Annotated in this window: 101 protein-coding genes, 1 other RNA gene and 1 riboswitch (1 of these 103 running past the window's edge); of the genes, 68 read left to right on the top strand and 34 right to left on the bottom strand. The window is 45.6% G+C overall.

Going from position 1 to position 115343, the window contains the following annotated elements:
* The 19 genes from mutL to L5M29_RS11030 all read left to right on the top strand — a co-directional run.
* On the top strand, positions 1-559 hold the 3' end of the coding sequence (gene mutL / locus L5M29_RS11120) for a DNA mismatch repair endonuclease MutL (RefSeq protein ID WP_411569042.1). Its footprint begins 1355 nt before the window's first position; the window shows 559 of its 1914 coding nt (coding positions 1356-1914); the start codon falls outside the window, past its left edge; its stop codon occupies positions 557-559.
* Positions 552-1478, top strand: coding sequence for a tRNA (adenosine(37)-N6)-dimethylallyltransferase MiaA (gene miaA / locus L5M29_RS11115; RefSeq protein ID WP_263167845.1), 927 nt, complete (start codon positions 552-554; stop codon positions 1476-1478). Before mutL ends, miaA begins: the two co-directional genes overlap by 8 nt.
* 92 nt (positions 1479-1570) lie before the next feature.
* Entirely contained in the window at positions 1571-1843 is a 273-nt protein-coding gene (hfq, locus tag L5M29_RS11110) for an RNA chaperone Hfq (protein WP_006084207.1), read from the top strand.
* Between the two features lie 23 nt (positions 1844-1866).
* Positions 1867-3174: a ribosome rescue GTPase HflX gene (hflX, locus tag L5M29_RS11105; protein WP_028761769.1), complete on the top strand. Its 1308-nt coding sequence runs from the start codon at positions 1867-1869 to the stop codon at positions 3172-3174.
* A 36-nt stretch (positions 3175-3210) separates the two neighbouring features.
* On the top strand, positions 3211-4350 hold the full coding sequence (hflK, locus tag L5M29_RS11100) for an FtsH protease activity modulator HflK (protein WP_028761770.1): 1140 nt from the start codon (positions 3211-3213) through the stop codon (positions 4348-4350).
* Between the two features lie 3 nt (positions 4351-4353).
* Positions 4354-5247, top strand: a complete 894-nt coding sequence (hflC, locus tag L5M29_RS11095; RefSeq protein ID WP_113939145.1) for a protease modulator HflC — start codon at positions 4354-4356, stop codon at positions 5245-5247.
* Positions 5248-5617: 370 nt separating this feature from the next.
* Positions 5618-6208, top strand: coding sequence for a ubiquinol-cytochrome c reductase iron-sulfur subunit (gene petA, locus L5M29_RS11090; RefSeq protein ID WP_006080059.1), 591 nt, complete (start codon positions 5618-5620; stop codon positions 6206-6208).
* Positions 6208-7422, top strand: coding sequence for a cytochrome b (locus tag L5M29_RS11085; protein WP_105250274.1), 1215 nt, complete (start codon positions 6208-6210; stop codon positions 7420-7422). The genes petA and L5M29_RS11085 overlap by 1 nt, the downstream gene beginning before the upstream one ends.
* Positions 7422-8120 (top strand): cytochrome c1, encoded by a 699-nt coding sequence (locus L5M29_RS11080; RefSeq protein ID WP_105250273.1) that lies wholly within the window; start codon positions 7422-7424, stop codon positions 8118-8120. The genes L5M29_RS11085 and L5M29_RS11080 overlap by 1 nt, the downstream gene beginning before the upstream one ends.
* A gap of 96 nt (positions 8121-8216) precedes the next feature.
* Positions 8217-8846: a stringent starvation protein SspA gene (gene sspA, locus L5M29_RS11075; protein ID WP_006080065.1), complete on the top strand. Its 630-nt coding sequence runs from the start codon at positions 8217-8219 to the stop codon at positions 8844-8846.
* Positions 8846-9283, top strand: a complete 438-nt coding sequence (locus tag L5M29_RS11070; RefSeq protein WP_105250272.1) for a ClpXP protease specificity-enhancing factor — start codon at positions 8846-8848, stop codon at positions 9281-9283. The genes sspA and L5M29_RS11070 overlap by 1 nt, the downstream gene beginning before the upstream one ends.
* Before the next feature lie 178 nt (positions 9284-9461).
* Positions 9462-10046, top strand: coding sequence for an anthranilate synthase component II (locus L5M29_RS11065; RefSeq protein ID WP_263167843.1), 585 nt, complete (start codon positions 9462-9464; stop codon positions 10044-10046).
* Positions 10047-10225: 179 nt separating this feature from the next.
* Positions 10226-12706: a S9 family peptidase gene (locus L5M29_RS11060; protein ID WP_263167842.1), complete on the top strand. Its 2481-nt coding sequence runs from the start codon at positions 10226-10228 to the stop codon at positions 12704-12706.
* A 205-nt stretch (positions 12707-12911) separates the two neighbouring features.
* The gene (locus tag L5M29_RS11055; protein WP_263167840.1) at positions 12912-14057 is read left to right on the top strand and encodes an HDOD domain-containing protein; all 1146 of its coding nucleotides are present in this window, start codon (positions 12912-12914) and stop codon (positions 14055-14057) included.
* A 54-nt stretch (positions 14058-14111) separates the two neighbouring features.
* Entirely contained in the window at positions 14112-15023 is a 912-nt protein-coding gene (locus tag L5M29_RS11050) for an alpha/beta hydrolase (RefSeq protein ID WP_219251059.1), read from the top strand.
* A 308-nt stretch (positions 15024-15331) separates the two neighbouring features.
* On the top strand, positions 15332-16549 hold the full coding sequence (locus L5M29_RS11045) for an aspartate aminotransferase family protein (RefSeq protein WP_263167839.1): 1218 nt from the start codon (positions 15332-15334) through the stop codon (positions 16547-16549).
* A 127-nt stretch (positions 16550-16676) separates the two neighbouring features.
* Positions 16677-17696: an arginine N-succinyltransferase gene (gene astA, locus L5M29_RS11040; protein ID WP_263167838.1), complete on the top strand. Its 1020-nt coding sequence runs from the start codon at positions 16677-16679 to the stop codon at positions 17694-17696.
* A 9-nt stretch (positions 17697-17705) separates the two neighbouring features.
* Positions 17706-19175 (top strand): succinylglutamate-semialdehyde dehydrogenase, encoded by a 1470-nt coding sequence (astD, locus tag L5M29_RS11035; protein WP_263167837.1) that lies wholly within the window; start codon positions 17706-17708, stop codon positions 19173-19175.
* A gap of 209 nt (positions 19176-19384) precedes the next feature.
* Complete coding sequence (locus L5M29_RS11030; RefSeq protein WP_212599655.1) at positions 19385-20188, top strand: DUF1338 domain-containing protein; 804 nt, start codon at positions 19385-19387, stop codon at positions 20186-20188.
* Between the two features lie 102 nt (positions 20189-20290).
* Here L5M29_RS11030 and L5M29_RS11025 read toward each other — a convergent pair whose 3' ends face one another.
* The 4 genes from L5M29_RS11025 to crp all read right to left on the bottom strand — a co-directional run bounded on the left by L5M29_RS11025 (position 20291) and on the right by crp (position 23336).
* Positions 20291-21619, bottom strand: coding sequence for an ATP-binding protein (locus L5M29_RS11025; protein WP_113939137.1), 1329 nt, complete (start codon positions 21617-21619; stop codon positions 20291-20293).
* On the bottom strand, positions 21616-22290 hold the full coding sequence (locus L5M29_RS11020; RefSeq protein ID WP_131523983.1) for a response regulator transcription factor: 675 nt from the start codon (positions 22288-22290) through the stop codon (positions 21616-21618). The genes L5M29_RS11025 and L5M29_RS11020 overlap by 4 nt, the downstream gene beginning before the upstream one ends.
* Complete coding sequence (locus tag L5M29_RS11015; protein ID WP_263167834.1) at positions 22271-22618, bottom strand: PepSY domain-containing protein; 348 nt, start codon at positions 22616-22618, stop codon at positions 22271-22273. The genes L5M29_RS11020 and L5M29_RS11015 overlap by 20 nt, the downstream gene beginning before the upstream one ends.
* Before the next feature lie 82 nt (positions 22619-22700).
* A complete protein-coding gene (gene crp / locus L5M29_RS11010) occupies positions 22701-23336 on the bottom strand; it encodes a cAMP-activated global transcriptional regulator CRP (RefSeq protein WP_006080082.1) in 636 nt (211 codons plus the stop codon).
* Positions 23337-23767: 431 nt separating this feature from the next.
* Between crp and L5M29_RS11005 the strand changes: the two genes are divergently transcribed.
* The gene (locus tag L5M29_RS11005; protein WP_105250260.1) at positions 23768-24547 is read left to right on the top strand and encodes a tetratricopeptide repeat protein; all 780 of its coding nucleotides are present in this window, start codon (positions 23768-23770) and stop codon (positions 24545-24547) included.
* A 107-nt stretch (positions 24548-24654) separates the two neighbouring features.
* On the opposite strand, the gene thpR is transcribed toward L5M29_RS11005, so the two are convergent.
* Positions 24655-25206, bottom strand: coding sequence for an RNA 2',3'-cyclic phosphodiesterase (gene thpR, locus L5M29_RS11000; RefSeq protein WP_263167832.1), 552 nt, complete (start codon positions 25204-25206; stop codon positions 24655-24657).
* 200 nt (positions 25207-25406) lie between these two features.
* On the opposite strand from thpR, the gene L5M29_RS10995 reads away from it, so the two are divergent.
* The 7 genes from L5M29_RS10995 (at position 25407) to L5M29_RS10965 (ending at position 35140) form a co-directional block, all read left to right on the top strand.
* Positions 25407-27626: a putative bifunctional diguanylate cyclase/phosphodiesterase gene (locus tag L5M29_RS10995; RefSeq protein WP_198571945.1), complete on the top strand. Its 2220-nt coding sequence runs from the start codon at positions 25407-25409 to the stop codon at positions 27624-27626.
* A gap of 104 nt (positions 27627-27730) precedes the next feature.
* The gene (gene hrpB, locus L5M29_RS10990; RefSeq protein WP_263167830.1) at positions 27731-30301 is read left to right on the top strand and encodes an ATP-dependent helicase HrpB; all 2571 of its coding nucleotides are present in this window, start codon (positions 27731-27733) and stop codon (positions 30299-30301) included.
* A gap of 91 nt (positions 30302-30392) precedes the next feature.
* On the top strand, positions 30393-32711 hold the full coding sequence (gene mrcB, locus L5M29_RS10985) for a penicillin-binding protein 1B (RefSeq protein WP_168827694.1): 2319 nt from the start codon (positions 30393-30395) through the stop codon (positions 32709-32711).
* A 159-nt stretch (positions 32712-32870) separates the two neighbouring features.
* On the top strand, positions 32871-33149 hold the full coding sequence (locus tag L5M29_RS10980) for a peptidylprolyl isomerase (RefSeq protein ID WP_006084190.1): 279 nt from the start codon (positions 32871-32873) through the stop codon (positions 33147-33149).
* Between the two features lie 79 nt (positions 33150-33228).
* The gene (locus tag L5M29_RS10975) at positions 33229-33624 is read left to right on the top strand and encodes a DUF2391 family protein (protein WP_105250257.1); all 396 of its coding nucleotides are present in this window, start codon (positions 33229-33231) and stop codon (positions 33622-33624) included.
* Positions 33625-33783: 159 nt separating this feature from the next.
* Entirely contained in the window at positions 33784-34014 is a 231-nt protein-coding gene (locus L5M29_RS10970; RefSeq protein WP_113939132.1) for a hypothetical protein, read from the top strand.
* A 424-nt stretch (positions 34015-34438) separates the two neighbouring features.
* Positions 34439-35140, top strand: a complete 702-nt coding sequence (locus L5M29_RS10965) for a DUF3581 domain-containing protein (protein ID WP_131525486.1) — start codon at positions 34439-34441, stop codon at positions 35138-35140.
* A gap of 83 nt (positions 35141-35223) precedes the next feature.
* Here the strand turns inward: L5M29_RS10965 and L5M29_RS23750 are convergent, their stop codons facing one another.
* From L5M29_RS23750 to dsrO, 4 genes are all read right to left on the bottom strand, one after another.
* The gene (locus tag L5M29_RS23750; protein WP_317633252.1) at positions 35224-36528 is read right to left on the bottom strand and encodes a PAS domain-containing methyl-accepting chemotaxis protein; all 1305 of its coding nucleotides are present in this window, start codon (positions 36526-36528) and stop codon (positions 35224-35226) included.
* Between the two features lie 303 nt (positions 36529-36831).
* Positions 36832-39939, bottom strand: coding sequence for a tetrathionate reductase subunit A (locus tag L5M29_RS10950; protein WP_263167829.1), 3108 nt, complete (start codon positions 39937-39939; stop codon positions 36832-36834).
* A gap of 35 nt (positions 39940-39974) precedes the next feature.
* Positions 39975-41057 carry an NrfD/PsrC family molybdoenzyme membrane anchor subunit gene (gene nrfD, locus L5M29_RS10945; protein WP_263167827.1) on the bottom strand — a complete coding sequence of 361 codons (1083 nt, stop codon included), beginning with the start codon at positions 41055-41057 and terminating at the stop codon, positions 39975-39977.
* Entirely contained in the window at positions 41047-41829 is a 783-nt protein-coding gene (gene dsrO / locus L5M29_RS10940; protein ID WP_263145559.1) for a sulfate reduction electron transfer complex DsrMKJOP subunit DsrO, read from the bottom strand. The genes nrfD and dsrO overlap by 11 nt, the downstream gene beginning before the upstream one ends.
* A gap of 281 nt (positions 41830-42110) precedes the next feature.
* On the opposite strand from dsrO, the gene L5M29_RS10935 reads away from it, so the two are divergent.
* From L5M29_RS10935 to L5M29_RS10905, 7 genes are all read left to right on the top strand, one after another.
* On the top strand, positions 42111-44129 hold the full coding sequence (locus tag L5M29_RS10935) for a sensor histidine kinase (RefSeq protein WP_263167825.1): 2019 nt from the start codon (positions 42111-42113) through the stop codon (positions 44127-44129).
* Positions 44129-44740, top strand: coding sequence for a response regulator transcription factor (locus L5M29_RS10930; protein ID WP_263167824.1), 612 nt, complete (start codon positions 44129-44131; stop codon positions 44738-44740). The genes L5M29_RS10935 and L5M29_RS10930 overlap by 1 nt, the downstream gene beginning before the upstream one ends.
* A gap of 368 nt (positions 44741-45108) precedes the next feature.
* Positions 45109-48783 carry an ATP-binding protein gene (locus L5M29_RS10925; RefSeq protein ID WP_263167823.1) on the top strand — a complete coding sequence of 1225 codons (3675 nt, stop codon included), beginning with the start codon at positions 45109-45111 and terminating at the stop codon, positions 48781-48783.
* Positions 48783-49436, top strand: a complete 654-nt coding sequence (locus L5M29_RS10920; RefSeq protein ID WP_011790751.1) for a hypothetical protein — start codon at positions 48783-48785, stop codon at positions 49434-49436. The genes L5M29_RS10925 and L5M29_RS10920 overlap by 1 nt, the downstream gene beginning before the upstream one ends.
* A 48-nt stretch (positions 49437-49484) precedes the next feature.
* Positions 49485-50705: a phosphoenolpyruvate carboxylase gene (locus L5M29_RS10915; protein WP_131525493.1), complete on the top strand. Its 1221-nt coding sequence runs from the start codon at positions 49485-49487 to the stop codon at positions 50703-50705.
* Positions 50693-51565: a Wadjet anti-phage system protein JetD domain-containing protein gene (locus L5M29_RS10910; RefSeq protein ID WP_263167822.1), complete on the top strand. Its 873-nt coding sequence runs from the start codon at positions 50693-50695 to the stop codon at positions 51563-51565. The genes L5M29_RS10915 and L5M29_RS10910 overlap by 13 nt, the downstream gene beginning before the upstream one ends.
* Positions 51566-51966: 401 nt before the next feature.
* A complete protein-coding gene (locus tag L5M29_RS10905; protein ID WP_263167821.1) occupies positions 51967-53211 on the top strand; it encodes a dicarboxylate/amino acid:cation symporter in 1245 nt (414 codons plus the stop codon).
* Positions 53212-53293: 82 nt separating this feature from the next.
* Here L5M29_RS10905 and L5M29_RS10900 read toward each other — a convergent pair whose 3' ends face one another.
* Positions 53294-53764, bottom strand: a complete 471-nt coding sequence (locus L5M29_RS10900; RefSeq protein ID WP_263167820.1) for a hypothetical protein — start codon at positions 53762-53764, stop codon at positions 53294-53296.
* A 451-nt stretch (positions 53765-54215) separates the two neighbouring features.
* Entirely contained in the window at positions 54216-54710 is a 495-nt protein-coding gene (locus tag L5M29_RS10895) for a TIGR00645 family protein (protein ID WP_263167819.1), read from the bottom strand.
* Between the two features lie 398 nt (positions 54711-55108).
* On the opposite strand from L5M29_RS10895, the gene L5M29_RS10890 reads away from it, so the two are divergent.
* Together L5M29_RS10890 and L5M29_RS10885 are read left to right on the top strand one after the other, a co-directional pair.
* A complete protein-coding gene (locus tag L5M29_RS10890; protein WP_263167818.1) occupies positions 55109-55678 on the top strand; it encodes a DUF7010 family protein in 570 nt (189 codons plus the stop codon).
* Positions 55679-55907: 229 nt separating this feature from the next.
* Positions 55908-56255: a BON domain-containing protein gene (locus L5M29_RS10885; protein ID WP_105250242.1), complete on the top strand. Its 348-nt coding sequence runs from the start codon at positions 55908-55910 to the stop codon at positions 56253-56255.
* A gap of 419 nt (positions 56256-56674) precedes the next feature.
* On the opposite strand, the gene L5M29_RS10880 is transcribed toward L5M29_RS10885, so the two are convergent.
* Positions 56675-57667 carry a class 1 fructose-bisphosphatase gene (locus L5M29_RS10880; protein ID WP_263167815.1) on the bottom strand — a complete coding sequence of 331 codons (993 nt, stop codon included), beginning with the start codon at positions 57665-57667 and terminating at the stop codon, positions 56675-56677.
* A 266-nt stretch (positions 57668-57933) separates the two neighbouring features.
* Here L5M29_RS10880 and L5M29_RS10875 point away from each other — a divergent pair, with 266 nt between their 5' ends.
* A complete protein-coding gene (locus L5M29_RS10875; RefSeq protein ID WP_263167813.1) occupies positions 57934-60246 on the top strand; it encodes a S9 family peptidase in 2313 nt (770 codons plus the stop codon).
* 89 nt (positions 60247-60335) lie between these two features.
* Here the strand turns inward: L5M29_RS10875 and arcA are convergent, their stop codons facing one another.
* On the bottom strand, positions 60336-61052 hold the full coding sequence (gene arcA, locus L5M29_RS10870) for a two-component system response regulator ArcA (RefSeq protein ID WP_006080127.1): 717 nt from the start codon (positions 61050-61052) through the stop codon (positions 60336-60338).
* A gap of 588 nt (positions 61053-61640) precedes the next feature.
* Here arcA and L5M29_RS10865 point away from each other — a divergent pair.
* The 3 genes from L5M29_RS10865 (at position 61641) to L5M29_RS10855 (ending at position 64979) form a co-directional block, all read left to right on the top strand.
* Positions 61641-62075: a DUF3293 domain-containing protein gene (locus tag L5M29_RS10865; protein WP_173247481.1), complete on the top strand. Its 435-nt coding sequence runs from the start codon at positions 61641-61643 to the stop codon at positions 62073-62075.
* A 100-nt stretch (positions 62076-62175) separates the two neighbouring features.
* A riboswitch (Lysine riboswitch) is annotated at positions 62176-62350 on the top strand.
* 150 nt (positions 62351-62500) lie between these two features.
* A complete protein-coding gene (gene lysC, locus L5M29_RS10860; RefSeq protein WP_263167811.1) occupies positions 62501-63856 on the top strand; it encodes a lysine-sensitive aspartokinase 3 in 1356 nt (451 codons plus the stop codon).
* A gap of 1 nt (position 63857) precedes the next feature.
* Positions 63858-64979 carry a succinylglutamate desuccinylase/aspartoacylase family protein gene (locus L5M29_RS10855; protein ID WP_263167810.1) on the top strand — a complete coding sequence of 374 codons (1122 nt, stop codon included), beginning with the start codon at positions 63858-63860 and terminating at the stop codon, positions 64977-64979.
* A 102-nt stretch (positions 64980-65081) separates the two neighbouring features.
* On the opposite strand, the gene L5M29_RS10850 is transcribed toward L5M29_RS10855, so the two are convergent.
* A complete protein-coding gene (locus tag L5M29_RS10850) occupies positions 65082-66047 on the bottom strand; it encodes a zinc transporter ZntB (RefSeq protein WP_131525184.1) in 966 nt (321 codons plus the stop codon).
* Positions 66048-66243: 196 nt separating this feature from the next.
* Here L5M29_RS10850 and L5M29_RS10845 point away from each other — a divergent pair, with 196 nt between their 5' ends.
* Positions 66244-66618: a YacL family protein gene (locus L5M29_RS10845; RefSeq protein ID WP_168824635.1), complete on the top strand. Its 375-nt coding sequence runs from the start codon at positions 66244-66246 to the stop codon at positions 66616-66618.
* A 91-nt stretch (positions 66619-66709) separates the two neighbouring features.
* Here the strand turns inward: L5M29_RS10845 and L5M29_RS10840 are convergent, their stop codons facing one another.
* Positions 66710-67339 (bottom strand): response regulator, encoded by a 630-nt coding sequence (locus L5M29_RS10840; RefSeq protein ID WP_105250232.1) that lies wholly within the window; start codon positions 67337-67339, stop codon positions 66710-66712.
* Entirely contained in the window at positions 67332-69167 is a 1836-nt protein-coding gene (gene narQ / locus L5M29_RS10835; protein WP_263167807.1) for a nitrate/nitrite two-component system sensor histidine kinase NarQ, read from the bottom strand. The genes L5M29_RS10840 and narQ overlap by 8 nt, the downstream gene beginning before the upstream one ends.
* 225 nt (positions 69168-69392) lie before the next feature.
* Between narQ and nrfA the strand changes: the two genes are divergently transcribed.
* Positions 69393-70796: an ammonia-forming nitrite reductase cytochrome c552 subunit gene (gene nrfA / locus L5M29_RS10830; RefSeq protein WP_263145600.1), complete on the top strand. Its 1404-nt coding sequence runs from the start codon at positions 69393-69395 to the stop codon at positions 70794-70796.
* A 155-nt stretch (positions 70797-70951) separates the two neighbouring features.
* On the opposite strand, the gene L5M29_RS10825 is transcribed toward nrfA, so the two are convergent.
* Positions 70952-71494 (bottom strand): hydrolase, encoded by a 543-nt coding sequence (locus L5M29_RS10825; protein ID WP_028761799.1) that lies wholly within the window; start codon positions 71492-71494, stop codon positions 70952-70954.
* 344 nt (positions 71495-71838) lie between these two features.
* Between L5M29_RS10825 and L5M29_RS10820 the strand changes: the two genes are divergently transcribed.
* The 5 genes from L5M29_RS10820 (at position 71839) to aroG (ending at position 76684) form a co-directional block, all read left to right on the top strand.
* Complete coding sequence (locus L5M29_RS10820; RefSeq protein ID WP_028761800.1) at positions 71839-72177, top strand: P-II family nitrogen regulator; 339 nt, start codon at positions 71839-71841, stop codon at positions 72175-72177.
* A gap of 10 nt (positions 72178-72187) precedes the next feature.
* Positions 72188-73438: an ammonium transporter gene (locus L5M29_RS10815; protein ID WP_028761801.1), complete on the top strand. Its 1251-nt coding sequence runs from the start codon at positions 72188-72190 to the stop codon at positions 73436-73438.
* Between the two features lie 178 nt (positions 73439-73616).
* Positions 73617-73955 carry a hypothetical protein gene (locus L5M29_RS10810; protein WP_131525189.1) on the top strand — a complete coding sequence of 113 codons (339 nt, stop codon included), beginning with the start codon at positions 73617-73619 and terminating at the stop codon, positions 73953-73955.
* Positions 73956-74083: 128 nt separating this feature from the next.
* Entirely contained in the window at positions 74084-75277 is a 1194-nt protein-coding gene (locus tag L5M29_RS10805; RefSeq protein ID WP_131525190.1) for a tetratricopeptide repeat protein, read from the top strand.
* A gap of 351 nt (positions 75278-75628) precedes the next feature.
* A complete protein-coding gene (gene aroG, locus L5M29_RS10800; protein WP_263167805.1) occupies positions 75629-76684 on the top strand; it encodes a 3-deoxy-7-phosphoheptulonate synthase AroG in 1056 nt (351 codons plus the stop codon).
* Between the two features lie 103 nt (positions 76685-76787).
* On the opposite strand, the gene L5M29_RS10795 is transcribed toward aroG, so the two are convergent.
* Positions 76788-76964, bottom strand: a complete 177-nt coding sequence (locus L5M29_RS10795; RefSeq protein ID WP_105250227.1) for a hypothetical protein — start codon at positions 76962-76964, stop codon at positions 76788-76790.
* Positions 76965-77436: 472 nt separating this feature from the next.
* Between L5M29_RS10795 and L5M29_RS10790 the strand changes: the two genes are divergently transcribed.
* Together L5M29_RS10790 and L5M29_RS10785 are read left to right on the top strand one after the other, a co-directional pair.
* Positions 77437-79233 carry an ABCB family ABC transporter ATP-binding protein/permease gene (locus tag L5M29_RS10790; protein ID WP_113939107.1) on the top strand — a complete coding sequence of 599 codons (1797 nt, stop codon included), beginning with the start codon at positions 77437-77439 and terminating at the stop codon, positions 79231-79233.
* Between the two features lie 79 nt (positions 79234-79312).
* On the top strand, positions 79313-79570 hold the full coding sequence (locus tag L5M29_RS10785) for a hypothetical protein (protein ID WP_105250225.1): 258 nt from the start codon (positions 79313-79315) through the stop codon (positions 79568-79570).
* 108 nt (positions 79571-79678) lie between these two features.
* On the opposite strand, the gene L5M29_RS10780 is transcribed toward L5M29_RS10785, so the two are convergent.
* From L5M29_RS10780 to L5M29_RS10770, 3 genes are all read right to left on the bottom strand, one after another.
* A complete protein-coding gene (locus L5M29_RS10780; protein ID WP_105250224.1) occupies positions 79679-79888 on the bottom strand; it encodes a hypothetical protein in 210 nt (69 codons plus the stop codon).
* Between the two features lie 151 nt (positions 79889-80039).
* Entirely contained in the window at positions 80040-81530 is a 1491-nt protein-coding gene (locus tag L5M29_RS10775; protein WP_105250223.1) for an FMN-binding glutamate synthase family protein, read from the bottom strand.
* A gap of 11 nt (positions 81531-81541) precedes the next feature.
* Complete coding sequence (locus tag L5M29_RS10770) at positions 81542-82159, bottom strand: SixA phosphatase family protein (protein WP_263167803.1); 618 nt, start codon at positions 82157-82159, stop codon at positions 81542-81544.
* Positions 82160-82385: 226 nt separating this feature from the next.
* Here L5M29_RS10770 and L5M29_RS10765 point away from each other — a divergent pair, with 226 nt between their 5' ends.
* From L5M29_RS10765 to L5M29_RS10755, 3 genes are all read left to right on the top strand, one after another.
* Complete coding sequence (locus L5M29_RS10765; protein ID WP_263163574.1) at positions 82386-83000, top strand: DUF5610 domain-containing protein; 615 nt, start codon at positions 82386-82388, stop codon at positions 82998-83000.
* Positions 83001-83136: 136 nt separating this feature from the next.
* Positions 83137-83886: a ferredoxin--NADP reductase gene (locus L5M29_RS10760; protein ID WP_105250220.1), complete on the top strand. Its 750-nt coding sequence runs from the start codon at positions 83137-83139 to the stop codon at positions 83884-83886.
* 92 nt (positions 83887-83978) lie between these two features.
* The gene (locus tag L5M29_RS10755; RefSeq protein ID WP_131525196.1) at positions 83979-84575 is read left to right on the top strand and encodes a glutathione S-transferase N-terminal domain-containing protein; all 597 of its coding nucleotides are present in this window, start codon (positions 83979-83981) and stop codon (positions 84573-84575) included.
* Between the two features lie 14 nt (positions 84576-84589).
* Here L5M29_RS10755 and L5M29_RS10750 read toward each other — a convergent pair whose 3' ends face one another.
* Positions 84590-85018, bottom strand: a complete 429-nt coding sequence (locus L5M29_RS10750; RefSeq protein ID WP_263167801.1) for a hypothetical protein — start codon at positions 85016-85018, stop codon at positions 84590-84592.
* 220 nt (positions 85019-85238) lie between these two features.
* Between L5M29_RS10750 and L5M29_RS10745 the strand changes: the two genes are divergently transcribed.
* The 5 genes from L5M29_RS10745 (at position 85239) to L5M29_RS10725 (ending at position 92075) form a co-directional block, all read left to right on the top strand.
* Complete coding sequence (locus tag L5M29_RS10745; RefSeq protein WP_263139687.1) at positions 85239-86246, top strand: Fe(3+) ABC transporter substrate-binding protein; 1008 nt, start codon at positions 85239-85241, stop codon at positions 86244-86246.
* 76 nt (positions 86247-86322) lie between these two features.
* Positions 86323-87954 carry an ABC transporter permease gene (locus L5M29_RS10740; protein WP_263167799.1) on the top strand — a complete coding sequence of 544 codons (1632 nt, stop codon included), beginning with the start codon at positions 86323-86325 and terminating at the stop codon, positions 87952-87954.
* Entirely contained in the window at positions 87954-89033 is a 1080-nt protein-coding gene (locus L5M29_RS10735) for an ABC transporter ATP-binding protein (RefSeq protein WP_263167797.1), read from the top strand. The genes L5M29_RS10740 and L5M29_RS10735 overlap by 1 nt, the downstream gene beginning before the upstream one ends.
* A gap of 145 nt (positions 89034-89178) precedes the next feature.
* Positions 89179-90891 (top strand): gamma-glutamyltransferase, encoded by a 1713-nt coding sequence (ggt, locus tag L5M29_RS10730; RefSeq protein ID WP_263167795.1) that lies wholly within the window; start codon positions 89179-89181, stop codon positions 90889-90891.
* 248 nt (positions 90892-91139) lie between these two features.
* On the top strand, positions 91140-92075 hold the full coding sequence (locus L5M29_RS10725) for a Dyp-type peroxidase (RefSeq protein ID WP_173496718.1): 936 nt from the start codon (positions 91140-91142) through the stop codon (positions 92073-92075).
* Between the two features lie 73 nt (positions 92076-92148).
* Here L5M29_RS10725 and L5M29_RS10720 read toward each other — a convergent pair whose 3' ends face one another.
* The gene (locus L5M29_RS10720; RefSeq protein WP_113939097.1) at positions 92149-93051 is read right to left on the bottom strand and encodes a LysR family transcriptional regulator; all 903 of its coding nucleotides are present in this window, start codon (positions 93049-93051) and stop codon (positions 92149-92151) included.
* A gap of 106 nt (positions 93052-93157) precedes the next feature.
* Here L5M29_RS10720 and L5M29_RS10715 point away from each other — a divergent pair, with 106 nt between their 5' ends.
* Positions 93158-93790: an NAD(P)-dependent oxidoreductase gene (locus tag L5M29_RS10715; RefSeq protein WP_263167793.1), complete on the top strand. Its 633-nt coding sequence runs from the start codon at positions 93158-93160 to the stop codon at positions 93788-93790.
* Positions 93791-93965: 175 nt separating this feature from the next.
* On the opposite strand, the gene argR is transcribed toward L5M29_RS10715, so the two are convergent.
* Entirely contained in the window at positions 93966-94436 is a 471-nt protein-coding gene (argR, locus tag L5M29_RS10710) for a transcriptional regulator ArgR (RefSeq protein ID WP_006080175.1), read from the bottom strand.
* 294 nt (positions 94437-94730) lie between these two features.
* Between argR and mdh the strand changes: the two genes are divergently transcribed.
* Complete coding sequence (mdh, locus tag L5M29_RS10705; protein ID WP_105250210.1) at positions 94731-95666, top strand: malate dehydrogenase; 936 nt, start codon at positions 94731-94733, stop codon at positions 95664-95666.
* Between the two features lie 102 nt (positions 95667-95768).
* On the opposite strand, the gene L5M29_RS10700 is transcribed toward mdh, so the two are convergent.
* Complete coding sequence (locus L5M29_RS10700) at positions 95769-96167, bottom strand: thiol-disulfide oxidoreductase DCC family protein (RefSeq protein WP_263167792.1); 399 nt, start codon at positions 96165-96167, stop codon at positions 95769-95771.
* 266 nt (positions 96168-96433) lie between these two features.
* On the opposite strand from L5M29_RS10700, the gene folM reads away from it, so the two are divergent.
* Positions 96434-97180, top strand: coding sequence for a dihydromonapterin reductase (folM, locus tag L5M29_RS10695; protein WP_263167790.1), 747 nt, complete (start codon positions 96434-96436; stop codon positions 97178-97180).
* Between the two features lie 209 nt (positions 97181-97389).
* On the opposite strand, the gene L5M29_RS10690 is transcribed toward folM, so the two are convergent.
* The 3 genes from L5M29_RS10690 to L5M29_RS10680 form a co-directional block, all read right to left on the bottom strand.
* A complete protein-coding gene (locus tag L5M29_RS10690) occupies positions 97390-98088 on the bottom strand; it encodes a 5-formyltetrahydrofolate cyclo-ligase (protein ID WP_263167789.1) in 699 nt (232 codons plus the stop codon).
* Between the two features lie 9 nt (positions 98089-98097).
* Positions 98098-98278, bottom strand: a non-coding RNA gene (gene ssrS / locus L5M29_RS10685) — 6S RNA.
* Between the two features lie 117 nt (positions 98279-98395).
* Positions 98396-98698, bottom strand: a complete 303-nt coding sequence (locus L5M29_RS10680) for a cell division protein ZapA (RefSeq protein ID WP_105250206.1) — start codon at positions 98696-98698, stop codon at positions 98396-98398.
* Between the two features lie 235 nt (positions 98699-98933).
* Here L5M29_RS10680 and L5M29_RS10675 point away from each other — a divergent pair, with 235 nt between their 5' ends.
* The 6 genes from L5M29_RS10675 to gcvP all read left to right on the top strand — a co-directional run bounded on the left by L5M29_RS10675 (position 98934) and on the right by gcvP (position 106970).
* Entirely contained in the window at positions 98934-99509 is a 576-nt protein-coding gene (locus L5M29_RS10675; RefSeq protein ID WP_105252998.1) for a UPF0149 family protein, read from the top strand.
* A gap of 179 nt (positions 99510-99688) precedes the next feature.
* Positions 99689-100930, top strand: coding sequence for a 2-octaprenyl-6-methoxyphenyl hydroxylase (ubiH, locus tag L5M29_RS10670; RefSeq protein WP_263167787.1), 1242 nt, complete (start codon positions 99689-99691; stop codon positions 100928-100930).
* 42 nt (positions 100931-100972) lie between these two features.
* Entirely contained in the window at positions 100973-102196 is a 1224-nt protein-coding gene (locus tag L5M29_RS10665) for an FAD-dependent monooxygenase (RefSeq protein WP_263167785.1), read from the top strand.
* Positions 102197-102449: 253 nt separating this feature from the next.
* Positions 102450-103544 carry a glycine cleavage system aminomethyltransferase GcvT gene (gene gcvT, locus L5M29_RS10660; protein ID WP_212599688.1) on the top strand — a complete coding sequence of 365 codons (1095 nt, stop codon included), beginning with the start codon at positions 102450-102452 and terminating at the stop codon, positions 103542-103544.
* Positions 103545-103569: 25 nt separating this feature from the next.
* The gene (gene gcvH / locus L5M29_RS10655) at positions 103570-103959 is read left to right on the top strand and encodes a glycine cleavage system protein GcvH (RefSeq protein WP_011845766.1); all 390 of its coding nucleotides are present in this window, start codon (positions 103570-103572) and stop codon (positions 103957-103959) included.
* Between the two features lie 122 nt (positions 103960-104081).
* Positions 104082-106970, top strand: a complete 2889-nt coding sequence (gene gcvP / locus L5M29_RS10650; RefSeq protein ID WP_173247412.1) for an aminomethyl-transferring glycine dehydrogenase — start codon at positions 104082-104084, stop codon at positions 106968-106970.
* Positions 106971-107178: 208 nt separating this feature from the next.
* Here the strand turns inward: gcvP and L5M29_RS10645 are convergent, their stop codons facing one another.
* The 6 genes from L5M29_RS10645 to L5M29_RS10620 form a co-directional block, all read right to left on the bottom strand.
* Positions 107179-107712: a hypothetical protein gene (locus L5M29_RS10645; protein ID WP_263167782.1), complete on the bottom strand. Its 534-nt coding sequence runs from the start codon at positions 107710-107712 to the stop codon at positions 107179-107181.
* 36 nt (positions 107713-107748) lie between these two features.
* Entirely contained in the window at positions 107749-109320 is a 1572-nt protein-coding gene (locus tag L5M29_RS10640; RefSeq protein ID WP_263167781.1) for an ATP-binding protein, read from the bottom strand.
* The gene (locus L5M29_RS10635) at positions 109310-109960 is read right to left on the bottom strand and encodes a hypothetical protein (protein ID WP_263167779.1); all 651 of its coding nucleotides are present in this window, start codon (positions 109958-109960) and stop codon (positions 109310-109312) included. The genes L5M29_RS10640 and L5M29_RS10635 overlap by 11 nt, the downstream gene beginning before the upstream one ends.
* A gap of 12 nt (positions 109961-109972) precedes the next feature.
* Positions 109973-110989 carry a hypothetical protein gene (locus tag L5M29_RS10630; protein WP_263167777.1) on the bottom strand — a complete coding sequence of 339 codons (1017 nt, stop codon included), beginning with the start codon at positions 110987-110989 and terminating at the stop codon, positions 109973-109975.
* Positions 110889-111887 carry an SIR2 family NAD-dependent protein deacylase gene (locus tag L5M29_RS10625; RefSeq protein WP_263167776.1) on the bottom strand — a complete coding sequence of 333 codons (999 nt, stop codon included), beginning with the start codon at positions 111885-111887 and terminating at the stop codon, positions 110889-110891. Before L5M29_RS10625 ends, L5M29_RS10630 begins: the two co-directional genes overlap by 101 nt.
* Positions 111888-111951: 64 nt before the next feature.
* Entirely contained in the window at positions 111952-112866 is a 915-nt protein-coding gene (locus L5M29_RS10620; protein WP_263167775.1) for a nuclease-related domain-containing protein, read from the bottom strand.
* A 649-nt stretch (positions 112867-113515) separates the two neighbouring features.
* Here L5M29_RS10620 and L5M29_RS10615 point away from each other — a divergent pair.
* Together L5M29_RS10615 and L5M29_RS10610 are read left to right on the top strand one after the other, a co-directional pair.
* Entirely contained in the window at positions 113516-114835 is a 1320-nt protein-coding gene (locus L5M29_RS10615; RefSeq protein WP_263167773.1) for an SGNH/GDSL hydrolase family protein, read from the top strand.
* A 350-nt stretch (positions 114836-115185) separates the two neighbouring features.
* Positions 115186-115343 (top strand): transposase (locus L5M29_RS10610; RefSeq protein ID WP_259573881.1); only part of this gene is annotated, 158 nt, incomplete at its 3' end.

Genomic DNA, 115343 nt, shown 5'->3' with positions numbered 1-115343 from the left:
TTACAGTGTAAAAGATCAAGATTATCAGTCTGTGTTACCTATGCCATCGATATTAGATGGGCAATATTGGGTGATGACGTCGGAAGATAAACTCAGTCTATTATCAATAAAATCAGTAGCATTGGCGACGCGATGCCAAGAGATTGAAGCTAAACTAGCGACGGGGTTAATTGGTCAGCCTTTATTGATGCCAGTGTCTGTCGCGGCTGATGCGGATTGGCAGGCTGTGCTCACTGAACACGACACGCTGATCCGCCAATTAGGTTTAGAACTAACAATTCGTTACCAGCAGTTGATTATTAAAAAAGTGCCCCCATATATCAGAGAGAGCCAGTTAGCCAAAGTGATCCCTGAGTGGCTACAATCGCTACGTTTTGAAACACCTGCGCCGAGCGCATTGGCATTTTGGTTGGCAAAACACAGTTTAACGGGATTCGTTTCGGCACCAGAAGTCTGGGCAGCATTTTCGCAGTTAGCTGAAGAGAAAAAACAGCTTATTGCCAACAAAGCGATATTCTTACCTTGGCAATCGTGGCTAGAAGAGCAAGCAAGTGAATAAAGAATTACAGCCTAAAGTGTTATTTTTGATGGGGCCAACGGCCTCAGGTAAGACAGCTTTAGCATTAGAATTGGCCGAAAAGCATAACTGTGAAATCATTTCGGTCGATTCGGCATTAATTTATCGTGGTATGGACATTGGCAGTGCCAAGCCTTCAGCAGACGAACTGGCTCGTGGGCCGCACAGATTAATTGATATTCGTGATCCCAGTGAAAGCTATTCGGCAGCCGACTTTAGAGCCGATGCAATAGCCCAGATAGAAGAGATTGTCAGCATGGGGAAAACGCCAGTATTAGTTGGCGGAACCATGATGTATTTCAAAGCGTTACTCGAAGGTTTGTCACCTTTGCCGAGTGCGGACGACGCCATTAGGGCCGAGATCCAAGCGGAGGCGGATGAAAAGGGATGGGAAGCACTGCATGACCAATTAAGGGAGATAGATCCCGTGTCGGCAGAAAGAATTCATCCTAATGATCCACAAAGACTTTCAAGAGCGCTGGAAGTCTATAGAATAAGCGGCAAGAGCATGACTGAGTTGACTCAGACCAAGTCAGCTCCCTTGCCTTATGACGTAGTGCAGTTTGCTATTGCACCGCGCGAGCGCAAAGTGTTACATGACTTAATAGCGCAACGTTTTGCGATTATGCTCAAACAGGGCTTTATTGAGGAAGTCACAGAGCTAAAAGCCCGCGGAGACTTGCATTTAGACTTGCCTTCAATGCGTTGTGTCGGTTATCGACAGTGCTGGCAATACCTAGATGGTGAGTTTGACTATGATACTATGGTCGAAAAAGCGGTTGCTGCTACTAGGCAATTGGCTAAGCGTCAATTAACATGGTTGCGGAGTTGGCCAGAGTTGAATTGGCTTGAAAGTGGTGCTGAGGGGAATTTAGTTATACTTATGCGTCAATGCCGCTAGCTTATTAGCCCTTGCTGTATAATACTAAAACTAAACAAAAAACTATCACTGATATCGATTTATTTTATATAAATTAAAAAGGAAATAATAAAATGGCTAAGGGGCAATCTTTACAAGACCCATTTTTGAACGCATTGCGTCGCGAGCGCGTTCCTGTATCAATTTACTTGGTTAACGGCATTAAACTCCAAGGACAGGTAGAGTCGTTTGATCAATTTGTCATTCTGTTGAAAAATACAGTGAGCCAAATGGTTTATAAACACGCTATTTCTACTGTCGTGCCAGCACGCCCATTCAACGTTACTGGTCACCAAAATGCCCAAGGCGGATATGGTGCTCAAGATGATGCGCCTAGTGGCGAATAAGTATTATCTGAGGAGTTTGCTTCTTGTTTGATCGTTATGAGGCGGGAGAAACTGCGGTTCTTGTCCATATCGACTTTTCCGATGAGGAACGCCGAGAAGATTTAGTCGAGCTGCAGCTATTAGTAGAATCAGCTGGGGCAAGATCAGTCGGGGTGATTACTGGAAGTCGACGTTCACCGGATCGCAAATTTTTTGTGGGTTCTGGTAAAGCCGAAGAGTTAGCTGCATTAGTGGCGGCGACTGAAGCCAATGTGGTGATTTTTAATCATGCATTGAGTCCAGCCCAAGAGCGTAATCTTGAGCAAGTGTGTCAGTGTCGAGTGCTCGACCGTACGACACTTATTCTCGATATTTTTGCCCAAAGAGCGCGAACTCACGAAGGTAAGTTACAGGTGGAGCTAGCGCAATTGCGCCATATGTCGACTCGCCTGATCCGTGGTTGGACGCATCTTGAAAGGCAAAAGGGCGGTATTGGTTTACGTGGTCCAGGGGAAACCCAGCTCGAAACCGATAGACGTTTGCTCAGAGGACGGATTAAAAATATCAACAAACGCTTAGAGCGAGTTGATAAGCAACGTGAACAGAGTCGACGTGCACGTAAGCGTAGTGATTTGTCGACAGTTTCATTAGTCGGCTACACAAACGCGGGTAAATCAACGCTGTTTAATGCCCTAACATCATCTGATGTTTATGCTGCAGATCAGCTATTTGCCACACTCGATCCTACGCTAAGAAAGTTAGATTTACCTGATGGTGCCGTGATATTAGCGGATACTGTCGGGTTTATTCGTCATTTGCCCCATGATCTCGTTGCTGCATTTAAGGCAACCTTACAAGAGACAAGGCAAGCTGAGTTATTACTACACATAGTTGATTGTGCAGATGAAAACATGGCGGATAATTTTGATCAGGTTCAATCTGTACTGAAAGACATCCAAGCCGATGAAGTCATGCAACTCGTGGTCTGTAACAAAATCGATTTACTCGAAGATGTGACGCCAAGAATTGAATATAACGACATAGGCAAACCCGTTCGAGTTTGGGTGTCAGCACAGAAGCGTTTAGGATTTGATTTGCTCTTGAAAGCCATCACTGAGCTTATTGGTGAGGTGATTAAAGAGCTAACACTTAGAATTCCGGCAACTGCTGGACATTATCTTGGCCAGTTTTATCGACTGGATGCGATACAGCAGAAAGAGTACGACGATCTGGGGAACTGTATTTTGTCTGTTCGTTTATCGGACGCCGATTGGCGCCGATTAACAAAACAGAGTCAGGGTGAGTTAGAAACCTTCATCTTCGAAGATTCGATAGATGAAGCTGTTTGTTAATAATCTAATTTATTTCATCCACTTATGGAGTGCTAAATGGCTTGGAACGAGCCCGGTAACAAGGGTAATGATCCTTGGGGAAATAAAGGTGGTAACGACAAAGGACCACCGGACCTTGACGAGGTTTTTCGTAATCTTTCAAAGCGCTTTGGCGGCAAAGGAAATGGCTCTGGCCAGTCTTTTAGTTCGTTTAGCCTAATCATCATTCTTGCTGTTGCTGTAGTTGTTTGGGGACTTTCGGGTTTTTATACAATTAAAGAAGCTGAGCGTGGTGTGGCACTGCGATTTGGTAAACACGCTGGCGAAATTGGTCCTGGACTTCATTGGAAAGCCACATTTATCGACCAAATTTATCCCGTCGACATTCAATCGGTTCGCTCTATTCCTGCGTCTGGTAGCATGCTGACATCCGATGAAAACGTCGTGAAAGTTGAGCTTGATGTTCAGTATCGTATTTTAGATGCTTACTCATATCTATTTAGTGCCGTCGATGCGAACGCCAGTTTGCGTGAAGCGACTGACAGTGCACTGCGTTATGTCATTGGACATAACAAGATGGATGATATTCTGACTACGGGCCGTGATGCTATTCGTCGCGATACGTGGAAAGAGTTAGAGCGCATTCTTGAACCGTACAAATTGGGTCTTGCTGTTGTTGACGTTAACTTCTTACCGGCACGTCCGCCAGAAGAAGTGAAAGACGCCTTCGATGATGCGATTTCTGCCCAAGAAGATGAACAACGTTTTATTCGTGAAGCTGAAGCTTATGCCCGTGAAATTGAACCAAAAGCTCGTGGTGAAGTTGAACGTATGGCGCAACAAGCGAATGCTTACAAAGAGCGTGAAGTCTTAGAAGCTCGCGGTAAAGTGGCTCGTTTTGAGTTGTTATTACCAGAGTATCAAGCTGCGCCTGAAGTGACTCGTAAGCGTTTGTATCTTGATACAATGCAGCAAGTGATGACAGATACGAATAAAGTGCTGATTGATGCTAAGAACAACGGCAACTTAATGTACCTACCGCTAGATAAGTTAATTCAGCAGAAGCCTGCGACAAATGAGCTGGAAGCTAAGCCACAGCAAAATGTTAATTCTTCATCTGTATCAACGACTCGCGCGAATGAGCCTTTGAGTGGACGTCCATCCCGCGATGATCGTACTCGCCAAGGGAGGGAGTAATCCATGGGTAGATTAAGCGTTATTCTTATCGCCGTGCTCTTAGGTATTGGTTTGTCATCTTTAATGGTGGTGAATGAAGGCGAGCGCGCTATTGTGGCGCGTTTCGGTGAAATTTTAAAAGACGACGTTGACGGTAAGCAAGTCACCCGCGTCTACGGCCCAGGCCTGCACATGAAAGTGCCTGTGATCGATAAAGTAAAATTACTCGATGCCCGTATTCAAACACTTGATGGTGCAGCTGATCGTTTTGTAACTTCAGAGAAGAAAGACCTTATGGTCGATTCCTATGTGAAGTGGCGCATTATGGATTTCGAAAAATATTACCTGTCTACAAACGGTGGTATTAAGTCGAATGCAGAATCGCTATTACAACGTAAGATCAACAACGATTTACGCACAGAGTTTGGTCGTCGCACTATCAGAGAGATTGTTTCTGGTAAGCGTGATGAACTGCAAAATGATGCGTTATCCAATGCCTCAGAAAGTGCAAAAGACTTAGGTATTGAAGTTGTTGATGTGCGTGTAAAGCAAATCAATCTACCGGCTAACGTCAGTAACAGTATTTACCAGCGTATGCGTGCAGAGCGTCAAGCTGTGGCAAAAGAGCATAGAGCGCAAGGTAAAGAACAGTCTGAAATTATTCGTGCAACGATAGATGCCAATGTGACGGTGAAGATTGCCGAAGCTGAACGTAAAGCCTTAACCATTCGAGGTGAAGGAGATGCGTTAGCAGCGAAGATATATTCTGATGCTTACAACAAAGATGCTGAGTTCTTCGGTTTTGTTCGTAGCTTAGAAGCTTATCGAGCCAGCTTCTCAGGCAAGTCCGATATTATGGTGTTAGAGCCTGATAGCGAGTTCTTCAAGTATATGAAGAGCACTGCACCTAAGAAGTAATGCATTAAAAGTATTGATTTAATAGGTCCTGTTACTCAGGGCCTATTTTTTTATCTGGCGATTGTTAACTTAGTTTGAAAAGTCTGGGCTAATTTATATTAGCGATGCATGCTTTATGCCGATGTCACAGACAAGAAGCTTAAAATATGATCCAAATGAATTAAAATGGGTTAATAGTTGGGTCTTTTTTAGGCTTTTTTTAAAAAACACGCAATCTCCCTAACTTACTTGCGTGTTTTCACTATGATCTGCTTCTAATTTTTAGCTATAATGAGCCCCGCTTCAAACTTCGATTTTTGACCCTAGTGATGACTAAGGGCTGAAAGTCTTTGAAATATAAAAATTCCAACACCCTCTGGGAGATAAGTGGATGAGCAATGCGCCAGTCGATACCGGACGTCGCAGATTCCTGACAGCCGCAACCGCCGTAGTAGGTGGTGCTGGTGCCGTCGCTGTAGCGGTTCCTTTCATCAAGTCATGGAATCCGAGTGCCAAAGCGAAAGCTGCAGGTGCACCGGTCGAAGTAAATATCAGTAAAGTAGAGCCAGGTCAGCTGATCCGTGTTGAGTGGCGTGGAAAACCTGTATGGGTTGTCCGTCGCACAGATGCTGTGATCAATGAACTGCCAACACATGATGATAAGTTAAGAGATCCTGCTTCTGCTGAGATGCAGCAGCCTGATTATGCAACAAATCCTTTGCGCTCAATTAAGCCAGAGTATTTTATTGCTGTCGGTATTTGTACCCACCTCGGATGTTCACCTACTTATTTGCCAGATTCATTTGGTGAGCAAGTTGAAGGTGTCACTTCTGGTTTCTTCTGTCCATGTCATGGCTCTAAGTTCGATATGGCTGGTCGCGTTTTCCAAGGCGTACCTGCTCCATTGAACCTAGTTATCCCTCCACATCAATACGTTGATGATGGCACCGTGATTATCGGTGTAGATAAAGGAGTGGCGTAATGGTTAAGAATTTAATTAATTGGATTGATGCGCGTATCCCAATGACGGCGACTTATAACCGTCACGTGGGCCAGTACGCTACGCCAACTAACTTTAACTTTTGGTATTTTTTCGGTTCGCTAGCGATGTTGGTATTGGTTAACCAATTACTGACAGGTATCTGGTTGACGATGAACTATGTACCAACAGCAGAAGGCGCATTTGCCTCTGTTGAATACATAATGCGTGATGTTGAATACGGTTGGTTACTGCGTTATATGCACTCAACGGGTGCATCAGCCTTCTTCGTTGTGATCTATCTGCACATGTTCCGTGGTTTAATTTACGGTTCATATCAGAAGCCTAGAGAACTACTGTGGCTGTTCGGTATGTTAATTTTCCTCGTGCTGATGGCCGAAGCCTTTATGGGTTATTTGCTGCCATGGGGTCAAATGTCATATTGGGGCGCGCAGGTAATTATCTCTCTGTTCGGTGCGATTCCAGTTATTGGTGACGACTTAACCCTGTGGATCCGTGGTGACTACGTGATCTCTGGCGCAACGCTGAACCGTTTCTTTGCGCTGCACGTTATTGCTCTGCCGCTAGTATTAGTCGTACTCGTATTTTTACACTTAATTGCGCTGCATGAAGTGGGTTCTAACAACCCTGACGGTATCGAAATCAAGAAGAACAAAGACGAAAATGGCTGGCCAGTTGACGGTATTCCATTCCACCCATATTACACTGTAAAAGACATCATGGGCGTCGCGGGCTTCCTGATTGTATTCTGTTACGTGTTGTTCTTTATTCCTGAAGGCGGTGGTTACTTCCTTGAGAAGCCAAACTTTGAAGCGGCTAACTCGATGAAGACTCCTGAACACATTGCACCCGTTTGGTACTTTACTCCTTTTTACGCCATTTTACGTGCTGTGCCTGATAAATTGGGTGGCGTGATAATGATGGGTCTATCGATTGCAGTACTGTTCGTATTGCCTTGGTTAGATCGCTGTAAAGTGAAGTCAGTTCGCTACCGTAGTACGCTACATAAGCTGAATATTGCTCAATTTGCTATATCTTTCATAGTATTGGGTTATTTAGGGGTAGTGCCTGCCACGCCGACGCTGACGATAGTTGCACAGGTGTTTACTTTCACTTACTTTGGTTTCTTTGTGGCGCTGTGGGTATACAGCAAGAATGAAAAAACTAAACCTGTTCCAGCGAGGTTGACACACTAATGAAAAAATTATTGATTGCATTAGTTACCTTGTTGCCGACGTTGGCTATGGCCGCGAGCGGACATAAAATTCATTTAGAAGATGCCAATGTTGATCTGCATGATAAAGCTTCTTTAGAGCGTGGTGTGGACCTGTTCCAACATTACTGTTCTGGTTGCCACAGCACTCAGTATCAACGTTATGAACGTGTAGCGACCGATATCGGTATCTCTGCGGATGATATGCGTAATAAGTATATGTTCACCGATGCTAAAATTGGTGAGTTGATGCAAAACGCTATTCCACCTAAAGATGCTGCTAAATGGTTTGGTGCTACACCGCCAGACTTAACTTTAGTTGCTCGCGTGCGTGGTGAAGATTGGGTTTATTCCTATCTGAAAGGCTTCTATAAAGATCCAAGTCGCCCATTTGGTGTGAATAACACAGTATTCCCATCTGTTGGTATGCCACATGTACTCGAAGAGTTACAAGGCACACCAGTTAAACAAGAAGATGGCACTATTGTGGTGACTGGCGGTAAATTGAATGCGGAAGAATACGACCAAGCAGTACGTGATATCACTGGCTTCTTAGTTTATTCGGCTGAACCTGTTAAGCTAGAGCGTCAAGCTATGGGCTGGTGGGTACTCGGATTCCTATTTATATTCTTTATTGTGGCCTACCTCTTGAAGAAAGAGTATTGGAAAGATGTACACTAGGCACCAATAACGGGTAAAATGTAATATCCGCATAGTGTAAACGGGGGGCTTTGCCCCTCGTTTACTTTTGTTTTATTTCGATTCTGGAGGGTATCAATGGCTGTTGCTGCCAACAAACGCTCTATCATGACACTGTTTTCAGGTGCTGATGATCTGTATAGCCATCAAGTACGTATCGTGTTAGCTGAGAAAGGGGTTACTGTTGATGTTTTACAGGTCGACCCTAACGAAATGCCTGAGGATTTGCTCGAAGTAAATCCATATAACTCAGTGCCAACTTTGGTAGACCGTGAACTCGTTTTATACGAATCACGCATTATCATGGAATATTTGGATGAGCGTTTTCCTCATCCGCCTTTGATGCCAGTTTATCCAGTGTCTCGCGGCCAAAGCCGTTTGATGATGCATCGCATAGATACAGACTGGTATTCGCTCGTTGACCGTATCCGTAAAGGTGATCGTGTTGAAGCGGCTCGTAAAGAGTTGACTGAAAGCCTGATCGCAATTGCGCCTATCTTCGGTGAAGTGCCTTACTTCATGAGTGAAGAATTTGGTCTAGCGGATTGCTACCTTGGCCCATTGTTGTGGCGCTTACCTGTATTAGGTATTGAGCTAGATAGCCGTGTAGCTAAAGATATCAAAGCGTATATGACACGTATTTTTGAGCGTGAATCGTTTAAAGCTTCTTTAACTGAAGCCGAACGCGAAATGCGCATGGGTATGTAATGAAACCTTTGACTCCAAATCGTCCTTATTTACTAAGGGCTTACTATGATTGGTTGATGGACAACCAATTGACTCCTCACGTTGTGGTTGATGCCTTTGTTGAAGGCACTCAAGTACCGCAGCAATACGTGAAGGATGGCCAGATAGTGTTGAATATTGCTGCTGGCGCAGTGGGCAATTTGCAAATTAGCAATGAGTGTGTGGAGTTCAATGCGCGTTTTGGTGGTGTTCCTCAGCAGGTGATGTTGCCAATGGCGTCGATTGTCGCTATTTATGCCCGTGAAAACGGTGCTGGCACTGTCTTCGATATCGAAGATGCTTACCTGATGGACGATGAAGTCGATTCATCTTTATCCGTTGTTGAAACAACAGATAAAGCGTTTGAACCGACAGATGAGCCCCCTAAACGTCGCAGTCATTTAACTGTGGTTAAATAACTGTGGTGAAATGCCCAAGTCGTTTAAAAACTAAGCCAGTCTAATGACTGGCTTTTTTGTTGCTGTATTTTATCGCCGTAATTGGTTAAACCTTAAATACAAGGTGTGATAGCATTTGCGCCCGCATTCATCCGTTAGATATGCGTTACCTTTACCCATTTAGACCAATGGATCTTGTATGTTGCTAATGATCGATAATTACGACTCTTTTACCTTTAACTTAGTGCAGTATTTTCAGCAGCTAGGGCAAGAGATAGTGGTTAAGCGTAATGACGAAATTAGCCTAGCCGACATCGAGGCGCTTGCGCCTAGTCATCTGGTGATTTCGCCCGGACCTTGCACACCTAATGAGGCGGGGATCTCCCTCGCGGCGATTGAACATTTTGCTGCGCGCATGCCAATCTTAGGTGTCTGTTTGGGACATCAGGCGATGGCACAGGTTTTCGGTGCCAATGTGGTGCGTGCCGAACGGGTAATGCATGGCAAGGTCAGTGCCATTGCGCACACTGGACAGCGGTTATTTAAGGGATTAAATCAGCCTTTAACCGTGACACGTTATCACTCGTTACTGGTTGATGCTGTGCCTGAAGGTTTTGTACTCGATGCTTGGTTTGACGATGCAATTCACGGCCGAGAAATCATGGCCATGAGCCATCAAGACTTACCGCTTTATGGGGTGCAATTTCATCCCGAATCAATTCTCACCGAGCAAGGTCTCGAACTGTTAGCCAATTTTTTAGCGCAACCGGCTGTGCCCGTATAATTTCCTCGCCTTAAAAACTCTCCACACTATCAATTTCTGTTACAAGATTTATCCTTCTTTTAAGCAAGTTTAGCGATTAACTATGCTATAACTGCCGCAAAACTACGCGAATAGGCGAAACCAGCAGATAAGTAGACTGGGTCATTTAGCCATTGCGATAACAATAAAAGGAAGGATAAATGAGAAGCGTAATGCGAAATTTGGGTTTTAGTGCGTTAGCGGTTGCCGTATTGGCTGGGTGCGCAGCGACATCGACTGAAACTGCAACTCCCGTAATAGCTCCGCCAGCATTCCAAGTTCCCTTAGCCCAACCGCCACAAGTTTCACAGGCGCTTACGCTTAATCAAATTATGGCAAATCCTGATTGGATGGGGATCTTTGCCAAAGAGGCTTACTGGAGCGACGATAGCCAAAGCGTGCTGTTTGCCCGCCAAGCGAGTACTTCACCTCTGCGTAGCTATTATCAGCAAGGCATCAATGACAGCCGCGCCGTCGAGCTAGCTCTCGATAAGTTACATGCCGCAGATCAGCAGTTTGGTGTGTTTGATCGCACTAAGTCCCACAAGGCTTACCTATATCAAGGCAACATTTTTGTTAAGCAATTAAGCACGGGTAAGATCAGCCAATTGACTCGCCAGCGCACCGCCATCGATGGTGTGCGTTATCTCAATAATGGCGATATTGCCTATTGGCAGGGCGACAATGTTTTCCAAATTCATCAAGATTCAGGCTTAGTCGAGCAACTTGCTGAAATTAAAATGGCGAAAGCGCCAGAAGGTGTAAAAGAGCCGACGTCTTATATTGCGAAACAACAGCACAGATTGATTCAGTATGTAGCGCTGCAGCAAGAAAATGCTAAAGCTAAAGCGCAGTACCAAGATGAATTACAAAAAAACGATCCAACGCTCGCCGCCAGCACTTGGTATTTAGGCGATAGCGAAGTGGTGTCAGAGCTGAGTTTATCACCCGATGGCCGCTATATTTTAGTCGCGCTTACAGATAAAAATTACACAGGTAGCAGCGAACACGACATCATGCCTAATTACTTAGGTAGCGAAGGTTATATCGACCCAGTGCCAGTGCGCGCGCGCGTGGCTGAAGATACGCCACCAGGGCAACGTTTTGTTGTGCTTGATTTAAACCAACATAAAAAAGTCGATATCACAATCGAGGGCCTTACTGGTTTTGATGAAGATGTGCTAGCCAAAGTGAAAGCTGAAAATGCTAAAGCGAAAGGCGAAACTTATCAAAGCACTAAATCGCCACGTAAAATTCAGTTGATGCAGGATTGGGGCTGGACTCAGAGTGCGATTCAATGGCATGAGTCGGAAAATAAATTAGCCCTGATGCTAGAAGCCACCGATAACAAAGATCGCTGGATCGCCAGTGTCGATCTTGCTAAGGGTAAATTCATTACCGAACATCGTTTGCATGATGATGCATGGGTGAATTACGACTACAACCAATTCGGTTGGTTACCGGATACGGATACCTTGTATTACTTGTCAGAAGAGTCCGGTTATTCGCAGCTTTATATTAAAGCTCAAGGCGAAAAGCCGCGTGCGTTAACCCAAGGCAAGTTTGTGGTGAGTGATATTACGCTGTCACCGGATGCCAATTACATCTATTACAAAGCGAACCAGAGTCACCCCGGCATTTATAACGTTCACCGCGTGAATCTTGCCACAGGTAAAAATGAGCAACTAACCCAGTGGGATGGCAACTTAGATTACAGCTTAAGCCCCGATGGCACTCAGCTATTACTCAATGCTTCGCGCCGCACACAGCCTAATGAGCTTTATGTTCAACCCATTGGCGGCGAGTTAAAGCAGCTGACGTCTTATACCAGTGATGCCTTCAAAAATTACCCATGGCAAGCGCCAGAAGTGGTAGCAGTACCTTCAAATCATGGTGCTGGCAATGTGTACGCTCGAGTTTATCTGCCGCAAGGCTATGATAAGTCCCGCGCTGAGAAATACCCTGCGGTGATTTTCAACCACGGCGCAGGTTATCTGCAAAATGCTGACTATGGCTTTAGCGGTTACTTCCGCGAGTTTATGTTCCACAACCTGCTGACTCAACAAGGTTATGTTGTGATGGACATGGATTACCGTGGCTCTAAAGGTTACGGCCGAGATTGGCGCACCGCTATTTATCGCAATATGGGTCATCCAGAAGTGGAAGACTTAAAGGATGGCGTGACGTGGATGGCGACTCATACCCATGTCGATACTAAGCGTGTCGGGACTTATGGTGGCTCTTACGGTGGGTTCTTAACCTTCATGTCTTTGTTTACCGCGCCAGACTTGTTCCAAGCTGGAGCTGCATTGCGTCCTGTGGCGGACTGGGCACATTATAATGCGCCTTATACCTCTAATATCTTAAATACGCCTGATGTCGATCCTATCGCCTATGAGCGCAGCTCTCCTATTGAGCATGCCCAAGGATTAACGAAACCACTGCTTATCATGAGTGGCGTAATGGACGACAACGTTTTCTTCCAAGACAGTGTGCGTATGGTACAGCGCCTCATTGAACTGGAAAAACCAACCTTTGAAATGGCGATTTATCCTGTTGAGCCCCATGGTTTCCGTCAACCTTCTAGCTGGTTAGATGAATACCGCCGCATCTATAAGTTATTTGAACAAGAACTCAAATAATTCAGTTCGATTTCTTTTAAAGGTCTCCTAGTCGAGGCCTTTTTATTGGGTAACTGACTAGGAAATATCCGATATAACTCTTTGTTTGCGTTCTGCGACTTTGCATTATTGCTAAGATTAAGTGTATGTGCTGAAATTGTAATGATTTTGAGAGTTTGATTGTGTTGACGTCACTCGGGCATTAGCGATATAGGAAAGATTCATAGTGGCGATTTCGGTTGCGGGCGGTGTAAGACCCGGCAAAATTATAGAGATAGAGCACAGACTCTATCAACAATTGATCCTCGGAAAGCAAAAAGCGAGCCCGACTCTTTTGGATGAACTCGACCTTGAATTAGAGGCCGATGCAAATAAGTTAGATGTTGAACGCGAAGCGATTTTGGTGCGTTTGATGAAACAAATTAAAGCTAAAGAAGTGTTTGAAGCCGTGTCGAGCCAGCTGCATGAAACGGTCAATAACGCCATCGATCATCAACTCGCGTCCCCCGAACTGGTTCTGGCTAAGTCAGACATCAATGAGTCGCAAATCCTCTTGCTGGAATTATTGCTGGCAAAAAATCTCGATGCAACGCGATTAAGGCCACTGATCAGTAACTTAAGTTGGTTGTGCCGCGACTTAACTAACATGGTCAACAGCCCATCTTTTCGCGCTCGCCGGTCTCAGAGCTCAGATGTGCGGGTCACTGATATCAAATTAGTGATGAATTACATCGGTATCGAAAACCTTCGCACCATTATCCCTTACTTTTGTTTGCGAAATTGGCTTCCTAGTGGCAATGCTAAGTTGTTATGGACTACCCGTAAATTATGGCGCTACAGCATAGTCAGTGGCATAGCGGCCAATGCTTTAGCTCAGCTTCATAATACTGACTCAGCCTTGGTTTATAGTAGTGCCTTACTTAATCAGTTAGGTACATCCGTTGTATTGAGTTTAAGTGCCCGTTTATTCGACCAAACATGGGGATCTTGGATAAGAGAAGCCAGTAGCAGCCGTGATAAGGAAGTGTATGATGCAGTGATTGCCACTGAGTTTCCTGCTAAGGCCGTGTTTGAACAAGTGTTAAGCCATGGCCTTAAACTTAATTGGCAATTATTAGAGTTACTTAAGTTTGAAGCGAGTCCCTTAACTCGGTTGTTAAAGGAGTTAGACCGAACCTTAAGCTATCGAGAATTGTCGCCTCAGTCGGCATTAGTCGCGCGGGCAAACTGTTATGCTAAGGTGATATTACTCGAAGAAATGCGTCAAATCGATCCCCAAGAAAAGCGCTTAATGTTTGATTATTATGAGTTAACTGAGCAAGAAGTACTGCGCTTAAAAGCACAAAACTATAGGAAGTTAGATCTGCTGTAATCCACGGTCTGCTACGTAGCGCCATGATTGCGGCGTTTAAGTAGAGGAAGGGATATGCCAAGCTGGCAAGCATCTGTACTAAATACCATTTTATCCTATGTCGCTAGGCCATCCATCAGTCGTGGACAGGCCAAAATGCCCTTAGCGCAAGTGCGTGAAAAGTTGCTTGAGCTTGATAGACGCTGGCTCCCTTGGCCGGATAAGTTAGTCAGCGCTACCATCCCCTTACAACACTCAAACTTGTTACATTATGTGCTTCTCAACGAACCTCCTCGCCTTGGAAATCTATTTTATATCCGTGGCGGAGGCTTCTGTTTTAAAACGCCCCATGCCCATGCAAGACTGGTCGCAGATATCTGCCAGCGTTGTCAATTAGATGCTTATATTCCGGATTATCGTCTCGCACCTGAGTATCCTTTCCCCGCGCCATTTGATGATGTACTTGAAGCCTATAGACGGTTAATTGAGCTGAAAGGCACGGAGAATTTGATCCTCATGGGTGACTCGGCGGGCGGCAATTTAGCACTGAGTTTGTTGCTGGAATTAAAACGTTTAGCCCTGCCTTTACCGACCGCCTGTATCTTGCTATCGCCCGCGTTAGACTTAGCGCTTACGGGGGATACTGAGTTGATACTCGCAGCCGACGATCCCTTCTTCACCATAGAGGCATTGCTGCGCTTACGTGGCGCTTATCTTGCTGGGGCCGATCCTATGTCGGCAAAAGTTTCCCCCTTACAAGGGAACTTGGTAGATCTGCCGCCCATCTTAGTGATTGCGGGTACGCGGGAGTTATTATTACAGGATTCTGAACGTTTAGTCGCCCAAATAAAAGCCTGTGGTGGTGAAATAACGGGCTGCTTTTACCCTAACATGCCCCATGTGTTTCCTCTGTTCAATTTATTACCCGAAGCCCTTGAAGTGAGGTCGAAAATTGGTCATTTTGTGCTTTCACACTTGATTCGTTAAAATGGTGTAGTTATTCACATTCAGTGAATAGCTAGCAAAATGTGGGGTAAATAACTTTTTTTCTGACTAATTATGCTGCAAGCCACGGGCTTAACCGCTTGTATAGTTCTTAAACTGCAATCTTTATGCACTTTGGGTGGAAGTGCGTGGATTGATGTTTGTGAAAAACTGGTATTTTGATCACATTTTCGCTAATAATGGTTATTAATAGACACAAGCAATCCCAGTATCACTAACTCTAGATAAAGATACCTATGGGACTCTGACGGTGCAAGGCGCCGTTACACAAACACAAAGGACGAAGAAGAATGAGCGTTGATATGAAGTTGGACCGTGCCCAGTTTGACGCAGTGATGGTGCCTAATTATGCGCCTGCTGCCGTGATCCCTGTTCGTGGCGAAGGAAGCCGAGTTTGGGACCAAGAGGGCAACGAGTTTATCGATTTTGCTGGCGGTATTGCGGTAAATTGCTTAGGTCACTGTCATCCAGCCCTTGTGAATGCCCTAAAGACACAAGGTGAAAAATTATGGCATCTGTCAAACGTAATGACGAATGAGCCAGCCTTAGCATTAGCGACTAAATTAGTTAATAGCACGTTTGCCGACAAAGTGTATTTTGCCAACTCTGGCGCCGAAGCCAACGAAGCCGCATTAAAACTTGCCCGTCGTTATGCCTTAGAAAAACATGGCGTTGAGAAAGATGAAATCATAGCGTTCGATAAAGCTTTCCACGGCCGTACATTCTTCACCGTCAGTGTCGGTGGACAAGCTGCCTATTCCGATGGCTTTGGTCCTAAGCCGCAGAGCATTACTCACCTGCCATTTAACGATGTTGTCGCCTTAGAAGCCGCAGTAACCGATAAGACTTGCGCCATCATGCTTGAGCCGCTGCAAGGCGAGGGCGGTATTATCGATGCCGATCCTGCATTCCTAAAAGCCGTGCGTGAATTGGCTAATAAGCACAATGCACTAGTGATTTTTGATGAAGTCCAAACGGGTGTGGGCCGTACTGGTGAACTTTACGCTTACATGGGTACTGAAATCGTGCCTGACATCTTAACCACAGCTAAAGCGCTCGGTGGTGGTTTCCCTATCGCAGCTATGCTGACAACGGCTGAGATTGCCGAGCATTTAAAAGTGGGCACTCACGGTTCTACCTACGGTGGTAACCCATTAGCCTGCGCTATCGGTAATGCTGTGTTAGATGTAGTGAATACACCTGAAGTGTTAGATGGCGTAAAACATCGCGAGCAGTTATTGCGTGATGGTTTGAACAAAATCAATGAAAAATATCATGTTTTTTCAGAAGTACGCGGTAAAGGTTTACTCTTAGGGGCCGTTCTTAATGAACAATACCAAGGTCGTTCACGCGACTTTTTGGTGGCCTCTGTCGCTGAAGGCTTAATGAGCCTGATGGCGGGTGCTAACGTGGTGCGTTTTGCTCCTTCTCTGGTGATCCCTGAGGCAGATATTGCTGAAGGTCTAGCTCGTTTTGAACGTGCTGTGGCGAGCATAGCTGCCGCCTAAATGACCAAAGGAGTGCTGAATTTATTCGCACTCCTTTTTTGTCAGGGAATACTTACCTGCATCACTGCCTGTCTTTTTAAAGAGAGGTGCCTTGATGCACGGTAAGCCAAAGTGAGGAGACACTAAGATGTTAATCATACGTCCTATTCAGGCTGGCGATTTTGAGGCCTTATATCAAATTGCCGAAGAGTCTGGTCATGGTTTTACGTCATTACCTGTGAATGCGGATTTACTCAGGCATAAGATTGCTCGGGCCGAAGCCTCATTCGTCAAAGCCGTAGAGACTCCCTTCGATGAAGGTTATCTGATGGTGCTGGAAGATACCGATACCGGTGAAGTGGTGGGAACGTGCGCCATCGAAGCGGCGGTGGGAATGGAAGATGCGTTCTACCATTATCGACTCGGTACCGAAGTCTATCATTCTGAACAAATTGATGTGCGTAACGAGGTCGAAACACTCACCCTTTGCCATGACTACACTGGTGCTGCTGAGATGTGCACGCTGTTTTTGCGTGAAGCATATCGCAAGGGCAACAATGGCCGTATGTTATCCCGCAGTCGATTTCTGTTTTTAGCTCAACATGCGAAGCGTTTTGGCGAAACTGTGATTGCCGAAATGCGCGGTGTAAGCGATGCCGAGGGGCATTCACCTTTTTATGGTTGGTTGCAAAAACACTTTTTGGGCATAGATTTTATTCAGGCGGATTATCTTTCTGGCTTAGGTAAAAAGGCATTTATGGCCGAAATGATGCCACGAAATCCTGTCTACGTTTGTCTGTTGCCGGAAGAAGCGCAGAAAGTGATTGGCGAAGTGCATACCAATACCCGTCCTGCATTAAGTCTGCTGCAGGCCGAAGGTTTTAGATGCCGCGGTTATGTGGATATTTTTGATGGTGGTCCAACTGTTGAGTGTCGTTTATCGGACATTCGCGGCGTGCGTGAAAGCCGTTTATTAACCGTCGATATTGGTGACATGGTCGAAGCCGACACTCAATTTATTATCTCAAATACCCAATTAACCAATTACCGAGCGACGTCTGCTGCATTGGCCGTGGACGACAAATCCGAACATATCATCATTAGCCCTGAGCTGGCCGCGGGTTTGCTACTCGCAAAAGGCGATCAAATCCGTATTTTGGCAATGTAGGAATAACCAATGACACATTATATTCAAGGCCAGTGGCATGCTGGCAAAGGTCATGACGTGACCTCAATTAACCCTGCCAATGCACAATCTATTTGGACTGGTAAAACGGCCACTGCAGAACAAGTTAATGCCGCCGTTGATGCTGCGCGCGCCGCACAGTTTGATTGGTTTATGTTAGGTTTCGATGCGCGTTTAGCCATAGTTGAAGCGTATCGCACCCAACTCGAAGCCAATAAAGCTGATCTAACAGAAACGATTGCCCAAGAAACGGGTAAACCTCAGTGGGAAACCGCGACTGAAGTCGGTGCCATGATAGGCAAAATTGCTTTATCGGCTGCGGCTTACAATAAACGTACGGGCACAGAAGCCAACGATACGCCAGCAGGGCGTGCGGTTATCCGCCATAAGCCCCACGGTGTTGTGGCGGTGTTCGGTCCTTACAACTTCCCTGGTCATTTGCCGAACGGCCACATAGTCCCTGCGCTGCTGGCTGGGAATACCGTGATTTTTAAACCTTCAGAGCTCACGCCTAAAGTTGCTGAGCTGATGGTTAGCCTATGGGATAAAGCGGGTCTGCCTGCTGGCGTGCTTAACTTAGTCCAAGGTGAGGTGGATACGGGTAAAGCACTGGCTTCTCACTCGCAGCTCGATGGTCTGTTCTTTACCGGCAGCTCACGCACGGGTCATTTTTTACATCAACAATATGCCGGTCATCCGGGCAAGATTTTAGCACTTGAGATGGGTGGCAATAACCCACTGATCATTAAAGGTGTGCAGGATATTAAAGCTGCCGTGCACGATATTTTGCAGTCGGCTTATATCTCCTCTGGTCAACGTTGTACTTGTGCGCGCCGTCTATATGTAGAGCAAGGCGAGCAGGGCGAGCAGGGCGATGCCTTGATTGCCATGTTAGCCGCTGCGGTCAAACAGATTAAAGTTGGCCCTTGGAACGCGCAGCCACAACCTTTTATGGGCTCAATGATTTCTGAAACTGCTGCTAAAGGTATGGTTGCGGCGCAGACGAATCTGCAGAATTTGGGCGGCGTGTCGTTAGTCGAGTTAACCCATCTAGAAGCGGGTACGGGCTTAGTCTCTCCTGGCCTTATCGATGTGACGGCTATTGATGTCTTGCCGGATGAAGAATACTTCGGACCTCTGCTACAGCTAGTGCGTTATAGCGATTTCGATCAAGCGATCAAATTGGCTAACCAAACGCGTTATGGTTTGTCAGCGGGTTTACTGGCCGATAGCCGTGAAGATTATGACTATTTCCTCGCGCGCATTCGTGCAGGGATTGTTAACTGGAATAAACAAATCACTGGCGCATCGGGCGCGGCACCTTTTGGTGGCGTAGGTGCATCGGGTAACCACAGAGCGAGTGCTTTCTATGCCGCCGATTACTGTGCTTATCCGGTCGCTTCGGTCGAGGCTGATGCCGTGAGTTTACCCGCGACATTAAGCCCAGGTTTGAGCTTGTAAGCGGGTAGAGATTTAACTCTTATGTGGTAAAGAATATGTGGGAAAGAGGAGGAAGGACTAATGTTCTTCCTTTTTAATAACAAGCAGTAACGTTACTTGAGTTTCTACTGTGGGTATGTGTGACGCTACAACAGTGGCATTTAGGTCGTTACATTTAGTGTTCGCGGCAAAATAACAGCAATAACCGCAGCACAATAAAAGGAGTTTTTATGCATACCGACATCAACGCGTTATTTGCCGCCCTGTGGCAAGACTATATTCAAATGACCCCTTCTGCGGCAAAAGTGCACGCGTTGTTGGGTCATGGTAAGCCGATTATCAACGACCATATTGCCCTGCGTACTTTCAATATCGCTAAGGTGAATTTGGACGTGCTAGCTAAGCATTTCACTTCGTTAGGTTATGTACCTTGCGGTGATTATAAGTTTGAACAGAAAAAACTGATCGCTAAGCATTTTGAACATCCAGATTCGACTCAGCCTAAAGTGTTTATCTCTGAGCTGTTGGTTGAAGAATTTAGCCCTGCGTTGCAAAAAACTATTCAAGGCTTAATCGCCCAAGTGGACGCTGCAGCGACTACCGCTGACAACTTTATTTACTCAGGCCGTCATTGGTCTTTAGATGCTAAAACCTATCAGGACTTATTAACTGAGAGTGAATATGCAGCTTGGGTAGCGGCTTTTGGTTATCGCGCTAACCATTTCACTGTGTCTATCAATCACCTCGATGGTTTTGAGACTTTAGAGTCAGTGAATGAAGCTCTGAAGCAAGCGGGCTTTGTGCTCAATAGTTCAGGTGGTGAGATCAAAGGTTCGCCAGAAGTATTATTAGAACAGTCTTCGACTATGGCCGATAAAATTGGTGTTGAATTTACTGACGCGACAGTGGAAATCCCAAGCTGTTTCTATGAGTTTGCGCTACGTTACCCTATGGCTAATGGCGAGCTCTACACAGGCTTTGTGGCGGCGTCTGCCGACAAGATTTTTGAAAGCACCAATGTGAATAAAGCCTAACGTCCTCAAATTGCTTTCTGCATAAAAAAAACGCCATCAATTCGATGGCGTTTTTTATGGATATTTCAAACAAGGCATTTAATACGATTGGCATAGCCTGGGCTAGCTAAAGGTCAGCTCGATCCTCAATCCACCTAAGCGAGTGCTGTGATTAAACTGCAGTTCAATCTCGTATTGCTCGGCAATTTCTTTCACTATTGATAATCCTAAACCGTGACCCATCACTGACTCATCAAGCCTTGTTCCTCTTTGTGTGAGCTTATCTAGCTCATCATCAGCAACCCCTGGACCATCATCATCGATACAAAGGCAGAGACGCTCTTGCTGACGCGATAGCTGAATGCTGACTCGGCTCTGGGCCCATTTAAAGGCGTTGTCTAGCAGGTTGCCTAAGAGCTCCATGCCATCTTCTCTGTGAATAGGCAGTCTGAGAATATTGGGATCGAGTTCGAAATTGCATTCAATGGATTTATTGCGGTGAACCTTATTTAGCGTGTTGGCTAGGCTATGTAAATCCCTAGGGATAACCAATTGCGCTGCGGGGAGCATGTCGCCAGTGATCCTCGCCGCAGCCAGTTTACGCTCGACCATCTTGTGAATCGAATCAAGTTGCTGCTGCAGGGCAATGGCAGTTTCAGGATCTTTGAGGCCAAGAGCTTCAACCTGTTGCTGCATCACGGCAAGTGGCGTTTTGAGCCCATGGCTCAAATTACCTAAGTTATTGCGGCTACGTTCAATTTGCTTGGCAGTATACTCAAGTAGTTCATTATAGGTTTTCGCTAATGGTTGTACTTCGGGGGGAATATTATTGAGCTCCAGCGCGTTAATTTCCCCTTGTCTTAGCCGAGAAAGCGCGTGCTGTATGTGCTTAACTGGCTTAAAGGATTGACGTAGGATCAAGAATATCCCCGCGATCATAGCAACTAACATCGCCAGATTGACACCAAGCTTAGTGCCATAAACCTCACTAAACACGCGTCTACCGATACTCAAATCTTGCGCAACGGTTAAGGTGGCGCTGACATTGGCACTGCTGGAATTTAATCCCAGTGATAATAACTGCATATCGTTATTTTTTGGCCCTTTAGCTTGCCAGACGCGGGTTTGATTCGGTGCCAGTGGCTCGATATCTAACTGCATATCCCACAGGGAGCGTGAGCGAATCACTTCATTTGGCAGGTTAAGCTGAAAATAACGGCCTGAATAGGCGGGCTTGTAGAAACTGGAAAGCTGGCTTTGATCTATGCTGATCTCCCCATCGTGGATATGGGTTGCCAGCATGATATGTTCGAGATCTTCTTCTAAGCGATTGATAATAGAGTCGTGGAAGGCCTGACGTAGCATGGACTCAAACAGTATCAGTCCAATCACAGTACCTAACACGAGTAAGCCAGTTAACCATAAACTGAGCTTAGTGCGGATCGAGATCATTCAATAATGCCGTGGAAGATGTAACCTTGGCCGCGACGGGTTTCGATTGTGGTTTTACCCAGTTTCTTGCGTAGATGGGTGACATAAACCTCGACCACATTACTCTCTTTTTCATCGTCAAACTGATAGAGCTTATCGGTTAGCTGCGTCTTAGATAACAGCTTCTTAGGTGACATGAGGAAGATTTTTAACAGCCTGAATTCCATTGCTGTGAGTTCATACAGCTGCTCGGCCACTTTTACCGTTTGCTCTGCTTCATCTAAAACCACGCCACCATAACTCAATTGTTTACTTGAGGTGTTTAGACGACCATGTGCACGGTGGATTAAAGCTTGGATTCGGGCCAATAATTCCTGGGCGTGGAAAGGTTTACCTAAGTAATCGTCGGCGCCAGCATTAAAACCTTCTACTTTTTCATGCCATTGGCTGCGGGCAGTCAGCATGATAACTGGAGTGCTGATCCCTTGATTTCGCCAGCCTTCGAGCAGTTCGAGGCCGTTGCCATCGGGCAAACCTATGTCTAAGATTACGCAATCGTATTGGGTTTCTTTGATCAGATAATCGGCTTCAAGCGCTTTGTCTGTAATATCGGTTACATAGCCAGCGAGTTTGAGTTGTTTCTCCAGCTCGGTGACTAGCATTGGGTTATCTTCAACGAGTAACAGTTTCATGTTTTCGACATTCGCTCGGTAGTGCTATTGATTGATCGGCTTGACCATTAGTTGCATCAATACTGAGATTAACGATTTGGCCACGCTGAACTTTGATTTGCAAATCATAGCGCCATTTATGATCTTCTTGATAGAGATGAGCATCAATTAGTTCACCTTGGCAAAATTGGTTCACTACGGCGAGTGTACCGTTTAAGGACAATATTTGCCCAGAGTTAACTAACGCCTTGGCTTGATAATGTTCTAATTCAATAGGTTCGGCATGCAAGATTATTGGATGCACCAGCGTGAATAGGCTGAAAGAACAGATTAAAAACAGCCGTTTCATTTGAGCTCCCCAATAAAAAATGGCCTAGAATTTATTCTAGGCCACTTTAATAAGGCAGGCTTAAATCAAGCTGAAGACTAACTTAACGGGTACCGTATACCACGATTGTCTTACCATGAGCTTGGATCAAATTCTGTTCTTCTAACATCTTCAAGATACGACCCACAGTTTCCCGTGAGCAGCCAACAATTTGACCTATTTCTTGACGAGTGATCTTAATCTGCATGCCATCAGGGTGTGTCATAGCATCAGGTTGTTTAGCCAGATGCAATAGAGTTTGAGCAATACGGCCTGCAACGTCTAAAAATGCAAGGTTACCCACTTTCTGGCTGGTGCTTTGTAGGCGATAGGCCATTTGTGCAGACAGCTTCATCAGAATTTCAGGGTTAACTTGAATTAACTGTCTGAATTTCTTATATGAAATCTCAGCGATTTCACAAGCTTGCTTAGCACGAACCCAAGCGGTACGTTCGGCTTGTTCTTCAAACAAACCTAGTTCACCGATAAAGTCACCTTGATTCAGATAAGAAAGGATCATCTCCTTACCTTCTTCATCTTTAATCAATACCGCTACAGAACCTTTTACTATGTAATAAAGGGTATCTGAGTCTTCACCAGCATGGATAAGAGTGCTCTTTGCAGGGTACTTATGAATGTGACAGTGTGATAAAAACCATTCCAAAGTTGGATCAGGTTTTGGTTTACCAATCAGTGCCATGTGGTGTTCCTCGATTGATTAAAACGAAAGTAAGAATATGCTAATTAAACATTTTACGTCAATTAAACTTACAAAAACTTGATGGAAGTCTTAGTTTAGAATAAGTGAATGAATGCAATTAAACATCTAAAATTAGGGCTTATTTTGCTACTTTAGTGATTTAAGTCAACTAAATCGGTATGAAACTCGCTGGATTCACTTAACTCTGTCGAGTTAATCACATCTTACCAGTCTATTTCAGCAGTTTTATTATAGATTATGAATAAAATATGCCACTAAATTACACAATAACATGTTTCACTTTTTAAATTTGACATTCCATTTGGCTTAGCTTCCCCCCATTATCCTGAGGTTTGTGTGTATTTAGGCTCGACTTATGGGGTTAATTCTGGCTAACTTTGAGGGCAGTTGTTTTTAAGAGAGGTAAGCAAGTGAAATACAGATTATGGGTTTTAGGTGCAGGTTTAAGCTTAACAATAGGGCTGAGCTCTGCGGCGCACGCATTTTCTATCCCGCAGCCAGCTGCTGAACTTGCGGCCAGTAAGTTTGTGCATATTCAGGTGACGGCAGAGCAAGGTGATGCCGATGCTCAATTTTTGCTGGGATTAATGTATCTCTCCGGACGTTTTGTGTCGCAAGAAGTGCCGACTGGATTACATTGGATCTCACTTGCCGCCGAACAACAACATGAAAAAGCGCAGCAAACCTTAGCGGATCTGTCATTTGAAGGCCAATTGATCAAGCGTGACTTGTCAGTCGCTGAGCATTGGTATAAAGCGTTGAGTGAGCAGGGCAGTCGTTGGGCTCAATTCCGTTTAGGCTTTATTTATGCGTCTGGCGGTGACGGTGTGCAGCGCAACTGCGGTAAAGCGGTCGAGCAATTTTCCCAAGTGGGTGATGATGTTGCTTTGGGCAATGTGGCGTGGATTTTAGCAACTTGTCCCGAAGCAGAATATCGTGATGGCAATAAAGCGGTCGAGTTGTCCTTAAAATTACTCAAAGTGAATGAAAACGATCCTACAAATCTTGATAATTTAGCCGCGGCTTATGCGGAGTTAGGCGATTTTGGTGCTGCTATTTCGACGCAGCAGAAAGCGATCGAAGCGTTGAAAATGAATGCTGAAATGACTAAGACTGATGAGTTTATGCTGCGGTTACAAACCTACGAGCAAAAGCGTGCCTATCGCGAAACCTTACGTTTACTCGAATAGGGCTTTCTTCATCATCGCTCTCTAGTTAACTGCTATTTTTATTTTAGTATTGATTCATAAGTTTAAAAATAAAGCCTGAGTGGATACTCGGGCTTTTTGTTTTTGATTTAAGGCTCACCGAGCGCCCAAGAATCTAGGATGTGATATTCGACACCCGTGCTTGTGCTTTTTGAATGGTATAAATGCAAATTATCGGGCGTTAACGTCAGCGTATTCATACCTTTGAGTTGCAATAAAGCCGACTCATCTAGTGTCCATTGTTTTGCTTTTCTAAATAAACTGATGTGCGGGCAAAAGTTGTGCTCATTCCGATGCAATTGCAGTCGGTCAGCAATTTCTTGCGTCTGTTTAGCGAATTGCGCTAACGGAGGCTCAATATCATCGCCTTTCAAGCAACATACTTGCGCATTAGGCCATACATCGAACTGGTTAAGCCGAACGCTAAATCTTGGCTTCACTAAGCGGTCAACCGCATCAAGGAGGGCGATTTTTTGCTCGTTGTTAGCTTGACCCATAAAGCAGAGCGTTAAATGCAAATTGTTGACACTCACCGCTTTCGCCTCAGGATTAAGGTGGCATATCAATTGCTGCTGCAATTCACTTAGATATGCCCTTTGACTATCTGTGGGAGCGAAGCCGAGGAATAGCCTTTGTTGCATCGGTTTATCATCCTTTGGGTGCGCCTAATATGGATTATCTCAGCGAACACTTTGACGTTAAGCGCATTTGAGCGTTAATCTAGCTGTTGAATTTATCAGCTAATTTGTGACTCAAGCAGACGTTTAATTCACTGTGAGCCTATACTTAATGCACGTCGATAATACCTTAAATGGATTTTTAGGTAAGGAAGAGACTTTTCATGTCAGTAGGTTTAGCTAATCCACTCCAACAGGCTTTGGTCAGTATTTTTAGTGAATCCCCGCTAGAAACCTTAGAGCAGAATGTTGACAGAGCGCTTGAGACTATTACTTTGCAACTGCATTGTGACGGGGTATTTGTATTAACCGGAAGCCAGTCACTGGATCGTTTACGCACGCGTAATTTGTATCTAAAACCTCAATTTGCCCAAGGCCAACAGACACGAGTCTGGCCCTTGGCACGAATGCCATTTTTTCGCTCTCTTGTCCGTACTCCGCGTCTATTAAATCTGGCTGATGTGAATACCTTGCCTGCCGATGCTCAGGCTGAGCGAGCTTTATTAAGGGATTGGGATGTCAAGAGTCTATTAGTATTGCCGCCAGTCGTGTTTGGCGAAACCCGTATTGCCTTGGGGGCAGTCAATTGCTCAGAATGTTGTGAATGGAGCGAAGAGTTTATAAGTGAGTTTAATCACGCCGCTGTGATGATTGGCTCTGCGATGGAATTGACGCGTATCGCTTTGAGCATGCTTGCCAGTGAACATAAATACTGTGAAGTATTCAACCAGTTGCCCTTAGCTTGCGCCTTGTTAGATAAGCATGATCAATTGACTATGCTGAATAAAGTCGCTCTGCAAACCCTGCCAATTCAACATGGCTATGATTTATTCGACATGGTGCGTGAGGAAGAACACGCCATGCTAACCGATACCTTACATGTGGTACGAGAAGGTGTGCTCGGCCAAGCTTGGTGTGAATTACCTTTAAAATCAATTCATCAATTAACTTGGTTAAAACTGAGTTTTAGCCAGATTAGCGGCGATAAAGATACTTTAGTCATGATTGCCGAAGATGTCAGTGAAAAGTACCGCTTAGCCGATGAGTTATCCTTCCATGCCAATTATGATGCACTTACGGGTTTACCTAATCGGCTACATTTCGAAGCCCTATTAGAAAACCTACTACATGCCCACGACGATATGCCTATTTGCGTGGCGTTTCTCGATTTAGACCAATTCCAAGTCATTAACAATATCAGTGGCCACCAGGCGGGCGATAAACTGCTTTGCCAAGTCGCATTACGTTTGAAACAGCTCGTACGTAAAGGCGATATAGTTGCCCGTTTAGGGGGCGATGAGTTTGGTATCCTGATGCATTACTGCAATGTGGACTCTGCGAAACAGATTGCTAAGCGGATTTGTACCCAGTTAGCAAATCATGAGTTTATTTGGGAAAGTCGTAGTCACAATGTCAGTGTCAGTATGGGGATTGCTAGGCTAGATAAAAAATCTGCCGATATTTATACCGTCATGAGTCAAGCTGACGCTGCTTGTCGATTGGCGAAGGATCAAGGCCGAAATGGTTGGCATTTATACAGTGCGAGCGATCCTAAAATGAACCGTCTCTACACCGAGATGATGGCCTCTGTAGATATCGTCGGCGCACTCGCGTTAAACCAATTTGAGCTTTATTTTCAAAGCATAGTGCCGTTAAACCGCGAGGAAACTGGCTTACATTTAGAGATCCTACTGCGTATGGTGCAGACTAACGGCACTATAGTGTCTCCTGCTATCTTCTTACCCGCCGCCGAGCGATACAACTTGGCTTCTAAGGTTGATCTTTGGGTGATCGATAATTTGCTCAAGTGGGGTGGTAGTCATTTAGATATTTGGCAGCAATTGGATCTTGTGTCTGTGAATCTGTCGGCAACCTCTTTGGGCGATCATGAGTTTATGAATTGGCTAGAAATGCGTTTGATGGCCGAACCTGAGCTGGTGGATAAGCTTTGCATCGAGATCACAGAAACCGCGGCTGTGAGTCAGCTCGATCAAGCGACAAAGTTACTCGAGATACTTCGTCCACTCAATTGTAAATTAGCCCTCGATGATTTTGGTGCAGGCTTTTCTAGCTTTGCTTACCTTAAGCGCCTCAATGTGGATTTTGTAAAGGTTGATGGCCAATTTGTCGTCAATATTTGCGAAGACTCTGCGGATCAGGCGATCGTAAAATCCATCTGCCAACTTGGTCAAGATATGGGGTTTGATGTGGTTGCTGAATTTGTCGAATCCCAAGAAATAGGGTGGAAATTGCAAGCCTTAGGCGTCGACTATGCTCAAGGTTACGCCATCAATAAACCGATACGCTTAGCTGAACTACAGTCAGGGCTCAGTCAACCTTGGCTCGAAAAGCGTGAGATTTTTGCTCCCTATCCACAGCTGTAATCTTGGGCATGGCAGCCTTGAGCTGTTACTTATGTCAGCACTGACTTGATAATGTTTGCTGTGAAATGGTACTCAAAGCCGATTGTTAGTACACTGACGGCCCTGTGTTGGCCGCTGATGTCTTTTTCTTGAACTCTCTACCTATTCATAGCTTATTAGCACCGCTGCGCGCGGCTTTTTCTCGTCACGCCCAAGTGGTCCTCGAGGCACCGACAGGTGCGGGTAAATCAACGGCGTTACCTTTGGCTATGTTGGATTGGCCAGAAATCAGCGGACGCATTTTAATGCTCGAACCGCGGCGTGTCGCGGCGCGTAGTGTGGCGCACTATATTGCCAGCTGTCGCCAGCAAAAGGTGGGACAAGAAGTCGGCTATCGCGTCCGCGGTGAAGCTAAAATCAGTGCCAATACCCGTTTAGAAATTGTCACTGAAGGCATTCTGACGCGAATGATCCAACAAGATCCCGAGTTAACTGGGATTGGAATGATCATCTTCGATGAAATTCATGAACGTCACCTCACCACAGATTTAGGTCTTGCCCTAGCGCTCGAAGTGCAAGCTTCACTGCGGGACGATTTAAAGATATTAGCTATGTCAGCGACTCTATCAGGTCTTGCCTTAGTTGAACTCATGCCAGAAGCGGTGACCTTGCACAGCGAAGGCCGGAGTTTTCCTGTCGACATCGAATATCGCCCAGTGCCAACTCAGCAGCATTGGATCGATCACCTCGGCCGCTGCGTGCTCGAACTGGTCTCGGCCAGCAGTGTCAGTGTTGATAAAACGGCTGCCAATAATGCCGTTCTCGTGTTTTTACCCGGTAAAGGGGAGATCTTACGATTACAGCAGTTTTTGCGCGAGCGCTTAGCGGACGATGCCTTTTTGATTTGCCCTCTTTATGGTGAACTTTCAGGTGCCGAGCAAGATAGCGCGATCGCTGCAACTATAGATGGCAGGCGCAAAATAGTGCTAGCGACTAACGTGGCGGAATCGAGTTTAACTATTGAAGACATAGGGTTTGTTATCGACAGTGGCTATAAACGACAAGCAAGTTTTAACCCTAAAACCGGTGTCACCCGCTTAGGCTTGAAACGTATTAGCCAAGCCTCGGCGACTCAGCGCAGTGGCCGCGCCGGACGTTTATCAGCGGGGGTGTGCGTTCGCCTGTGGAGCCAAGAAGAACATGGTCGCATGCTCAAGGTCGATGAACCCGAGATCAGCCAAGCGGATCTGGTGGCTATGGCCCACGATTGTGCTTACTGGGGCGCAAAATCCTTTAGCGACTTGATGTTGTTAACGCCGCCACCAAGTGTGCATGAGGCGCTGGCGTGGAAACTGTTACAAGATTTAGGCATGGTCGATACTCAAAATAAACTCACTCCCCACGGTAAAGCGGCCTACGAGCTAGGGTGTCACCCAAGGCTTGCACATATGTTATTGGGCGCAAAAAGTTTGGGCGCAAACAATGGGGGAGTCAATAATGCTAACGAACAAGCAACGCAATTGGGCAGTTTGGCCTGCTTGTTGTCGGGGGTTTTAGAGGCGCGCGGTTTGCCTAAAAAGGGCGCCGATATCATGAATTACCTGCACTTTGCCTGTCATGGACAAGCTGGGCAACAGGCAAAACAGTGGCAGAAAAAGCTAGGATTAGCGGCGGATTTGTCTAAGATAGCGACCCATGCACACCACAGCGATGTGGGGTTATTATTAGCACTTGCTTATCCGGATCGTATCGCTAAGGCCCGCGGTGTTGAGGGCTACCAATTAGCCAATGGTACTGGCGTCGTGCTCGCAGCCGAAGATGCATTGGCACAAACTCCGTGGATGGTGGTGGCGGATTTTCAAGAAACTGAAGGCAGAAACGCTGGGCGGATTTACTTAGCGAGTCAGCTTCAGCCAAGCTTGTTCGACGGCGAGCTAAAAGGTTTGCTGGACATTCATGAGATCTGTGGCTGGGATGAAGCTAAAGGTCGAGTGATTGCGCAGCGCCAATACCAGGTCGGACAAATTTTAGTAAAAGCCGAGACGATTGCTAAGCCTGAGCGCAAGCAAATTGTCGCGGCCTTACTGGGCTATATTCGCCAGCAAGGATTACAAATCCTCAATTGGAACGCTAACTTAGAACAGTTTCAACACAGGCTCAAACTGGCAACTGAGTTTGACGCGGGCAGTGACTGGCCCAAGGTTGATGATGAAGCATTATTAGCGAGCCTAGAAACTTGGCTGGCGCCTTACCTCGAAAATGTGAATAATCTGCCGCAATTAGTTAAGCTTGATTGCTTTGGTTTTGTGGCAAACTGTTTGAGCTGGCAGCAGAAACAGCGACTTGACGAGTTATTGCCAACCTCTTGGCCGTTAGTGACTGGTACCTCTGCGCCAATAGTATACGACGAGTCTGGGCGTGCGCTGCTGCGTGTACGTCTGCAAGAAACCTTTGGCATGGCGCAGAGTCCTATGTTGGCGCAGGGCAAACTAAAGGTGACGATGGAATTACTCTCTCCGGCGCAGCGTCCATTAGCCTTGACGGCAGATTTAGCCAGCTTTTGGCAGGGACCTTATGTGGAAGTTAAGAAGGAAATGCGCGGTCGATATCCAAAACATCTGTGGCCAGACGATCCTGTGAATACACTGCCGACAAAATTTACCAAGAAGAAAACCTTGGGTTTAGCTCAGCCCTAGCACCACGCCGCTGGTTTTATAACATTTTGTTATGAAACACTTTGATTCGCACCACGTTAGCTTTGTGCCTATGGCTGATGTCTTTAAATGCATGAATGATGAAGTAGATATGACAACTAAGACGACAAAAAAATCACCCGCTTCCCGTCGGGCTAATCATGGCCGCGGTTTATTTCGACGAATTTGGTCTATCAGTTGGAAATTAGGCTTGGCTGGATTAGCTGTAGTGACTTTTTACAGCATTTATCTTGATCAAATTATTGCGCAAAAATTTGAAGGCCAAAAATGGCATTTGCCAGCACAGGTGTTTAGTCGTTCTATGGCGCTGTACCCTGGTGCGGCAGTCAGCCATCCGCAAATGATGGCTGAGCTTAAGTTGCTCGGCTATCGCAAAGTCGCTAACCCGCGCCAAGTGGGAGAGTTTTCGGCTTCGAGCACTCGTATTGAATTGTGGCGTCGACCGTTTTTGCATCCAGAAGGCGATCAAGTCGAACAAAGAGTCATGATCAGCTTCGACAGCAATGGCATCAGTTCGGTCACTCGAGTCTCAGACAAGCGTCAACTTGCCGTATTCCACCTTGAGCCAGTATTGCTCGACCGCATTATTACTGGCGACGGTGAAGACAGGCTGTTTGTGCCGACCGAAGAAATGCCAAAGTCGATCGTGCAGGCGTTACTGCTGGTGGAAGATCGTAGTTTTTATGAACACCATGGTGTGAATCCCTTCGCGATTGCGCGCGCGGCTTTTGTGAACATCAGCGCCGGTCGCACTGTGCAAGGTGGCTCGACGTTAACCCAGCAGTTAGCGAAAAACTTTTTCCTTTCGAGTGAGCGTTCCTTGCTGCGTAAGGTTCGTGAAGCCTTAATGGCGGTCATTATTGATTTTCGTTACAGCAAAGACGAAATCCTCGAAGCGTATCTTAACGAAGTGTATATGGGGCAGGATAAATCCCGCGCCGTCCATGGTATGGGGTTGGCCTCACGTTTCTATTTCGGCCGTCCTATCAGTGAGTTGACTATCTCCCAGCAGGCATTCTTAGTGGCTGCGATTAAGGGACCGTCTTACTACAATCCATGGAAATATCCGGATCGTATTCAAGAACGCCGTGATCTGGTATTGCGCTTGTTAATGGATGCGGGGGATTTAACCACGGCTGAGTACAAAGTGGCGGTAGAGTCACCCTTAGGGATCCGTAATCTCAATAAACCAGCACATCAAAAATTACCTTCTTTCTTCGCCTTGGTAAAACAGGAAGTGAACGAGCGTTATGGCGATGCGTTATTAAAGCAATCTGGGGTGAAAATCTATACCACGCTTGATCCTATGGCCCAAGAAGCCGCCGAAATTGCGGTGACTCAAACCCTCAAAAGCTTAGATAAGAGTAATAAATCATTGCAGATTGGTATGGTCGTGACCGACAAATACACGGGCGGTATTGCGGCTATGGTCGGCGATAAAACCCCAGGATTTGATGGCTTTAACCGCGCGGTTGAAATTCGTCGTCCTATTGGCTCGTTAATTAAGCCTTTTGTGTATGCTACGGCTCTGGCACCTAATAGCCAATTTACCTTAGCGACACCTCTTAAAGATCAACCTATTACCTTAAAAAGCGAGCAAGGTAAGACATGGTCACCACAAAACTTTGATAAGAAGTTCAGTGGTCAGGTGCCTTTGTTAACGGCATTGAAAAAGTCGATGAACGTACCGACGGTAAATCTTGGGATTGCTGTGGGTGTGGATGCGGTCGCAACAACATTGGCTAAATCGGGTTGGCAGGAACCGTTAAACGAGTATCCCTCCATGTTACTCGGCGCCGTCAATGGCTCGCCATTAATGGTAGCGCAAGTGTACCAAACCTTAGCTGATAGCGGTGTTTACCGTAAGTTAACCACAGTGACCGCTGTGCTAGATTCTGATAAGAACCCATTGCCAGTGACGCGATTGCCTAAAGAGCAAGCTATAGCACCTGAGACAGATTTCTTAATTCAATTTGCTATGCAGCAAGTGGTGAATACGGGAACGGCGACGCGTTTAGGTAATGCCTTCCCTGGCGTTGGACTTGCGGGTAAGACTGGCACCAGTAACGACAGCCGTGACTCTTGGTTTGCGGGCTTTGATGAGCGTAACGTCGCCGCCATTTGGGTTGGTCGTGACGATAACGGCAAAACCAGTTTGTATGGTAGTAGTGGCGCCATGGCCGTGTATCTTGCCTTCTTAAAGGAACGTCCACCTATTAGTCTGCGCTCAATCCCTGTGAACGGCGTAGTGAAGGGCTTTTTTGACCGAGATACAGGTGTGGCTAAGGAATCCACTTGCAGCAATGTCGATGCGCTTCCGGCATTAGCTGCGACCTATCGTCCAGTGAATAACTGCGGCGACCCTTTGCAGTGGTGGCAGAAAATTTTCTAGGTTAATAGGGTCGATAATGGGCCAATAACGCACTTATGCGTTGGATATTAAACCTTTTAGTCAGTAGAACCTGTGCCGATGGAAGTGGTGTGATCGAGGGCAAACTCGGGGCGCTAATCTTCCCTTTGCACGGGACGTTAATCCAAAGTGAGAAATGACATGTTTAAAACCGCTGCCGCTGTGCATATTTTAGTGAAACACAAAGAACAGGCTGAGGATATTGTTAAGCAGCTGAATAATGGTGCTAATTTTGCTGTGCTCGCTAAGCGTTTTTCCTCTTGCCCTTCGGCCAAAAAAGGTGGCGATTTAGGCGAGTTCAAAAAAGGCCAAATGGTGCCACAGTTCGATAAGGTTGCATTTTCAGGTGAATTACTGGTGCCGCATATAGTGAAAACTAAGTTTGGCTGGCATGTGGTTAAAGTGTTGTATCGCACTTAATACCCCCGTAATAAGCGCATCTTCACCGAACGTTATTTTCGACTAATCAAATAGATTGGAAGATTAGGGAGCGATCAGCATGAAATTTAGTTTTAACACTGAAGATGCGAGTCAAGTTTGCGTAGGGGCTTTTGCCCTTGCGGTCCCCGTTGCATTTTCTGAGGAAGCGTGGCATCTCGGTGAGACTTTACCTTTATTGAATATCGGTATGCTTTTTAGTTTATCGCTGCTCTTTCTTGGGGTATTCACCTATCACAGCGTGTTCCAACAGAATATTGCTTCCCGCGTTCCTGTGTTTATTTTTCGTATCGTGGTGGCGTATTTGCTCACTGCCCTCGTGGTTTTCCTCGTGCTGCTTTGCCTCGATAAAGTGCCCTTTTTTGAGGACCCACTAACCTCTATAAAACGGATCATAGTGATCACTATGCCAGCCTCTATGGGCGCTATTGTTGTGGATAGTTTTGATAAGGAATGACACTTTTTCGCTAAATCTCATGACTTTTGTCACTGGTTGATTGCGGTTGTCTTGCGCATACTTATTTCCATGTTCTGACTTTGACATTGATTAAGCGTCATAAGCAGACCTAAATGTTGAGCTTGATAACGATAACGCCAATAGATAAAGGAAATGACTATGAACACTGGTGCCCTCGCTTTACTTATCCCAATACTCGCAATTGTTGGCGGATATGTGGTCGCTATAATGAAAATTCGCAACAAACAAGGTGTGTCGACTCGTGAGCAAGTGGCAGAAAACCAAGCTTTTCAGACCGAGTTAGCCATCCTTCGTCAGCGTATCGAAGTGCTAGAGCAGTTAGCCACTGACGATGGTTTTCAGTTAAAGCGTGAATTTAAAAAGGTCTAACGATTTATTCCTTGGCTTATCGGTGGCTAGGCAATACTTACGTTTTAGATGTTATTTGTTCTGACAAGGTATTGCTCGCCAAACGATAAATGATGTTGAGTTATTCTAAATGAGTCACGAGTGATGAAAACGGTCTTATTTAGCTAACATTTCTGCGGCATTATCGGCTGTTATATGTCGCGTCATCACGCTATAAAGGCTCTATCTTGCATAAAATTCCGCCTAATATCTGCAGAATAAACCTGAAACGTCAACAGATCCTGATACCCCTGTCATTTGTTTGGCTTTACAAATGTGGGCAGGGTGTTACTTTGTACGCCTTACGTGGGTCAAGTCATCGGGTGAGTTTAATACCTAATTTAAGGTAGACTCGTGATAATTTTGTTATCCATCCCTGTATTGAGTTATTACAAATAGAGTTTATATGTTTCTAGCGCCTTATTTTTCTAAGCAAAATCAAGCTATTTCCGTTTCAGCACAACAAGCCAGTGACTTCGCGAAGAAAATTGCGCAGGACTTTAATCCTATCCACGATGTGGGGGCAAAACGCTTTTGCGTACCGGGAGATTTACTGTTTGCCCTAGTATTGACTCAATATGGTTTGAGCCAGAGCATGAAGTTTAGCTTTGCGGGTATGGTGGGTGATAGCGTCGAACTGCAATTCCCTGAACAAGTGAGCGAGAGTTTTTCGATTCGCGATAGTCGTGAAAAAACCTATCTTAATGTCAGCCGTCATGGCGATGTGAGTTGTTGCGATGCGCAGACCGAATCCTTTATTCGTCAATATGTTGCTTTCTCTGGGCATAATTTTATCGATATTCTGATCCCTTTGATGAAACAACATCAAGTGATGATCAACCCAGAACGGCCTTTAGTGATTTACGAAAGTATGTCGTTTGACTTAACCACCCTCGATTTTGTACAAGTGACCTTATCACTCGTTGGCCAAGATTTAAAAATCGACGGTAAACGTGGCGATGTGACATTGCACTTTGAATTACACAGTGGCGACACTTTAGTTGGCACAGGTATAAAAACCTTAGTGATGAGCGGATTACGTGCTTACGATGAGGTTCTTGTACAGCAAATGCGCGCCACCTATGAAGGTCGTAAAACTGATTATTGATTGACGTAAAAGTAATAGGTTGGCGTTTTGTCTTTTAGATAAAGCGCCATGCAATCCTTGATAGCGCGATTAAATGCTAGCAATTAATTGTTATTGACTGATAGCTGCGACACGATTGCTGAGACGTTTTCCGCGCCGCTACGTATTTCTCTCATCACCAATGTTACCTCCGCTAACTGTTGTTTTCCTTCTAGTGCAATACCTTCAACTTCGTTCATCATGCTAGTTGCACTTGTGGTGAGTTGTGTATTTTTAGTGACGACGGCGGCAATCTCACTGGTTGATTTACTGGTTCTGGAAGCAAGCTGCCTTACTTCATCGGCGACAACGGCAAAACCTCGGCCTTGTTCCCCCGCTCGTGCGGCCTCAATTGCGGCATTTAATGCCAGTAAATTAGTTTGATCGGCAATCGAACTAATGGTTGCGACTATGGCTTGAATACTTTGAGATTGTTCATTGAGTTGAGTTATCGCCAAGGTCGCTTTATGGGTTTGCTCGGCAATAGCATTAGAGGTATTTACCGTCGCATTGAGTAAATGTACGCCTTGTTCTGCTTGCTCGACGGTACGTTGTGACGTGGTCAGTGCAATATTGGCGGCTTCACGTACAGCGTGGCTTTGCTCGATCCGCTTGCTGATATCGCTCGCAAATTTAATCACTTTAACCACTTTACCTTGCTCATCCATAATAGGATTGTATGCCGCTTCTAACCAAATCGAATCGCCATAAGCATTTTTGCGTTCAAAGAGACCGCTGCTATATCGACCTTGCTTTAGATCGTCCCAAAAGTGTGGATTTTGTCGATAAAACTCATCAAAACAGAAAATACGATGGTGTTTACCAATAATCTGCTCTTTGCTAAAGCCCATTGTCTTTAAGAAGTTAGTATTGGCTTTCAAAATCGTGCCATCGGTAGTGAATTCAATAATGGCTTGCGAGCGATTCAAGGCATTAAAAATGGCCGCTTGGTCGTCAAGTTGGTGCTTATCTTGGGTGATATCAGCGGCTGTTTTCATTATTTTAACGACTTTACCTGCCTGTTTTATGGGGAAGTAAGTGGCTCTAAGCCAGATCTCTTGGCCATTTTTATTCACTCGTGCAAAATTGCCTTCCTGTGGATGACCTGCTTTTAGATTGCTCCAAAATTGCTGGTAGGTAGCAGAATTACCATAAGCCGCTGAGCAAAATAGTTTGTGATGTTGGCCTACGACTTCATTAAGTGAATAACCTACCGTTTTTAAAAACAACGCATTAGCATCGAGAATTATTCCATCAGGCGTAAATTCTACTGTGGCAATACTGTGCTTAATCGAGTCGATGATCGACTCCGCCTCTTGGCGTTTACTTTCGCTCACTTCTAGGCTTTTACGTAATGAAGAGTTGAACACTGAGATACTCCTGATGAGTCTAACTGACTCAAAAACTGCAGTTCTTTATTGAAAGCTCGATATTTCGAGCTAGATATACTGATAAATATAGCTGTGATTTTAATATGTGGTTTATTTCTATGAAACGCGTGATCCGGATCTATATACCTAAATTGAGTAAAAAAGATCACTATTCCTCGGTTTATTCGCGAATAGGCATAGCTAGAAAGCATTAATGATGCGATTAGACTTAATCAGATTGAATTAAGGCCATAGAAAAAGCTGCCAAAGGGCAGCTTCTTAAGTGTCATCTATGCTCGGCGGTTAGCTTAGTTTTTCAATCTTAGCTGGTAGCCCTTGTCTGGCCGAAGCGCCACTTGCCCAATCCACCAGCGGGTAGCGGCCGTGGCGACTCGGATCAAACAGATTCAAGTCGTTCATATTGATGCCGACTCGGATCAGCGGATTGGCGGCGATTTTAAGGTTGTCGATCACTACGTCCCGCGCGCCGAGTTCCTTATGGCCATAACCGTGTTCGATAGCGATGCAGTCAGGGTGCACTCCGGCAACACATTCCACTAAGGCAATCACGCTGCCGTTGGGCGTGCTGATCTTGACCGTGTCACCTGTGCTGATCCCAAGGCGACTGGCGGTCTTCTCGTTCAGTCGCACTGGATTATTAGGATGCACTTGGCGCAAACGATCCGAGCCAATACTCATAGAGCTCATGGTGTGGGATTTGTAACTACTGATCAGCAAAGGCCATTGTGATTTATTAAACGCCTTATCGAGCGGTGTGCCATTGGCTAAGGCGGGTTGATATAAGCGCGGACAGCCACTCATAAATTCCCCTGTGAGACTGTTACGGCGACTGCCCACTTCAGGATTCCACAGCATCATAGGTTTTGGCCAAACCTTGGTTGGATTACCCACTTCATCCCGTGCACCGCTCATATTCTCAAAGCGGCCGCCGCGGGCAAATAAGTAGCTGACTTTTTTGACTTCATCTGGCTTGAGTCTGGCGTTGAGCTCACTTTGGATACGACCCACACCGCTAAGATACATGTCCTCGGCATTGATATCGGCGACGGCTTGACCCAAATAGGCCACGTTGGCGGCACCATAGAGTGAGTAATCCGCTGCGCGCGTTAACGGATGTAAGCTGCCATCGGCGGCCTTAACGGCATTTTCGCCAAAGCCGGGTAGTGCGAGTTTTATTGCCACTTGGCTTAAGAAAGACTCCATGCACACCACATCACCACTGGCAATTTTTGTGACCCTTGGTTCGACAATCGGCCAGCGACCTGTCGTTTCCTTCGTCAGAGTCCCATGCCACGAAGGGCTCCAACCCCATGACTCGTAAGTTAATGTGTCGGGCACGATATAATCCGATAGCGCCGATGTTTCGTTAATAAAGCTGTCGATACTGATAAACAGTGGCAGTACTTTGGGATCTTTCAGTTGTTCACCAATGGCTTCACCTAGGCCCGCTTGACCATAAATCGGATTGCCCATGTGGTTAATCCATGCTTTGAGTCGATAGGGATAACCGTGCACCGCCGCCGTTAAATGTTCGCCAAGCAAGGGTGATGAAATCGGAAACCAAGGCTCCTTTGCAGGATAAGGCGATTCGCCCGCTTCGACTTTACGGCGATACTCTGAGGTTTTCTCGTAGGGGAATTTAGATCGCGATAGGAATACGCCCTTAGGCTCGACCATGCCGTCAAACTCCTGCAGATTATACCTTGGGCCTTTACCAAAGGCGGGAAAGGAACCGCCGGAAGCTAATGCGCCACCTTTTAAATTGATATTACCTATCATGGCGTTGAGCATCATGATTGCCCACGCGCTATAAAAACCATTAGCGCTCATTGTGCCGCCGTGGGAGATCACCGCAGCCTTAGTGCCATGGCTGGTAAATTTATCCGCGAGGGCGATAATTTGCGCCTCGCTGATATCGCACTCCTTGGCATAGTGTGCCATCTCGAAGCTCTGCGCCGCTTCGCTTAATAGCTGGAAGCTAGATTTAACCGCAATCATTCCCTTAGGTGTGTCGACGCTTTGGTCAACGTCGAGCTTAGCTTTCTGACTTTGGCTAGCCAAAACTATCTTGCCACTCGCGGCATCGACAACCAACTGCGAGTCTTGCTCGCCATAGGCTTTGCCGTCGAAAGGTAAGCCAAGATCGCTGGCAAAGAGATATTGGCCATATCTTGGATGGGTAGGTTCGCTGACGATCAAGAAACCTGCGTTACTGAAGCCACGGTAACCTAATGCTTTTGCGGCATCGACATTGGGCGCACTCAAAAAATCGGCGGCATAGCGCTGGTTATCGATAATCCAGCGCAACATGCCCATAGCGAGTGCCGAGTCGGTGGCGGGGCGGATCGGCAGCCAAGTGTTGTTGCCCGCACAAGGTTGATTCGAAGTATTGGGCAGCATGGGCGACACCACCACATAACTGAAATTGGTGTTATTCACACGCGCGTTAGCCAATTGTCTTGCTTGGCGTTTAAAGGGATTGCCCGATTGCTGCGGTGAAGTGCCGATAAAGAGTAAAAATTCGCTATGGTCCCAATCGGGTTTCAAGTGGGCGTATTTTTTCAAATCATCCAATAAAGCGCCTGCTCCGGCGCGGTAGGTAAATCCACAGTAAGCGCCGTGGTTGGCAAAGTTTCGGGTGCCAAAGCTGTTGAAGGTAAAACGTTTGATAATGGCATCGCGGCCTTCATCGGAGGCGTTTGAGACCAGTAACTGATTAGCTTTAGGGCCGTATTCTGGATTATTGGTATCGAGTGGCGTGGCGATATCACGAATCGCTCTTAAGCCTTCGACTTGCCCCTCACCAAATAAATCACCACCTTCGACGACTTCATTCAGCAATTGCTCAAAGTTAATGCTCTGCCATTGGCCGCTGCCGCGCTTACCCACGCGTTTAAGGCATTGGGTGACGCGATGTGGGCTATCTAATTGTTCTAGCATGGCATTACCGCGGGCGCAGGCGGTGGAACGTCCTTGCAGACCCTGTTCTTGAAAGGCGCTAAGCCCAACAAAGGCGGTTTTGATCGGCGTATCGAAATCGATATGTTCCCGCGATGACAACGGATGATAAGGATTACCGCTGATACGGATGATTTTATCGGTTTTTTGATCGATACGAGCGCGCACGCCGCATTTGGTCCAGCAACCTAAGCACATAGTATTGGCGATGCGTTGATCGTCATTGCTGATTAACTGGCCTGACTGTAAATCGACTTTGTATTCAGGTGCTAAGGAATTGCCATGCAGCGGATCTTGGGTTGGTTTTCCTGAGGTACCATTGACGACACCTTTACCTATTTGCGCTAATGTATGGCTATAACCCGCGGCAAATAATCCCACACCACCCGTTACAGCGGCCCCTTTGATAAAACGACGTTTACTCTTATCCATGATGGACTCCTTAATTCTGTAAACTAATTGGGTGCTCAGCGAGCAAGTTTTGCCGCAGGCGTGTGGCGAATAAGTTCGGAGACCAGCGCCATTAATGCTAACCAAAGGCCGAAGGTCCCAGCTATGCCTAATAGCCCTTCGGGTCCCCAAGGCAGTTGATAGAGATAAGTCCCCGCGCCGTATTTAGGATCGGTTTGCGCTTGAATTAGCACTATCCAGCGAAATCCCCACGCAAGGTGAATGGCCGTGAGGCTGACGATTAGCATTGCCATATTGGGTAAGTGACAAATGGCGAGCATCAGTGCCAGCAAGGCGAGTGTGACCAGTACCCAAATCGCAGCAAGTTGCCAGCTTGGGCTGGTTTCAAGCAATAATGCGGCTTCGGGGGCCGAGCCCTTATCGAATAACGCCCAGCCGATAAGGCATAGGGCGAACAGACCAAAGCTGGCTCTTACCCAGAGTAATAGGCTGTCTTGGGTGCGCTGTTGGTAGCCCTTTAATAGTCGATTCAGTACCACCAAAGTGCCGCAGGCGGCGAGCAGGGCACTCATTGCCATCAAAGGTGGCAGCCAATAGGTATGCCATAGTGGCCGCGCCTTAATGGCCATGGTTTCCATGCCAGTGTAGAGGGCGATACTGCAGGCACTCAGGGCCGTGAACAGTGCGATCGGCTTGATGAATTTGTCACTGTTCCAATCACCGAATCTCAATAATTGGCCTATTTTATTCACCCAATCTGAGTCTTGATTCGTGGTGTGCTTAGGCAGATATTGACGCAGTAGCAGCCAAGCAAACACTGCGCTGGTGCCCGAGAATACGGGTAGTAAAAAGGCGCCATACCACATCCAAGAATCAGGGCGAACTTGCGCATAAAAATGCCAAGCCCGCAGCGGTTGGTGTAAATCGGCGAGTAAGGCGATAGGGGCGACTATGCCTGCTGTTAACATTAAACAGGCGCAGAGCTTCAGCAATCTGTCATCGGGTTTGGGTTGGCTGAACAAATGTATTGTCGCTACCCATACGCTGGCGTAGGCGAGCCCCATCATAAAAAAGTATTGCACTGCCCAAGGTAGCCAAGTAATGGCGATATCTGGGGTAAAGATTTCTTTAATGACCATGGTGGATCTCCTCGCCAGTATCGGTAAGTAAGGTTCTAACGGGGGCTTGGCCGCTAATCTTGTCCTCAAAAGCGCTGCTCATGCCGATGTAGAACACCCGTGGCGCAGTGTTGGCCGTCGGTTTGAGCACCTTGATATCGGTTTTGTTGGCGGCGAGCAGTTGGCTTATCTGGCTGTTGGGATTATTTAGATCGCCAATCACACGGGCTTCTCCTACGCAGGTTTCGACACAGGCGGGCAGTAACCCTGCATCTAACCTGTGGGCGCAGAAGGTACATTTGTCGGCGGTATTGGTGTCGTGGTTGATAAAGCGCGCATCATAGGGGCAGGCTTGTACGCAATAGCCACAGCCAACACACCATTCATTATTGACGACCACTATGCCGTCCTTGCGCTGGAAGGTTGCGCCCGTAGGACAAACTGGGATGCAGGGTGGGTTTTCGCAGTGATTACAAAGTCTTGGTAGCATTAAAAACGCAGGCGGAGTGGTATCTTCCTGCTGCGAGACTTCATACTGCTGCACTGTGGTGCGAAATTGCCCGAGGGGCGGTTGATTCTCGATAGTGCAAGCGACGGTACAGGCTTGGCAGCCCACACAGCGGCGTAGATCGATCACCATACCGTAACGTTTACCCACTTGGTCTTCGCTGGCACTGTGCATTTGAGGGCTGCGCTTATCATCCTGTGCATACACTTGCACGACAGGGATGAGTGCGGCGCCAACACTGACGCTGGCCATTTTGCCGAGAAACTGACGTTTACTCTTGTCCATACAGATTTCCTTCACTACTTGCAGATGGCGAATAAACTGGCTCATAGACCTAGAGTTAAGGTTTATGGCGAGGTTTACAGGCATTCTGTAAAAGGGGAGGCGGCATAACTATAGTGGTTTTCCACATATCGGGTGTGGACTTGATCTAGCGCAACAAATATCCGTTAGAATAGCCTTCAAAATGCTAGGGTTTTATTTTTTGTTACTTGAGTTTGGCCTTTTCTTAGCTTGAGTTGGACTTGATTTTAGTGTGAGTGACTGGGGATAAAGGATTGCACTTCATGTTATTGAGGATGATGAAAACTGTGTTTCGCTTCGCTGTATCGGTCAAGTGGCCGTTATCGATTCTGAGCACTCCACATTCCGTGGCAATACCGAGGAAAAGGCCAAGGAACGCAGTGTTATTCCTATGCTTGCTGGCTTCAGTTAAGGTGTTTGCTGCGGAGCCACTGAATCAAAGTGCGCATTCGGGCTTAACTGACCCTGAGATTGTTGCTCAAGTTGCTATCGAAGAGCCCAGTTATCAAGTAGTCGATGTTGGCGTGTTAGCCATCCGCGGTTATAAGGCAACCATCAACCGCTGGCAACCTTTGATGGGGTGGCTCGAAACCCAAATTCCCAACAGTTACTTTAGGTTACACCCTCTTACCCTCGATGAGCTAGCTAAGGGCGTTGAAACCCAAGGGCTCGATTTTGTGATCACCAACCCAGGGCAATCCGTGTTGCTGGCGCGGCAATATTCCCTTACTTGGTTGGCGACCCTGCGCAGTCCGTTAAATAATGGCGCGGCAATGCAAGTGGGTTCGGCGCTGGTGGTGCGCGCCGATTCGCCCTATCAAACCTTAGCTGATCTCAAGGGGCGTCGGCTCGGGATCGTATCGAAAAATGCCTTTGGTGGTTACTTGACCTTAGTGTACGAAGCGCAGCTAAAGGGCATAGATTTGCCTCGCTTTGTGGGAGAGATCATTCCGCTGGGGTTCCCGCTAGATAACTTGATTTATCAGTTAGATGATCAAAAAAGTGGTGATGATGCGGCGAAAGATAATCGACTGGATGCGGCTGTGGTGCCTGTGTGTCAGCTTGAGCAGATGCAGGCAGAAGGGCTGATTAACATCGCCCATTATCGAGTGCTCGATAATCAAGCGCCTGCGGGATTTAATTGCCAAGTCTCGACCCACCTTTATCCCAACTGGTCTATGGCAAAGACCAATCGCGCTTCCCAGTCTCTGGCTAAAAGTGTGACTCAAGCTTTGCTGGCGCTGCCCGAAGATCATCTCGCCGCTAAGTCTGCCGATTCTGCGGGCTGGACCACGGCCGTGAGTCAGCTTGCGATCGATCAACTGCTTAAAGATCTCGATATGCATCCTTTGCAGGCACCATGGTGGCAAAGGGCGTGGCAGTGGATCAAGCTACATCAACAATGGGCTTGGCTTGTTTTGGGGATTTTGGTTTTACTCAATGTGTATCATTTTTGGCTTGAATACCACTTTAGTCGCCGCGGCCGTGAGTTGATTAACACTCAGCGTCAGCTCAATGAAAACCGTGCGTTACTGGAACATGCACAGCGTATTGCTATCGCGGGTGAGCTTGGCGCGAGTCTCTCCCATGAACTCAATCAACCTTTGGCGGCGATTGGCCATTATTGTCATGGCGCCGAAGTGCGATTACAGCGGGGGACTAGCCCTGAGGAGTTGCAATCTGTATTGGCGCTGATCCAGCAGGAAGTCACACGTGCCGACAATATTATCAGTCGCTTACGTAATTTATTGAAGAAGCGACCTGTGTCGAAACAGCCTTTGTATTTACATGAGTTGGTCAATGATACTGTGCCGCTGCTCGCCTATGAGTTTGAACAACATCAGATAAACCTTGCCGTCAATGTGAATGGTGAACCCTATTTACAGTCCCTCGATGAAGTTGGCATGCAGCAGTTGTTGCTTAACTTGCTGAAAAATGCCTTTGACGCCTGCGTTCAGCGGTTAGAGCTTGAATCCAGTGGCACCGAACAGAGCATCACGCAAAAGCCATACACACCTACGATCGATATCGATCTTCGCTATCAAGAATGTACGCTCTTGCTGACAGTCACAGATAATGGCACAGGGTTAACCGAAGAGACCAGTCTGCTGATGCAAGCATTTTATTCCACTAAATCAGAGGGGTTAGGTTTAGGCTTAGTGATTTGCCGTGATATTGCCGAGAGCCATGGTGGTACGTTTAGCTTAGAAAGTGCTATGGGTGGCGGTTGCCAAGCGCAGGTGGCTATACCGCGTAAATCTGAACCCAATGGAGCACAATAATGAGTCTTGCCTTACCTGTGTATTTAATCGATGACGATGACTCAGTGCGTCGTTCTTTGCGTTTTATGCTTGAAAGTTATGGCCTTAAGATCACCGACTTTGATAGTGCCGAAGCCTTTTTTACCACAGTTGACTTAACACTACCGGGTTGTGTGCTGGTCGATGTGCGTATGCCGGGTTTGAGTGGTCAGCAGTTGCATCTTGAATTAGTGGCAAAAAATAGTCCGCTAGCGGTGATTTATCTCACCGGCCATGGCGATGTGCCAATGGCGGTAGATGCGCTTAAATTAGGTGCGGTGGATTTTTTCCAAAAGCCCGCCGATGGCGCTAAGTTAGCCGAAGCGGTTGTCAAAGCGTTGGAACATACCAAGGCGCATCATCAAGACAATCAGTATCTTGAGACTTATCAAGCGCTCACGCCAAGGGAGCGGGAAATACTCAACCTGATTGCCCAAGGACTGAAGAACCAAGAGATCGCCGATAGTCTCTGTATTGCCATGCGCACGGTTGAGATCCACCGTGCCAATTTGATGAAAGGCATGCAAGTGGGATCGCTGGCGGAAATGATGCTGATCTACAGTCGGATTGCCGAACGCCTGCGTCTCGAATAAATCCGCTGGAATTTACCTTTTATCGCGCTAATTGCCGCTTTGTTAGCCGCCTATTTTGGTTAAGTTGTCGTATCATTGGCCGTTTGATTTGAGCCTAGCTATAGGGTTATGTTTTTGCTGAGCAATGGGCTGAGATGTGAGCTAAGGCATTAGTGCATCGCCGCTTAATTGCCAATACACTGTGATTGCCTTATTTTAGGGGCACTATTTTAGGCCACGATTTTTAACATCACTTTTTAGTCACTTTTTTAAAGTGTTTATTTACAGTGACGATTTTAATGTCAGTGGCCCTCTTGGATTGTTTTCTCTTATTTGTGTAGAAGCTTCTGCAGCTTAGATAAGACTCTCCTGTTTGCATAAGGAATGAAATGGCAAGCTTGATTCGTATTGTGCTGATTGATACGCACCTTCCGGGCGTGGTGGAACTCGCCCTTAATGGTCATACCAACATTTGTGGTACTAACGCCTCGGGTAAAACGACATTACAACGTCTAGTCCCTGTTTTTTATGGCGAATACCCAAGCCGAGTGGTGCCTTCGACCCGCGACAGTTTCGAGCGTTGGTATTTGCCACACGATTCAAGCTACATCATTTACGAATATCAAAAGGCCGATGGCTTACTGTACCAAGCCGTGCTGGCCTCTGCGGGCGATGGTAAGGGCGTTAACTATCGCTTTATCGCTAAAGGTTTTGAGCTAAGCGATTATATTAAATCGCAAAATGGCGACACTATTCTGTGCCACACCATGGCGGAATTAGGCCGTGATTTAAAACGTGCCGGCATCGCGACCACTAATTTGCTTAATACCCGTGAATATCGCGCCATTATTCAAAACGATCGCACCCTATTAAGCACGGGCAGTAACCGTAGTGAACTACGCGGTTATGCACGCCAATTTGCCCTGTGTGAGGGGGAGCATTCCCTGCGCCACATCGAAAAACTCGCTAAAGCGGTGCACTCCAAAGAAGGCAAGATGGAGACGGTCAAATCCATGATCGCCGCCATTTTAGAGGAAGATGGGGTTAATCCGCCCAGCTCACGTTTGAATCCGCAGCGCGTTGAAGCGTGGATCCGTGAAAGCCAACTTATCCAAGGCTTTGAAGTTATTCGTCCTGAGTTTGAGAAACTCGAGCAAGAATTTAACCAACTGCTCAGCGCCGAACTGCGTTTATCGAGTTTATCCCGCGGTTATCGCAACGATGAAACCTTAGAAGCCGATCGCCAAGATATTCAGCAAACCTTATCTAAAGAGCTGAATTTAAAGCTCAGATTGCTTGATGATGAATGGAAAGAGCAGCGCGATGAGCTCAATCTCGATTTATCAGCAGCTAAGGGCGATGTGGCAAAGTGCGAGTATGAGCTCGATGCTATTGAAGATCAGCACGCTGCCTTTTTAGATGCCAACATAGAGCAAGCCAAGGCCGATCTTGAGATGCTGCCAAACTGGCGCACTGATGTTGAAAACCTAAGTGAACGCCATAAGCTGCAAACCGAGAAGCACCAAGACATTGAGGCGGCGTACAATGCCCGTCGCAGTAAGATTGGCGAGCAGTTAAACCGCGAGCTTGAAGGCCTGCATAGCGACCAAGACAAGCAGCGTGAAGCCCGCGATAAACAACGTGAAGTGGCGCGCACCGATATTGACGCCCTAGAGCTGCAATGGCGCAACCAAATGGATGCGGGCAAGGCCAGCTTTAGCGAGCAGGAATACCAATTCAAACTCACTGCCGCGGAGCTTAAATTGCGTGTCGATGGCGTGACTTACACCGAAGAAGAAAAGCTAAGCCTAGCAATTTTCGACGAACGTATTCACCGCGCCGACGAAGAACAAGAAAGCTGCAATGCCAAGGTCGAACGCTTAAGCAGCGATGAGCGCAAGCTCAGAGCTAAACGCGATCAAGCCAACGAAGCCTTGCGTATCGCCACCTTAAGGGTGAATGAGCGTCAAACTGCGCTGGATGAACTGCACCATATGCTGTTCCCGCAATCCCACACCCTATTGGAGTTTCTGCGTAAAGAATCCCAAGGCTGGGAGCAAAGTTTAGGGAAAGTGATCGCACCTGAACTACTGCATCGCACTGATTTACATCCAAGCTTAGTGACTGAATCGAGCGAAGCTTTCTTTGGCGTGCATTTAGATCTTAAAGCGATCGATGTGCCTGAATATGCCGCCTCTGAACAAGAGCTGCGTATTCGGTTAAGCAAAGCCGAAGAAGCCCACACTAGTGCCCAAGAAATGCAGGCCGAGGCCGAATCTCAGCTGGTGGCCATTAATGGCGAGTTGGATAATCTTAGCCGTGAACTGACCTTTGCCCGCACGGCGTACAAAAATAGCCGTGACGATCTGCGTCGCCTATTTGATGAAAAGCGCAGCGAGCAAGAGAAAATCAACAAAGCATTGAGCGAGCGCAAAGCCCATGCGGGACAAAGACTGACTCAACTCGATGGTGAGCTAAAACAACTTAAACATCAGCACGAACTCTGGCTCGAAGATCAAAAAGAGCAAGCGCTAGAAGCGCGCATGGAAAAGAATGCCTATTGGCAGGAAGTCATCGGCGCGCTCGACAATCAACTCGGCCAAATTAAAGCGACCATTGAAGGGCGCCGTGAAAGTGCCAAAATCGAGCAGAAAGCCTGCGAGACTTGGTACAAAAACGAGCTTAAATCCCGTGGTGTGGATGAGGATAATATCCTCAAACTCAAGCAACAAATTCGTGATTTAGAAACCAAAATCAGCCGCGCCGAGCAGCGTCGCAGCGACGTACTGCGCTTCGACGATTGGTATCAACACACTTGGCTTGCGCGCAAACCTAAACTGCAAACTCAGCTTAGCGATGTGAAGCGCGCGGTATCGGAAATCGATCAACAGCTTAAGGCGAAAACTCAGGATGTTAAGGCCCGTCGTCAACAACTTGAAACTGAGCGTAAAGCGTCCGATGCGGCGCAGGTTGAAGCCTCTGAAAACTTAACTAAATTACGTGCCGTAATGCGTAAACTCGCCGAGCTTAAGTTGCCAACCAATAACGAAGAAGCCCAAGGCAGCCTAGGCGAGCGTCTGCGCCAAGGTGAAGATTTGCTGCTGAAACGCGATTACCTGATGGGTTCGGTGAAGCAATATGTAGAGCATTTCGACTCAGTGATCGCCAGCAAGTCAGGTTCGGGCCTTGCTGAAACCTGGGAGCGTGCCCGCGAAGAATCGAGCTTTATCAACGACAAAGGTATTCGCCTGCTGGATTACCGTAAGTTAGTGCCACAGCTTGAGCAATTGCTGAACGTGATAGTGCCGCAATCGATTACCGCGCTGCGTGAGCAGGGGCGGATTTTTGGTGTCGACTTAACCGCTTTCTACGATGTGTTAGCCGATATCGACCGCCGCATTGCCTCCCAAAGTGCGCGTATTACCCGCGAAGTGGGCGAAGAGTTATTCCTCGATGGCGTGTCTGAATCGGCTGTGCGTATTCGCTCGCGCATCAGTGAGTTAGAGTTCTGGCCTGAGCTTGAACAGTTCGTCAAAGCCTTTAAACATTGGAAAGCCGATGGCTTTAATGGCTTGCCCGATGAGGATTACACCAACAGCATGCGCCGCGCCTTAGACATTATCGGTCGCGCCGCATTAACGGGGGGCATCTCTAAGTTGCTGGAAATCGAGCTGCGCCTCAAAGAAGGTAACAGCGATTTGATTATCCGCACCGACAGACAGCTTAACGAATCCTCAAGTCACGGTATGGCGTATCTGATTTTGTGTAAGTTCTTGTTGGCATTCACGCGCTTGCTGCGTGGACGCGCCGATGTGACCATTCACTGGCCAATTGATGAGTTGGGCACTTTGCACCATACCAACGTGAAGAAGATTTTTGACGCCTGCGAAAATAACAATATTTGTGTGCTGGGCGCCTTCCCGAACCCTGAGTCTGAGGTGCTGAACTTGTTCGCCAACCGTTACATTATCAACAAACAAACTAAGAAGTTGCAGGTGGTAAAACCTAAGGTCAATCCAATTGCAGACATGTTGAATAAGCGTTTGTCGAAGGAGGCCATCTAATGAGTGATGCAACCCAAACCGTATTAGTTGGCACTGGTGCTTTGATTGAGCTGTTACTCAAGGGCGAGTTTATTTGCCGCACCACTAATGAAGAAGGCTGGCGCGCCCTTAAAAATAGCAGTACCCGCGAGCGGGTTGAAGCCTACTTAAACCAGATCAACCGTACCGTGGCGTCTGCCGCCGAAGGTGATGTGTTCTTCTGCGGTTATTTGCAGCTCGGCGATGCCGAACGTAAAGTGATTTCATCGCAGTTTAAAGATATCTGTCAGGCATTGATCCCGCTGGTGGAATGGTTGGTATTAGTGCAAGAAGCCAGTGGTCAAGATGCGCCGCTGAGCGAAGGTGCGCCCGTGCGTTTAACCGAGCTGCAAAGCCGCATCGAAGACACGCCGGCGTTTCGTGAGCAGTTAGCCAAACTCAGCCAATATCGTTTATTTGGCTCGACCAGTACCAACAGCGATGCGCAAATCAAATTAGTCTTCAAACGATTAGTCGAACTCGGCTATTTAGTGCGCCCCAATGCGGAGAAGCAAATCTATATCGCCACGGGCAAGCTGGATTATTTGTATGAAGTCATTCGGTTTATCGACGAAACTGAAGGTTTAAGCCTAGAAGCGCAGGCGGAAACAGCGACCCAGCGGGACTTAATCTAATGTTGGCACTGTTAAACCTAGGTAAAAGCTGTGACCAAGGAGGCCATGATGAGCAGTAACTTACATCAGGCTGGTGTGAAACTGCTCAAGCAGTTAGGTCGCCATGCTGACATTATTATGGATACCTATTTGGCGGGCTCTCTTAACGAGGATGCGCACGATCCAAGCGTGGTCGAAAAGCTTAAACAGGCAGGGATTTTATGGCGGCCAGAGCCAGATCAGGAGCTGCGGCTTAAGCGTTCTGTGCGTGCCTTACTCGAAGAAGGTTTAAGTGATGAGCGCAATCGTCAAATCGACTCTAATGTCGGTTCGGCCTTAGCGACCATTAAAACCTTGGCCGACCACTATAAAGAGGCGCGTCATAGCTCAGACTACAGCGCCGCCGAGGCCTATTTATCAGATTTAAGCGAACATGTTTATAGTTTCGCTGACAGTCTGCGTTATTCGATCCGTGTGCTCTGGGGCCGGATCAATAACGAGTTCGGTTACGTTGGTACGATCAACGCTAAGATCCGCGAAAACGAATTAGCCCAAAGCCAAGTGTCTGAATTGCTTAATGGCTTAGAGATGTTCCAGTTTAGTGAGCTAGGCGAAATCGCTGGCGATATCCGTGAACTGCGCAAGCTCTTAGTGACGACTTTGCAGGAAACCATGAGCGACTGCGCCCAGGAACTGAGCGTAGTGCAGGGGCGTTTACTCGAACTCTTAGGCCGCTTCAGACAAATCCGTGGGCGTACCCGTTTGCTCAAGGGCTGGTTGCTCTACACAGACTTGCATCCGGATTATCGGCCTGCGGACCATGTGTCCCACAAGGAAATCCCGAGTCTATTCAATCGCGCTGAAATCTTGCTCGCGCCTGCTGCGGTAGATGTGCATAACGCCAGCCAAGAACTGGAGTTGATGGGTATAGTCGCGCACATTAAAGCTATCAGCCGTCATCCCGTGATTGCGGCGGTTCGTGAGCATGATGTGTCCGTTTCTATCACCCAAAGTGAAGACTTTGATGTGCCGGATAATCCGCTTAAACAAGCGGTGGATGAGTATTTCGTCGATGTGATTGAGTCTGGCCTGCGTCAATCGGCGCTGGAGTATCTGGCGGATAAAGCGCTGCCTTGGGACGCCGAAAGCTGGATTTATCAAGTGATTGGTGGCTACGAAGGTCTGCCCGATGAACACAAAGCGTATTTTGAGCTTGAGCCATTGGGTGAACCGCATCCCATCTATAGCGGCAACTTTATTATTCGCGATGTTGAGTTATGGCTCGCCTAGGCCAGCAACAATTACAATTGTTGGAGAACGCTTTTATTAAGCGTTCTCCCAAGGTTAAGCTCACGGCTAACTGGCGTGCGATTCATCGCGAGTTAGAAGTGGGTGAGTTAGACGAGTCTGAAAAGTATCTGTGTTTTGCGCCCAAAGATTTCGAACTGCTAAGGCAAAGCGTGTTGGCGTTAATGGGGCTTGATTTAAGGCAGCTTGATTTTAATGTCGATCGCATGTCGATGTCCGCCAAAAGTCACGATGAAAAGCTCGCTAAGATCCGCCCTGAAGCCGAATACGTTTTGATGAAGTATCTGGGTTTTGAATCTTCACCAACTGGGATTTCAACACGCACATCACTGCGTATTCCTTTGGATGAAGCACAAAAGCATTGCCATGAACTCAATGTCGCAGCCATCCTAGTGATTGAAAACTTAGATGTATTTGATGTTATCCATCAAGCGCGTTTGCCACAGGATTTAACTCATGTGATGGTTATCTACCGAGGTAGCGGTCATCATTCCCCGATTGGCGTGCGGCATTTTTTGCAAGCGATGGCAGATAAATTACCGATCATTGCCTTTACCGACTTAGATCCCGCAGGGCTACAAATCGCCCATACCTTAATGGGTGTGACCCATTGCCTTGTGCCACAACTTGCGCTGACAGCACCTGCTGAGTTATTGGCAATAGCACAAATTAATTCTACTGATGATTTCGACAAGCAAGCGAAACAGGCTAAGTATTTGCAAAATGCCGAGTTAAAGCATTGGCAAAAATTAGCCGTTTGGCTAAATCAACACCGTATTAGTATTAAACAGCAACACCTGCTGGCTCACGGACTTGAACTAGTGTTAGTGCCATATATTTAGTTGTCATCCATTTCATCTCTCTGCTTTATTGTAATTGGCTGGTTTTAAATCCTGTTATAAATTTAAATTCAGTTATTAAGTCTGAGTTTTATCTGGCCATTGTTTCTTATATGTTTAATTTGATGTTATTTGGTTTTTATTTTGTTTGTTTATACTGATTTAAATATATTTTGTTAGTGCTTAAATATTGTGCTGATAAATTTTTTATGATTTAAAATCAGTTTATTACTGTTTTTCTGTGATGGTGTTAACTTAATTCAAGATGAAAAAATGAAATTTATTCATTGAATTAACGGCTAGCATGTTTCACTATCCCCGCCTGAGCCAAAAATGGATTGGCAATTGTGCTCATCATGGAAGATGAATAACAAATAAATGACCTTTCTGGGGAAATCACAAGCATGATGAAATCACTTTCGACGCGGATCTTTATTGGTCTGTTTGCCGGCCTTATTTTCGGCACAATAGTGCAATACTTCTTAAACGATATCGGTTTTTTCTCGGGTAATTTAGTCGAGCTTGCCGGTGGCGTTGGTACTATGTTCGTTAATATGATCATGATGCTGGTGGTGCCACTCGTGTTTGTGAGCATCGTTTGTGGTGTCTGTGAGCTGCAAGATCTCAAAAGTTTTGGCCGCTTGGGCGGTAAGACCTTCGGTTTTTATATCATCAATACTGTCGTCGCAATCGCGACCGCATTATTCGTGGTGCTGCTACTCGAACCCGGTAAAGGTGTAGATATGAGCAGTACGGATGGCGTAGCGATTACAGCAACTGAATTGCCAAGCCTGATGGCGCTGGTGATCGACATAGTCCCACGTAATCCTGTGACGGCTTTTATGTCGGGCAATATGCTACAAGTGATCTTTATGGCCTTGTTACTTGGCGGTGTGATTAAGTCCCTAGGGGAGCATGTTGCAGGTGCTGTCCAAGGTTTTCAAACAGCCAATAGAATCATGATGAAACTGATTTCTGTGGTGATGAGTCTTGCGCCCTATGGTGTATTTGCCTTGATGTTTAAACTCGGCGCGACCTTAGATGCAGGTGTGTTTATGAGTGTAGTTGAGTATATGGTGCTGATCCTCGCGCTGTTGCTACTGTGGATTTTTGTGGTTTATCCTATGGCAGTGGGGGTATTTACTCCTATTTCAGCCAAAACCTTCCGCGAGAAGACCCAAGAGCAAGTGCTGTTTTCACTCTCGACTGCAAGCTCAAATGCGACTATTCCTGTGACCATGCGTACTTTAACGGACAAGTTAGGCGTGAACCGTGCTGTTGCTGGTTTTGGCGTACCGCTGGGTGCAACCATGAACATGGGCGGTGTGGCGATTTATATCACTATTGCGATTTTCTTTGTTGCCAACGCCTTTGGCATGCCCATTACCTCTGAGCAATTGCCTTCGCTGTTATTTAGTGTCTTCCTATTATCTGTCGGTGCGGGTGGTGTGCCCGGTGGCGGCATGGTGATGATAGGTGTGTTAATCCATCAAATGGGTTTACCGATAGAAGCCTTTGCCATAGTGGCGGCCTTAGATCGGATTATTGATATGGTGCTGACATCCTGTAACGTGGTTGGTGATACTGCGGTGTTGACCATAGTGGATCAAACCGAGAAAGTGCATCAGCTTGAGTCGGCGAAGAGTTAATGTGCCATTAAGTCGTATTCTATAAAAACAAAAGCCACTGAAAACAGTGGCTTTTTTTATGAACTTATATAGGCCTAGGTGCCTATTGGACACAATCTTGTTTCAGCTTAGCAACTGCATCGGCAAAGCCTACGGCGACTATGTTTGAGCTAGTGTATTTACTTGATCTGAAGGAAATGGCTTCAAGGTGTAAGTTTGGAGATTGGATCGTACTTAAACTTTTCCACAGGTCTGAATTAGTTTTGTTCCCGCTGCTGAAATTCATCAGTGAGCCAGTGCCATGCAATTTCAGTTTAGTTTGTTCGCCACTGGTAATGATGAGTACGCTAGGATCCCCATAAAATGCAAAGGATTCCGACATAGTGACATTAATGCTAGGTTGTAGATCTCCAACGGAACAGGCCAAGGTTAATTTGAGATTTTTATCGATAAAATCGATGTTATGACTCTTCAGTGGTATTCCTTCTGCGTTTAGAGTTGAGGCCAAATCTTCCTTGGCATGGGCGTAGCCAATATGGCTGACGAGCATGAGAGCCAGTAACTGTGTTTTCACTTTACTACCTTGCGATTACAGGGATGTTTATTTGCAAATAGATGCATTGGTGACGAGTTTGTCAAAAAGGTGGCGATTATAGATTTTTTTGACACCTTTGGGTAAGTATTTTTAATAGATTTAAACCGTATGACTGATATCCAAATATTTAACACAACAAGTGAAAGAATAGATATTACAAATAGCTGTATTAGGATTTAAATAAGTACTGATTAATGAGTCAACAAGGTGAAAATAAAGTTAGGATGTGTGGGATCAGTCACGCGTTAAATAATGGGAATGATGTTCCTATTAAGCTTGCTTTACGGTTTAACTTTGTAAAAAGCCACTCAAAAGAGTGGCTTTTTAATTTAGCAGAAACGAATAAAACGTTATCTTCGATTAGGTTTTGCTCTCAAAACCATCCACAGCGTTAACACCGTGATCGCTCCACTTATAAGGCTTGAACTTGCTACTTACCAGTGCGAGTCATTTTATCCAGATAGCCCATGGCAAAGGCTGATAATACAAAGGTGATGTGTATTAACAGATACCACATGATTTTGTCGTTATCGATATTCTTCACATCCATAAAGATTTTCAGTAGGTGAATAGACGAAATCGCCACAATCGACGCCGCCACTTTGTTTTTCAGTGAGCCAGAATCTAATTTACCCAGCCAACTTAGCTTCTCACTGTCTTCGCCCACATCCAGCTGCGAGACGAAATTCTCATAGCCAGAAAACATCACCATCACAATCAGGCCGCCCACGAGGGTGATATCAATCAAGGACAGGGTCACCAGCACTAAATCCACTTCAGTCATCTCAAAAATGATCGGCAGAATATGGAAGATCTCTTGGAAGAATTTAATGCCTAAGCCCAATAAAACAAAGCTGAGTCCCAAATAAATTGGCGCCATAATCCAGCGCGATGCATACATTAATTTTTCAAATATTTGTTCCATAATCCATTAAACCCTTTATCTAAAATGCGGTAAAAAAATCGAGTCACTAATGATTAAAACAGTAACATAATGCACTTTATGCGCGCTATTACCCAATCACAATGGCGTGAGTTATATGCTGTTATTGTGTTTTTTTTGTAACCTCTGTGGTTATTTAAACCCTATGTTAGGTGTTAGTAGCGCCACATCGTTTAATTTGCACTGCCTTTGATATGTCTGAACGTCGCTTTTTTCAACCTAATACCAAGTAAATTCAGCCATGGATGATCATTTTTCTTGGCATTTTAGGGCTTTGATGAAGGAAGTGACATTTGTCATCCTAGATTGCTGACAACTCACACTGCCGTGATGGACATTTTACGCAGATACTTAAGTCATCTAAACAAGGAGGCTTAATCATGCAACATAAATCACTGGACCAACAATTAATCGAATACCGTCAACAACGTGCTTTAGCTATGCCTTTATCCGGCATGATTGTGTGGAGCTTACTGTTTATATTGAGCTTTGTATTACCTCCTTCGCAGTTGGTTATGGCTGTCTTTATCGGTACTGGTTCTATTATCTACCTTGCCATGGGTATTTCGCGGCTGACGGGCGAGAATATCTCGTTTAAGAAAAGCGCTGAGCGTAATTGGTTTGAGACGGTGTTTCTCGCTGCGATGGGGATGAGTTTTTTAACCTTTAGCATCAGTATTCCCTTTTTTATGGAAAATTATCTGGCTTTGCCTTTCGCCCTTGCGGTGCAAACAGGTTTAATGTGGTTAGTCCACGGTGTTTTAGCTGCGCAAAAGGTGGCCATAATGCATGCGATAGTGCGCACCTTAGCCTGTGTGGCAGCTTTCATGCTCTGGCCCGAGCTGAGCTTTCAAATTCAGCCTCTAATCGTGGTGTTTTGTTATGGTTTTTCAATTCCCGTGATGCAGCGCCGTTGGAAGATTCAGCAAAATCTGTGTGCTAGCAATTAGTGGGTTATTTTTGGGTTATTGTGTAGATTTTGGCTTTGCGGCCTAATGGCCGAGGTGAATCAAAGTCGTGGGGCTTCACACCTGACGCTTAATCAAGAGTCTAACAAGGTGATCTCGCCCCTAAATGCCACTAGATCGATTTGTATGTCTGCCAGCGCACAGAGCTCAAACTGGTGTTATTGCATTATGGTTATTACCCTGCACTTTTTGCAGTGTGAAGGAGCTTATAATGCAAACCATGAAACTTACGTTCGTTACCGCTGGTGTTGTACTCGTTGGTAGTTTGCTGCTTAACGGTTGTGATAGTGGCAATGTGAATACCCAAACAGGTACACCAGACTTAACTGTAACAACCGAGGATGGTACTGGTGATGATATTAAAATTGCCACAGCAGTTAATACTGCGTTGATCGCTGATCAGCAGCTACAAAATTTAGATATTCAGATAGAAACCCGCAAGGGCGATGTCACCATTTCCGGCAATGTAAATAGCCAAGCTCAGAAAGACCAAGCTGAACGGGTGACGGCTGCAACCTCTGGTGTGCACTCGGTAAATAATCGGTTGGAAGTAAAATAGCAATGTCAGTAAAGCCGCCTGTTTGATGTATTCAATTGACAGACGACAAACAGGAGCGGCAGCTCTTATCTGGCTTTAATTCACCGCTTATGCCACAAAATACCAATCCCCGCCAACCATGCTGCGGGGCGTTGGCCTTCTTGATTTATAAATGTGTGAGTCCAGCTATGGTCACTCACGCTGGCCTTGCGGCTGCTGTGGCTGATTTGTGCTTTGGAGTTTGTACCCGTCGTGACTTTCTTTGCGCCACATTTCGCACTTGCTACGTAGCTTTTGGCTTTGTGGCCTTACGGCCGAGGTGAATCAAGGTCGTGGGGCTTCACCCCACAACCTTCTCGGCCGCAAGGCCGTATAAATAACAAAAAAGCCACTGTGGTCAGTGGCTTTTATCCTAAAAATCAGAATCTAAGCGATTCTGCTTAGTCCAGACTTGGTTCTTCGCTGTAATCAATACCGTGGTAGCTCAGGCAAGCGTCGACTTCGTTGCTGCTGCCTAGGATGACGGCAACACGTTGGTGAATTTGAGTTGGTTGAATATCCAAAATGGTTTCATAACCGGTAGAAGCCTTACCGCCAGCTTGTTCGACTAAGAAGGCCATTGGGTTGGCTTCGTACATCAAGCGCAGTTTGTACGGTTTTTTAGGATCTTTATTGTCGGTTGGGTAGGTGAAAATACCACCGCGAGATAGCACGCGGTGTACATCGCCGACCATGGCCGCAATCCAGCGCATGTTGAATGATTTTTCGCGTGGGCCAATTTTACCGAGCAGTAAATCGGCAATATAGGTCTGCATTGGCGCTTCCCAAAAACGCTGGTTCGACATGTTAATGGCAAACTCTTGGGTATCTGGGTTAATGCTCATGGCGGCGTTAGTCAGTAAAAACTCATTGGTTTCTGGGTGCAAAGTAAAGAGTTGCACGCCTTGGCCCGTGGTTAATGCCAGCATGGTTGATGGGCCATAAAGTACATAACCTGCGGCTAATTGGGCGCGGCCAGATTGTAAAAAGCTGGTTTCAGTCAGCTCGCCAGCAGGCGCGGGCAGGACGGAGAAAATGGTGCCGACTAATGAGTTGATATCGATATTAGATGAGCCATCTAGTGGATCGAAACACACCAGATATTGACCATTTTGACTGACTTCAACCACATGATCTTCTTCTTCCGACGCTAAACCGCGCACTGTACCGTCAGCTTTTAAAGCATCTTTAAGCATATCGTTGGTGATGATATCCAGTTTTTTCTGGGTTTCACCTTGGACGTTTTCTTGCTCAGTCGCGCCTAACACGCCCGCAAGTGCACCGTGGCGAACGGCATGGCTAATGGCTTTTGAGGTGTCGGCTAAGGTTAAAATCAAGTGAGAGAGGGAGTCGTTCACTGCCTGTGAGGTCAGGTGCTGGGCCAGAGTCTGCATGTTATGTCCTTTAGAGGTTCAACAATGAGGTCAATTTCGTTATTTGCCGCGAATGATAACTCAGTTAGTCGACAATTTCAGCGATGTTGCTGATGCTTTTAGCGAATATTAAGGCTTTTAGGGATTATTTGGATTGAGCTTGGCGCAAGGGCCTAATTTGTATCGGCATATTGCATGCTATTTCTATTTAGGGTTTGCCTCTGGCACAATGTCGGCTTGTTTTTAATCGCTGACATCTTAGGCGATTATGCTCCCAAGGAATAATAATGATTAAAAATAGGTTAACTTGGTTCCCTGCGTGCTCACTTAAGGTGCGCGCCGTTCCCCTACTGATAGCGAGCCAAATGGCCATGATTTCGACAGCTATGTTTTCAATTACCCCAGCTTTTGCAATGGAAGGCGGCAAACTGCCACTGACGATTGAGCGAATGAATGCCTCGCCCGCATTAGCGGGCACCAGTCCTCGTGGTTTGAAACTGTCACCCGATGGTCAGCGTGTCACTTATCTTGCGGGCCGTAAAGACAATCAAAACTTTTATGATCTCTGGCAGATGGATGTAAAGACGGGTAAATCTAGCCTATTGCTCAATGCCGATAAGTTGGCAAGCAATGAATTATCCGATGAAGAAAAAGCCCGCCGCGAGCGCCAACGTATTTATGGCGAAGGCATTATGGAGTACTTCTGGGCCGATGATAGCCAAGCGCTATTAATTCCGGCTGCTGGTAATCTGTATTATTTTTCATTAGTGGATAACAGTGTCAGCCAACTTCCCATTGGCGAAGGGTTTGCCACAGATGCGCGCCTATCGCCCAAGGGCAATTTTGTGTCTTTCGTGCGGGATCAAAATCTGTATGTGTTAGATCTGGCGACCAAAAAACTCCAAGCTATGACGACCGATGGCGGCGGGGCGATTAAAAATGCCATGGCCGAGTTTGTCGCTCAGGAGGAAATGGATCGCATGACAGGTTATTGGTGGGCGCCCGATGAATCGGCTATCGCCTTCACCCGTATTGATGAGTCCGGTGTCGAGCAAGTAACCCGTAACGAAATCTATGCTGACGGTATTAAACTTACTGAGCAGCGCTATCCCTATGCCGGCAAAAACAACGTCGATATCGCCCTCGGTGTGGTCACGTTAAAAGATAAGGCTATCAATTGGGTGAAGCTGCGCGAAGAGAACAGCGAAGACAATAGCAAAGATATTTACCTGCCGCGGGTCGATTGGCTGCCCGATAGCAAACATTTGTCGTTCCAGTGGCAGAGTCGCGATCAACATAAGCTAGATTTGCAACTGGTGGCGTTAGATTCACTGACTAAACCAAAAACCTTAGTGAAAGAACGCAGCGATGCTTGGGTAAACCTTAATAACGATCTGCACTTCTTAAAGCAGCAGTCGGCCTTTATTTGGGCATCTGAGCGAGATGGTTTTAATCATCTGTATCTTTTTGACTTAAAAGGCAAACTTAAAACCCAATTGACTCAGGGCGAGTGGGCTGTCGATGCGTTGGAATACATAGATGAAACCGCTGGTTGGGTATATTTCACTGGCCGCAAAGATACGCCAATCGAGAAACAACTTTATCGCGTGCCTTTAGCGGGTGGCAAGGTTGAGCGGGTAAGCAAGCAAGCGGGCATGCACGATCCTGTGTTTGCCGACAATCAAAGTGTGTATCTGGATTATTTCAATAGCTTATCTCAGCCACCGCAGATCAGTTTACACGGTGAGAAGGGCCAACAACTGGCTTGGGTTGAGCAAAATGAAGTCAAGCAAGGCCATCCTTTATATGACTATGCGGGTCTGTGGCAACTCCCTGAATTTGGTGAACTGAAAGCCGAAGATGGCCAAGTGTTGCAAACCCGTTTATTCAAACCTGTGCCGTTTGATGCGAGCAAGAAATACCCTGTCGTTGTACGGGTTTACGGTGGGCCGCACGCACAGTTAGTGACCAACAGTTGGAGCGAGCAGGACTACTTTACCCAGTATCTTGTTCAACAAGGCTATGTGGTGTTCCAGTTGGATAACCGCGGCAGCGCCCACAGGGGCACAAAGTTTGAGCAAGTGATTTACCGTCACTTGGGTGAAGCTGAAGTCAAGGATCAAAAAGTGGGAGTGGACTATTTACGGAGTCTGCCATTTGTCGATGCCGATAATGTAGCAATTTACGGCCACAGCTACGGTGGTTACATGGCCTTGATGAGTCTATTTAAGGCGCCAGATTACTTTAAAGCCGCGATTTCGGGCGCGCCTGTAACCGACTGGCGCTTATATGACACCCATTATACTGAGCGTTACTTAGCCCATCCTGAGGGGAATGAAAAGGGTTATGAAGCCAGCAGCGTGTTTCCCTATGTGAAAAACTATCAATCGGGTCTGTTGATGTATCACGGTATGGCCGATGATAACGTCTTGTTTGAAAACAGCACTCGGGTTTATAAGGCGCTGCAGGATGAAGGGAAATTATTCCAGATGATCGATTATCCTGGATCTAAACATTCGATGCGTGGCGAGAAAGTGCGTAATCACTTATATCGCTCACTGGCCGATTTCCTAGATAGGCAGTTGAAAAACGCCAAATAGTAGGCATAAAAAAACCAGATCCTAGGATCTGGTTTTTTGTGAATCGATTCTTATCAAACCAATTAATGCGGATGTCGCTTAGCGGGTGATTAGCCTTCTAAGTTACCGCAAAAACGATAGCCTTCACCGTGAATAGTCGCGATGATTTCTGGCGTATCTGGCAAGCTTTCGAAATGCTTACGGATACGACGGATAGTCACGTCTACAGTACGATCGTGTGGCTTAAGTTCACGGCCGGTCATTTTCATCAGTAGATCGGCACGAGTCAAAATTTTGCCTGGGTTTTCAACAAAGTGCAGCATAGCGCGGAACTCGCTACGTGGCAGTTTGTAAGATTCACCCTGTGGGCTCACTAATGAACGGCTGTTGATCTCTAAGCTCCAATCATTGAAGCGGTAGTATTCTACTGAGCTCTTTTCTTCGACTTCAGCGCCAGCGCTGTTGACACGAGTCAGAAGGTTACGAGCACGAATCGTTAATTCACGTGGGTTGAACGGCTTGGTAATATAATCGTCCGCGCCAATTTCAAGTCCAAGAATTTTGTCGACTTCGTTGTCACGACCTGTCAGGAAGATAAGACCGATGTTGTTGATTTCACGTAGTTCACGTGCCAACAATAGACCATTCTTACCTGGCAAGTTAATGTCCATAACGACCAAGTTAATTTTGTTTTCCTGCATAGCCTTATGCATTTCTGCGCCATCATTGGCCTCAGTTACCACATACCCTTCTGCCTCGAAAATACTTCTCAGCGTGTTACGGGTAACGGCTTCATCTTCAACGATCAGAATGTGCGGATTTTGCATATTATTTACCTAAATTTTAATCAGTTTATACTAACCAATAAGAGCAACTTACTTCGGGCTCTTATATTCATAAAAGCGTTGATACTTCCTTGAACTGCTTTGTGCTCAAAAGGAAAATCTTTACGGTGACATCTATATCTGGATGTAGATTAAGTGCACGTTTAAGTGTAATACGAGAAAACGTAATCAGTACCAACTTCGATAAGCAATAGTTAGAATAAGTTCCTTAACTATTGTTTTTTTTAAATGTTTAAAAGACAAATCAAATGTAGAACAGATTTTAAACAGATGCCCGGTCAGTTCACGTTACTTTAAGCGATATATGTAACAAACTGTATTGAACGATAAGCATCTTGCTCAATCTGTTTCAACTCACCAGTACGTACATTGTACTCGTTTTAGTCATTTGTTAACAAATGAAATGTTAACAAATTTTAGGTGAGTAGGGGGTTTTACCATGATATTTACTTTAGCTATTGATTAGTATAACTAATGTATTTCTTATTCCTGTGAGCCAGTTCACGCCTCTTTGGATTTTACAATCACTCTGCTACACTAGCTTGGGTTCATTTTTCGACTAGACTACCAATGGACAATACGACTCAAAATTTGTGGCAATGTTACCAAGCGCCGTTGTTTTTGCTGACTCAAGCATTATCCTGTGATTTTTCCTTTGCTGTTATTACCGCTCATAATCCCGCTTCAAAGCTTCTCTCTCCTAGCCAAAACCGTTTACTCGATCGCCAACTTCTCCGTGAAATTGAATTACTCGGTAGCCCTTATCGTGCTTTAGTGGGCGCAGCACCGGATTTATCCCACATGGAAAAAAGTTGGGCCGTGTTTATCGATAGAACGATGGCATTACAATTGGGTAAGAAATTTAATCAATATGCGATTTATGTTGTCGAACAAGGGGATGTGAGTTTAGTGCCTTGCACCTTGGATGGACATGATGAAGTGTGTTTAGGCAAATTTAGAGATTATGTGCAGCTGGTATACGAGCTACCCGATTTGAACATTTAGTTGTTTTCAAAAGATTTTATTTAAATTGTTCATTTGTTATGAAATTAGCATTGACTTTATTAGGGGTTTATTGCTACTTTTTTCGTCCCTTTCCTCGGAAAGGAACAGAAGAGGAGCGTTAACTAGGTAGTCGGTCAGAGGAGCACAAACTCCAGCGATGACTGATGAGGGAGATTAACGCCGAGGCATAGATATGGTTGCTGCATGTTTATGTCGGTCGCTCAGGCTGAATCCTGACGATTGTCACCTGTAATTGGTGGAGAGCTTCTGGTGACGATTGCTGTTTCCCTTCTTTTGGGGTGCGTTATCATTGAGCACCAGGCTCTTCGAACGAAGTCAGTTCGGAGTGTGATCATGTTAGTTAATCAATATCTTATTCAATCTGCGTTTATTTCTTGCCCTACGTGTTTCACGGAGGTGCGCTAATGTCCCTCGTTGTTGCAAAATTTGGTGGCACCTCAGTCGCCGACTATAACGCTATGAATCGCTGTGCCGACATAGTGTTAGCTAATCCTCATTGTCGTTTAGTCGTGGTCAGCGCTTCGAGCGGCGTGACGAATCTGTTAGTGGAATTGACCCAAGAATCGATCAACGACGATGGCCGATTACAGCGATTAAAACAAATTGCCCAAATTCAATATGCGATTTTAGATAAGCTCGGTCGTCCTAACGATGTGGCCGCCGCATTAGATAAATTATTGAGTCGCATGTCGGTATTGAGTGAAGCGCTCGCATCACAACGCAGCAAAGCGACTATGGATGAGTTGTTGTCCCTCGGTGAGCAATGTTCTTCAGCGTTGTTTTCGGCGGTGATCCGCGAGAAAGGTGTTAACTCAAGTGCCTTCGATGTGCGCCGAGTATTACGAACTGACAGCCACTTTGGCCGTGCCGAACCTCAGGTTGAGCAGATTGCGACTCTAGCTCGTGATTATCTACAGCCACTATTAGCGGAACAAGTGATTGTGACACAAGGCTTTATCGGTGCCGATGAAGCTGGTCAAACGACAACGTTAGGTCGCGGCGGTAGTGATTATTCTGCTGCGCTGTTAGCCGAAGCGTTACGCGCCTCAGCGGTCGAGATTTGGACTGATGTCGCTGGGATTTATACAACCGATCCGCGTCTTGCGCCCAATGCCTTTCCGATTGCCGAGATCAGTTTCAATGAGGCTGCCGAGATGGCGACCTTTGGTGCTAAGGTATTGCATCCAGCGACTATTCTTCCTGCCGTTCGTCAGCAAATTCAAGTGTTTGTGGGTTCAAGTAAAGATCCTGAAAAGGGCGGGACTTGGATCCGTCATCAAGTGGAAGATGCGCCCGTATTCCGCGCTGTGGCCTTGCGCCGCGATCAAACTCTGTTAAATCTTCACAGCCTGCAAATGCTGCATGCGCAGGGCTTTTTAGCGGAAACCTTTGCGACATTAGCGCGACATAAGATCAGTGTGGATCTGATTACCACCTCAGAAGTGAATGTGTCTCTAACCCTCGATAAAACCGGTTCAGATTCAAGTGGTCAAGGTCTGTTGAGTGAGGCATTGCTGCAAGAATTATCACAGCATTGTCGTGTGCGAGTTGAAGATGGATTGGCCTTAGTGGCGATTATCGGTAATCGTATTGCGACGACGCCGGGTATTTGTCGCCGTGTGTTTGAAGTGTTAGAACCACACAATGTGCGGATGATTTGCCAAGGTGCCAGCCCACATAATCTGTGTGTGTTAGTGGCAGAATCGGAAGCGGCGCAAGTGGTTAAATCGCTGCATCAAAATCTGTTCGAAGGCGTTTAGTATGTTGCCGACAACATCGTCTCTGCAAATCGGGGAGCTTGCCGCAGGGCAAGCACTCACTTTGCCTATCTACCATTTCAAACCGAGTGACGATAAGGCGACTGGCCCCAAAGTGTATATTCAGGCCAATGTCCACGGTGCTGAAGTACAAGGTAATGCGGTGATTTATCAGTTGATGAAGCAGCTTGAACACTGTGACATCCGCGGCGAAATCACCTTAGTGCCATTGGCCAATCCACTCGGTATCAACCAAAAAAGTGGTGAGTTTACCCTTGGCCGATTTGACCCTATTACAGGCGCGAATTGGAATCGTGAGTATTTGAATCATGCTATCGATTTGCCGATTTGGTATAGCGAACATGCCAAGCTGAGTGATAGCGAGCTGATCCAAGCCTATCGCAGTACTTTGGTTGAAGCTTGTCAGCAAAAATTGCGTCATGAATGGGGCATTACTACTGGCCATAGACTTGCGGTTAACCTGCAGATTATGGCCCATGGCGCGGATATAGTGCTCGATCTGCACACAGGTCCTAAGTCTTGTAAGCACTTGTATTGTCCTGAATATGACTTAGCTGCTGCGCAGTTTTTGTCGATCCCTTATACGCTCATTATCCCCAATGCCTTTGGTGGCGCCATGGATGAGGCGGCGTTTTGTCCTTGGTGGCAATTGAGTGATTTTGCAAAATCTCAAGGGCGCGATTTAGGAGTTGCAGTATCAGCGTTAACGTTGGAATTGGCGAGCCAAGAGCGCGTCTGTCTTGAGGATGCACTGGTTGATGCACAAGGGATTTTGGCATATTTAAGCCACCGAGGCGTGATCGCTGAAACCGTTGCGCCCGCTAAAATGCCGCGCTTTGGTTGTTACCTTAAGGACTATAAAAAGTATCACGCGCCAAGCGCTGGCTTAGTGGAATACCTCGCGCCTGTGGGTGAACCACTGGCAGCGGGACAGCCCTTAGTGAATTTACTGCGTATGGATTTATACGGTACGGCGGATGAGCTAAAAACGGTCAGTTTACCGCAGGACTGCGTGCCGATTTTGCACTTTGCTTCGGCGTCTGTGCACCAAGGAACAGAGCTTTATAAAGTCATGACTCATGTGTTTGAGTTGCCAACGACATAATCGCCCGCTTAGAGCATAAGCATTAGCTCATAACATTCAGCTTATAAGAATGAACGAAAACAACGCCAATCCTAATCGATTGGCTTTGTTGTTTTAAGGTGGCTATAACCACTTAAATCGATAAAACAGCGCCATTTGCAGGGCGACGAGTGAGATTAATATGCCGCAGAAGGTGGCGAAGGCCCAAGTGTTGTCCGCGCCCGGTATCCCGCCAATATTGACCCCAAGTAAGCCTGTTAAAAAGCCCAACGGTAAGAAGATTGCTGACACTAAGGATAAGAAATATAAGCGTTTGTTGAGTTGCTCCGATTGCTGACTGAGTAATTCTTCTTGAGTTACATTAGCCCTATCGCGCAGGGCATCGAGATCTTCAATGGTGCGGATAAGTTTATCGTTTGTTTCCCTCAGCTTGAGTCGCTCAGTATCTTTAAATAGGCTGAATTGCTCGGAAATCATTTTCGAGAATGCTTCGCGCTGTGGGGCTAAATAGCGGCGAATGGCTACAGTTTGACGGCGCAGTTCGGCGATATCGGTACGTAAGTCTTTCACATTGCCTGAGACGACTAGTTCTTCTAAATCAGAGAGCTGTTCTTCCAATTTATCAATAAACTCGACTTTACGATTGGTCAGTCGCTCGCAGATTGCGACAATAAAGTCCCCCGTAGTTGTAGGCCCATTTCCCTCAAGGATCAGCTCGGCGACATCTTTGACCGACTGTAACTCGCGATCGCAGGTGGATATGATCCGCTGTTTATCGGCATAGATACGCACGGCCACCATGTCTTCGGGAGCTGAATTGGGGTTGAGGTTAACGCCGCGTAATGCGAGTAATATGCCTTCACCTGTAATCACAGCACGGGGACGAGTGTCTTGGGCGAGTAGGGCATCACTTTCGACCTTAGGCAGACCGCTATTGAGTATCCAGTGGCGTGCCTTTTTATTACGATAGCGAAGGTGTAACCAGAGTAGGCCATCCTGAGGATCCCATTTTTCGATCTGTTCTAGGCTCAAGGTGGAACCCGCTTGGGCGCCGCTGAGCACTAAACTGTAGATAAACCCTTCGTGCATATCGCATTCCATTTAACTTTCAAAATCATTCAAACAAACTAACTGATTTTGTCATGAAAATGAAGTCAGTACTTATGCTTAACGACATGAGACAAACGTAAATTGACATAAATTTGATGTGCTGAGGGATGCAAGCAACTTAGCCAAGGATAGGTTAAAATTAGCATTAGTAGGCTTAGATCAAAGAGACAATAAAATGGAATACGAATTTCGGCGTAACAGTTTAACTGGCACTTTTGGGGCTAGCTTTAGCATGGATCATGAAGTGCTTGGGCAATGGTTTACGGAAGAATTAGGGACTGAGTTAGCTAAAATTCAGCAAGTGTTGGGTGTGATAAAAGAAATTCAAGCCGATAAACGAGGTTCATGGCGTCTTGTTGGTAATGATTTTACCTTAGAGTTAGAGCGTGAACAGGCCCGAGTCTTTGCCAATACTTTAGGCTTTGAGCAAGAATATGAATTGGAAGAGGCTATGTCACTCTATGATGCTGAGTCAGAAGCTTATTGTGGCCTAGAGGATTTTGAGCAGGCGCTATTGAGTTGGCAGCAATTTATTGAGAAAGGTTTGTAATCATTTATTTACTCTCTATTTGATAAAAACATAAAGGCAATCATGGGATTGCCTTTATTGTTTGCGTGATACCAAGCTTATTTTCGTATCTTTAATTATTTAGGTAGCGCACCGCCATTTCGGTTCTCGATTTAGCATTGGCTTTACGCAGCAGGTTTTTTACGTGCACTTTAACTGTGCCTTCACTAATGTGTAAATGCTCTGAAATCATGCGATTACTTAAGCCTTCCGCCAGTTGCTGCAGAATTTGCAACTCCCTTGGGGTTAGGCTCGAAATCCATTCTTGTTCATCGGTCGCATCTTTAAGTTCGTAAAGGTATTCTTCGACTTCATCGCTGATCACCCTGTGGCCAAGCATGGCATTTTTGAGTTTTTCGAGCAGTAAATCTGGCTCAGTATCTTTGAGCAAATAGCCGTCGGCTCCAGCGCGAAGTAAACGGATAACATCCTGTTTGGCATCGGAAACGGTGAGTATCACTATGCGCGAGGTGACGCCCTCTTGGCGCATGGCATTGAGCGTATCTAGGCCTGTCATGCCTTTCATATTCAGATCGAGCAAGATGATGTCGGGTTCATCGGTGACCACTGCGGTTAATGCGTCTAAACCACTACCGGCTTCGCCAAATAGGCTGAAGTCAGGATCTGAAGCGATGAGCTGGCAGATGCCTTTGCGCAAGAGGGGATGGTCATCGACCACTAGTACGGAATAAGGTTTACCCATTTGAAGGCTCCTGTTGAGATGGGAAAATAAGCGTCACTCTAGTGCCACTTGACCCTTTGCTGTGCTGCACAAGGTTTAATGGGCTGTTAGGTTTGAGTGCGTCGTCTTGTGCATTGCATCCTTGCTCAGTTGTGGTTGCCATAGCAGGTTTAAATCTCTTTAAATCATTGTCGCTGAACACGACTTTACCTGAAAGCTTACTGGCTCGTTCATGCATTATACCTATGCCAAAATGTTGATCTCGTTCTTTTAAATGTCCAATACCTATGCCGTTATCACAAACATCAATATTGACCATACCCTCGTCATCCTTATAGCAATGGATGTTAATGAGGCTGGCCTCAGCGTGTTTGATGGCGTTTAACGTCGCTTCTCGCGTGATCTGCAGTATGTGGATGTGTTGCTTTGCCTCTAGCCATTGTGGCGCAAGTTTATAGTCTAAGGTTATCTTTATATTCGTCTTTGTCCTGAGTTGCTCAAGCATAGCCTCTAAAGCACTTTTTAGATCGGGCTCTTTAATTGTGAGCCTAAAGGTGGATAGTAACTCCCTGAGCTGCACGTAGGCAGTGCTTACACCTTCGTTGATTTCGGTTAACTGCGCCTCAATGATTGGACTGCGGCAACTGCAATCTAAGTTTTTGCGTAATAAGCTAATTTGGATTTTTAGGAAAGATAGCACTTGACCCAAAGAGTCGTGCAGCTCCCGGGCAATTACGCCACGTTCCTCCATTAGCGCCAGTTGCTGTCTTTGCTCTGTGGCATTGTGGATCACGATTGAGCGCGTCAACATAATAGCGAAATTGTTAAACAAGGCGATATTGGGTGTTTGAGCGGCAATTAACTCTAAATAGCCTAAATTAGCCTGCTCAAATTGCAGTGGAAAACGGGTGCTCTCTTGAGTCATATCTGGCCAGCCACCATCGGCCTCAATCACTTCAAGCTCTTGCTCGGGATATTGGATAATGAGTCTTAGGAAGTCGAGTGATTCATAGCCTTTTAACTGATTCAGCGCCGCTTTAAGCGCTTTGTAATCGAGTTTATTCGCGTTTAATGTCAGTAGGTTATCATATAAGAATGCCAGCTCGTTGTTGGCCCTTGTCAGCGCTAAGGTTTTTTCTGCTACCTGCGATTCTAGGTTGCCATAAAGCGTCGCGAGTTCCTTAGCCGTTTTTTGTAGGGCATGGGTCAGCGCTGTGAGTTCAATATATTCGGTCTCGGGCATTTCTATTTCAAAATTACCCTTAGAAATCGTGTTGGCCGATTCCATCAGTTTTTGCAGCGGGATCACCACTTTCTTCTTTGTAAAACGCACGGCCACAAAAGCGATAATGAGCATGACGCCTAAGCCTAATATTTGGCTGGCGGCAAGGAGTCTGAGTTTAAAGGCGGCGTAGTGCTCCATCTCAAGCACCAGTAAATCAATGGTATCAACAAAGTCCTTCAGTGAGGCGACATAATCGCGGGAGTTTTCTTGTTCTATGTAGTGTTTCATCACCAGCCATTTATCGATGACAAGCTGATATTGAGCGGCAATTTCTGGCGGACTAAACCAACTTTCCGAGGGCTTTAATGTGTCGGAATAGAGCGTATTTTCGAATTCGGTGATTTTATCCTGCGCAGCATCACTGCCTGAGTTGGCGTAAAACATTAACCGATAGCTTTGCATCCTCAGCGACCCTGAGGCATTAATCGCCTTGGCGTCGCCTAAGCTGTAGGACAAATTGATGATAGCAAAAGTCGATAAACTACTAGAGAGCAGAATAAGTACTAACATTAATCCTAAGATTTTTGAGGTGAGACTACCTCGTTTCATTAATCCGCTGTTCATTTTGATGGCCGCTGTTATGGCACTTTGCAGTGGTTTTTACATTAGAAAATAATGTAATACATTAACAAAAGTATAGAAATGTGAACAACAACACCTTTACATTTTGATCTAGCGCAAACTTCAACCTAGATACCCCCTAAGAGGTATATTTTTAGCAGGGTTAAATCACTAAGTTTGACCATGGAGATGTCGTGATTTACAACAATAATGCAACACGGAGATGAGATGATGAAGAAGATGACAGGTAAGTCCTTTGCACTGAGTGCACTGGTTGCCGCCAGCTTCATGGCAGCGGGCGCAATGGCGAGTGATAAAACAGAGCCTCGCAACGAAGTTTATAAAGATAAATTTAAGAATCAATATAATAGCTGGCATGATACCGCAAAGAGTGAAGAACTTGTCGATGCGATTGGGCAGGATCCTAATATGGTGATCCTGTGGGCTGGCTATGCATTCGCAAAAGATTACAACGCTCCTCGCGGCCATATGTATGCCGTGACCGACGTGCGTAATACCCTACGTACTGGTGCGCCGAAAAATGCGGAAGATGGTCCATTGCCTATGGCATGTTGGAGCTGTAAGAGCCCTGATGTACCTCGCTTAATTGAAGAGCAAGGTGAAGATGGCTACTTCAAAGGTAAATGGGCTAAGGGTGGCCCTGAAGTCACTAACACCATTGGCTGTGGTGATTGTCATGAAAAAGGCTCACCAAAACTGCGGATCTCTCGTCCTTATGTAGACCGTGCAATGGATGCTATCGGTACGCCATTTGATAAAGCTTCGAAGAAAGACAAGCAATCTATGGTGTGCGGTCAGTGCCACGTTGAATACTATTTTGAGAAAAAAGAAGACAAAAAAGGTTTCGTCAAATTCCCTTGGGATATGGGCATAACTGTTGACCAGATGGAAGTTTACTACGACGGTATCGAGTTCTCCGATTGGACTCATGCGCTGTCTAAGACACCTATGTTAAAAGCGCAACATCCAGAGTATGAAACGTGGAAACTGGGTATTCATGGTAAAAATAATGTCAGTTGTGTTGACTGCCATATGCCAAAAGTGACTAGCCCTGAAGGTAAGAAATTTACCGATCATAAAGTGGGTAATCCATTTGACCGTTTCGAAGAAACCTGTGCAACTTGCCATAGCCAAACGAAAGAATTCTTAGTTGGCGTCACTAATGAACGTAAAGCTAAAGTTAAAGAAATGAAACTGAAAGCGGAAGAGCAATTAGTGAAAGCGCACTTCGAAGCTGCTAAAGCGTGGGAATTGGGTGCAACTGAAGCTGAAATGAAGCCTATCTTGACCGATATCCGTCATGCTCAATGGCGCTGGGATTTAGCGATTGCTTCCCATGGTGTTGCTGCTCATGCTCCTGAAGAAGCCCTACGTGTTTTAGGTACTTCAGTGAATAAAGCTGCTGATGCTCGTGTGAAGTTAGCGCAATTACTCGGTAAAAAAGGCATCACAGATCCTGTTGCGATTCCTGATATCTCTACTAAAGCTAAAGCACAAGCGGCCTTAGGTATGGACATGAAAAAGATGAATGCTGAGAAAGAAGCATTCAAGAAAGACATGTTACCTAAGTGGGATGAAGAAGCGAAAAAACGCGAAGCCACTTATAAGTAGGTTTTAATCAATCGCGGTTGAGTTTTCGATATGAGCTAACCCCTCATGTAAACAAAAGCCCTCGCTGACTCAGCGGGGGCTTTTTTATGGAAAAAAATATCGAGTAATGTCAGGCGTTGGTCATGCTGGCTGAAGAAATACCATGGGCTAAATCGCTATTTGATCAGTTTTAATAACGCCCTAAACCGCTCGCCTTGGGCTTGATGTTGTAATTCAAATAATAGCGATTCCACGTTAGTTAATAGGGCGCCTCTGGCCGTCATCATTTGGATCCCGAGTTGTTTATTCTCAGCACTGCGTGACGAGACGCAATCGGCGACTAAATGCACCGAATATTGCTGTTCGATAAGGTCACAACAGGTTTGGTAAACACACACATGGGTTTCAATACCCGCGAGTATGACGTGTTTGCGATTCGTCTTAGTTAATGCCTTTGCAAACGTGTCACAGTGCCAGCCGCTAAAATGCTGTTTAGCAATGGGTGAGCTGGTTTTCGCAAGTAAGGTTTGCAGCTCAGGGCTAGTTGCTCCGAGTTTATCGGGTAGCTGTTCTAACCACAGTATTGGAATTTCAAATAATTGTGCGCCTTGGATTAAGGTCTGTAGTTGTTGATGCAGCTTGTCACTGTTATCCATGATTTGTGCAAGTTTTCCTTGCACATCGACGATAACGAGAACACATTCTTCTGGTTTTAACATCGGGCCTTCCTTCTGCGCTTGATGATTGTCTTAGTGATGATCTTCGCTTTTGTTTAAGAGCTTGTGTTGTGATACTCAGATTTCATCTCGATTTACGCTTCCCCCAGTAGACCCTAATTTAACCTTGTTACCAATAGGCCTAAGGTCGAATAGCTGTCGCACTTAAACTGCTCACTAAAAGAGTGCATCGCACCAGTTAGTGCTCGATTATGGTGCATTTTTAACCTTAAAAAATAGTGTTAAACAATTTAAATCAATAATAATCAATGGATTAAATTGTTGGCCTAATGATTGAATTACCTTTGATACAAGTTAATAACAATCGCGTTTTTTTGGAGGTCAGGATGAAACTAGTCAGCGCTATCATCAAGCCGTTTAAGTTGGATGATGTCCGTGAAGCTATCGCCGGAATTGGTATTGAGGGCATGACGGTGACCGAAGTGAAAGGTTTTGGCCGTCAGAAAGGGCATACAGAGTTGTATCGCGGCGCCGAGTATCAGGTGGATTTTTTGCCAAAAGTAAAACTAGAAATTGCCACTAAGGCTGAAAATCTCGACATGTTGATTGAGGCCATTACCACTGCGGCCCATACGGGGAAAATTGGTGACGGTAAGATCTTCGTCGTTGATTTAGAACATGCTATCCGTATCCGTACGGGTGAACTTGATACTGAAGCGCTATAAGGGGCTGACAATGGAAGAATTAACGAAATTAGGCGGCACAGTCACTGAACTACGCTTTGCACTCGATACCTTTTACTTTTTGATTTCTGGCGCTTTAGTCATGTGGATGGCGGCGGGATTCGCTATGTTAGAAGCGGGTTTAGTTCGCTCTAAAAATACCACTGAAATTTTAACTAAGAACGTTGTGCTGTACGCGATTGCCTGTGTGATGTATCTGTTGGTTGGCTATAACATCATGTATGTGGATAACACTGAAGGTGGCTGGTTACCGTCAATTGGCACCTTAATTGGTTCGCAATCAGCAGATGCGAGCCATGCATTAGAATCTGACTTCTTCTTCCAAGTTGTATTTGTGGCAACGGCGATGTCAATTGTCTCTGGTGCTGTGGCGGAACGGATGAAGTTGTGGGCTTTCTTGTTCTTTTCTGTGGTGATGACAGCGGTTATCTATCCAGTAGAAGGTTATTGGACTTGGGGCCAAGGTTTTATCGCTAAACTGGGCTTTGTAGACTTTGCTGGTAGCGGTATTGTGCATATGACGGGGGCGACCGCGGCGATTGCTGGCGTAATATTACTCGGTGCGCGTAAGGGTAAATACGGGCCTAATGGTCAAGTGAATCCTATTCCAGGCTCTAACTTGCCAATGGCAACCTTAGGTATGTTTATTCTGTGGATGGGCTGGTTTGGCTTTAACGGCGGATCGCAATTAATGGTGTCGGATGCGGCGAATGCAAGCTCAGTGGCGAAAGTGTTTGTGAATACCAATACTGCAGCTGCTTTTGGTGCTATCTCAGCGCTTATCGTGTGTAAGATGATTTGGGGCAAAGCGGATTTGACCATGATCCTTAACGGTATTTTGGCTGGATTAGTGGCGATTACGGCCGATCCTCTCTCGCCTTCATTGTTAATGGCGGGTGTGATTGGTTTAGTGGCGGGCGGCGTGGTGGTGTTCTCGATTGTGGGCTTAGATCGCATTAAGATCGACGATCCCGTCGGTGCGATTTCAGTACACGGTGTGGCTGGTTTCCTCGGCTTAATGTGTGTGCCATTATCCAATGCCAATGCAACTATTACCGGACAGTTGACGGGCGCAGCGATCATTTTCACTTGGGTGTTCTGCTCATCATTTGCTGTCTGGTATGTGATTAAGATAACCATGGGGATCCGTGTGACTGAGGAAGAAGAATACAACGGTATGGATGCTTCTGACTGCGGTATTGATGCCTATCCTGAGTTTGTTACGGTCAAAAATGCGGGCTGATTAAACTTGCACATTAATGCGTGATTCACCTTGATGCTTAGCTTGGATCGAGGGATAGTGAAGCAGAGCCTAGGCTCTGCTTTTTTATGGGTAATCACTGTGATTGAAGTTTAAGCACAGGGTCATAAGCTTAATTACTGAGCCATTCTGTTTTCTTGCATAAATTAAGGAGTGTTCTATGAGATTGAATATAAAAACAATAGGTCAATTTTTGCGACTAAGTCTTATCGTCATTTCTGGCTGGATATCGGTTTCAGCCTTTGCAGGAGAAGTGATCGTTAATCGCTCAAGTGAGCCTGTCGATGCCTTTGCCGTGCGTGATCAAGTGCTCAAGGATTTTGAATGGCAGGAGTCGCTTCGTCGCCAGCAGCAAATCCAAATTCTGCAGGCTTTACCCTCAGGTTGCGTTACGGTCATGAAACCCTATCGACATTTTACCTGTGGAGAGCATAACTATCGGCCGTATGATTATCAGCAGCGTGAGTTATATATAGAAGTTGACCGACCTTCGCAATAGTTAATTCGTTAAATTATTTGCGATTATTTTCAATCGATCGCGATTATCATTTTTTTGTAACCATTTTATGTCGTCTTTTTCGCCATTTGTAATAAGCTCAAATAGGAGCTAATGGTGTGGGAGGACGTATGTCGAAACTATTCCGAGCCGTATACTTGAGTACGATCTTGAGCGTTGTATTCAGTCAATTGTTTGCTTGTAGCTCGACGACCATTGAGCCTAATCCGTCGGATCTTGAGTCGTTACTTGCCGATTCACTGTTTACCCCTGTGGCCGATATTCCTTCTGTTGCGGATATTTTTTATCTGCCACCCGAGGTCGTGACAGACGTAAAACGTCGCTATGGGATATACACTTTGTCACACAATAACAACATGTTAGCCAATGAATGGTTAGCTAGTTATATCAATGCGAGTCAAACCAATAGCGCTAACATTGATTTTCGATATAAAGATAATCTGACCCAAATTGCCCGTGAAACCTATGCCCAAAGGGCGGGTAATTGCATGTCTTTAGTGGTCATGACTTCTGCGTTAGCGGACATATTGAATGTGAGTGCTGAGTATCAAGATATTGCGATAGAACCGGTATGGGATAAGCAAGGTGATTTCTATTTAATCAATGGGCATGTGAATTTACGCTTACTTCCACCTGAAAACGCACATTCAGTTTATGTGTCATCTACCGCAGTTTTAGTGGACTTTATGCCAGAGCGAGCTCTACGGGGATACGGTAAAACCCAAGTGGATCGGCAGACCTTAATCAGCATGTTTTACAACAATATGGCGGCAGAGTCTTTGGTGAACGGTGATTTAGACAGGGCCTATGCCTTGATTAAAGTGGGTTTAAAAGTCGGCCAGTTTGTTCCTTCACTCAACACGCTCGCCATTATTTACCGGCATAAAGGTGATGAAAAGCGGGCCGAACAGGTTTATCGCTATGCACTCAAGTTTGATGCGAAAAATCTGACAACCCTTTATAACTTAGCCTTGATTTTAGGGGAGCAGGGGCGGCTTGATGAATGGGCCGAAATTAATAAAGTGCTTGAATTAGCGCGAATACGTAATCCCTATTATTACTATGACATGGGGCAGCAAGCCTATGATGAGCATCAATACGATGAAGCCTTGGCTTGGTATCAAAGGGCGTTGGCAAAAGCGGATTATCGTCATGAGTTCTTCTTCGGTTTATCTAAAACCTACTGGGCGCTGGGGGACGAAAAGCGTGCCAAACTGAATATGGATAAAGCCTTGGCTTTGAGCCGAGATGAGTCAGAGCGTCAACGCTATCAGAGCAAGTTACAAGTCATGTTACAGCATTAGCATTTGCCCGCTTTTTTCTATTGAGAGCTGGCCATCAATTATGCTTATTACGGGTAAACATCTTTGCTTGCTTACATAGGGCACCTAAATACACTTGCAGTAAATATGTTTATTCCTTTTTATCCGCCATATTCGATTTTGTTCATCAAGGCTGTGAGTTAGCTGGCATATTTGAATTTTGATTTTTTTAAAATATATTAAAACAATAAGTTATATTTGATTTTTTGAAATGGAGACAACTTGGTTGCATTGGCGCCTGAGACTCGATAAATTGAACTCAGTATTGCAGTTGAGATCCCTTATCGCAGCGATAGAAATAGCCTAAAACACCAGCGTTGGAGCAGTAAAATTATGTATTACCAAAATGATGACGTTCGCATTAAAGAAGTAAAAGAGTTACTTCCACCTATCGCGATTCTTGAACGATTTCCTGCTTCCGAAAAAGCCTCTGCGACTGTGTTTAATGCGCGTAATAGTATCCATAATATTCTGGCTAAGTCTGATGATCGTCTATTAGTGGTGATTGGGCCTTGTTCTATCCACGATCCCAAAGCTGCGTTGGAATATGGACAGCGTTTGGTCTCACTGCGTGAACGTTATAAAGATCAACTCGAAATTGTGATGCGAGTGTATTTTGAAAAACCAAGAACCACAGTGGGTTGGAAAGGGCTGATTAACGATCCTTACATGGATAACAGCTTTAAACTCAATGATGGTTTACGCACCGCCCGTAAATTATTAGTGGATTTGAACGACAGCGGTATGCCAACTGCGGGTGAGTTTCTTGACATGATCACCCCACAATATATGGCTGATTTAATGTGCTGGGGAGCCATTGGCGCCCGTACGACAGAATCTCAAGTACACAGAGAGTTAGCCTCGGGTCTTTCTTGTCCGGTCGGCTTTAAAAATGGTACAGATGGCACGATTAAAGTTGCTATTGATGCGATAGGTGCTGCCAATGCACCACACCATTTTTTATCTGTGACTAAGTTGGGCCATTCGGCGATCGTTTCGACTAAGGGCAATCCTGATTGCCACATTATTTTACGGGGTGGCCGCGAGCCCAATTATAGCGCGCCGCATGTCACTGAGATTAGCCAGCAATTGTTAAAAGCAAAGCTTGCCGACAACATCATGATCGACTTTAGCCATGCGAATAGTAGTAAAGAGTATCAACGTCAGTTAGTGGTTGCTGAAGATGTAGCTGGTCAAGTGGCGGCGGGAAATACTGCTATTTTTGGTGTTATGGTAGAAAGCCATTTAGTGGAAGGTCGTCAAGATCTTATTGAAGATCAAGAGTTATGCTATGGGCAGAGTATTACCGATGCGTGTATTGGTTGGGATGATACCGAGCGTCTGTTAGCCATTTTGAATCAAAGCATTATCGAACGCCGTCAGGTTTAATTATCTGCTCGAGCGAACTTAAACCGCAACTATACCTGAGTTAGCCGTTAACGATTGCGGGTTAAGTAAAAACAAAGGCGCTATCCCGGCGCCTTTGTTTTATCTATTTATTGCTTATTTCAACAATGTATTCATTTGCTTTGGCTAAGCTACCAAAGGCGGCAATAAGGTTGTTTCTACCTTTATCTTGTATCTCTGGATTGCCTGATTCGATCATCATCCACACCCAAGTTTGGATCAGTGGTAATGGCGGGTATTGAACTTTAGCGGAATCCAACATAAAGCTTCCTTTGATCTTAATTTAATTTGTTTGTCTTAATGTTCTCGCTAGAACTTGGGCGTATGAATCGCAAAATCTAGCGCGTAGAGGTTAACAAATTCTATTGATTTGTATAACCGCCTCCATGGCATTTTGGGCAAAACGGCAAAAATAATCAACAGCAGCAACTTTGTGCCAAGCCTTCTTCCATTGCACTCTTATCCTCTTACATACGGCTCTGAGGTTAAGTAAAACGGTACATGCCTGAACACAAATCAGTATAAATTCATTTATTGTGAATACGCCAGTGTAATGCGTAAGTATGATGTTTTGACTTTAAATACAATCAAAATAGCAGCTGAGTATGCCGTGAATAAGTCTATTTGTCTGTCAGGAAAATCTGATTGATTTTATTCAGACTTTGCTAGTTTCGCTTAGCTTATGTTCGGTGTGAACTGTTACAATTGGCATAACTCATTCAAGGTTATGTCCTATGCGCCCAACGTTATATTTTGAAGGTCCAGTCGATAAATTAAACTGGCACGTCATGAAACTGCTTTGGCCTTACTTATTAGAATACAAAGGTCGTATTGCGCTGGCGATGTCATGCCTCATCATCGCTAAGCTGACCAGCGTGGCTCTGCCTTTTATTCTGAAGCATTTGGTCGACACCTTAGATGCCGATAAAACCGCGCAAGCCCTCAGTGTACCCGTAGGATTAGTGTTGGCCTATGGTGCGGTACGTTTACTAACGGCGATTACGGGGGAGATCCGCGATACCTTGTTTGGCCGCGTAACAGAGCGGGCGATCCGCCGTTTAGGTTTAGCGGTATTCGACCATTTACACCGACTTGACCTCGATTTTCATCTAGAGCGCAAAACCGGCGGCCTATCCCGTGATATTGAACGCGGCACCAGCGGCGTGAGTTTCCTCATGCGTTTTATGGTGTTCAACATAGTGCCAACCTTGCTCGAAATTGTCATGGTGATTGGCATTTTCTTCTATAACTACGGCATTGCGTTTGCGGCAATCACTTTTGTTGCTGTGCTGGCTTATATTATTTTTTCTGTGGTCGCGACCGAATGGCGTACTGAGTATGTACGTGATGCGGCCAAGGCTGACTCGTTATCGAATACCCGCGCCATCGACAGCTTGCTGAACTATGAAACGGTAAAGTATTTTAATAATGAAAAGTATGAGTCGCAGCGCTATGACCAAGCGCTTGAACAGTGGGAGATAGCTAAGCGTAAGAATCGTTTATCTTTGTTTGCGCTCAATGGTGGACAAGCTGTGATTATCGCTTTGGCTATGACGGCTATGATGGCGCTGGCGGCTTACCGAGTTACCTATGGCGATATGACCTTAGGTGATTTTGTGTTGATTAATGCGTTTATGATGCAGCTCTTTTTACCCCTTAACTTTTTAGGTTTTGTATATCGCGAAATTCGCGGCGCGTTAGCCAATATTGAGCGCATGTTTAGCCTGCTCGATAAACATCCTATGATAGTCGACTTACCCCAAGCACTCGATTTTCAACCCACTAAGGGTGAGTTGATATTTGAAAATGTTAATTTCAGCTACGATGAGCGGCAAATTCTGCGGGACGTGAGCTTTAAGGTTGAAGCCGGTAAAAAGGTGGCTGTTGTAGGTGATAGTGGCGCAGGTAAATCGACCCTGATTAAACTGCTATTTCGATTTTACGATGTGGACCAAGGTGCGATTAAAATCGATGGACAAGATATCCGCCATCTCACGCAAGATGCGCTGCGGCGTGCCATCGCTATCGTGCCGCAGGATACTGTGCTGTTTAACGATTCATTAGTCGAAAACATACGTTATGGTCGCCCAAGCGCGACGGATGAAGAAGTGCGTAATGCTATTAAATTAGCGCACTTAGAGCAATTTATTGCATCACTTGCCCTTGGTTGGGACACAAAGGTGGGTGAGCGCGGCTTAAAGCTATCTGGCGGAGAAAAACAGCGGGTCGCGATAGCAAGGGCCATTTTGAAGGGCTCGCCCGTGCTGGTGTTTGATGAGGCAACATCTTCACTCGATAGTCGCTCCGAGCAAGCTATTTTGTCGGCACTGCGGGAAGTCGCTAAGGGGCACACTAGCCTAGTGGTGGCTCATAGGTTATCGACCATAGTCGATGCCGATCAAATAGTCGTATTAAGCCAGGGAGAAATAGTTGAGCAAGGTAATCATCAGACTTTGCTGTTGGCAAATGGTCTCTATGCCAAATTATGGCGGATACAAAATGAGCAACAACATACTCCTCTGAGCAGTTAATAGCGTAATACAGTTCAGTCTTTATTCAGCTTCGGCTCTCTATACTCAATGCCAACACATCAATCGGAAGAGATCTGGCATGGAAAATATTACACTGAGAGCTAATATTGAAGGCAAAGAAGAAAAAGTCGCCACTGATTGGTATGCCATCATGGCGACATTGAAAAAACGTGGTGTTGATTATGATTCATTGCAACGCATTCATGCTGAGTTGAACGCGGGCCTGTTGGTTACCACTCGGCGACTTACCTTGGCTAAAGTCAATCCAGAAATGGTGCTGGCAGGTGTGATCCGCGATATGAACGCGCCGACAAGTGACTTTATGGGTATGCGTTAGGTGTGTTCGCTAGTGCTTTAGTACAGTTTGGGTGAGAACGTACGAGAATAGAGGTGAGCCTCTATTCTTGATGCTCTAGAGAGACTCCAGAGATAAAATATGACTGAATTAAGCTACGCCGTTCAGCTTCCCCGCTTTCCAACCTTCACATAAAAGATTCAATTTAGGTACTGACTCATCTATCAAAGTGAGTCGAATGATCTGCCCTTCGCGAAAACACACCAGTTCACCTTCGATCTCGGTCAGGCGATTACAGCTCTTACAGCTAGTGCTTACAGTTTTACTGGCGGGCAGTTGGCTTACGAAGCTAGATTTCAAAGTGTTTCCTTAAGTTCAATTGTGGGTAAGACATTTGAATAATGTCTCACGTCACGGATCTTACCTCTTTTGTGATACGCATTCAAATATACCTTATGTAAACCCTATATAAACGAAAGTTGTATTCGCCATTAACCGCGAGGGTTCGCGGCTACTTATCCATATGTGCATAGTATTTATCGAGTGAAATGGATAAACCGCTATCGAGTACAATTCGGACATGTGAGGGTTTGAGTTGTCTTGGTTCTGTCACTCCGCAAGAGTGCGCAATTAAGGCTAAGTCATGGTGTAAATTATGATTATAGTTAGCAACACGAGCCGATTTATCCCTAGGATCGAGTCCTTGTTGTAGCTTGGGATTGTGCGTTGTGATGCCCGTTGGGCAGGTATCTCTATTGCACTGTAAGGCTTGAATACAACCTAGGGCGAACATATTGCCGCGGGCCGATGCGATGAAGTCTGCACCTAATGCTAAAGCCCAAGCGACTCTTGATGGCACTATGAGTTTACCCGAAGCGATGACTTTGATGCGTTTACGCAAGCCTCGTTGGATCAAGACATTAACTAGGATTGGTAAGCTTTCCTTCAGTGGTAATCCGACATAATCCATTAAAGGTTGTGGTGCAGCGCCTGTGCCGCCATCGGCACTGTCTAAAGTAAAGAAGTCGGGGGCAGAGTCTTCGCCACGACGTTCGATTTCATCACATAAATCTTCGAGCCACTGTACGTCACCGAGTACGGCCTTAATGCCCGTTGGTTTACCGGTAACTTCACGTACTCGTTCAACCATATCCAAAATATCGTTCACGGATTTGAATTCAATATGACCATTAGGGCTAATAGAGTCATAACCCTGAGGAATACCGCGGATATGGGCAATTTCAGCTGTGACTTTGATCCCTGGTAAAATGCCACCTTTACCCGGTTTAGCCCCTTGACTCATTTTAATTTCAAACATTTTGACTTCGGGATGAATGGCTATCGACTTGAGCTTTTCATCGTCTAAATGTCCGTGCTCATTACGTACACCGTATTTGGCTGTTCCAATTTGAAAGACGATATCGCAGCCACCTTTTAGATGATAAGGGCTCAAGCCGCCTTCACCTGTGTTAAGCCAGCAACCCGCCTGCGCTGCACCGTGGGAAAGGGCGGTAATTGCTGGGCGCGATAGAGCCCCAAAGCTCATGGCTGAAATATGACAAATAGCTTGAGTCGTATAGGGTTGGCGGCAATTGGTGCCAATTGTCAGTGGATGAATGGGTGTGATCTCTTCATCTTGGGTTGGGAAGGCGGTATTCATAAACATAATGGTACCAGCATTATCTAAGGGGCGAGTTGAACCAAAGGCGATAGTTCTATCGACATTTTTAGCCGCGCGGTAAACCCAACTGCGTTCTGCACGGTTGAATGGCAGTTCTTCTCTGTCTTGGGCGAAAAAGTATTGTCTAAAGAACTCGCCTTGTTTCTCGAACAGATACCGAAAGCGACCAATTACTGGGTAGTTATGTCTTACCGCTTGTTTGGTCTGCATTTTATCTGCGATATACATGTAAATAACCGCGAGTACAGCGAGTCCTATTACAATCAAAAACAGCCCTGAAAATAGATCGAGTCCCCACATAAACCAATTGAGTTCACTCATGTTATTTATCCTTATTCTTGTCCGTAACGGGTGGCGATCAAGCTCGCAGGTTGGTCATCATTAAGAGAGAGTAAAAACAGCTGGCTATAGTCATCTTCGCTGATCGCTTGGATCTCTGGTCCGCCAAGGGCTTTAATGATCAGTGGGACAGTGTTTGAATGCCCAACGATGAGTGTATTGCCCTTTACAGCATGCACTTGTTCGACAATGTGTTGAATATGTCCTTCGATAGGTTTGGCTGCTTCTACTATCGTCACAGGTAAATGGCGAGCCTCGGCGATGGGCGCGAGTGTTTGTTGGGTTCTTAGGTATTGAGTCGCAATAAGTTGCGACAGCGGCGTGCGGCTCAAGGCAGTGATCAGTGATGCTGCGCGTATTTCTCCCTTGGGTGATAACTGCGGGTTATTGGCTGGCGTGTCGGCTTTTTCGGCATGTCTGACTAAAATAATTAGTCTGCTCTCCGCATGAGCTTGGCTAATGGGAGTAAAGCCGAGGCAAGTGAATATGACGAGGCTTGTTAGCAGGCTAAAGCGTTTTATATTGATACCCAGATTATGCTTAAAATAGTGCTTAAGGATTAGTGTAAACTCGTGAAAGCGGAAATGACTCAAACTGCGGCCTGCTGCCATGGTGTAACATCCTTTTCTATTGGCTTATGTCTAAGCTCAGCGATAGTAATGATCTGCATTGCGGTGGGTTGGCGCTTTATGCACCTTATTAAAGAATGAACCCACTTAATTTATGTGGGCCTTATCATGGCCTTGTGGTCAGATGGTACTTCAATTCTAAAAATTACTAAAGCTGGTTAAATTTTGGTCGATAATTAAGTCGACCCGAATTGAATGGATAGTCATCATGGAAATCAATAAACCCCCTCAAGTGCAAAGTACTCCTTTGCCACAGAAAAAATATGCTGAAAACACGGCGTCTAAGGGCACCGAAGTGAGTGATTCGAAGGACGCGAAAGCCACAGAAGTAACCTCGAAGCAAACTGCGCAGCAAACGAGCAAGCAGCTGATGAATCAAGCGATTTTATCGGCACAGCAAGATGTGAATATCAAGTCAGGCGATCAGTCTATGGCCTTGCTTTATCGCGCAGCGATAGAGTCGATTAATAAAGAATTAGCGCCCACTATGGGCGAGAACGCGATTCAGACGGCTTACGATAATGGCGTAGATACTTCTCCAGAAGCGACTGCAGATCGTATCGTGAGTTTTGCGACGCAGTTTTTTAGCATTCACCAACAACAAAATTCGGGTATGAGTCTAAGTGATCAACTCGATAGCTTTATGGGGATTATTGGCGGTGCCATCGACAATGGCTTTAAAGAGGCTAAAGATATTCTGTCCGGCCTTAAAGTATTGCAGGGTGATATTGCCGATGGTGTCGATAAAACCTACAGCTTAGTGCAAGAGGGGCTGCAAGCCTTTAGAGATAGCTTTAACAAGAAGACTGATGAGACAGCATAGAGTCCGAGTTAATACCTCAGTATTTTCAGTTCTATATTCAGCGTTATAGTCATAAGCCCCTTATATAAGGGGTTTTTGTTGTGCAGAAAAAAGTCTATGCTGGAAGCCTATTTAACGTTTCGCTTGAGGGCAAGTTATGTGGATTAGGGGACAAGTGATAGAACGTATTGATTGGAGTGATAAGTTATTCTCATTGCGCATTGCTGCCGAGTTAGCTCCATTTATTCCTGGTCAGTTTATCAAGTTAAGTCAAATGCAAGATGATAAGCGTGTGGCTAGAGCCTACTCCTTAGTTAATTCTCCCGATAAACCCTATGCAGAGGTGCTCGCCGTTGCGGTAGAGGATGGCCTGTTATCGCCTCAATTACACAACCTTGCAATAGGCGATGAAATTGAAATTACCTCAACCGCGACTGGTTTTATGACCTTAGCTGAAATTCCTAAGGGTGAACTCCAAGGGAAGCATTTGTGGTTTTTAGCCACAGGAACAGCAGTAGGGCCATTTTTGTCTATGCTCGACACCGATGAACCTTGGGAGCGTTTTGAAAAAGTCGTGCTTGTGTATGGCGTGCGCGAGGCACAGGATTTGGCATATCTTGATAAGCTGCGTAATTTAGAACGCAAATACCCTGAACAATTTACATTAGTCTTGAGTGTGACCCGTAAACCCTTTGCCGATGCTTTACAGTGCCGCATTCCCGAGGGGATAGTCTCGGGTGAAATCGAAAAAAAGGCAGGATTAACCTTAAACGCAGCTGACTCTCAAGTTATGATCTGCGGCAATCCGGGTATGATTAACGGTGCGCAAGCCGCTTTACTCGATAAAGGGTTAGTGAAGAATTTACGCCGTGCTCCTGGGCAAATTACCGTTGAAAAATACTGGTAATCTCAATTTTACATAGAAGGCGAGAGTAAACTTGTTTCCGTTCTTGCCCCTAAAAAGCCATAGCGTTTAATGCAAACAAAAGGAAATTTTTGATGAAGTTGTTAAGTTCTCAAGCTTCGCCCTATGCCCGTTGTGTAAGAGCCTTAATCCAGTATCTAGGGATTAACAATATTGAAGAGCAGTTAGTTAATCCCTTTGAAAACAGCGCAGAATTACTCGATGCTAACCCGTTAGGACAGATCCCGTGTCTTATTACCAACGATGGTGTAGCACTATTTGATAGTGAAGTGATCATGCGTTACCTAGATGCAGAGCTTGGCGATCGTAAGATGTTTGGGATCTCAAATAATAACTGGGTGCTGGAGTGTCAGTATTCTTTAGTCAAAGGCTTAATCGATAGCGCGGTGAAATTACGCCAAGAGCAAATGCGTGAAGAAGAAGGCGTGAGGTCAGTATTTTGGACTGCACGTTTTGAACAAGCACTGCTGCGCGGCCTTATGCAGATTGAGCTTCAAACTGTGATCACCCAAACCACGATTCAAGCACCGCAATTAGCCTTGATTTGCTTACTCGATTATGTGGATTTTAGACATCCAGAGCTAGATTGGCGTAAGGTTGCACCTGCGACAGCACTTTGGTTCAGTGAAATGCGTGATTTACCTGCATTTATTCAAACTCGTCCCCAATAATCCGCAGAGGATGCTCAACCGTCGGTTGCGCGTCTTCCTTTTGGCCTATCACGGCGATTTTGTTCACCAAAAGCGCCGAATAACTCACGAGTAACCCCATATTCTACTCTGCGATCATTGCCTAGCTGTCGCCTGTCTTCATGGTGTTGATAGCGGCATTGGCAGTTTGCCTTAGTGCATTCTTCCATCGGAATTTCGGGCGCATCTTTCGATAAAAATCGTTTTCCAGAAAGCGCTTCAATTTGCTCACAGCAACTGCCGTTATTCACAATGCTCACACTGTGAAAACTGTGAAAACTGTGAAAACTGTGAAAACTGTGAGTCTTATTAATGCTGGGATCAGCAGCTTGAGAAGAGTGTTTATGTCTTTTGGGACGACTATTGAGTTTGAATAAGCCAAATAGCGCAATTGCGGCTACGCCTAGCAGCAAAACAGTTAACATAACGCCTCCTGAAAGCATTTTTATCAAATTAAGGTTCAGTTTAGTTTGATTTGAGATAATCTCAAATTTTCAGATTAATGCCATTAAAAACATAAAGTTAATTAGCTGCTTGCTCTCAAGTTCCGTATCTATTACTCTTGCGAAACTGATAAGCATTATCATTAATGCATTAGTGTTCTAATTTTGCAGAACACGTCATCACTTTGGGGAGAATTCGGTAATGAAATGGGTAACTTGCGCGGCTATTGTTGGGTTAATGTCGGTTGGGCATTCAGCGAATGCAGATGATAAATTAACCGTTTATTCTTATCGTCAAGCTTTCTTGGTGGAGCCTATCCTGACGCGTTTCACCGAAGAAACTGGCATAGGTGTGAATTTGGTATTTGCTAAAGACGGTATTGCCGAGCGTCTCGTCCGTGAAGGCCGTTTATCCCCAGCGGATCTTGTGCTGACGTCTGATTTTTCACGTTTAGTTGAATTAGTGGATAAAGATCTAACCTCTCCAGTCAAAAATCCCCTGCTAGAGAGCAATATTCCTGCGCAGTATCGCGATCCCGATGGCCAGTGGTATGCCCTGACTATGCGGGTGCGAAATCTCTATACAGCCAAGGATCGTTTAGGCCAGCAGCAATTGACCTATGAAGAATTAGCCGATCCCAAATATAAAGGAAAGATTTGTACTCGCAGTGGTAAACATCCATACAACATAGCGTTAGTCGCATCTATGATTGCTCATCACGGTGAAGCTGAGGCAAAAACTTGGTTACAAGGCGTGAAAACTAATTTAGCCCGCAAACCTCAGGGGAACGACAGGGGGCAAATTGCCGCAGTAAAAGAAGGTGTGTGTGAGATCGCCATTGGTAATAGCTACTATTACGGCAATATGTTGCAGGATCCTGAGCAAAAGGCGATTGCCGAAGCTGTGACGCTCAACTTCCCGAACCAAGCTGACCGCGGTGCCCATGTGAATGTGTCTGGCATGGTATTAACTCGCCATGCGCCTAATAAAGCCAATGCGATCAAATTGATGGAGTTCTTATCCGCCGATGTTGCTCAGAAGGCCTATGCCGATGTGAATATGGAATATCCAGTGAAAGCCGATGTGGCACCTTCATCTTTAGTGGCTTCATGGGGTAAGTTTAAGTCAGATCAATTGCCCATTTTTAAGTTGGCAGAATATCACCAAGCGGCGGTTAAGCTATTAGATGAAGTGCAGTTTGATCTCTAGCTCCAGTGCTAGCGACAAAATGCAGATTTAGGTTATCAGCGCCAGTGATTGGCGCTGTGACGTTTTAAGGATTGACATGATTTTAGGATTAGCCAGAAGCTGGTCGCTTGCTGGTTATGCCGTGGCCGCCTTGCTGGTATTGCCACTATTTGCGTTGATATTTCAAGCTTTTCAGCCTGACGAAGCCGTGTTTGGGCACTTGATGGCAACGGTTCTGCCGACATATATCATTAATAGTTTATTGCTGATTTTCTGGGTGAGTCTGGGGGCGTTATTACTCGCGTTACCTTGCGCTTGGTTGATGGCTCGTTGTGACTTTGTAGGCAGGCGATATTTGCAATGGGCGCTATTATTGCCCCTCGCTATGCCTGCGTATATTGTTGCCTACGTCTATACCGATTTACTCGATTATGCGGGGCCAGTGCAGCGCGGTCTTCGTTCGATATTTGGCTGGGACTCACCGCAGGATTATTTCTTCCCCGATATTCGTACTTTAGGCGGCGCGGCGTGTATGTTGTCGCTGGTATTGTTTCCCTATATTTATCTCTTGGCGCGTACCGCTTTTATGGAGCAATCCTTAAGTTTGGCCCATGCTTCGCGCATTATGGGCTGTTCACCGTGGCAAAGTTTTTGGCGTTTATCTTTGCCTATGGCAAGGCCTGCGCTCGCCGTTGGGGTGGCTTTAGTGGCGATGGAGACGGCCGCTGATTTTGCAACGGTTAACTATTTTGCAGTGCCTACCTTAACGACAGCCGTGTACGACACTTGGTTGGGTTATGGCAATTTGACCGCCGCCGCTAAGTTATCGGCGATTATCTTGCTGGTAGTGTTTAGCCTGATTGGATTTGAGCGTTTTGCCCGTCGTAAACAGCAGTTATTCCAAAAACAATCACGTATACAAGTCACTGACTTGTATCGACTCTCGATGACTCAAACCTTGGTCGCACTCAGCTTTTGCGGCATGCTATTGCTATTAGCCTTTCTGTTACCTTTCGGGATTTTATTATCCTATGCGATTGGTTACTTTGAACAAAGCTGGGATAAGAGTTTTTTGCAATTGAGTCTTAACAGCCTCAGTCTTGCGCTGATCACCAGTTTACTCTGTTGCTTAATCGCTTTACTGCTTATGTTTGTTCGCCGGATAAGCCCAAGACAGAGTGATGCTTTGCCCTCACGGTTAGCTTCGACGGGCTACGCCTTACCAGGCACTGTGCTGGCTATTGGGGTATTAGTGCCTTTAACTATGCTAGATTTTGCGATTAACGATCTGGCGGATCTTGTCGGCATAGCAGGTCCTGGTCTTATCCTAACAGGCAGTGTGATGGCATTGATTTTTGCTTTTTGTGTGCGTTTCGTGGCAATTGCGATTGGCAGTGTTGAAAGCAGTTATAAACGCATCTCGCCATCGCTAGACATGGTGAGCCTGACCATGGGGCAAACTCCTAGGCAACTTTTGCGGCGGGTGCATTTGCCTTTACTTGCTAAGGGATTATTTGCGGGCGCTTTATTGGTGTTTATCGAAAGCATGAAGGAACTGCCCGCTGCGTTATTGCTGCGGCCTATCGGCTTTGAGAATCTTGCAACTTATGTATTCCAGTTTGCGTCCGATGAAAAACTCGAGCACGGCGCATTAGCTGCTATTGTGATTGTACTGGTGGGTTTAGTGCCGCTTATTTATTTAAACCGTTCATTGGAGCATCACAGCTGATGACAAGTACGCTCAAGCTTAAGCAAATTCATAGCGATTATCAGGGCCAGCAAGTACTTAAAGGTTTGAGTTTAACGCTCGCCCAAGGGGAAATCCTGGCGTTGTTAGGCCCAAGCGGTTGTGGCAAGACGACCTTATTGCGTGCAGTTGCTGGATTACAGGCCATAAGCCAAGGTGAAATCCAGATTAATGGCCGCATAGTGAGTGGCGATAGCCCGTTTGTACCTAGCGAGCAGCGCGGCATCGGCATGATTTTTCAAGACTATGCGCTTTTCCCTCATTTGACTGTGGCGGAAAATATCCTCTTTGGGGTGGCTAGATTGTCGGGCGCAGAACGTCAGGCACGTTTGGATGAAATGCTAGCTTTGGTCAAACTTGAAGGGTTGGCACAGCGCTATCCCCATGAATTATCTGGCGGTCAGCAGCAGCGAGTTTCGATTGCGCGGGCACTTGCCTATGAGCCGCAGTTATTGCTGCTCGATGAGCCTTTTTCCAATATTGATGCCCAAGTGCGCTACGAGATGATGGCGGAAATTCGCAGCATCTTAAAACAGCGTAATGTCAGCGCGGTGTTTGTTACTCATAGCAAGGATGAAGCCTTTGTATTTGCAGATACTTTAGCCATCTTTAATCAAGGCATCATAGTGCAGCATGGTAGTGCCGAAGCTTTATATGCCGCCCCAAACAGCCGCTATGTGGCGGACTTTTTAGGTAGCGGTAATTACTTACCTGCAGCAGTGTTTGATGGGCACAGTGTTGTCACTCCCATAGGTCATTTAACCAGCCTCACGCCATTAAATTTGCCGAGCGAGTTCAGCGGAACAGTATTCTTGCGACCACAGCAATTGACGCTCAGCGCCGATGAACAGGGCGTTGGTACTATCACTGAGCGACGTTTCTTAGGCGCCTTTTGTCATTATTGGGTCAAAATTGAGGCCGCTTCCCATGCTTATTATGTGGAGGTGCGTAGCCAAATGATGCAGCTAAGTATTGGTCAAAAGGTTGGGGTAACGACTGAGCCGCATTCGCTTGTGCTGTTTGAATCTTCAGCATATTCAAACTGTGGGGACCCAATCTAAGCGATGAGTATTTATTCAATGCTGATATAGCATAGCCAACTAAAGTACGACATTTTTGCTTACGTTAAACTTGGGTCTATGCGGTATTGGTTGGTGATATTTTCGACCATCCTTGCTACTTTTATCCTCCGGTTTTGGAGGAATTATGATAAAAACAATAAATTCAATTTGCACCCTCGTTATTGTAGCAACGGCAATATCGTCTTCAGGAGTGATGGCCATGGATAGGATCACAGGTAAAGCCTTCGCAACGCGATCAGAAGTGTATGCAACCCAAGGGATGGCGGCGACCAGTCAGCCTTTAGCCACGCAAGTCGCTATTGATATACTCAAACAGGGCGGCAGTGCGGTCGATGCAGCGATTGCCGCTAACGCCATGTTAGGGTTAGTCGAGCCAACGGGCTCGGGTGTCGGCGGGGACTTATTTGCTATCGTCTGGAGCGCAAAAGATAAACGCCTCTATGGTCTTAATGCATCGGGGCGCAGTCCCAAATCCTTAAGTTTAGAAAAGCTTAAATCCCTCGGATTAGACTATTTACCGCCGCTTGGACCTTTGCCAGTTTCTGTACCGGGTACTGTTGACGGTTGGTACGAGCTGCATAATAAGTTTGGTAAATTAGCTATGGCCGATAACCTCGCGCCTGCCATTCATTACGCCCGTGATGGTTTCCCTGTGTCAGAGTTGATTGCCTATTACCTTGATGGCAGTGGTAAAAAACTGGCTAAATTCCCCGGTTTTAAAGAAACCTATATGCCTAATGGTAAGATGCCTACCGTAGGGGAAATCTTTAAAAATCCCGCGCTTGCTAACACCTATGAGAAAATTGCTAAGGGCGGCCGCGATGCTTTCTATAAAGGTGATATCGCCAAAAGTATCGATAAGTACATGAAATCCCAAGGTGGTTATTTAAGTTATGATGACTTAGCGAGCCATACTAGCGACTGGATAGATCCCGTTTCGGTGAACTACCGTGGTTACGATGTGTGGGAACTGCCACCTAATGGTCAAGGCATTGCGGCGCTACAAATCTTAAAAACCATGGAACCCTTTAATGTGGCTGCCATGGGCTTTAATAGTCCTGAATATGTCCATTTATTTGTCGAAGCAAAGAAACTCGCCTTTGCTGACAGAGCTAAGTTTTATGCCGACATGGCCTTTAATAAAGTGCCCGTTACCGAGCTTATCTCACAGAAATATAACTATGATCGCGCTAAGTTGATTGACCTTACAAAAGCCGCCAAAAGTGTCGATGCGGGTAATCCAGCGTTGCAACATGGCGATACTGTGTACCTGACTACCGCCGACAAAGATGGCAACATGGTGTCACTCATTCAGAGTAATTACCGTGGTATGGGTTCAGGGATGACACCGCCGGATCTCGGCTTTGTGCTGCAAGACCGCGGGCAGATGTTTGATTTAACGGAAGGGCGTTTTAATACCTACGCACCGGGCAAGCGTCCATTCCATACCATCATTCCGGCTTTTGTGACCAAAGACGGTAAACCTTGGCTGAGCTTTGGGGTGATGGGCGGCGCGACTCAACCACAAATGCACGCGCAGATTGTAATGAATCTGATTGATTTTAAAATGAACTTGCAAGAAGCGGGCGATGCCCCCAGAATTTTGCATATGGGGTCAACCGAGCCCACTGGCGAAGTGATGAATGATGGTGGCTACGTCAGTCTGGAATCAGGTTTTCCGGTAGAAACCCGTCGTGAGTTGATTAAGAAAGGCCATGTGCTGCGTGATGGACTTGGGGAGTTTGGTGGCTATCAAGCCATTGGATTTAATGCCGAAACTGGCGTATATCGTGCGGCCTCTGAGAGTCGCAAGGATGGTCACGCCGCAGGCTATTAACACTAAGATAAATGCTAAGGTAAGCTCAATACTGAGTGAACCTGACGTCATGGATTCGATTTAACTGATTGGCGAGACTTTAATGGTCTCGTCAATTTTTATGTTTAAGGGTCTGGGGTGGGATAATGCTCCGCTATTGGCATTATCATAAACAGATCAGAGCAAACTGTGCGTTAGTTAATGTCATTTTTAGGTAAAGTTGCGGATAATATTGCCGAAAATGAATTTAGAAAAAGGGTGATAACCAAATGGATATTCAAAATATGCCGCGTGAACAGTTGGGTGTGTGTGCAGAGGGGAACTTACACAGTGTCTATTTGATGTTTAATGCCAATGACAATGTCGAGTCGCAATTACGTCCCTGTCTTGCCAACGTTGCGCAGTATATTTATGAGCTGACAGATCAATATTCCGACAGTGCATTCAATGGTTTTGTTGGTATTGGTGCTAATTATTGGGATAGCCTCTATCCTACTGCTCGCCCTGAACTGCTTAAACCTTTCCCTGCGATGCAAGTGGGCAGTCGTGAAGCGCCTGCAATTGAATATGATTTATTCGTGCATATTCGCAGTGATCGTTACGACATTCTGCATTTAGTGGCGAATGAAATCAGCCAAATGTTTGAAGACTTAGTGGAGTTAGTTGAAGAAGAGCGTGGCTTTAGATTTATGGATAGCCGTGATTTGACTGGTTTTGTCGATGGCACCGAAAACCCTAAGGGGCGCCACCGCCAGGAAGTGGCACTTGTGGGTGATGAGGATCCTGAGTTTAAGGGTGGCAGCTATATTCATGTGCAAAAATATGCCCATAACTTAAGTAAGTGGCATAGGTTACCAGTTAAAAAACAAGAGGATATAATCGGTCGAACTAAGCAAGATAATATCGAGTATGAATCTGAAGATAAGCCACTGACCAGCCATATCAAGCGCGTTAATCTTAAAGATGCCGATGGTAAGTCAATGGAGATCCTGCGTCAGAGTATGCCCTATGGTTCGCTGAAGGAGCAGGGATTAATGTTTATCTCTAACTGCCGCACGCCAGAACATTTTGAAAAGATGCTGCATAGCATGATGTTTGGTGATGGCGCAGGCAATCATGATCACTTGATGCATTTTACTAAGGCGATGACAGGTTCATCTTTCTTTGCCCCTGCATTGGATTTTATGCTGCAGTTCGACGAATAAGCTTTCTATAATCAAGCCGAATTAGTATCAATCGAGACGCACTTAAGCTAACGCCTAAGTGCGTTTTTTTATGCTAATGCGCGGGAACCCATTTTTTGATATCGAGCTGCCATTGCAGGGCGGTGAAATCGATAAAGGCGCGCACTAGATTTTGCTGATAACTGCGGGACAAATATACCGCCCACAGGGTTTGGCCTGGTGTCGTAAATTCGGGTAAGACTTCTTTGAGCTGACCACTGGCAAGGTATTGGTTAGCCAAGTCACAGGGTAAACGCACTATGCCATGTCCACGTAGCGCCGCACTGACCAACACTCCCATATCGTTAGCCCTAAGATTCCCTGTAACTTTGACGTGCTCAGCTTGCAGTTCTTTTAGAAAAGGCCAGTTTTGTTGCGCTGAGTGTATGAGGCAGTTGTGGGCCAGCAGATCTATGGGTTCGAGGAGTGGCGTTGCGCTATCAAGATAGCTCGGCGCCGCGCAAAGTACTGCATCTATGGTCATCAAACGCCGAGCTATGAGATTCTCATCGGGCTGCTCGGTATAACGTAGCGCCACGTCGACTCTCTCATCTACCAATTGCGCAAAACTGTCCGACATCACCAGTTGAATGTTGACCTTAGGATGAATTTTAATAAAGCGATCGACGACATCAAACAGACTGTGCTGCCCAAGGCCAATAGGCGTAGCGATACGAATACTGCCTACCAGTTCACTGTTATGGCTGTGGGCACGGCTCTCCATGGCCGCAACTTCACTTAAGATCCGCTGGCAAAATTGTAGCGCTTCCTCACCCTGCAAAGTCAAGCTGGCGCTGCGCGTGGTGCGGTGTAATAAGCGTAAACTCAACCACTGCTCCACTTCTTGAATATGACGGGAAACCTGCAGGCGGCTGAGGTCTAAATGTTCGGCAGCTTTGGTAAAGCTGCCACAGTTTGCGACTTCGACGAAACTGCGTATTGCGGCAATTTTATCCACATTAGTATCCTATATTGAAACAATCATGCTCAATTATTGATGTTTATTAGGTGAAAAACTGCAAGTAAACTGGTTCCAATGTAAATCATCTGAGTGAGACAATGAAATGAAAATCGCAATTTTAGGTGCAACGGGTTGGATCGGTGGTGCAATTTTAAAAGAAGCACAGAGTCGTGGACATCAAGTGACAGCGTTAGTGCGTGACCCAAGCAAGTTATCCGTGGCTGACGTAGTAGTACGTGCCGTGGATTTAGAGCAGCCATTGGTCGCCGATACCTTTGCTGGCGTAGATGTCGTGATTGCCGCCGTTGGTGGCCGCGCCCAACAAAATCATGGTCTAGTGGCGAGTACGGTTCAGCATTTACTGGATGTGCTGCCTAACGCTAACGTGCCACGTTTATTGTGGGTCGGTGGTGCTGGGAGTTTAGAAGTGGCGCCGGGTGTGACGCTGGTCTCTAGCCCAGATTTCCCCGCAGTATATAAAGATGAGGCGTTAGCTCAGGGTGAAGCCTTGAAGGTATTCCGTGCGGCGCAAACGGCAATCAATTGGACCTTTGTGAGCCCAGCGGCTGAGATTTATCCCGGTGAGAGTGAAAGCCCGTACCGTCTTGGTGGCGACAGCTTCTTTACCGATGCTAATGGTCAAAGCCGTATCTCTGTAACCGATTACGCAAAAGCCATGGTAGATGAAGCCGAAAAGGGCGCTCACCCAAACCAGCGCATCAGTGTGGCTTACTGATATCGTTATAGTTGAGTTAGATATTGTGAGTTAGATATTGTGAGTTAGATATTGTGAGTTAGATATTGTGCTGGAATGTGTAACGTAATCGGGACAATGGCCAAATACCCAGCGCTATATTGCACTTCAAAATGTACAGATAAAATAGAACAGGTCAGCTCACTGACCTGTTTTTTTATTCTGCGTAATTGAATAAAGATTTGATGGTTTCTAAGGTATCGGCGATATCTTGGATGCTCGATGGGCAAATAAAGATAGTGTCGTCACCGGCAATCGTACCCAAAATGCCTTCTGGTTTACCGATAGAATCCAACAAGCGGGCAATCAGCTGCGCGGCACCTGGGCTAGTTCGCACGACGATCATAGCTTGGTTGTGATCGACGTCGAGTACCAAATTCTTCAGTGGGCTACCCGCGGTGGGTACGCCTAATTCGGCTGGTAAGCAATACACCATCTCTTGCTTAGCGTTGCGAGTCCGCACTGCGCCGAACTTGCTGAGCATGCGTGACACTTTCGATTGGTTAATATTACCAAAGCCTTCAGCTTGCAAGGCGGTGACGATTTCACTCTGAGAGCCAAAGCGCTCTTCTTTTAAAATCGACTTAAAAATTCTAACAAGGTCATCCTGATTCTTGGTCGTTTGCATAATATTATTATTCGTTATTCAAAAAAACAGGCCCATTTTGAATATTTTTAGAAAAATTGTCAACAAATAACCAGATTGGTTGAATAAAAATTCACTAGCTCTCAGTGGTTAAGCGTTTGTAGGGGGCGTAAAAATCCCAATTTGAGTAATTGTTCTACATTGCTTCTACGTTATTCCGGAATTCTTTTGTCCCACGACTAAGGGATAATTGAAATTGTTGTGACATTCCAGTAATGTGACGCCAACGCAAATTAGATCCATGTCACACATATCCGAGAAATAACGGAGATAACTATGAAAGTTGCTGTACTTGGTGCTGCTGGTGGTATCGGCCAGGCTCTTGCCCTACTGTTAAAAACTCAATTGCCTGCGGGTTCACAATTGTCTCTATATGATATCGCACCGGTAACTCCGGGTGTTGCGGTTGACTTGAGCCACATTCCAACTGCTGTTGAAATAAAAGGTTTTGCTGGTGAAGATCCAACGCCTGCCCTAGTGGGTGCTGACGTTGTTCTAATTTCTGCTGGTGTTGCACGTAAGCCTGGTATGGATCGTTCAGATCTGTTCAATATTAATGCCGGTATCGTTCGCAACCTGATCGAAAAAGTAGCGGCAACTTGCCCTACGGCTTTGGTTGGCATTATCACTAACCCCGTCAACACGACTGTAGCTATCGCTGCAGAAGTGATGAAAAAAGCGGGTGTTTATGATAAGAACCGTCTGTTCGGTATCACGACATTAGACGTGATCCGTTCTGAAACCTTCATCGCCGAATTAAAAGGCCTGAACGTTGCTGACGTTAAAGTGAATGTGATCGGCGGCCACAGCGGCGTGACCATTCTGCCATTACTGTCTCAAGTTGAAGGCGCGACTTTCACTGACGAAGAAGTGGCAAGTTTGACGACTCGCATCCAAAACGCGGGTACCGAAGTGGTTGAAGCTAAAGCCGGTGGCGGAAGCGCGACTCTGTCTATGGGTCAAGCGGCTTGCCGTTTCGGTCTGTCTCTGGTTCGTGGTCTGCAAGGTGAAGCTAACATCGTTGAATGCGCCTATGTTGACGGCGGCAGCGAGCATGCTGAATTCTTCGCACAACCTGTGCTGTTAGGCAAAAACGGTATTGAAAAAGTACTGCCTTACGGTGAAGTGAGTGCATTCGAAGCTAACGCTCGTGATTCTATGTTAGATACGCTGAAAGGCGATATCAAACTAGGCGTTGATTTCGTTAAATAATATTTCGGATAATCTTTTTAGATTATGACGAATTAAAAACGGAGCCATGAGCTCCGTTTTTTTATGCCTGGGTTTTACATTTTACCAAGCGAATTCAGTCGATCAGCGGCGCTTAGTGGGAATTTGGCAGTTATCATCGCAGCGGGCTTTGCCCGTCAGTAAATAGGAGATGCGGTATCTGTGTTTTGCGAATCTTAGATAGCACCAATCGGCCACAGTTTTAATCACGGGCAGGCGTAACAGTTGGATCCAGGCGCGCGTCCCTGTCAGTGCCCACGCTTTACAAGTGACATCTAACCCGAGTAACACTTCGCCCGTTGCGGTTTCGCCATGTAGAATCGTATTGGCGTAGTCTTTATTGATATGGCTGAAGCGCTCACTAAAGTCTGGCGCATTTAAATCCTCAAGCGCAATCAAGTTCTTCGGATCGCGCGCCTTCAGTTGACGCATTTCGGCGCGACATAATGGACAATTACCATCGTAAAAAATCCGCAGTTCCATCGGTATCACCTCTGATGACTTGATCACAATACTTGGTCTAAGCTCTTGGCTTGAGTACTCAAGCTTGGTTTTCTTCTACCCTATACGCAGAATAAAGGGGTTTAGATCGAAGCGATTGTAGAACGGATCAGCATCTCATTGGGCTTTTTGTTAGGTTAAATTCAAATGAGTGCAGTAACATCTTGGTTATTCATCAGTTTAACTTGATTGCTGATTTTTAAGCGAACAAGGTAAAGCCTGACCAATAACGACTCAAAAGGATAGGTATGACATCTCCCATCATAATCACAGGCGTGGGTAAGCGTATCGGTTACGCCTTAGCCAAACATTTTCTCGCCCAAGGTCAGCAGGTGATTGGTACCTATCGCAGCCATTACGCTAGCATAGATGAGCTGAACGCCTTAGGTGCGACTCTGTATCCCTGTGATTTTTATGACGATACTCAAGTGCGATCCTTGATTGATGAGTTAGCTAAGCTGCCGCAAATTCGCGCCATTATTCACAATGCCTCGGACTGGCTGCCGGATCCTGTGCTTACAAAGAATGAGCCTTTCAAGAGTGCCACTTTTGCACCGAGCCAAGTGCTGCAGCGGATGATGCAAGTGCATGTGAGCGTGCCCTATCAGTTGAACTTGGCCTTAGAGGCGCAGCTACGTGCGGCTGCTGGCGATGAAATCGGCGGCAGTGATGTGATTCATATTACTGACTATGTGGCAGAGAAGGGCAGTCAGAAGCATATCGCCTATGCCGCCAGTAAAGCCGCGCTGCACAATATGACGCTATCCTTTGCCGCCAAGTTTGCGCCCGAGGTCAAAGTGAATTCGATTGCGCCAGCGATGATCCTATTTAATGCGGGTGATGACGCTGCCTATCAGCAAAAAACCTTAACCAAAGCGCTGTTGCCGAAAGAGGCGGGAAATGAGGAAATTATCGACTTAGTGGAATATCTGCTGAATAGCCGCTACGTCACCGGTCGTTGCCATAATGTTGATGGTGGCCGGCATTTAAGGTAGAGAAGGCTCTAGAATCTAGATTCTAGAAGGAGCGAACGACTGCATGATCTATTTTGTTTCATACCAAATATGACATTTTCACCCTCCATAGTGGTCAGATGTAGGAGGTAGAATTCTTTAATAGAAAGAGTGCAGGAGCAGTTATGGAGCGACGCTCTGCTTTTTCTAGCAGCGAAGCGCTCTAGCTTCTAGTTTCTTGTACCTTCTTTTCAAAATGTCAGTACCCGACTTGGGGTGATGATGAACGGTAAAGGCACATCCCAATACTCGCAGGGTAAACTCGTCACTTGCTGACAGTCGTGGGCGTAACCCATAGGCAAAGGTTTACCCTTAAGCTGCCAGTTCGCCAGCGTCCTATCGTAATAACCGCCGCCCATGCCCATGCGATTGCCCATTAAATCAAACGCCACTAAGGGCGTGATAACCACATCTAGCTCAGTTACTGGGATAATGGCGCGCACATCTAATTTAGGTTCTAAGATGCCGAATTGATTCGCCTGCATGGGGGTGTCTGCGGTGTTATGCAGGAATAACAATTGTCCGGCATTGAAGGGATGTAACCTAGGCAGATAGGTGTTTATGCCCATTTGCCACAGCGCAGCGATCAGCGGTGGCGTGGCGAGTTCGCCATCATGGGTGAGATATAATGCCACATGTTGCGCTTTGTTGGCCTGCAATGCATCGAGCATTCGCTGGCAGGCGTTTAAACTTGCTTGGGTTTGTTCTATTTCGGAGAGAGATTTACGGGCGGTGCGAATGGTTTTGCGTAACAGATTGCGGCTTTCTTTTGTATGGAGTGCGATATTTGCCGCATAGTTTGCGACATCTACGGCATCAGCGACTTCTACGGCAAGGTGCGCCGTGTCGCTTTGGGTATTCAAATGAGAAAGTTTGGAAGATGTAGACATAGAATTAAGATGCTCCCCAGAATGCCGCTACCGGTGTAGCCCTTGAACCGTAGGTTCAAGGCGGGTAAATGATTACCTCCTAAGGCTTCTCGGTACAAGCCGAGCATGCACAATGTCAGTAAAGCATTCACCCTGAGATAAAAATTATCGGCACAGGGACATTACCAGTTGGCATGCATCCCAGGGAGCAAAACGGTATTGAATTGCTAAAGCATTGGTTTATTTAAATAAGCCAGTTTAGCCATTCACTGTGCGTCAGTTGGTTTAACTCAATGAGTGTTAAATCACTAAGGTGCACAGTTTAAATCTATTTAGTTGAACGCTCAACTAAGGCACTTTCGAGGGTCGACTGCAGCAAGCTGATCCTGTCGTCCATCTGTTGCATGTAGTGCTTATTTTTTTGCTTTTCTTGGAACAACTCGTGTCCAATATTCAGCGCCGCCATGATCGCAATTTCTTCACGGCTTAGGCTATTGGTTCGGGTTTTTAACGCACTGAGTTGTTGTTCAACTCCCAACGCTACCGTACGTAAGGCATCCTCTTGACCTTTCGGGCAAGCGATAGAGTAGGTGCGCCCAAGTAGGGTAATTTCAACAGCACTGTTACTCATGTCGCGGGTGATCCTTTCGTTAGCCTCTTAGGGCGGACTATATAGGGCTGATCTTAAAAGTGCAAGGTAAGCCGCAAATGGATTGGTCTTTGACGGTTTTGTTTGCTGTTTGTGTGAGCAGTTGGATAGTTTTTTATCAGGGCGTGGCCGATTTCGCCATTATTGGGATTCAGTATTGGTTCAAGTCTTTATCTCTGCTAGCATTGCTGCTGGAAAAATCTTATTGGGATCTGATATGGCAACCCCTCCTTCGTTACGTATCGACAGCTTAAAACTCGCCTTAGATGCGGCTGAAATCGGCCAGCATCCGGTAGAAGTTCACGGTGCTTTAGTCGGTTTAATCTGCGGTGGTGTAGAGCAAACTGGCGACACTTGGATCAAGCCTTTATTCGACCTGATGAACGATGGTCAACCTTTGCCAGCGCAGTTGCACCAATTAGTGTGTGATTTGTTTAACGATTCAGTGACGCGTTTAGTGGATTTTGAATTTGGTTTCATGCCGCTGTTGCCAGAAGAAGAAGAGCCGCTCAGCCAACGTGTTGAAGCCTTGTCCCTGTGGACCCAGAGTTTTTTGACTGGCATGGCGATTATTCAGCCGAAACTGAATCAAGCCTCGGCAGAAGTACGTGAAGTGATCAAAGACTTGGCGGAAATTGCCCAAGTGGAATTTGATGTTGCCGACGATGAAGAATCCGAAGCCGCTTACACTGAATTACTCGAGTTTGTACGTATTGCAGCCATCATGTGTTACTCGGAGTTTGGTCCTGAGCTTCCCCATGGCGAGGCTGACGATACTGCGGTTGTGCATTAGTTTACCGCAGTTGTTTAATGTTCAATAAGTTAACGCAGTAGTGGCTTCATTAGATGTCAAAGGTGGGCAAACCTGCCTTTGAGTCCATAGCACTGGTGTTTTTGAGTGCATAGCATTGATGTTTACATCTTTTATGTTTACATGCCTTAGTGTTATGCCAAAGCTTGAATGAGATCCCCATGACGGCCACAAATCACATGGATACTTCAGTTCAACACGTCGACATCGCGATTGTAGGCGGTGCGATGGCGGGGGCGACTCTCGCGTTAGCTCTCGCGCGTCTTTCTTTATCCGCAGCTCGGCCACTTTCTATCGCCTTAATCGAAGCGCACCTTCCCGATAAGCAACACCCCGGATTCGATGCTCGCTCTATTGCTATCGCCCATGGTTCTATTTTCGAATTATCCCGTTTAGGTTTATGGCAAAAGCTCGCCCATTTGGGCACGGCGATTGAAAATATCCATGTGTCGGATCGCGGCCACTTTGGCATGACAGAACTCAATGCGGCGCAGTTTCATTTAGATGCCCTAGGCCAAGTGGTTGAGCTTGAACGGGTTGGCCAAGTGCTGTTTAACGAGTTGAATAAGAGTAGTGTCAAACTCTATTGCCCCGCCAAGCTTGCCCAAGTAGAACCCGCCGTTGAAGGTCACACCTTAGTGCTCGATACGGGCGAGCGAATTCAAGCCAAACTTGTGGTCGCAGCCGATGGTTTGCAATCCAAAGTGCGCAGCAGTTTTAATTTGCCCGTGACCCAAGTGGCCTTTGAGCAAACGGCCATTATTGCCAATATTCAAACTGCCGATTTGCCAACCAATAGGCCTCACAAACATTGGGCCTATGAGCGCTTTACCCAAACAGGTCCCTTAGCGTTGTTGCCTATGGCCGATATTCAAGGTCAACCTCGCTTTTCTCTCGTGTGGGCGCTCGATGATGCGCGGGCTAAACAGATGCAAGACGCGCCTAAGGCTGAGTTTTTAGCGGCGCTGCAACAGGCCTTTGGTTATCGTGCAGGCACGTTTATCGATGTCAGCGCGCGCCATGCGTATCCGCTTAATTTGTCCTATATGCCAAGGCCAATTCATCACAGATGCGTGTTTATCGGCAATGCGGCGCAGACACTGCATCCGATTGCGGGGCAAGGGTTTAACTTAGGGTTGAGGGATGTGGTGAGTTTGCTCGAGGTAATCCAAACGGCGCTAGCTCAGGGCGAAGATATTGGCTCCGCCGCTGTGACCCATGCGTACCTTAATGCCCGCGAGCACGACAGAAACAGCACTATCCGAAATATCGAATTTTTAGTCCGTGGCTTTTCAAACCAATATTGGCCGACGGCGCTGGGGCGTAACTTAGGATTACGGCTCTTGTCTTGGTTTCCGCCACTGAAAACCCCTGTAGCTCAAAAGGCTATGGGCTGGAAATAACTCCGCAATTTACTGGTATCGCAACGCGAAAAGGATGTACCCATGTTAAGTTCACAAGCCTATGACATCGCCATTGTGGGTGGCGGCATGGTGGGACTCGCCACCGCGATTGGATTGGCGCAGGCTGATCTGAATGTCGTCGTTATCGATGCGGGCCACACTGAGGCCGTGAGCGGCGAGCCGCGTTTACGGGTGAGCGCCATCAATAAGGCGAGCCAGCGCTTGTTAGAAAACTTAGGGGCATGGAGTTATTTAGATACTTCCCGCGCTACGCCTTATCAAAAAATGGCGGTGTGGGATAAAGACGGTTTCGGTAAAATTGCCTTTGATGCAAACAGCATCAGCGAAACCAGTCTCGGCGCGATTATCGAAAACGATGCCATTAGCTTTGCTCTCGCCAAACGCGCCAGTGAGTTTGACAATATCACCCATATTCAAAACCAACGCATAGAGCGCATTGCTTTTGGTGAGCGCGAAGCTTGGTTGACCCTTGCCAATGGCGTCGAGTCTGAAATAGAAAGTGTCAGTGCTGCACTTGTGATAGCCGCCGATGGCGCCAACTCTTGGGTGCGCGAGCAGTGCAAGATCCCGCTGACCTTTTGGGATTACGGCCACCACGCAATCGTCGCAACTATTCGCACCGAAATGCCACACCTTGCTACCGCCCGCCAAGTGTTTTTGCAGGACGGCCCGCTAGCATTTTTACCTCTGTATGAAGACAATCTCTGCTCTATCGTCTGGTCGGTGCCGCCCGAGCGCGCCACTGAATTATTGGCAATGGATAAAGTGCAATTCGAGCGCAACTTAACCGCGGCTTTCGACGGTCGTTTAGGGATTTGCAAGCTGGAAAGCGAGCGCCACGCTTTTCCATTACGGATGCGCTACGCCCGCCATTTTGCCCGTCACCGTTTAGTGTTGGCAGGCGATGCTGCCCATACTATTCATCCGCTGGCTGGCCAAGGGGTGAACCTCGGCTTTTTAGATGCGGCCAGCATTATCGAAGTGATCAGCGAATTACAGCAAGCGGGTAAAGATATCGGCGATTATGCGCAGCTGCGTGCACTTGAACGTTGGCGCAAAGCCGATGCAATGGAGATGATCGCAGCGATGGAGGGCTTTAAACGCCTATTCGAAGGTTCAAACCCAGTCAAAAAGGCGATTCGCGATCTGGGATTAAATCTCGTTGATAATGTCGCTGGGCTGAAAACAGTGTTCATACAACAGGCCATGGGCAATAAGTCGGCACTGCCTAAGTTGTGCCGTTAGCCTAGGTTGCGCTAATGTGATCAGAATTGCCGCTAATATCAGCATATTGACTGCAAGCTGCGCAAATCTGGCCTTCGCATGTAAAAAAATTACATGTTGAAGATGAGAAAATCTAATGACAATGGCTTCGGATTAGAAAAATCTCCTGTATACAAATTTGTGACGCAAGGTATAATTTCGCCGCATTTTAGACCCTAGTATCTACACCCTACACTAGGCAGAGACCTGAAAAAGGCCGCAAAAAGGGATAACAATGGCTAACAAAACTATTCTGTTTAACAAGCACTTAGAATCAAACGCTAAGATGGTCGACTTCCACGGTTGGGATATGCCCCTCAACTATGGTTCACAAATCGAAGAACACAACGCTGTGCGTCAAGACGCGGGTATGTTCGACGTATCCCACATGACTGTGGTTGATGTGATAGGTAGCGACGCTGGTGCATTTCTACGTAAGTTGCTGGCGAACGATGTGGCTAGACTTAAAGTGCCAGGTAAAGCCTTATACAGCGGCATGTTAGATGACAATGCCGGTATCATCGACGACCTCATCACTTATTACCTCACTGACACTAACTACCGCGTGGTAGTGAACTCAGCGACCCGCGAAAAAGATCTCGCATGGATCGCCAAGCAATCCCAAGGTTTTGATGTCACTGTGACTGAGCGTCCTGAGCTGGCGATGATTGCCGTTCAAGGTCCTAACGCAAAAGCGAAGGCCGCTGCCGTGTTCAGTGCCGAGCAAAACGCCGCCATCGAAGGCATGAAACCTTTCTTCGGTAAGCAAGCTGGCTCACTGTTTATTGCGACTACGGGTTACACAGGCGAAGCGGGCTACGAAATTATCGTCCCAGAAGATGAAGCCCAAGCCTTGTGGCAAGCATTGTTAGATCAAGGGGTTAAACCTTGTGGTCTTGGTGCCCGTGACACGCTGCGTCTCGAAGCTGGTATGAATCTTTACGGCTTAGACATGGACGAAACCATCAACCCATTGGCCGCCAACATGGGCTGGACTATTGCATGGGAACCAAACGACCGTGACTTCATCGGCCGTAAAGCCCTCGAAACACTTCGCGATGCCGGAACCAGCAAACTTGTTGGTCTAGTGATGGAAGAAAAGGGCGTGTTACGCCATGATATGCCAGTATTTTTCACCGACTCAGCTGGTGTAGAGCAACAAGGCGTGATCACCAGCGGGACTTTCTCGCCAACATTGGGCTATTCTATTGCGATGGCACGTGTTCCTAGCTCGATTGGGGATACTGCGGAAGTCGAAATGCGTAAAAAACGTGTGGCTGTTAGAGTAGTGGCGCCAAACTTTGTGCGCAACGGTAAACAAGCATTTTAAAAAAACGGAACAAGGAACAAGAACAATGAGCAATATTCCGACAGAACTGAAATACGCCTCTTCACACGAATGGATCCGCAAGGAAGAAGACGGTAGCTACACAGTAGGTATCACTGAGCACGCCCAAGAGCTGTTAGGTGACATGGTTTTCGTTGAGCTCCCAGAAGTTGGCGACACTGTGACTGCGGGTGAAGACTGTGCTGTAGCTGAATCAGTAAAAGCGGCGTCTGACATTTATGCCCCCATTTCTGGTGAAGTGATTGCCGTGAACGAAGCGCTGGAAGATTCGCCAGAACTCGTTAACAGCAGTGCTTACGGCGAAGGCTGGTTCTTCCGCGTAATGCCTTCTGACGAATCAGAAGTCGACGCTCTGCTGGATGCTGAAGGCTACCAAGCTGTCATCGACGAAGAATAATCGTCGACGCTAACGAAGCCCTAAGGGGCTTCGTTTGTTTTAGCGCAAGATTGACATAACAACAGTCCGTTAATCAGTACCCTACAGTTCTGAATTTCGGCAAATCTGGAACAAGGTTTATCATGACCAAGCAAACCCTCACTCAGTTAGAACAGCACGATTTATTCCTACGTCGTCATATCGGCCCAGATAGCAGCCAACAGCAAGCCATGCTGAACTATGTTGGTGCTGAGTCTCTGGACGATCTGACCGCGCAAATTGTGCCTGAGTCGATCCGTTTAAGCCAAGACCTGAGCATTGGTGATTCCTGCGGCGAAGCCGAAGGCATTGCTTACATTCGTGGTTTAGCGAAACAAAACCAAGTATTTAAGAGCTATATCGGCATGGGTTACTACGGCACTCAAGTGCCAAACGTGATCCTGCGTAACGTATTTGAAAACCCAGGTTGGTACACGGCTTATACGCCATATCAGCCAGAAATCGCCCAAGGCCGTTTAGAAGCCATTCTAAACTTCCAACAAGTGTCGATGGACTTAACGGGTTTAGATTTGGCTTCTGCTTCTTTGTTAGATGAAGCAACTGCTGCTGCCGAAGCGATGGCGCTGGCAAAGCGCGTTTCTAAAGCGAAAAAAGCCAATATCTTCTTCGTTGCCGATGATGTGTTCCCGCAAACCTTAGACGTAGTGAAAACCCGCGCTGAGTGTTTTGGTTTTGAAGTGGTGGTTGGCCCTGCATCTGAGGCCGTTAACCATGAGCTGTTTGGTGCTTTGTTCCAATATACTAACCGTTTCGGTCAAATCACTGACTTCAGCGAATTATTCGCAACTCTGCGTGCGAAGAATGTGGTTGTGACTGTCGCCGCCGACATTATGTCCTTGGTATTACTGAAATCACCGGGCGCTATGGGCGCCGATGTGGTATTCGGTAGTGCCCAGCGTTTTGGCGTGCCAATGGGCTTTGGTGGCCCACACGCGGCCTTCTTCGTTGCCCGTGACGAGCACAAACGTTCTATGCCTGGCCGTATCATTGGTGTGTCAAAAGACGCCCGTGGTAACCGCGCACTGCGTATGGCAATGCAAACTCGTGAGCAACATATCCGTCGCGAAAAAGCCAACTCAAACATTTGTACTGCACAAATTCTGTTAGCGAATATGGCGTCTTTCTACGCCGTATTCCACGGCCCAGATGGCCTGAAAACTATTGCATCACGCATTCACCGTTTCGCCGATATTTTAGCGACAGGCTTAAAAGCGAAGGGCGTGAACTTAGTCAACAGCACTTGGTTTGATACTGTTAGCATCAAAGGCTTAGATGTTGCTGCCGTCAATGCACGCGCACTGGCTGCTGAAATGAATCTACGTTTCGATGCCGATGGTATTGTGGGCGTGAGCTTAGACGAAACCACGTTGCGCACAGATATCGAAGCCCTGTTCGATGTGATCTTAGGTGCCGGCCATGGTTTAGATGTTGCCGCGTTAGACGCGCAAATCGTGAGCCAAGGTAGCCAATCGATTCCGGCGGCACTTGTGCGCCAAGATGCGATTTTAAGCCACCCAACCTTCAATCGCTATCAAAGCGAAACCGAGATGATGCGTTATATCAAACGTCTCGAAAGCAAAGACTTAGCTCTTAACTACTCGATGATTTCACTGGGCTCATGCACCATGAAGTTAAACGCAGCGGTTGAAATGCTCCCTGTGAGCTGGCCAGAATTTGCCAACATGCACCCATTCAGCCCACTGGATCAAGCCAAAGGCTTTACTCAGTTGATTGAAGAGTTGTCGACTTGGTTAGTGAACATCACAGGCTACGACGCTGTGTGCATCCAGCCAAACTCAGGCGCTCAAGGTGAATACGCTGGCTTGTTAGCCATCAAGAAATACCATGAGTCACGTGGCGATGCGCACAGAAACATCTGTTTGATCCCGCAATCTGCCCACGGTACTAACCCTGCATCGGCACAATTAGCCGGTATGCAAGTGGTAGTGACGGCGTGTGATAAGCAAGGTAACGTCGATTTAGAAGATCTGAAGACGAAAGCTGCCGAAGTGGCTGAAAACCTGTCTTGCATCATGATCACTTACCCATCGACCCACGGTGTGTATGAAGAATCTATCCGCGAAATCTGCAACATAGTACATCAGCACGGCGGTCAAGTGTACTTAGACGGCGCTAACATGAACGCGCAGGTAGGCTTAACGTCTCCTGGTTTTATCGGTGCCGACGTATCACACCTTAACCTGCACAAAACCTTCGCGATTCCACACGGCGGCGGTGGTCCAGGTATGGGCCCAATCGGCGTGAAATCACACTTAGCCCCATTCGTTGCGGGTCACGTTGTGGTTAAACCGGGACGCGTGAGCGACAACAACGGCGCCGTCTCAGCTGCACCTTACGGTAGTGCTGGCATTCTGCCGATCAGCTGGATGTACATTAAGCTGCTTGGTTCAAAGGGTCTGAAAAAGTCGACCCAAACTGCGCTGTTAAACGCTAACTATGTGATGAAGAAGCTGTCTGAACACTACCCAGTATTGTTCCGTGGCCGTAACGATCGCGTCGCGCACGAATGTATTATCGACCTACGTCCACTGAAAGAAGCCTCTGGCGTGACCGAAATGGATATTGCTAAGCGTTTGAATGACTACGGTTTCCACGCGCCAACCATGAGCTTCCCTGTTGCGGGAACCCTGATGATTGAGCCTACGGAATCAGAGTCTAAGGTGGAACTCGATCGTTTCATCGACGCTATGGTGTCAATCCGTGCCGAAATCGCCAAAGTGGAATCGGGCGAATGGCCAGCGGACAACAACCCGCTGCACAACGCACCGCACACTATGGCCGATATCATGGACCCAGAGTTTGATACGCGTCCATACAGCCGCGAAGTGGCCGTGTTCCCAAGTGCAGCAGTACGCACGAATAAGTTCTGGCCAACCGTGAATCGTATCGATGACGTTTACGGCGACCGTAACTTGATGTGTTCATGCGCACCATTATCAGACTACGAATAATTAATAATGGCTACTTGGCCTAGATAATTCGGCGTCAGCCAACACTTTTCGCTACTCATTGACACCAGTCAACTCCGTGGCGAAAAGCATCGGCTTCCTTGCCTTATCGTCGGCAGTAACGCCATTATTATTCTTCGGCTTCAGTGAATTTGAAGCATGAAAAAGCGAACCGATTGGTTCGCTTTTTTATTGGTGGATTTCTATTTATTCAATTACTAAACAAGCGTTTAATTGCTGATTCTGCTCGAGAAATTGATGAAGTTTGCTCACCCATTTCAACTTTAAAACAGTTGAAACTAGGTCCAGTCTTAGGTGACCAATCCTCAAACTGAATGACTCTCATGCTTCTACCTTGTGGTGGCAGTAAAAAATCCAATAAGCGGTTGGTAAGGTCTTCATGGTGACTAGTAACAATCACTTGTCGTTTCCACTTATCTCCATCGTTAGCATATGCCATCTTTCTGAGTAATACTGCAGCGGGGATCAATTGGTTCATATCTAACGATGTAGTGAAGTCATCAAAACCTATTACTTGATGGTTTAACGTATCTGCGAGCGCTAGATTAAGATTGATGGTCCAACAAATAGCAAGTTGGGTTTTTTGCCCTGTCGATAAGTCGGAAAATTTAACCTCATTTTGTGTTTCAAAAGTCCATGCTGGTTTTTTATCGGTACCAGTATTACTAAGTTTGATTGGGAGGAAGCCTTTAGGAAAATGAAATTTATCAAGTAATGAATTCATGTTTTCAGTCAAACTTTGTAGTTCAACAGCTGGAATCTAGCTCATAAGGTTTAGTAATTGGCTGTTTATTCCAGACTCCTGTTTACAAATTTTTATTGCACTAGATAGTAAGGTTTCCGCGTTTTCAATACTCTCAGGTTGACTAATATTTTTTTCATCAACTTGTTTTTCATACTCAATACTTGACCAATCCCGAAATGTACCAATCAAAATTTTAAGTGAGTAAATATCGTTATTTTCAAATTGAGCTTTTGGCAATTTGGCAAGTTTGTTTTTTGCGTAACTAAGTGCTTCACCGACCGTAAAAGTTGTTTCTTGGAATTTTTCTTTTAACTCAAACTTGAAACGATTGAATTGATCTGCCGCAGTACTATATAAGTTTAATCGTTGGATTTCTGATGAAATTCGTTTACCTTGAACTTCAATGTTTATACGTTGCTGGTATAGTTCTTTAAGCTTTTTCTGGCTCATAACTTTTAATTTATCAAGGTTGTCAGTCAAATCTTCAATAATTTTGGCTAAACTAACGCTTTCAGCATCATTATCAAAAGCACTTAGCCATTGGTCGATATTTTCATGAAAACTATTTAACCAGTTTTCAAGACTATCACTGTCTATAAGCTTTCTTATTGCATCAGATACTTTTTGATATTCTATTCGAAGTTCTTCTTGTTCAGGTAAAAGTTTTTTTATCTCAAGTAAATACTTATTCTCATCAACATCAACAATGAGCAGATCTAACGATGAGGGTGATAAATTATTTCCTTTGCTTCCATCGAACCATTTTACTTCTAATTCAGCAGGTAACTGTTCCAGTCTATCGAAGAGGGCAGGATCAAACTCTGGCTTTTTTTCTTGCTCAGGTTTATCTGCCATTATTTTGAACTCAACATCTCTGAGGCACTTTTCAATATGTGCTAAATATTCAGGAATACTCTCACCTATTACCTGGTTATTACTTGTTAATTCACTTAGTCCTTTAGACAGATTTCTTATTTGTGAGTCCCATTTGCTCTGCAAATTTCCATTGTTTATTGTGAGCGTAGATGACTTTAACAATGCTTTAATAGGATTGTCATTGTTAAGAGATTCTGTTTTTTCAGTGATTATTCCTGCAAATTTCTTCCGTTCTGTTTCATAATCTTTTCGGTATTTACTCTGCTGTAATTGTTGTTGCAATTTTTCTAATTCTATTTGCAGTGATTTAAGGCTCGCTTTCATTGCGTGCGCGGGCTTGTTATCCGGTTCAAGTAGCTGTATGACTTCATTGCAGGCTAGCTCTTTAATATGTTCCTGAAAGAAAAAAGTCGATACAGTCTTTAAAAAATCCCCCCCATGATTTTTTTCACCTATGTCGAACTTATTGCCATTTACCACGACTAACCCAGTTTTTTCATCTTGATTAAGATATTTATTAGGGATGCCGTCTTGGTTCATCGTCCAGTCTAAGGCTTCTAATAATGATGTTTTTCCTACACCATTTTTTCCTGTAATCAGAATTAAATCAGCATTGTCAAAATCAAAACGATTATTTTTTTGACCTTGGTTATACCTATATCCTTTAAAGTTTTGAAGCTCAATTGAACTGATAGTTTTATTAAGCGTCATTTTTTGTTCCTTCAAAGAATTGTGTACCTAACAGGTTATTTAAATCATCAACAATCTCTTGTTGCCAATTTCGAGCCATTTTATCTACTTGTCCATGCTCCAAAGCTTGAAGCACATTATCTGTATATCGCCAAAAAAGCTGTGGTTCAGTACCTGTTGGAATTTTTGCAGAAGGAATAGTCTCAAGTAAAAGTTCCTTAAAACGTTTGTTATCAATACGTTTGGGTGAATACGGCTTAACTTGTAATGCTCCAGTCCATTTATCTACAAGCTCTTTTACACTAGGATACTCTTCAGTATTTGCTATTTGGACAATAAAACGTCCACGATGCCAGTCCTGATCACCTGTTATATTAACCCATTGATTTAATATGTTTTGTTTGTTGATGGCATCAAGGTCAATGATCGCAATTAATGGTGAGAAATAATGAAGGTCGCGAAGTAAATCTGCCAATTGGTCCATTTTCTGCGCGATGTCAAAACGCATATCAGTCCAATTTATTTTGTCAGCATTAATTGCTGGCGATAACCATATAACTAAATTGCAAGCTGATGAGCAATGGACTGAGATAGGCATTACTGATAATGTTTGATCAGTTCTTTTATCTAGCTCGATGCTAAAGTAGTCATTTTTTTCCAATTGTCACTTCCTTTAGACTTGTATTAAGTAAGAGCGCTTATTTAAGCTTGGCTGGTTCGCATAGTAATAATGAGTAGGTGATTGAACTGCATTCATCAGTCTTTTATTTATAGACGAAATACTATTCAAGCGGCCATCATAGAAAATATGCTTCCATCCCAAAGCAATTATGGTGCTAGGTTGCAAGGTGCTTTTGTCCATGATTTTTGATAAACGATGTATTTGTGGTCTAGTACAACTCCCCGCATTTCCTATTAGAAGAATCAACTCTGCGGCACCAGTTATTTCATTTGATATATTTGAATCGGTTAAGAATGATGGGCTGGCTGAAACGTACAGAGATTTCACTTCATCTTTTAGCGAAATCCCAATACCTCTTTTTTGGCAAAAGCTAATCTGTTCTTTACGATTTCTATGCAAAATAAATAGCAACAGCATCAGCTCGGACATCAGCGCTTTATTTTCATTAACGGGTACGTAGTGAGCAGCTTCGTCTTGCTCATTAAAATGACCGTTTAACATCTGAAGACACGTACTAAACGCTTGATAAATATTTTCTGGTAATATTGTCCTAGCACATATCTGTTTTATCGAGCTCAACCAGTCAGGCACACTTGTTATTTGCGATGTTTCATTATCTTGAAGTTTGTCATCTTCAAGAGTCTTTTCAAAGGTCGATAAAATCTCGCCAAGTATTGTAGAAGCATAGGGAACAATTGCAGTAAAACTTGCATTTGCAGCAACAATACTATGCTTAAGCGCATTGATTAACAGCTGGCGATAGATACGCTCAAAAATAGCCTTCCATAGTTCGTCAGCAGATAAAGAACAACCAATCTTAGGGTTCCGTATAATTAACTGATCGCCATCCAGCGCGTTGAAACTATGCTGAAAAGCATATGTTTTAACAATTTGCTGTTGGTGAAAACTAGGATGTGGTGCATAAATTGCTACTATTGGTGCAGATGGTGTATAAAATAAAGTTCCTTTTTCCTTTTTCCTTTTTGGGCGAATAGTCGGAATATTCATCCAATACTGTTTGTAATGTATGATGAATTTGTGGTTCGTCGCTACCAAACCCATTAAAAAATAATGTATTAGAACGTAGTCTGTCTTTAAATATATCTGCTGCCCATTGTCGATTACGCCATTGTTGCAGTTGACGTTCAGTAAGTAAGATTCGCTCACATTGATCTGCATTACTACCATCGCCTAGTTCTTCAGCACAACCGTTTATTTTGAAAATTTTAAGATGATTAACGACTCCATTAGACGCAGCACCGAGTTCTCGATATTTATCCAGGTTTGCGATTACATCAGCATACCCCTTGCCTGCAACTTTTTCGTAAGCTTTTTCAAAATTACAATCATAGTTGGTCGTGATAACTTCACTGATTAAGGACTCTCTAGCCAGTTTAGCTATAATTTTATGAGCAGGAGTTGGTTCGAGTTTTGTGTATTCGACAATTCTTAATAACTCAACAAGTCGTTTGTAAGGTGTTTTAGAATTATTCGATTCATCGTATTGGCTATTGGTTTCCCACAGGAAAAGTTCAGCCAAATTTCCTAGTTTAAGGTTTTTTGCTGCCGAAATTACGTCACAAAAGAAGCAGCCAGAATTAATTTTGCCAACCGATACAATTGAATGCCCTAGCTGTTGCAGTCTTATTTGGCATCCTTGTTGAACATTTATTCCGTTAATAGTTGTAATCTGGGTGCAAATTGGGCCATGAAGATTGTTATCAAAACGAGCTACTCGTTTTGATAACAAAGCACATTCTAGGGTTGATACCATCCAAGGCACAGTATGATATCTAAGCCCTTCAGGGTGTTCACTATATAGTGAAATACCAGCACCAGCGACAGGAACACATCGTCTATTTAGAATTTGTCGAACGACATATTCGAAAGAATTATTAGGGGTCATGACCACAGCCTTAATTTGACTTTATCTATTCTCAAAAGTTGAGTCAGATTTAGTTTATCTAAAATCACTTTAACACCTCGCTTTTACTTAGGCATCTTTGTGCGACTTGATAAATAATTTGTTCTACTTGTTGCTGGGTAAGTGCTTGGGTTCTGAGTGTTGGGATAGTGCCGACTAATTGTTTGTGGTTAAGGATCGGGAACGGTGGCTTGGTCTGACAGGTGACATACCAGCCGGGGAATACGAGTACTGGGGTTGAAGATACTGGTGCCCCTGTAGCCTTGGTTAACCATTGGCTGACCCATTGGGCTTGGCGCTGCGCTTGTTCAATTGGTTTGGTTTCTGTCCACGAGGGGAAGTTTAATCGCCCGTCTTTGTAAAATACTTGATAGCCTTTTTTACCAGAGACTGGGCCAGTTCCATTGGTTTGGAGTAGGTCTTTATTGCGCTTATGGCGGCCTTTGGTTTCAATGGCGAATACGCCATTTTTGCCTACGACAAGATGGTCGATGTTAAAGCCGTCGGCTTGGACATCGTGAAACACTTGATAACCCAATGCTTGTAAGCCGATAAGTTCATTGGCGGTGGCAATTTCAGCGGTATGACCGAGGCGTAATTTGATGAGCTTGGAAAAGAGTTTCCAGGTTTTAATGCCGAAGTAAATTACTCCTATTAAACCTGTTAAGGCGAACAACCAAGGGAATTTTCCGACTGTGATATGCGCTTGGATGCTGCTGGCGGCAAATGGAAGGCAAACAATGAATAGTCCCATCATCATGCAGCCGATTAAATCTAATTGCAGATCATGGATTTGCTCTTGTAAGCCATAGGCGGGGATACGGGTCAGTTGCTCACGATCAACGGGCAGCTTGACGGTTGCATCGCGATGTTTGAGCAACACATACATCACACCCACTGTGACAAGAAGGCCAGAGAGAAGTATCCCGTAGGATAAAAGAATGCTGCTGAAATCGGTCATTTACGTCCCTGAAGTAATGCGAGTCAATAGTTAACCCGATGACATAACCCGCTAATCAAATGTACTTATTATTTTGGAAAGTGGTGGCAGACTTGTCTGCTTAGAGTTTGGGCGCACATTGCTGATTTGCTTCTTCTTCCCTAAATGGCGTGCTCGATGATTGAGTTCGAGTTTGCCCTGCATTTTCCTGAGTGGTCACACTTTTTACTTTATGGTCACACTTTAACCCGCTCAATACGGTTTAATCAATGCGCTTTATCACAAAAATGTATTTTAAATAACAACTTGTATACAAGTTACTCTGGGGAAAAGATCTGATAGGTATCATTTGTCGCGTCGCGTTTTTAGATTCTGATATTTTTCCTTACTAAACTTGCCGATCTACACAAGTGTTAAACAAGATTAAGCACTTCATGTAAATAACTACCCGTAGTAAGGATATTTTATATTGCCTCATCGGACCAGTTTTAAGCGTCAACATACTAATTATAATATTTTTTTGAGTTTTTTATCATTATTCTCCCTTACTTAATATTTATTCTGATATTGGCTGTGAAAAAACTTATTAGTCTATTGAATTACTAGGTTTCTCAATTTTAATTTTATGGCCAATTTATATGTGTTGATTTTATTTTTGTTAAGGAAATGTATGAATAAGGCTTTATTATTTTTTTCATTAACCCTACCTTTTTCAGCTGCTTGGGCTGCTAATGAAACGTTTAGGGATGATATGGAGAGCCAAACTAGCATATTGGAAACGCTTAGATCTGCGGATATCGATGAGATAGATGATATAGATGAGACAGATGGTCCAGATAACCATTTGGAAGCTGGTCACAGTCATACTTATATTCGTTGTTGGTATAGATTAGATCAAACGCATAATAATCCTGCAACTGAACATAGATGGGCAAAGCAAAAGGACAGTGATGAATATTATTCTATTCAAGGCGCTTGGAGACATAAGCTTTCGGGTAAAAATATGTTTTATACAGAGACGTCACAAGATGAAATCATGCAACGGTGTGTCGATACATTAGGGGTTTCAAGTAACGAAGTCGCAGATATCACCTTCTTTGCTGCTAATGAAAAATTGTCATTTAATCAGACTATCTGGACGCAAGATAAGGCGGGACAAGGGAATAAAATTAACAAAATTATCGCATTTGGTGATAGTTTGTCTGATACGGGAAATCTATTTAATGGTTCTGAGTGGCGATTTCCAAATCCTAACTCTTGGTTTTTAGGTCATTTTTCTAATGGATTTGTATGGCCGGAATATTTAGCTAAATCGCAGAATATTCCTCTGTATAATTGGTCTGTTGGCGGGGCCGCAGGTATTGATGAATATAAAATTATTCCCGGTTTAGGTCATCAAATACAATCCTATTTTCATTATTTAAAAAAGGCTGAAAATTACCAGCCTGCAAATACGTTATTTACACTTGAAATTGGCCTTAATGATTTTATGAATTATGAACGTGAGGTTAAAGATGTGAGTCAGAACTTAAGTGATGGGTTAAAACGTTTAGTTGATGAAGGCGGGGCTCAGCATATTATTTTATTCACGTTGCCCGATGCTACGCGCGCACCACAGTTCAAGTATTCTACTCAAGAAAACATTGTAAAAATAAAATCAAAAATTGAAGAGTTCAATGGTTTTATTAAACAGCAGGCTCTGTTGTATCAAGCAAAAGGTATAGATCTAGTGCTGTTTGATGCTCATTCTATCTTCGATGAAATTATTCAAAATCCTAAAGAGTATGGTTTTGTTAATGTCACAGATGCTTGCTTAGATATCAATAGAGATAGTAGTAAGGATTATTTGTTGTCACACAGCTTAACAAAAGATTGTGCCTACTATGGCTCTGATAAGTATCTGTTTTGGGGGATCACTCATCCAACGACTGCCGTGCATAAAGTTTTTGCGGATAAGATTATTGAAACAGGTTTTTTTAATCGTCATTAACAGAATAGTCGGCGAGTAAGATATTTTGGTTAAATATATCTTTAAATAATCAATAATATGGAGGTAAGCCAGTCAAAGCTGCTTTACTTCCATGAGTAAATTGAGTCCGTTGTAATTTAAGCCAGTAAAGCCACATCTTTTTGCATTTTTTAGCACCGCTTTTAAATTGCCCGAATAATGCTGATACTTTGAACTGTGGTGAAATCATGTTACTTGACGTGTTGCTCGCCGAGTAGAATGAGCTGCTAAGTAGTATTAGCTAGGGTCTGTTGATCTTTCGAGAGTAATTTTTAGACAGCATGGCAAGACGTTATAATTTGCTTCGCCAAAAGTAACCATAACCTCAAGCCATGCCAAGACTTATGCTAACCGATGCACGCTGGGAAAAGCTATTTCATTTAATGAAAAGCACAGGCCGTGTTTATGACAAACCTGAACATAGACAAACATTCGAAGGTATTCTTTACCGCCTTAGAACAGGTATCCCTTGGCGAGATTTACCTAAAGA

This window comes from Shewanella sp. SM95 (genome assembly GCF_025653595.1).
GTDB classification, from domain to species: domain Bacteria; phylum Pseudomonadota; class Gammaproteobacteria; order Enterobacterales; family Shewanellaceae; genus Shewanella; species Shewanella oncorhynchi.
Note: the sequence above shows the minus strand (reverse complement) of the source record. Positions and strands in the feature narration are given on the sequence as shown.

Coding starts and splice junctions, on each gene's coding strand:
- hfq (WP_006084207.1), top strand. CDS start 1,571: ATGGCTAAGGGGCAATCTTTACAAGACCCATTTTTGAACGCATTGCGT.
- hflK (WP_028761770.1), top strand. CDS start 3,211: ATGGCTTGGAACGAGCCCGGTAACAAGGGTAATGATCCTTGGGGAAAT.
- hflC (WP_113939145.1), top strand. CDS start 4,354: ATGGGTAGATTAAGCGTTATTCTTATCGCCGTGCTCTTAGGTATTGGT.
- petA (WP_006080059.1), top strand. CDS start 5,618: ATGAGCAATGCGCCAGTCGATACCGGACGTCGCAGATTCCTGACAGCC.
- L5M29_RS11085 (WP_105250274.1), top strand. CDS start 6,208: ATGGTTAAGAATTTAATTAATTGGATTGATGCGCGTATCCCAATGACG.
- L5M29_RS11080 (WP_105250273.1), top strand. CDS start 7,422: ATGAAAAAATTATTGATTGCATTAGTTACCTTGTTGCCGACGTTGGCT.
- sspA (WP_006080065.1), top strand. CDS start 8,217: ATGGCTGTTGCTGCCAACAAACGCTCTATCATGACACTGTTTTCAGGT.
- L5M29_RS11070 (WP_105250272.1), top strand. CDS start 8,846: ATGAAACCTTTGACTCCAAATCGTCCTTATTTACTAAGGGCTTACTAT.
- L5M29_RS11065 (WP_263167843.1), top strand. CDS start 9,462: ATGTTGCTAATGATCGATAATTACGACTCTTTTACCTTTAACTTAGTG.
- L5M29_RS11060 (WP_263167842.1), top strand. CDS start 10,226: ATGAGAAGCGTAATGCGAAATTTGGGTTTTAGTGCGTTAGCGGTTGCC.
- L5M29_RS11050 (WP_219251059.1), top strand. CDS start 14,112: ATGCCAAGCTGGCAAGCATCTGTACTAAATACCATTTTATCCTATGTC.
- L5M29_RS11045 (WP_263167839.1), top strand. CDS start 15,332: ATGAGCGTTGATATGAAGTTGGACCGTGCCCAGTTTGACGCAGTGATG.
- astA (WP_263167838.1), top strand. CDS start 16,677: ATGTTAATCATACGTCCTATTCAGGCTGGCGATTTTGAGGCCTTATAT.
- astD (WP_263167837.1), top strand. CDS start 17,706: ATGACACATTATATTCAAGGCCAGTGGCATGCTGGCAAAGGTCATGAC.
- L5M29_RS11030 (WP_212599655.1), top strand. CDS start 19,385: ATGCATACCGACATCAACGCGTTATTTGCCGCCCTGTGGCAAGACTAT.
- L5M29_RS11025 (WP_113939137.1), bottom strand. CDS start 21,619: ATGATCTCGATCCGCACTAAGCTCAGTTTATGGTTAACTGGCTTACTC.
- L5M29_RS11020 (WP_131523983.1), bottom strand. CDS start 22,290: ATGAAACTGTTACTCGTTGAAGATAACCCAATGCTAGTCACCGAGCTG.
- L5M29_RS11015 (WP_263167834.1), bottom strand. CDS start 22,618: ATGAAACGGCTGTTTTTAATCTGTTCTTTCAGCCTATTCACGCTGGTG.
- crp (WP_006080082.1), bottom strand. CDS start 23,336: ATGGCACTGATTGGTAAACCAAAACCTGATCCAACTTTGGAATGGTTT.
- thpR (WP_263167832.1), bottom strand. CDS start 25,206: ATGCAACAAAGGCTATTCCTCGGCTTCGCTCCCACAGATAGTCAAAGG.
- L5M29_RS10995 (WP_198571945.1), top strand. CDS start 25,407: ATGTCAGTAGGTTTAGCTAATCCACTCCAACAGGCTTTGGTCAGTATT.
- mrcB (WP_168827694.1), top strand. CDS start 30,393: ATGAATGATGAAGTAGATATGACAACTAAGACGACAAAAAAATCACCC.
- L5M29_RS10980 (WP_006084190.1), top strand. CDS start 32,871: ATGTTTAAAACCGCTGCCGCTGTGCATATTTTAGTGAAACACAAAGAA.
- L5M29_RS10975 (WP_105250257.1), top strand. CDS start 33,229: ATGAAATTTAGTTTTAACACTGAAGATGCGAGTCAAGTTTGCGTAGGG.
- L5M29_RS10970 (WP_113939132.1), top strand. CDS start 33,784: ATGAACACTGGTGCCCTCGCTTTACTTATCCCAATACTCGCAATTGTT.
- L5M29_RS10965 (WP_131525486.1), top strand. CDS start 34,439: ATGTTTCTAGCGCCTTATTTTTCTAAGCAAAATCAAGCTATTTCCGTT.
- L5M29_RS10950 (WP_263167829.1), bottom strand. CDS start 39,939: ATGGATAAGAGTAAACGTCGTTTTATCAAAGGGGCCGCTGTAACGGGT.
- nrfD (WP_263167827.1), bottom strand. CDS start 41,057: ATGGTCATTAAAGAAATCTTTACCCCAGATATCGCCATTACTTGGCTA.
- dsrO (WP_263145559.1), bottom strand. CDS start 41,829: ATGGACAAGAGTAAACGTCAGTTTCTCGGCAAAATGGCCAGCGTCAGT.
- L5M29_RS10935 (WP_263167825.1), top strand. CDS start 42,111: ATGTTATTGAGGATGATGAAAACTGTGTTTCGCTTCGCTGTATCGGTC.
- L5M29_RS10930 (WP_263167824.1), top strand. CDS start 44,129: ATGAGTCTTGCCTTACCTGTGTATTTAATCGATGACGATGACTCAGTG.
- L5M29_RS10925 (WP_263167823.1), top strand. CDS start 45,109: ATGGCAAGCTTGATTCGTATTGTGCTGATTGATACGCACCTTCCGGGC.
- L5M29_RS10920 (WP_011790751.1), top strand. CDS start 48,783: ATGAGTGATGCAACCCAAACCGTATTAGTTGGCACTGGTGCTTTGATT.
- L5M29_RS10915 (WP_131525493.1), top strand. CDS start 49,485: ATGAGCAGTAACTTACATCAGGCTGGTGTGAAACTGCTCAAGCAGTTA.
- L5M29_RS10910 (WP_263167822.1), top strand. CDS start 50,693: ATGGCTCGCCTAGGCCAGCAACAATTACAATTGTTGGAGAACGCTTTT.
- L5M29_RS10905 (WP_263167821.1), top strand. CDS start 51,967: ATGATGAAATCACTTTCGACGCGGATCTTTATTGGTCTGTTTGCCGGC.
- L5M29_RS10895 (WP_263167819.1), bottom strand. CDS start 54,710: ATGGAACAAATATTTGAAAAATTAATGTATGCATCGCGCTGGATTATG.
- L5M29_RS10890 (WP_263167818.1), top strand. CDS start 55,109: ATGCAACATAAATCACTGGACCAACAATTAATCGAATACCGTCAACAA.
- L5M29_RS10885 (WP_105250242.1), top strand. CDS start 55,908: ATGCAAACCATGAAACTTACGTTCGTTACCGCTGGTGTTGTACTCGTT.
- L5M29_RS10880 (WP_263167815.1), bottom strand. CDS start 57,667: ATGCAGACTCTGGCCCAGCACCTGACCTCACAGGCAGTGAACGACTCC.
- L5M29_RS10875 (WP_263167813.1), top strand. CDS start 57,934: ATGATTAAAAATAGGTTAACTTGGTTCCCTGCGTGCTCACTTAAGGTG.
- arcA (WP_006080127.1), bottom strand. CDS start 61,052: ATGCAAAATCCGCACATTCTGATCGTTGAAGATGAAGCCGTTACCCGT.
- L5M29_RS10865 (WP_173247481.1), top strand. CDS start 61,641: ATGGACAATACGACTCAAAATTTGTGGCAATGTTACCAAGCGCCGTTG.
- lysC (WP_263167811.1), top strand. CDS start 62,501: ATGTCCCTCGTTGTTGCAAAATTTGGTGGCACCTCAGTCGCCGACTAT.
- L5M29_RS10855 (WP_263167810.1), top strand. CDS start 63,858: ATGTTGCCGACAACATCGTCTCTGCAAATCGGGGAGCTTGCCGCAGGG.
- L5M29_RS10850 (WP_131525184.1), bottom strand. CDS start 66,047: ATGCACGAAGGGTTTATCTACAGTTTAGTGCTCAGCGGCGCCCAAGCG.
- L5M29_RS10845 (WP_168824635.1), top strand. CDS start 66,244: ATGGAATACGAATTTCGGCGTAACAGTTTAACTGGCACTTTTGGGGCT.
- L5M29_RS10840 (WP_105250232.1), bottom strand. CDS start 67,339: ATGGGTAAACCTTATTCCGTACTAGTGGTCGATGACCATCCCCTCTTG.
- narQ (WP_263167807.1), bottom strand. CDS start 69,167: ATGAACAGCGGATTAATGAAACGAGGTAGTCTCACCTCAAAAATCTTA.
- nrfA (WP_263145600.1), top strand. CDS start 69,393: ATGATGAAGAAGATGACAGGTAAGTCCTTTGCACTGAGTGCACTGGTT.
- L5M29_RS10825 (WP_028761799.1), bottom strand. CDS start 71,494: ATGTTAAAACCAGAAGAATGTGTTCTCGTTATCGTCGATGTGCAAGGA.
- L5M29_RS10820 (WP_028761800.1), top strand. CDS start 71,839: ATGAAACTAGTCAGCGCTATCATCAAGCCGTTTAAGTTGGATGATGTC.
- L5M29_RS10815 (WP_028761801.1), top strand. CDS start 72,188: ATGGAAGAATTAACGAAATTAGGCGGCACAGTCACTGAACTACGCTTT.
- L5M29_RS10810 (WP_131525189.1), top strand. CDS start 73,617: ATGAGATTGAATATAAAAACAATAGGTCAATTTTTGCGACTAAGTCTT.
- L5M29_RS10805 (WP_131525190.1), top strand. CDS start 74,084: ATGTCGAAACTATTCCGAGCCGTATACTTGAGTACGATCTTGAGCGTT.
- aroG (WP_263167805.1), top strand. CDS start 75,629: ATGTATTACCAAAATGATGACGTTCGCATTAAAGAAGTAAAAGAGTTA.
- L5M29_RS10795 (WP_105250227.1), bottom strand. CDS start 76,964: ATGTTGGATTCCGCTAAAGTTCAATACCCGCCATTACCACTGATCCAA.
- L5M29_RS10790 (WP_113939107.1), top strand. CDS start 77,437: ATGCGCCCAACGTTATATTTTGAAGGTCCAGTCGATAAATTAAACTGG.
- L5M29_RS10785 (WP_105250225.1), top strand. CDS start 79,313: ATGGAAAATATTACACTGAGAGCTAATATTGAAGGCAAAGAAGAAAAA.
- L5M29_RS10775 (WP_105250223.1), bottom strand. CDS start 81,530: ATGAGTGAACTCAATTGGTTTATGTGGGGACTCGATCTATTTTCAGGG.
- L5M29_RS10770 (WP_263167803.1), bottom strand. CDS start 82,159: ATGGCAGCAGGCCGCAGTTTGAGTCATTTCCGCTTTCACGAGTTTACA.
- L5M29_RS10765 (WP_263163574.1), top strand. CDS start 82,386: ATGGAAATCAATAAACCCCCTCAAGTGCAAAGTACTCCTTTGCCACAG.
- L5M29_RS10760 (WP_105250220.1), top strand. CDS start 83,137: ATGTGGATTAGGGGACAAGTGATAGAACGTATTGATTGGAGTGATAAG.
- L5M29_RS10755 (WP_131525196.1), top strand. CDS start 83,979: ATGAAGTTGTTAAGTTCTCAAGCTTCGCCCTATGCCCGTTGTGTAAGA.
- L5M29_RS10750 (WP_263167801.1), bottom strand. CDS start 85,018: ATGTTAACTGTTTTGCTGCTAGGCGTAGCCGCAATTGCGCTATTTGGC.
- L5M29_RS10745 (WP_263139687.1), top strand. CDS start 85,239: ATGAAATGGGTAACTTGCGCGGCTATTGTTGGGTTAATGTCGGTTGGG.
- L5M29_RS10740 (WP_263167799.1), top strand. CDS start 86,323: ATGATTTTAGGATTAGCCAGAAGCTGGTCGCTTGCTGGTTATGCCGTG.
- L5M29_RS10735 (WP_263167797.1), top strand. CDS start 87,954: ATGACAAGTACGCTCAAGCTTAAGCAAATTCATAGCGATTATCAGGGC.
- ggt (WP_263167795.1), top strand. CDS start 89,179: ATGATAAAAACAATAAATTCAATTTGCACCCTCGTTATTGTAGCAACG.
- L5M29_RS10725 (WP_173496718.1), top strand. CDS start 91,140: ATGGATATTCAAAATATGCCGCGTGAACAGTTGGGTGTGTGTGCAGAG.
- L5M29_RS10715 (WP_263167793.1), top strand. CDS start 93,158: ATGAAAATCGCAATTTTAGGTGCAACGGGTTGGATCGGTGGTGCAATT.
- argR (WP_006080175.1), bottom strand. CDS start 94,436: ATGCAAACGACCAAGAATCAGGATGACCTTGTTAGAATTTTTAAGTCG.
- mdh (WP_105250210.1), top strand. CDS start 94,731: ATGAAAGTTGCTGTACTTGGTGCTGCTGGTGGTATCGGCCAGGCTCTT.
- L5M29_RS10700 (WP_263167792.1), bottom strand. CDS start 96,167: ATGGAACTGCGGATTTTTTACGATGGTAATTGTCCATTATGTCGCGCC.
- folM (WP_263167790.1), top strand. CDS start 96,434: ATGACATCTCCCATCATAATCACAGGCGTGGGTAAGCGTATCGGTTAC.
- L5M29_RS10690 (WP_263167789.1), bottom strand. CDS start 98,088: ATGTCTACATCTTCCAAACTTTCTCATTTGAATACCCAAAGCGACACG.
- L5M29_RS10680 (WP_105250206.1), bottom strand. CDS start 98,698: ATGAGTAACAGTGCTGTTGAAATTACCCTACTTGGGCGCACCTACTCT.
- L5M29_RS10675 (WP_105252998.1), top strand. CDS start 98,934: ATGGCAACCCCTCCTTCGTTACGTATCGACAGCTTAAAACTCGCCTTA.
- ubiH (WP_263167787.1), top strand. CDS start 99,689: ATGACGGCCACAAATCACATGGATACTTCAGTTCAACACGTCGACATC.
- L5M29_RS10665 (WP_263167785.1), top strand. CDS start 100,973: ATGTTAAGTTCACAAGCCTATGACATCGCCATTGTGGGTGGCGGCATG.
- gcvT (WP_212599688.1), top strand. CDS start 102,450: ATGGCTAACAAAACTATTCTGTTTAACAAGCACTTAGAATCAAACGCT.
- gcvH (WP_011845766.1), top strand. CDS start 103,570: ATGAGCAATATTCCGACAGAACTGAAATACGCCTCTTCACACGAATGG.
- gcvP (WP_173247412.1), top strand. CDS start 104,082: ATGACCAAGCAAACCCTCACTCAGTTAGAACAGCACGATTTATTCCTA.
- L5M29_RS10645 (WP_263167782.1), bottom strand. CDS start 107,712: ATGAATTCATTACTTGATAAATTTCATTTTCCTAAAGGCTTCCTCCCA.
- L5M29_RS10640 (WP_263167781.1), bottom strand. CDS start 109,320: ATGACGCTTAATAAAACTATCAGTTCAATTGAGCTTCAAAACTTTAAA.
- L5M29_RS10630 (WP_263167777.1), bottom strand. CDS start 110,989: ATGAATATTCCGACTATTCGCCCAAAAAGGAAAAAGGAAAAAGGAACT.
- L5M29_RS10625 (WP_263167776.1), bottom strand. CDS start 111,887: ATGACCCCTAATAATTCTTTCGAATATGTCGTTCGACAAATTCTAAAT.
- L5M29_RS10620 (WP_263167775.1), bottom strand. CDS start 112,866: ATGACCGATTTCAGCAGCATTCTTTTATCCTACGGGATACTTCTCTCT.
- L5M29_RS10615 (WP_263167773.1), top strand. CDS start 113,516: ATGAATAAGGCTTTATTATTTTTTTCATTAACCCTACCTTTTTCAGCT.